This window comes from Nocardiopsis sinuspersici, assembly GCF_001998325.1.
Taxonomy (GTDB): Bacteria; Actinomycetota; Actinomycetes; order Streptosporangiales; family Streptosporangiaceae; genus Nocardiopsis; species Nocardiopsis sinuspersici.
This window is the reverse complement of sequence record NZ_MCOK01000001.1, coordinates 2,120,224-2,229,418: the sequence shown is the minus strand read 5'-3', so window position 1 is coordinate 2,229,418 and position 109,195 is coordinate 2,120,224. Positions and strand designations below refer to the sequence as shown.

General features: G+C 71.2%; 114 protein-coding genes and 2 pseudogenes (2 of these 116 running past the window's edge). 56 read left to right on the top strand and 60 right to left on the bottom strand.

Annotated elements, in window-relative coordinates:
* The 5 genes and pseudogenes from NOSIN_RS09565 to NOSIN_RS09550 all read left to right on the top strand — a co-directional run.
* Positions 1-133: the end of an erythromycin esterase family protein gene (locus tag NOSIN_RS09565; protein WP_077690393.1), read on the top strand. Its footprint begins 1,070 nt before the window's first position; 133 of the gene's 1,203 nt are visible here — the last part of the coding sequence; the start codon falls outside the window, past its left edge; it ends in the stop codon at positions 131-133.
* Between the two features lie 227 nt (positions 134-360).
* The gene (locus tag NOSIN_RS09560; RefSeq protein ID WP_077690392.1) at positions 361-1,032 is read left to right on the top strand and encodes an enoyl-CoA hydratase-related protein; all 672 of its coding nucleotides are present in this window, start codon (positions 361-363) and stop codon (positions 1,030-1,032) included.
* A gap of 1,795 nt (positions 1,033-2,827) precedes the next feature.
* Positions 2,828-3,901, top strand: a complete 1,074-nt coding sequence (locus tag NOSIN_RS09555) for a protein kinase family protein (protein ID WP_077690391.1) — start codon at positions 2,828-2,830, stop codon at positions 3,899-3,901.
* A 149-nt stretch (positions 3,902-4,050) separates the two neighbouring features.
* Positions 4,051-4,532: pseudogene (locus NOSIN_RS28250) on the top strand (DUF4158 domain-containing protein); the annotation flags it as partial.
* Positions 4,524-5,235: pseudogene (locus NOSIN_RS09550) on the top strand (TSUP family transporter); the annotation flags it as partial. The pseudogenes NOSIN_RS28250 and NOSIN_RS09550, both read left to right, overlap by 9 nt.
* A gap of 30 nt (positions 5,236-5,265) precedes the next feature.
* On the opposite strand, the gene NOSIN_RS09545 reads toward NOSIN_RS09550, so the two are convergent.
* The 6 genes from NOSIN_RS09545 to NOSIN_RS09520 all read right to left on the bottom strand — a co-directional run bounded on the left by NOSIN_RS09545 (position 5,266) and on the right by NOSIN_RS09520 (position 10,633).
* Complete coding sequence (locus NOSIN_RS09545; protein ID WP_077690390.1) at positions 5,266-5,907, bottom strand: recombinase family protein; 642 nt, start codon at positions 5,905-5,907, stop codon at positions 5,266-5,268.
* Positions 5,908-6,099: 192 nt separating this feature from the next.
* Positions 6,100-6,921, bottom strand: coding sequence for an MBL fold metallo-hydrolase (locus NOSIN_RS09540; protein ID WP_077690389.1), 822 nt, complete (start codon positions 6,919-6,921; stop codon positions 6,100-6,102).
* Between the two features lie 201 nt (positions 6,922-7,122).
* Positions 7,123-7,599, bottom strand: a complete 477-nt coding sequence (locus NOSIN_RS27175) for a DUF6069 family protein (protein WP_171986574.1) — start codon at positions 7,597-7,599, stop codon at positions 7,123-7,125.
* 293 nt (positions 7,600-7,892) lie between these two features.
* Positions 7,893-8,897 carry an RNA polymerase subunit sigma-70 gene (locus NOSIN_RS09530; RefSeq protein WP_077690387.1) on the bottom strand — a complete coding sequence of 335 codons (1,005 nt, stop codon included), beginning with the start codon at positions 8,895-8,897 and terminating at the stop codon, positions 7,893-7,895.
* A 188-nt stretch (positions 8,898-9,085) separates the two neighbouring features.
* Positions 9,086-9,466, bottom strand: a complete 381-nt coding sequence (locus NOSIN_RS09525) for a helix-turn-helix domain-containing protein (RefSeq protein WP_077690386.1) — start codon at positions 9,464-9,466, stop codon at positions 9,086-9,088.
* 579 nt (positions 9,467-10,045) lie between these two features.
* A complete protein-coding gene (locus NOSIN_RS09520) occupies positions 10,046-10,633 on the bottom strand; it encodes a TetR/AcrR family transcriptional regulator (RefSeq protein WP_077690385.1) in 588 nt (195 codons plus the stop codon).
* A 69-nt stretch (positions 10,634-10,702) separates the two neighbouring features.
* On the opposite strand from NOSIN_RS09520, the gene NOSIN_RS09515 reads away from it, so the two are divergent.
* Both NOSIN_RS09515 and NOSIN_RS27170 read left to right on the top strand, forming a co-directional pair.
* Positions 10,703-11,596 carry an NADP-dependent oxidoreductase gene (locus NOSIN_RS09515; protein ID WP_077690384.1) on the top strand — a complete coding sequence of 298 codons (894 nt, stop codon included), beginning with the start codon at positions 10,703-10,705 and terminating at the stop codon, positions 11,594-11,596.
* A 187-nt stretch (positions 11,597-11,783) separates the two neighbouring features.
* Entirely contained in the window at positions 11,784-11,960 is a 177-nt protein-coding gene (locus NOSIN_RS27170; protein ID WP_170293587.1) for a hypothetical protein, read from the top strand.
* 178 nt (positions 11,961-12,138) lie between these two features.
* Here the strand turns inward: NOSIN_RS27170 and NOSIN_RS09505 are convergent, their stop codons facing one another.
* Positions 12,139-12,678, bottom strand: a complete 540-nt coding sequence (locus NOSIN_RS09505; protein ID WP_206057587.1) for a TetR/AcrR family transcriptional regulator — start codon at positions 12,676-12,678, stop codon at positions 12,139-12,141.
* A gap of 97 nt (positions 12,679-12,775) precedes the next feature.
* On the opposite strand from NOSIN_RS09505, the gene NOSIN_RS09500 reads away from it, so the two are divergent.
* Entirely contained in the window at positions 12,776-13,177 is a 402-nt protein-coding gene (locus NOSIN_RS09500; RefSeq protein ID WP_077690382.1) for a nuclear transport factor 2 family protein, read from the top strand.
* Between the two features lie 257 nt (positions 13,178-13,434).
* On the opposite strand, the gene NOSIN_RS09495 is transcribed toward NOSIN_RS09500, so the two are convergent.
* A complete protein-coding gene (locus tag NOSIN_RS09495) occupies positions 13,435-14,478 on the bottom strand; it encodes a zinc-binding dehydrogenase (protein WP_077690381.1) in 1,044 nt (347 codons plus the stop codon).
* A 63-nt stretch (positions 14,479-14,541) separates the two neighbouring features.
* Entirely contained in the window at positions 14,542-15,777 is a 1,236-nt protein-coding gene (locus tag NOSIN_RS09490; protein ID WP_077690380.1) for an MFS transporter, read from the bottom strand.
* 136 nt (positions 15,778-15,913) lie between these two features.
* On the opposite strand from NOSIN_RS09490, the gene NOSIN_RS09485 reads away from it, so the two are divergent.
* Together NOSIN_RS09485 and NOSIN_RS26720 are read left to right on the top strand one after the other, a co-directional pair.
* Positions 15,914-17,176: a helix-turn-helix transcriptional regulator gene (locus NOSIN_RS09485; RefSeq protein WP_455430047.1), complete on the top strand. Its 1,263-nt coding sequence runs from the start codon at positions 15,914-15,916 to the stop codon at positions 17,174-17,176.
* A gap of 452 nt (positions 17,177-17,628) precedes the next feature.
* The gene (locus NOSIN_RS26720) at positions 17,629-18,072 is read left to right on the top strand and encodes a recombinase family protein (protein WP_236743337.1); all 444 of its coding nucleotides are present in this window, start codon (positions 17,629-17,631) and stop codon (positions 18,070-18,072) included.
* Between the two features lie 178 nt (positions 18,073-18,250).
* Here NOSIN_RS26720 and NOSIN_RS09475 read toward each other — a convergent pair whose 3' ends face one another.
* Genes NOSIN_RS09475 through NOSIN_RS09465 form a run of 3 tightly spaced genes read right to left on the bottom strand, consistent with a single transcriptional unit; the run spans position 18,251 to position 19,722 of the window.
* The gene (locus tag NOSIN_RS09475; RefSeq protein ID WP_077690379.1) at positions 18,251-18,871 is read right to left on the bottom strand and encodes a dihydrofolate reductase family protein; all 621 of its coding nucleotides are present in this window, start codon (positions 18,869-18,871) and stop codon (positions 18,251-18,253) included.
* Positions 18,871-19,377, bottom strand: coding sequence for an SRPBCC family protein (locus NOSIN_RS09470; RefSeq protein WP_077690378.1), 507 nt, complete (start codon positions 19,375-19,377; stop codon positions 18,871-18,873). The genes NOSIN_RS09475 and NOSIN_RS09470 overlap by 1 nt, the downstream gene beginning before the upstream one ends.
* 3 nt (positions 19,378-19,380) lie before the next feature.
* The gene (locus NOSIN_RS09465; protein ID WP_077693513.1) at positions 19,381-19,722 is read right to left on the bottom strand and encodes an ArsR/SmtB family transcription factor; all 342 of its coding nucleotides are present in this window, start codon (positions 19,720-19,722) and stop codon (positions 19,381-19,383) included.
* A gap of 339 nt (positions 19,723-20,061) precedes the next feature.
* On the opposite strand from NOSIN_RS09465, the gene NOSIN_RS09460 reads away from it, so the two are divergent.
* The 7 genes from NOSIN_RS09460 to NOSIN_RS09430 all read left to right on the top strand — a co-directional run bounded on the left by NOSIN_RS09460 (position 20,062) and on the right by NOSIN_RS09430 (position 26,215).
* Positions 20,062-20,895 carry an SDR family oxidoreductase gene (locus NOSIN_RS09460; RefSeq protein WP_077690377.1) on the top strand — a complete coding sequence of 278 codons (834 nt, stop codon included), beginning with the start codon at positions 20,062-20,064 and terminating at the stop codon, positions 20,893-20,895.
* A 176-nt stretch (positions 20,896-21,071) separates the two neighbouring features.
* Positions 21,072-21,500 (top strand): helix-turn-helix domain-containing protein, encoded by a 429-nt coding sequence (locus tag NOSIN_RS09455; protein ID WP_077690376.1) that lies wholly within the window; start codon positions 21,072-21,074, stop codon positions 21,498-21,500.
* On the top strand, positions 21,497-22,336 hold the full coding sequence (locus NOSIN_RS09450) for an alpha/beta fold hydrolase (RefSeq protein ID WP_077690375.1): 840 nt from the start codon (positions 21,497-21,499) through the stop codon (positions 22,334-22,336). The genes NOSIN_RS09455 and NOSIN_RS09450 overlap by 4 nt, the downstream gene beginning before the upstream one ends.
* Positions 22,337-22,382: 46 nt before the next feature.
* Positions 22,383-23,132 (top strand): dienelactone hydrolase family protein, encoded by a 750-nt coding sequence (locus NOSIN_RS09445; RefSeq protein WP_077690374.1) that lies wholly within the window; start codon positions 22,383-22,385, stop codon positions 23,130-23,132.
* 221 nt (positions 23,133-23,353) lie between these two features.
* On the top strand, positions 23,354-24,262 hold the full coding sequence (locus NOSIN_RS09440) for an aminoglycoside phosphotransferase family protein (protein WP_077690373.1): 909 nt from the start codon (positions 23,354-23,356) through the stop codon (positions 24,260-24,262).
* A 244-nt stretch (positions 24,263-24,506) separates the two neighbouring features.
* Positions 24,507-25,481 (top strand): magnesium/cobalt transporter CorA, encoded by a 975-nt coding sequence (gene corA / locus NOSIN_RS09435; protein WP_077690372.1) that lies wholly within the window; start codon positions 24,507-24,509, stop codon positions 25,479-25,481.
* A 131-nt stretch (positions 25,482-25,612) separates the two neighbouring features.
* Positions 25,613-26,215, top strand: a complete 603-nt coding sequence (locus NOSIN_RS09430; protein ID WP_077690371.1) for a helix-turn-helix domain-containing protein — start codon at positions 25,613-25,615, stop codon at positions 26,213-26,215.
* Between the two features lie 386 nt (positions 26,216-26,601).
* Here the strand turns inward: NOSIN_RS09430 and NOSIN_RS09425 are convergent, their stop codons facing one another.
* The 4 genes from NOSIN_RS09425 to NOSIN_RS09410 form a co-directional block, all read right to left on the bottom strand.
* Positions 26,602-28,179 (bottom strand): MFS transporter, encoded by a 1,578-nt coding sequence (locus tag NOSIN_RS09425; protein WP_077690370.1) that lies wholly within the window; start codon positions 28,177-28,179, stop codon positions 26,602-26,604.
* Between the two features lie 165 nt (positions 28,180-28,344).
* Positions 28,345-29,130, bottom strand: coding sequence for a maleylpyruvate isomerase family mycothiol-dependent enzyme (locus tag NOSIN_RS09420; protein ID WP_077690369.1), 786 nt, complete (start codon positions 29,128-29,130; stop codon positions 28,345-28,347).
* 75 nt (positions 29,131-29,205) lie between these two features.
* Positions 29,206-29,925, bottom strand: a complete 720-nt coding sequence (locus NOSIN_RS09415) for a Mut7-C RNAse domain-containing protein (protein WP_077693512.1) — start codon at positions 29,923-29,925, stop codon at positions 29,206-29,208.
* A 62-nt stretch (positions 29,926-29,987) separates the two neighbouring features.
* A complete protein-coding gene (locus NOSIN_RS09410; protein ID WP_077690368.1) occupies positions 29,988-30,854 on the bottom strand; it encodes an LLM class flavin-dependent oxidoreductase in 867 nt (288 codons plus the stop codon).
* Between the two features lie 449 nt (positions 30,855-31,303).
* Here NOSIN_RS09410 and NOSIN_RS27165 point away from each other — a divergent pair, with 449 nt between their 5' ends.
* Positions 31,304-31,537 (top strand): hypothetical protein, encoded by a 234-nt coding sequence (locus tag NOSIN_RS27165; protein ID WP_077690367.1) that lies wholly within the window; start codon positions 31,304-31,306, stop codon positions 31,535-31,537.
* A complete protein-coding gene (locus tag NOSIN_RS09400; RefSeq protein WP_227014308.1) occupies positions 31,530-32,090 on the top strand; it encodes an MOSC domain-containing protein in 561 nt (186 codons plus the stop codon). Before NOSIN_RS27165 ends, NOSIN_RS09400 begins: the two co-directional genes overlap by 8 nt.
* 82 nt (positions 32,091-32,172) lie before the next feature.
* On the opposite strand, the gene NOSIN_RS09395 is transcribed toward NOSIN_RS09400, so the two are convergent.
* Positions 32,173-33,036 carry a sigma-70 family RNA polymerase sigma factor gene (locus tag NOSIN_RS09395; RefSeq protein ID WP_077690365.1) on the bottom strand — a complete coding sequence of 288 codons (864 nt, stop codon included), beginning with the start codon at positions 33,034-33,036 and terminating at the stop codon, positions 32,173-32,175.
* Positions 33,037-33,136: 100 nt separating this feature from the next.
* Between NOSIN_RS09395 and NOSIN_RS09390 the strand changes: the two genes are divergently transcribed.
* Positions 33,137-34,447 carry an FAD-binding oxidoreductase gene (locus NOSIN_RS09390; protein WP_077690364.1) on the top strand — a complete coding sequence of 437 codons (1,311 nt, stop codon included), beginning with the start codon at positions 33,137-33,139 and terminating at the stop codon, positions 34,445-34,447.
* Positions 34,448-34,529: 82 nt separating this feature from the next.
* Here the strand turns inward: NOSIN_RS09390 and NOSIN_RS09385 are convergent, their stop codons facing one another.
* Positions 34,530-34,961, bottom strand: a complete 432-nt coding sequence (locus NOSIN_RS09385; protein ID WP_077690363.1) for a DNA-binding protein — start codon at positions 34,959-34,961, stop codon at positions 34,530-34,532.
* Positions 34,962-35,018: 57 nt separating this feature from the next.
* On the bottom strand, positions 35,019-35,771 hold the full coding sequence (locus tag NOSIN_RS09380; RefSeq protein ID WP_077690362.1) for an SDR family oxidoreductase: 753 nt from the start codon (positions 35,769-35,771) through the stop codon (positions 35,019-35,021).
* Positions 35,772-35,977: 206 nt separating this feature from the next.
* Between NOSIN_RS09380 and NOSIN_RS09375 the strand changes: the two genes are divergently transcribed.
* Complete coding sequence (locus tag NOSIN_RS09375) at positions 35,978-37,360, top strand: FAD-binding oxidoreductase (protein ID WP_077690361.1); 1,383 nt, start codon at positions 35,978-35,980, stop codon at positions 37,358-37,360.
* A 63-nt stretch (positions 37,361-37,423) separates the two neighbouring features.
* Here the strand turns inward: NOSIN_RS09375 and NOSIN_RS09370 are convergent, their stop codons facing one another.
* Positions 37,424-37,939 carry a GNAT family N-acetyltransferase gene (locus NOSIN_RS09370; RefSeq protein ID WP_077690360.1) on the bottom strand — a complete coding sequence of 172 codons (516 nt, stop codon included), beginning with the start codon at positions 37,937-37,939 and terminating at the stop codon, positions 37,424-37,426.
* A gap of 301 nt (positions 37,940-38,240) precedes the next feature.
* On the opposite strand from NOSIN_RS09370, the gene NOSIN_RS09365 reads away from it, so the two are divergent.
* Complete coding sequence (locus NOSIN_RS09365) at positions 38,241-38,954, top strand: type III secretion system chaperone family protein (protein WP_077690359.1); 714 nt, start codon at positions 38,241-38,243, stop codon at positions 38,952-38,954.
* Between the two features lie 146 nt (positions 38,955-39,100).
* A complete protein-coding gene (locus NOSIN_RS09360; RefSeq protein ID WP_077690358.1) occupies positions 39,101-39,646 on the top strand; it encodes a type 1 glutamine amidotransferase domain-containing protein in 546 nt (181 codons plus the stop codon).
* Between the two features lie 172 nt (positions 39,647-39,818).
* Here NOSIN_RS09360 and NOSIN_RS09355 read toward each other — a convergent pair whose 3' ends face one another.
* From NOSIN_RS09355 to NOSIN_RS09340, 4 genes are all read right to left on the bottom strand, one after another.
* Positions 39,819-39,932: a methionine/alanine import family NSS transporter small subunit gene (locus NOSIN_RS09355; RefSeq protein WP_077690357.1), complete on the bottom strand. Its 114-nt coding sequence runs from the start codon at positions 39,930-39,932 to the stop codon at positions 39,819-39,821.
* Entirely contained in the window at positions 39,932-41,491 is a 1,560-nt protein-coding gene (locus NOSIN_RS09350; RefSeq protein WP_077690356.1) for a sodium-dependent transporter, read from the bottom strand. Before NOSIN_RS09350 ends, NOSIN_RS09355 begins: the two co-directional genes overlap by 1 nt.
* Before the next feature lie 320 nt (positions 41,492-41,811).
* Entirely contained in the window at positions 41,812-41,985 is a 174-nt protein-coding gene (locus NOSIN_RS09345) for a DUF2804 family protein (RefSeq protein WP_077690355.1), read from the bottom strand.
* A 125-nt stretch (positions 41,986-42,110) separates the two neighbouring features.
* Entirely contained in the window at positions 42,111-42,521 is a 411-nt protein-coding gene (locus NOSIN_RS09340; RefSeq protein ID WP_170293586.1) for a peptidase inhibitor family I36 protein, read from the bottom strand.
* A 644-nt stretch (positions 42,522-43,165) separates the two neighbouring features.
* Here NOSIN_RS09340 and NOSIN_RS09335 point away from each other — a divergent pair.
* The 5 genes from NOSIN_RS09335 to NOSIN_RS09315 are packed head-to-tail and all read left to right on the top strand — an operon-like array spanning position 43,166 to position 48,490.
* Positions 43,166-44,320 carry a Gfo/Idh/MocA family protein gene (locus NOSIN_RS09335; RefSeq protein WP_077690353.1) on the top strand — a complete coding sequence of 385 codons (1,155 nt, stop codon included), beginning with the start codon at positions 43,166-43,168 and terminating at the stop codon, positions 44,318-44,320.
* Positions 44,317-45,477, top strand: a complete 1,161-nt coding sequence (locus NOSIN_RS09330; RefSeq protein ID WP_077690352.1) for a dihydrodipicolinate synthase family protein — start codon at positions 44,317-44,319, stop codon at positions 45,475-45,477. The genes NOSIN_RS09335 and NOSIN_RS09330 overlap by 4 nt, the downstream gene beginning before the upstream one ends.
* Complete coding sequence (locus tag NOSIN_RS09325; protein ID WP_077690351.1) at positions 45,474-46,433, top strand: sugar phosphate isomerase/epimerase family protein; 960 nt, start codon at positions 45,474-45,476, stop codon at positions 46,431-46,433. Before NOSIN_RS09330 ends, NOSIN_RS09325 begins: the two co-directional genes overlap by 4 nt.
* A 60-nt stretch (positions 46,434-46,493) precedes the next feature.
* Entirely contained in the window at positions 46,494-47,399 is a 906-nt protein-coding gene (locus NOSIN_RS09320; protein WP_077690350.1) for a 5-dehydro-4-deoxyglucarate dehydratase, read from the top strand.
* Between the two features lie 2 nt (positions 47,400-47,401).
* Entirely contained in the window at positions 47,402-48,490 is a 1,089-nt protein-coding gene (locus NOSIN_RS09315) for a mandelate racemase/muconate lactonizing enzyme family protein (RefSeq protein WP_077690349.1), read from the top strand.
* A 75-nt stretch (positions 48,491-48,565) separates the two neighbouring features.
* Here the strand turns inward: NOSIN_RS09315 and NOSIN_RS09310 are convergent, their stop codons facing one another.
* Entirely contained in the window at positions 48,566-49,054 is a 489-nt protein-coding gene (locus NOSIN_RS09310) for a winged helix-turn-helix transcriptional regulator (protein ID WP_143832901.1), read from the bottom strand.
* A 140-nt stretch (positions 49,055-49,194) separates the two neighbouring features.
* Between NOSIN_RS09310 and NOSIN_RS09305 the strand changes: the two genes are divergently transcribed.
* From NOSIN_RS09305 to NOSIN_RS09295, 3 genes are all read left to right on the top strand, one after another.
* On the top strand, positions 49,195-49,548 hold the full coding sequence (locus NOSIN_RS09305; RefSeq protein ID WP_077690347.1) for a nuclear transport factor 2 family protein: 354 nt from the start codon (positions 49,195-49,197) through the stop codon (positions 49,546-49,548).
* Entirely contained in the window at positions 49,545-50,393 is an 849-nt protein-coding gene (locus NOSIN_RS09300; protein WP_216349810.1) for an SDR family NAD(P)-dependent oxidoreductase, read from the top strand. The genes NOSIN_RS09305 and NOSIN_RS09300 overlap by 4 nt, the downstream gene beginning before the upstream one ends.
* Positions 50,394-50,751: 358 nt before the next feature.
* Positions 50,752-51,126, top strand: coding sequence for a DUF2784 domain-containing protein (locus tag NOSIN_RS09295; protein WP_077690346.1), 375 nt, complete (start codon positions 50,752-50,754; stop codon positions 51,124-51,126).
* Between the two features lie 60 nt (positions 51,127-51,186).
* Here NOSIN_RS09295 and NOSIN_RS09290 read toward each other — a convergent pair whose 3' ends face one another.
* From NOSIN_RS09290 to NOSIN_RS09275, 4 genes are all read right to left on the bottom strand, one after another.
* Complete coding sequence (locus NOSIN_RS09290) at positions 51,187-52,068, bottom strand: hypothetical protein (protein ID WP_077690345.1); 882 nt, start codon at positions 52,066-52,068, stop codon at positions 51,187-51,189.
* A 671-nt stretch (positions 52,069-52,739) separates the two neighbouring features.
* Positions 52,740-53,339 carry a class I SAM-dependent methyltransferase gene (locus tag NOSIN_RS09285; RefSeq protein WP_227014309.1) on the bottom strand — a complete coding sequence of 200 codons (600 nt, stop codon included), beginning with the start codon at positions 53,337-53,339 and terminating at the stop codon, positions 52,740-52,742.
* A gap of 101 nt (positions 53,340-53,440) precedes the next feature.
* Entirely contained in the window at positions 53,441-54,103 is a 663-nt protein-coding gene (locus NOSIN_RS09280; protein WP_077690343.1) for a response regulator transcription factor, read from the bottom strand.
* Positions 54,091-55,269 carry a sensor histidine kinase gene (locus tag NOSIN_RS09275; RefSeq protein WP_077690342.1) on the bottom strand — a complete coding sequence of 393 codons (1,179 nt, stop codon included), beginning with the start codon at positions 55,267-55,269 and terminating at the stop codon, positions 54,091-54,093. Before NOSIN_RS09275 ends, NOSIN_RS09280 begins: the two co-directional genes overlap by 13 nt.
* Before the next feature lie 329 nt (positions 55,270-55,598).
* Between NOSIN_RS09275 and NOSIN_RS09270 the strand changes: the two genes are divergently transcribed.
* Positions 55,599-56,018 (top strand): DUF6069 family protein, encoded by a 420-nt coding sequence (locus tag NOSIN_RS09270; RefSeq protein WP_077690341.1) that lies wholly within the window; start codon positions 55,599-55,601, stop codon positions 56,016-56,018.
* A gap of 182 nt (positions 56,019-56,200) precedes the next feature.
* On the opposite strand, the gene NOSIN_RS09265 is transcribed toward NOSIN_RS09270, so the two are convergent.
* On the bottom strand, positions 56,201-56,674 hold the full coding sequence (locus NOSIN_RS09265) for an RrF2 family transcriptional regulator (RefSeq protein WP_077690340.1): 474 nt from the start codon (positions 56,672-56,674) through the stop codon (positions 56,201-56,203).
* A 79-nt stretch (positions 56,675-56,753) separates the two neighbouring features.
* Here NOSIN_RS09265 and NOSIN_RS09260 point away from each other — a divergent pair, with 79 nt between their 5' ends.
* Complete coding sequence (locus tag NOSIN_RS09260) at positions 56,754-57,539, top strand: SDR family oxidoreductase (protein ID WP_077690339.1); 786 nt, start codon at positions 56,754-56,756, stop codon at positions 57,537-57,539.
* Positions 57,540-57,589: 50 nt separating this feature from the next.
* Here the strand turns inward: NOSIN_RS09260 and NOSIN_RS09255 are convergent, their stop codons facing one another.
* From NOSIN_RS09255 to NOSIN_RS09235, 5 genes are all read right to left on the bottom strand, one after another.
* Positions 57,590-58,621: a LacI family DNA-binding transcriptional regulator gene (locus NOSIN_RS09255; RefSeq protein WP_077690338.1), complete on the bottom strand. Its 1,032-nt coding sequence runs from the start codon at positions 58,619-58,621 to the stop codon at positions 57,590-57,592.
* A gap of 98 nt (positions 58,622-58,719) precedes the next feature.
* Positions 58,720-59,643 carry an NAD-dependent epimerase/dehydratase family protein gene (locus tag NOSIN_RS09250; RefSeq protein ID WP_077690337.1) on the bottom strand — a complete coding sequence of 308 codons (924 nt, stop codon included), beginning with the start codon at positions 59,641-59,643 and terminating at the stop codon, positions 58,720-58,722.
* 174 nt (positions 59,644-59,817) lie between these two features.
* The gene (locus NOSIN_RS09245) at positions 59,818-60,669 is read right to left on the bottom strand and encodes a DUF6807 domain-containing protein (protein ID WP_077690336.1); all 852 of its coding nucleotides are present in this window, start codon (positions 60,667-60,669) and stop codon (positions 59,818-59,820) included.
* Positions 60,666-61,838: a Gfo/Idh/MocA family protein gene (locus NOSIN_RS09240; RefSeq protein ID WP_077690335.1), complete on the bottom strand. Its 1,173-nt coding sequence runs from the start codon at positions 61,836-61,838 to the stop codon at positions 60,666-60,668. The genes NOSIN_RS09245 and NOSIN_RS09240 overlap by 4 nt, the downstream gene beginning before the upstream one ends.
* Positions 61,838-63,154, bottom strand: a complete 1,317-nt coding sequence (locus tag NOSIN_RS09235) for a Gfo/Idh/MocA family oxidoreductase (protein ID WP_171986572.1) — start codon at positions 63,152-63,154, stop codon at positions 61,838-61,840. Before NOSIN_RS09235 ends, NOSIN_RS09240 begins: the two co-directional genes overlap by 1 nt.
* 407 nt (positions 63,155-63,561) lie before the next feature.
* Here NOSIN_RS09235 and NOSIN_RS09230 point away from each other — a divergent pair, with 407 nt between their 5' ends.
* From NOSIN_RS09230 to NOSIN_RS09220, 3 genes are read left to right on the top strand one after another with little or no spacing between them, the layout of a single operon-like run.
* A complete protein-coding gene (locus tag NOSIN_RS09230; protein ID WP_077690334.1) occupies positions 63,562-64,533 on the top strand; it encodes a carbohydrate ABC transporter permease in 972 nt (323 codons plus the stop codon).
* Positions 64,523-65,398: a carbohydrate ABC transporter permease gene (locus NOSIN_RS09225; RefSeq protein WP_077690333.1), complete on the top strand. Its 876-nt coding sequence runs from the start codon at positions 64,523-64,525 to the stop codon at positions 65,396-65,398. Before NOSIN_RS09230 ends, NOSIN_RS09225 begins: the two co-directional genes overlap by 11 nt.
* Positions 65,399-65,414: 16 nt before the next feature.
* On the top strand, positions 65,415-66,740 hold the full coding sequence (locus NOSIN_RS09220) for an ABC transporter substrate-binding protein (protein ID WP_077690332.1): 1,326 nt from the start codon (positions 65,415-65,417) through the stop codon (positions 66,738-66,740).
* Between the two features lie 160 nt (positions 66,741-66,900).
* Here NOSIN_RS09220 and NOSIN_RS09215 read toward each other — a convergent pair whose 3' ends face one another.
* Positions 66,901-67,881, bottom strand: a complete 981-nt coding sequence (locus NOSIN_RS09215; protein ID WP_143832900.1) for an EamA family transporter — start codon at positions 67,879-67,881, stop codon at positions 66,901-66,903.
* An 81-nt stretch (positions 67,882-67,962) separates the two neighbouring features.
* Positions 67,963-68,265: a hypothetical protein gene (locus NOSIN_RS09210; RefSeq protein ID WP_077690331.1), complete on the bottom strand. Its 303-nt coding sequence runs from the start codon at positions 68,263-68,265 to the stop codon at positions 67,963-67,965.
* 262 nt (positions 68,266-68,527) lie between these two features.
* Between NOSIN_RS09210 and NOSIN_RS27160 the strand changes: the two genes are divergently transcribed.
* Complete coding sequence (locus NOSIN_RS27160; protein ID WP_170293585.1) at positions 68,528-68,704, top strand: hypothetical protein; 177 nt, start codon at positions 68,528-68,530, stop codon at positions 68,702-68,704.
* Between the two features lie 230 nt (positions 68,705-68,934).
* Positions 68,935-69,231 (top strand): DUF4287 domain-containing protein, encoded by a 297-nt coding sequence (locus NOSIN_RS09205; protein ID WP_077690330.1) that lies wholly within the window; start codon positions 68,935-68,937, stop codon positions 69,229-69,231.
* A gap of 292 nt (positions 69,232-69,523) precedes the next feature.
* Here NOSIN_RS09205 and NOSIN_RS09200 read toward each other — a convergent pair whose 3' ends face one another.
* Entirely contained in the window at positions 69,524-70,069 is a 546-nt protein-coding gene (locus NOSIN_RS09200; RefSeq protein WP_236743336.1) for a hypothetical protein, read from the bottom strand.
* 241 nt (positions 70,070-70,310) lie between these two features.
* Here NOSIN_RS09200 and NOSIN_RS09195 point away from each other — a divergent pair, with 241 nt between their 5' ends.
* A complete protein-coding gene (locus NOSIN_RS09195) occupies positions 70,311-70,868 on the top strand; it encodes a pyridoxamine 5'-phosphate oxidase family protein (RefSeq protein WP_077690329.1) in 558 nt (185 codons plus the stop codon).
* Positions 70,869-70,924: 56 nt separating this feature from the next.
* On the opposite strand, the gene NOSIN_RS09190 is transcribed toward NOSIN_RS09195, so the two are convergent.
* Together NOSIN_RS09190 and NOSIN_RS09185 are read right to left on the bottom strand one after the other, a co-directional pair.
* A complete protein-coding gene (locus tag NOSIN_RS09190; RefSeq protein ID WP_077690328.1) occupies positions 70,925-71,338 on the bottom strand; it encodes a RapZ C-terminal domain-containing protein in 414 nt (137 codons plus the stop codon).
* Positions 71,339-71,568: 230 nt separating this feature from the next.
* Positions 71,569-72,102: a GNAT family N-acetyltransferase gene (locus NOSIN_RS09185; protein WP_077690327.1), complete on the bottom strand. Its 534-nt coding sequence runs from the start codon at positions 72,100-72,102 to the stop codon at positions 71,569-71,571.
* Between the two features lie 31 nt (positions 72,103-72,133).
* On the opposite strand from NOSIN_RS09185, the gene NOSIN_RS09180 reads away from it, so the two are divergent.
* Positions 72,134-72,697, top strand: a complete 564-nt coding sequence (locus NOSIN_RS09180; protein ID WP_077690326.1) for a helix-turn-helix domain-containing protein — start codon at positions 72,134-72,136, stop codon at positions 72,695-72,697.
* Between the two features lie 32 nt (positions 72,698-72,729).
* Here NOSIN_RS09180 and NOSIN_RS09175 read toward each other — a convergent pair whose 3' ends face one another.
* Positions 72,730-73,563 carry a phosphotransferase gene (locus NOSIN_RS09175; RefSeq protein ID WP_077690325.1) on the bottom strand — a complete coding sequence of 278 codons (834 nt, stop codon included), beginning with the start codon at positions 73,561-73,563 and terminating at the stop codon, positions 72,730-72,732.
* Positions 73,564-73,922: 359 nt separating this feature from the next.
* On the opposite strand from NOSIN_RS09175, the gene NOSIN_RS26705 reads away from it, so the two are divergent.
* Together NOSIN_RS26705 and gdhA are read left to right on the top strand one after the other, a co-directional pair.
* Positions 73,923-75,392 carry a helix-turn-helix domain-containing protein gene (locus NOSIN_RS26705; protein WP_143832899.1) on the top strand — a complete coding sequence of 490 codons (1,470 nt, stop codon included), beginning with the start codon at positions 73,923-73,925 and terminating at the stop codon, positions 75,390-75,392.
* A gap of 404 nt (positions 75,393-75,796) precedes the next feature.
* The gene (gene gdhA, locus NOSIN_RS09160) at positions 75,797-77,164 is read left to right on the top strand and encodes an NADP-specific glutamate dehydrogenase (protein ID WP_077690322.1); all 1,368 of its coding nucleotides are present in this window, start codon (positions 75,797-75,799) and stop codon (positions 77,162-77,164) included.
* 145 nt (positions 77,165-77,309) lie between these two features.
* Here gdhA and NOSIN_RS09155 read toward each other — a convergent pair whose 3' ends face one another.
* Complete coding sequence (locus tag NOSIN_RS09155; protein WP_077690321.1) at positions 77,310-78,287, bottom strand: aldo/keto reductase; 978 nt, start codon at positions 78,285-78,287, stop codon at positions 77,310-77,312.
* A 370-nt stretch (positions 78,288-78,657) separates the two neighbouring features.
* Here NOSIN_RS09155 and NOSIN_RS09145 point away from each other — a divergent pair, with 370 nt between their 5' ends.
* Positions 78,658-79,926, top strand: coding sequence for a purple acid phosphatase family protein (locus NOSIN_RS09145; RefSeq protein ID WP_077690319.1), 1,269 nt, complete (start codon positions 78,658-78,660; stop codon positions 79,924-79,926).
* A 112-nt stretch (positions 79,927-80,038) separates the two neighbouring features.
* Complete coding sequence (locus NOSIN_RS09140; RefSeq protein ID WP_394329770.1) at positions 80,039-80,458, top strand: zinc ribbon domain-containing protein; 420 nt, start codon at positions 80,039-80,041, stop codon at positions 80,456-80,458.
* Between the two features lie 71 nt (positions 80,459-80,529).
* Here the strand turns inward: NOSIN_RS09140 and NOSIN_RS09130 are convergent, their stop codons facing one another.
* The 3 genes from NOSIN_RS09130 to NOSIN_RS09120 all read right to left on the bottom strand — a co-directional run bounded on the left by NOSIN_RS09130 (position 80,530) and on the right by NOSIN_RS09120 (position 82,535).
* A complete protein-coding gene (locus NOSIN_RS09130; protein WP_077690318.1) occupies positions 80,530-81,000 on the bottom strand; it encodes a pyridoxamine 5'-phosphate oxidase family protein in 471 nt (156 codons plus the stop codon).
* A 238-nt stretch (positions 81,001-81,238) separates the two neighbouring features.
* A complete protein-coding gene (locus NOSIN_RS09125) occupies positions 81,239-81,661 on the bottom strand; it encodes a hypothetical protein (RefSeq protein ID WP_143832898.1) in 423 nt (140 codons plus the stop codon).
* Positions 81,662-81,719: 58 nt separating this feature from the next.
* Positions 81,720-82,535, bottom strand: a complete 816-nt coding sequence (locus NOSIN_RS09120; RefSeq protein ID WP_236743335.1) for a hypothetical protein — start codon at positions 82,533-82,535, stop codon at positions 81,720-81,722.
* Between the two features lie 331 nt (positions 82,536-82,866).
* On the opposite strand from NOSIN_RS09120, the gene NOSIN_RS09115 reads away from it, so the two are divergent.
* The gene (locus NOSIN_RS09115) at positions 82,867-83,811 is read left to right on the top strand and encodes an ArsR/SmtB family transcription factor (RefSeq protein ID WP_206057586.1); all 945 of its coding nucleotides are present in this window, start codon (positions 82,867-82,869) and stop codon (positions 83,809-83,811) included.
* Between the two features lie 175 nt (positions 83,812-83,986).
* Positions 83,987-84,751 (top strand): class I SAM-dependent DNA methyltransferase, encoded by a 765-nt coding sequence (locus NOSIN_RS09110; protein ID WP_077690315.1) that lies wholly within the window; start codon positions 83,987-83,989, stop codon positions 84,749-84,751.
* Here NOSIN_RS09110 and NOSIN_RS09105 read toward each other — a convergent pair.
* Positions 84,729-85,535 (bottom strand): TetR/AcrR family transcriptional regulator, encoded by an 807-nt coding sequence (locus NOSIN_RS09105; protein WP_077690314.1) that lies wholly within the window; start codon positions 85,533-85,535, stop codon positions 84,729-84,731. The two genes, NOSIN_RS09110 and NOSIN_RS09105, sit on opposite strands and share 23 nt — an antisense overlap.
* Positions 85,536-85,608: 73 nt before the next feature.
* Here NOSIN_RS09105 and NOSIN_RS09100 point away from each other — a divergent pair, with 73 nt between their 5' ends.
* On the top strand, positions 85,609-87,879 hold the full coding sequence (locus NOSIN_RS09100; RefSeq protein WP_077690313.1) for an ATP-binding cassette domain-containing protein: 2,271 nt from the start codon (positions 85,609-85,611) through the stop codon (positions 87,877-87,879).
* Between the two features lie 282 nt (positions 87,880-88,161).
* Here the strand turns inward: NOSIN_RS09100 and NOSIN_RS09095 are convergent, their stop codons facing one another.
* Positions 88,162-88,899, bottom strand: a complete 738-nt coding sequence (locus NOSIN_RS09095; RefSeq protein ID WP_077690312.1) for a DUF4287 domain-containing protein — start codon at positions 88,897-88,899, stop codon at positions 88,162-88,164.
* Between the two features lie 294 nt (positions 88,900-89,193).
* On the opposite strand from NOSIN_RS09095, the gene NOSIN_RS09090 reads away from it, so the two are divergent.
* The 3 genes from NOSIN_RS09090 to NOSIN_RS09080 all read left to right on the top strand — a co-directional run bounded on the left by NOSIN_RS09090 (position 89,194) and on the right by NOSIN_RS09080 (position 91,741).
* Positions 89,194-89,844, top strand: coding sequence for a TetR/AcrR family transcriptional regulator (locus tag NOSIN_RS09090; RefSeq protein WP_077690311.1), 651 nt, complete (start codon positions 89,194-89,196; stop codon positions 89,842-89,844).
* 10 nt (positions 89,845-89,854) lie between these two features.
* Positions 89,855-91,048: an acyltransferase family protein gene (locus tag NOSIN_RS09085; RefSeq protein WP_077690310.1), complete on the top strand. Its 1,194-nt coding sequence runs from the start codon at positions 89,855-89,857 to the stop codon at positions 91,046-91,048.
* Positions 91,049-91,210: 162 nt separating this feature from the next.
* Positions 91,211-91,741: a sugar O-acetyltransferase gene (locus NOSIN_RS09080; RefSeq protein WP_171986654.1), complete on the top strand. Its 531-nt coding sequence runs from the start codon at positions 91,211-91,213 to the stop codon at positions 91,739-91,741.
* Positions 91,742-91,864: 123 nt separating this feature from the next.
* Here the strand turns inward: NOSIN_RS09080 and NOSIN_RS09075 are convergent, their stop codons facing one another.
* Both NOSIN_RS09075 and NOSIN_RS09070 read right to left on the bottom strand, forming a co-directional pair.
* The gene (locus NOSIN_RS09075; RefSeq protein WP_143832895.1) at positions 91,865-93,751 is read right to left on the bottom strand and encodes an ABC transporter ATP-binding protein; all 1,887 of its coding nucleotides are present in this window, start codon (positions 93,749-93,751) and stop codon (positions 91,865-91,867) included.
* Positions 93,752-93,857: 106 nt separating this feature from the next.
* Complete coding sequence (locus NOSIN_RS09070) at positions 93,858-94,763, bottom strand: EamA family transporter (protein WP_077690307.1); 906 nt, start codon at positions 94,761-94,763, stop codon at positions 93,858-93,860.
* A 68-nt stretch (positions 94,764-94,831) separates the two neighbouring features.
* On the opposite strand from NOSIN_RS09070, the gene NOSIN_RS09065 reads away from it, so the two are divergent.
* Positions 94,832-95,695 carry a LysR family transcriptional regulator gene (locus tag NOSIN_RS09065; RefSeq protein ID WP_077690306.1) on the top strand — a complete coding sequence of 288 codons (864 nt, stop codon included), beginning with the start codon at positions 94,832-94,834 and terminating at the stop codon, positions 95,693-95,695.
* Positions 95,696-95,725: 30 nt separating this feature from the next.
* Here NOSIN_RS09065 and NOSIN_RS09060 read toward each other — a convergent pair whose 3' ends face one another.
* Positions 95,726-96,421, bottom strand: a complete 696-nt coding sequence (locus NOSIN_RS09060; RefSeq protein WP_077690305.1) for a GAP family protein — start codon at positions 96,419-96,421, stop codon at positions 95,726-95,728.
* A gap of 67 nt (positions 96,422-96,488) precedes the next feature.
* Between NOSIN_RS09060 and NOSIN_RS09055 the strand changes: the two genes are divergently transcribed.
* On the top strand, positions 96,489-97,118 hold the full coding sequence (locus NOSIN_RS09055; RefSeq protein WP_077690304.1) for a TetR/AcrR family transcriptional regulator: 630 nt from the start codon (positions 96,489-96,491) through the stop codon (positions 97,116-97,118).
* A gap of 137 nt (positions 97,119-97,255) precedes the next feature.
* Positions 97,256-97,828, top strand: a complete 573-nt coding sequence (locus NOSIN_RS09050) for a GNAT family N-acetyltransferase (RefSeq protein WP_077690303.1) — start codon at positions 97,256-97,258, stop codon at positions 97,826-97,828.
* A gap of 41 nt (positions 97,829-97,869) precedes the next feature.
* Here NOSIN_RS09050 and NOSIN_RS09045 read toward each other — a convergent pair whose 3' ends face one another.
* Entirely contained in the window at positions 97,870-98,277 is a 408-nt protein-coding gene (locus NOSIN_RS09045) for a MarR family winged helix-turn-helix transcriptional regulator (RefSeq protein ID WP_077690302.1), read from the bottom strand.
* Positions 98,278-98,401: 124 nt separating this feature from the next.
* Here NOSIN_RS09045 and NOSIN_RS09040 point away from each other — a divergent pair, with 124 nt between their 5' ends.
* On the top strand, positions 98,402-98,893 hold the full coding sequence (locus NOSIN_RS09040) for a macro domain-containing protein (protein ID WP_077690301.1): 492 nt from the start codon (positions 98,402-98,404) through the stop codon (positions 98,891-98,893).
* 113 nt (positions 98,894-99,006) lie between these two features.
* On the opposite strand, the gene NOSIN_RS09035 is transcribed toward NOSIN_RS09040, so the two are convergent.
* Both NOSIN_RS09035 and NOSIN_RS09030 read right to left on the bottom strand, forming a co-directional pair.
* Positions 99,007-99,870, bottom strand: coding sequence for a class I SAM-dependent methyltransferase (locus NOSIN_RS09035; protein WP_077690300.1), 864 nt, complete (start codon positions 99,868-99,870; stop codon positions 99,007-99,009).
* A gap of 148 nt (positions 99,871-100,018) precedes the next feature.
* A complete protein-coding gene (locus NOSIN_RS09030; protein WP_077690299.1) occupies positions 100,019-100,612 on the bottom strand; it encodes a helix-turn-helix domain-containing protein in 594 nt (197 codons plus the stop codon).
* A 97-nt stretch (positions 100,613-100,709) separates the two neighbouring features.
* On the opposite strand from NOSIN_RS09030, the gene NOSIN_RS09025 reads away from it, so the two are divergent.
* Entirely contained in the window at positions 100,710-101,723 is a 1,014-nt protein-coding gene (locus NOSIN_RS09025; protein ID WP_077690298.1) for an NAD(P)/FAD-dependent oxidoreductase, read from the top strand.
* A 358-nt stretch (positions 101,724-102,081) separates the two neighbouring features.
* Here NOSIN_RS09025 and NOSIN_RS09020 read toward each other — a convergent pair whose 3' ends face one another.
* The 5 genes from NOSIN_RS09020 to NOSIN_RS09000 all read right to left on the bottom strand — a co-directional run bounded on the left by NOSIN_RS09020 (position 102,082) and on the right by NOSIN_RS09000 (position 106,839).
* A complete protein-coding gene (locus NOSIN_RS09020; protein WP_077690297.1) occupies positions 102,082-102,879 on the bottom strand; it encodes a methyltransferase domain-containing protein in 798 nt (265 codons plus the stop codon).
* 108 nt (positions 102,880-102,987) lie between these two features.
* Positions 102,988-105,396 carry an ATP-binding cassette domain-containing protein gene (locus tag NOSIN_RS09015; protein WP_077690296.1) on the bottom strand — a complete coding sequence of 803 codons (2,409 nt, stop codon included), beginning with the start codon at positions 105,394-105,396 and terminating at the stop codon, positions 102,988-102,990.
* 113 nt (positions 105,397-105,509) lie between these two features.
* Entirely contained in the window at positions 105,510-105,974 is a 465-nt protein-coding gene (locus NOSIN_RS09010) for a pyridoxamine 5'-phosphate oxidase family protein (protein ID WP_218908819.1), read from the bottom strand.
* Positions 105,959-106,384, bottom strand: a complete 426-nt coding sequence (locus NOSIN_RS09005; RefSeq protein WP_077693506.1) for a VOC family protein — start codon at positions 106,382-106,384, stop codon at positions 105,959-105,961. The genes NOSIN_RS09010 and NOSIN_RS09005 overlap by 16 nt, the downstream gene beginning before the upstream one ends.
* Before the next feature lie 5 nt (positions 106,385-106,389).
* The gene (locus NOSIN_RS09000) at positions 106,390-106,839 is read right to left on the bottom strand and encodes a helix-turn-helix transcriptional regulator (RefSeq protein WP_077690294.1); all 450 of its coding nucleotides are present in this window, start codon (positions 106,837-106,839) and stop codon (positions 106,390-106,392) included.
* A gap of 186 nt (positions 106,840-107,025) precedes the next feature.
* Between NOSIN_RS09000 and NOSIN_RS08995 the strand changes: the two genes are divergently transcribed.
* Positions 107,026-107,508, top strand: coding sequence for a VOC family protein (locus NOSIN_RS08995; RefSeq protein WP_077690293.1), 483 nt, complete (start codon positions 107,026-107,028; stop codon positions 107,506-107,508).
* A 106-nt stretch (positions 107,509-107,614) separates the two neighbouring features.
* Here the strand turns inward: NOSIN_RS08995 and NOSIN_RS08990 are convergent, their stop codons facing one another.
* Both NOSIN_RS08990 and NOSIN_RS08985 read right to left on the bottom strand, forming a co-directional pair.
* Positions 107,615-108,370, bottom strand: coding sequence for an SAM-dependent methyltransferase (locus NOSIN_RS08990; protein ID WP_077690292.1), 756 nt, complete (start codon positions 108,368-108,370; stop codon positions 107,615-107,617).
* Positions 108,371-108,521: 151 nt separating this feature from the next.
* Positions 108,522-109,195, bottom strand: the 3' portion of a protein-coding gene (locus tag NOSIN_RS08985) for a (2Fe-2S)-binding protein (protein ID WP_170293591.1). The gene runs 10 nt beyond the window's last position; the window shows 674 of its 684 coding nt (coding positions 11-684); the start codon falls outside the window, past its right edge — the gene reads right to left on this strand; the stop codon is at positions 108,522-108,524.

Sequence of the window (109,195 nt, the reverse complement as noted above, 5' to 3'; positions counted from 1 at the left end):
GCTGGCCGCCGCGCTCGCCGACGCGACGCCCGCGCCCCGCGTGTCCCCCTGGTTCGGCTACTCCCCGCTGGACCCGGCCCACCTGGCGGACAGCGAGGGCATCGTGTTCGTCAAGGATCTCGCGCAGGGCTAGTGCCACCCTCGGCGGCCGGGAACCCCGGCCGCCGACCGGCCGCGGGACGGTGCGGTGACAGGCGAGCGCACCCCCGCATGGCGCGCCGTGCTCGCGCCATACGCCCGCGGGTACGGCGTCGGCGCGCTTCAGGACGGTGCTGTGACCGATGGCCGCGACAGTCGTTGTCCGGTAGTGTTCGAACGCGAACCTACTCATCAGTAACATGGGTTGTCCCAGGAGGCACCATGCCCACCCTCGAACGCGACGGCGACGTCTTCGTCCTCGACATCGGCGACACCGAGAACCGCTTCCACCCCGACTGGATCGCCTCGGTCAACGCCCTCCTGGACGAGGTCGACAAGGCGGAGGGCCCCAAAGCCCTCGTGAGCGCCGCGACCGGCAAGTTCTTCACCAACGGCCTGGACCTGGACTGGCTGATGGCCAACGCCGACTCCCAGAGCGCATACGTCATCAGCGTCCACGCCCTGCTCGCACGCGTGCTGTCCCTGCCGATGATCACCGTCGCCGCCATGCAGGGACACACCTTCGCCGCGGGCGCCATGTTCTCCCTGGCCCACGACTTTCGCGTCATGCGCGCCGACCGCGGATACTGGTGTCTGCCCGAGGTCGACATCAACATCCCCTTCGCCCCCGGCATGAGCGCCCTCATCCAGGCCCGGCTCACACCCCAGACCGCGCACGAGGCCATGGTCACCGGACGCCGCTACGGGGGCACCCAAGCGCAGGCCGCCGGAATCGTCGACCACACCGCCGGAGAGGACGAGGTTCGTTCGGCGGCGATCGAACTGGTCCGCCCGATGGCCGCCAAGGCCGGTCCGGTCCTGGGCACCATCAAGACCCGTATGTACGCCCCCGCCCTCGAACTGCTCAAGGACACCGACAACACCCTCGGCTGAGGGGCGAACCCCACGCCAGATGGCGCTCAACGGCCACGACGTCTGTCACGGTCCGTGGCTCGGCCGCCGTTGGGGCCGAGCCACGGACGCGAGTCCGCACCACCGCGCCCGCCCATCGGCGCGGCCCTGCGCAGGCGACCGGCCGCGTCGCACCGCCCCTGAGCACACGGAACGTGCCCGTATCTGGGATCGGGATGTCCGAGCCCATGGCGGTGCAGCTGCGGGCCGAACCGGACGGCGACGCCGTCAAGGTCACCATCGGGGACATGGCCACCTGTCGGGCGCCGGACCGGTTCGGACTCCTGTGAGAGGACTCTTTGCGCGCTCGTGTGGACTGCCGCGGAAACGAACGCCTCCCGGGCGGTCAGAGCTGGTGAGGAACCTTCCGCCCCGGCATGGACAAACGGCTCGATCGCGAATCCGCTGCCGTGCCGGGCCCGCGCGGTGCGATGGAGAGCACTGCGGCCAGGGCGGGACGAACGCGAGAAAATCCGAGATAAGGGTCGCGGGAAGAACAGGAGGTGATCGGTCAGTTGAACTGCGTGATAAAGGTGCCGGCTCCGTCAGCATAGTGCTCAGCGTAAATGGCATTGTTCGGGTACACCGAGATGCGCACGTTGGCGTTGCTGCCAGGGGTGACCGTCTTCCATGAAGTCCATGAGGTGCCCCCCATGTGCGAGTAGTAGACCCGGACCTTGATCCTGGACCCACAGTTCCCGACCGTGTGGGTCTGGGCTATATGCCGGGTGATCCAGCCATACGCCATTCCTCCGTGGCCGCTACACTGCCGGCTTTCGGTCGAGTCCGCCGACGCCGTGACGGGAAGCCCCAGTACACTGACTACGACCAGTGCGCTGACCAAAAAGGTCCTGACCCGCGATCGACGTGCCAACATGGATGCGCTCCCATCAGTCCAATTCCTGCAGTGACGCATGTCACCGTAGCATGGGGCCATTAATGTCACCATCCCTTCTGGGGTCCCCATATCGGACCTGCCGCATTTGCTTACCGAGTTGGTCGTTCGGGATCGAAGGCCGGGTTTTCGGGGTTTTATTGCTGGTCACAGGTGTGGATGAGGTCGCGAAGCGCTTCGGTAATCCCAGAGAATCGGCTCACCGGCACCCGGGCGGGTTTGAGTTTGAGAGCCCGGTCCAAGCCCTGTTCTCGTATAGCTACCGCCAGGTGATGTGTAGTGCTGAACAACTACTCGGGGTCCAAACCAGGTAATCCTGAAAAGGGCAGCGGGCAGACCACCGGGACCGCCATGGCCCTGCGCACCCGATTGCGTACGTGCGAACACCCGCGATTCGCGCGAGAGGTTGCGCGATTCCTGCCCGCGGCCGCTCCCGCGCACCGGGATGCGCCCTCTCGGACCCCGGTGGTTTTCTCGGGAAATCCAGCACTGAGCGACCGGAGTGCTTGGTCAACGACCAGGTGACGGGACTGGGCGGACTGGTGGTGCCCAGCACCGTGTGCGACCACCCCTGCATCGGGGGTCGGGAATGGCAGGAGCCGTTGATCGAGTGATCTGTATTCTTCGGGGTTCCCGCCGCTCCGGTCGCTGTGTGTTCGTCGGGGCGTAGCGGTTCCAGTTTCCTTCCGTCTGGGCCACCGACCCGGGTGGTGGTCTTGTTGTGAGATCCCAGAGCCTGAGCGATGACCGGAGCAGGGACCTGGAGTACGAGTCACAAGCTACTTTGCGGCTCGCCGTAGCTTCGGAGGAACTGGGCCGGATAGGGTCAATTCGTCTATGTGATCACCGACGCTCTGGGCTCGGTGCACCGAGGAGCCGTCGATGCGCCACTTCGATTCCAGGTACGCCGCACGTCTGGCTGCCTACGGGGCCGTGGCTACTCGTCTGTCGTTGTTGAGCGACCGGCGACTCGGTGACGTCGTCTCGTCAGCCTCTGCGGTTGGATCCGGCATCGGCGGCAGATCCGCGGAATCAGACATCGACGGAACGCGGGTCTTCGTTAAGAGGGTGCCGTTGACCGACGTCGAGACCCAGCCGGAAAATGTCAGGTCCACGGCGAACCTCTTCGGCCTGCCGATGTTCTACCAGTACGGGGTGGGCTCGGCCGGGTTCGGTGCCTGGCGGGAACTGGCGGTCCATACTATGACCAGCGACTGGGTCCTGGAAGGGGAGTACGAGGGTTTTCCCCTGATGTACCACTGGCGTGTCCTGCCCGATTCCCCGCCGGAGGACTTCGTGGACGAGTTCGGTGGCATCGAGGGCGCGGTCGCCCATTGGGAGGGCTCACCGGCCGTGCGCGAGCGGCTGGAGGCTATCGGCCGTTCCTCCCGCAGCCTGGTGCTCTTCCTGGAGCACGTGCCGCGGACACTCGGTGCGTGGCTGAGCGAGCATCGGGAGAATGCGACGTTGGCTGGCGCCAGCCCTCCCTGTCTGTGGGTGGAGGACGCCTTGGCGCGAGGAGCGGCGTTCATGAGCTCTCGCGGACTCGTGCACTTCGATGCTCATTTCAACAACCTCCTGACCGACGGCCGGCTGATCTACTTCGCGGACTTCGGGCTGGCTCTGAGCTCAGGCTTTGAGCTCTCCGCGGCCGAGGAGCAGTTCCTTTCGGACCATCTCGCATACGACCGCCACTACACCGTGAGCCATCTGCTCCACCACCTCGTCGACCGCCTTCGGGGTGATACGGAGACAGACGTGTTCCTGCAGGAGTGGAGCGCGGGTCGAAGGCCCAGCGGTGTTCTGCCTCAGATCGCGGCGATCATCGAACGGCATGCCCGAGCCGCCGTCGTCCTGGACGGCTTCCACCATCAGCTGCTTACGGAGAGCAAGCAGACATCCTTCCCGGCCGCCGAGCTCAACCGTGCCGCGGCCGCCGAGGCAGCACACGGTTGAGGAACTCGGCTATCCCTCCTAGGAGTGAGAAGGCTGGGGGTCGAGAGTGGCCAGAGCCGTTGACCGAGTGATCCGTGTCCGATGTAATCGGTGATCGGCACCGCCGGGGCCGCGAACCAGGACTATCTGCGAAGCCTGGGTGCCCTCGCCATCACGTCCGGCGCTGCCTGGACCTGGACCCTGATGTCGAGCCCGACCACGGGGCGGGCCGCACCACCCGGTGGCACCGCAAACAGATCCGCGCCCGACAGGGGTGACCAACGATCCGCCGCGGGCCCGCAAGATCGCCGCCGAGGCGATCAGTGAAGCCGCCCGAGCCAAGAACCACCCCTTCGACCTGATCAACGTCGCGCTGGACCGCCTGGTGGAGGCGTCACTGGAGCTGCCGGGGTTCACCACATTATTGGACGAGATGGCCGCGCGCATCCGCGCAGAGGTCAACTCCGAGATCTTCGCCGGAATCTGCGAACGGGCCGACGAAGAGGGCCAGGCCCAACTCCAAGCGTTGTTGAGCGTGGCCGAGCAGAACACGTTCTCGATGTTCAACCGGCTCAAGAAGCCCGCCCAGCGGGCGTCCTGGTCACGGTTCAAGGCCCAGGCCGCCTACATGGCCGAGGTGGACGCGATCGGTTCCTTCGCCGGCGCCACCTTCCTGAGCTGGCTGTCCACTGAGGTGGCTCGCCCCGTCATGGCGCTCATCCTGCTCGGCCTGGGCCTGTACATCCTCATCCGGTTCACCGCCTGGGGCATCATCCCCCGACGGAATCTGGGCAAGCCGCTACGCAGGCGCTTCCTGGTGCCCGTGGGCCTGTTCGGCGGATTCGTCGACGCCACCGGCGGGGGGCGGGTGGGGGCCGATGGGCACCCCCGCACTGCTGGCCAGCGGCCGGATCGAACCGCGCAAGGTCATCGACTCCATCGACACCAGCGAGTTCATCGTCACCCTCGCCGCCAGCCTCGGTTTCCTCATCGGCCTGGGAACGGACGGAATCAACATGGGCTGGGTCCTGGCACTCCTGCTCAGCGGCCTGGCCGCCGCCCCGCTGGCCGCCTGGGTGGTGCGACATGTACCGCCACGCATCCTGGGATCGACGGTCGGCGGACTGATCGTGCTGACCAACACCCGCACCCTGCTCAACGCGGACTGGTTCACCCTCCCCGGGGCCGTTCGAACCGCGGTCTACGCGCTCGTGTGAGCGGCCTGGACCGAAGCCGTGGTGTGGTCGGTCCGCGCCCACCTGGCCGACCGCCGCGCCGTCGCGGCCCAGGAGAGGCCTACCGATTCCGGCATGCACGAGCTCTCCGACGCCGAGACCGATGGGTCCCGCCCCTGAGATACACCGCAGGGGCTTGGGCGGGCTCCCTCAGCCCTGGGCCGGGCCAAGCCCGCGGTGCGCAACCGAGGAGCGCAGCTCCTTCAGGTCGGGGATGTGGTTGTACAGCGTCCCCGGGCTGACGCCGAGCAGCTTGGCGATGGAGGTCACCGAGTACTCCGGGTTGGGCAGCATGTCGCGGGCCGCGCGGATCAGGTCGGCGTTGACCACGCTCGGTCGGCCGCCCACCCGTCCGCGGGCACGGGCGGCGGCCAGGCCCTCGCGGGTGCCGGCCACGATGAACTCGGCCAGCGCGGCGAGGACGTGGAAAACCAGGCGTCCACCGGGGGTGGTGGTGTCGAGTCGCTCGTGCAGGGAGGTGAAGCCGATCTCGCGGGTGCGCAGCTCGGCGACCATGGTCACCAGGTCCTGGAGGGAGCGGCCGTAGCGGTCCAGCGAGGGGACGACGAGGGTGTCGCCGGAGTTGAGGAAGGCGTGGCAGGCCGCCAGCTCGGTGCGCTCATCGGTGCGCCCTGACTTCTTGTCGGCGAAGATCCGGCGGTACCCGGAGGCCTTGAGCGCGTCGAGTTGGCGATCCAGCCTCTGGTCGCGGGTGGAGACGCGGGCGTAGCCGATGCGGGTCTCGGTGAGCACGACCGGTTCGGCCGCGAGCAGGTCCGGGCGCCTGCCCATACCCGTGATTCTCTCAGAAAACGGCCCTGGAGGGTTGTTGAACAACTCTGGTTTCTGAAGGGGTTTTTGAAGGATCTGGGCAGCCTCTGACACCCGTTCACCCAGGCCTTCAGATAACGAATGTTTTCTGAAGGCCCCGCTCCGGCCGCCGGGACGCTCACGCGCCCGGCGACGCCGTCCCCACCCCACGGTTTATGACGCTCTCCTTCTTTGGGCGAGCTGCTGAAGTTGCCCTGCGTGGATGTCGCTCACCCACTCCCAACCAGGCTTGGGCGAGTTGACCCGCGGGTCGTCGGGAACACCGCCGTCACGCAGGGCATGTACGTACGCGCGGTCCTGTTCGATCCGTTCGTGTACCTGATCAGCTCCGCAGACGGACCCGTGACCGGGGATGACGACATCGACGTCGTCCGCCACGTCCTCGAGCAGTCGCAGCCCAACGAGGTAGTCCTCGACCGGGTCATCGGTGCCGTTGAAGTCGTCGAGCATCGGAACGAAGACATCAGACAGCATGTCGCCGGCGACGAGCACCCCGCGTTCCTCGATCAACAGCGCCGCATGGCCCGGGGCATGCGCCGGGTGCTCAATAATCCGGACTCCAGGGCCGTCCCAAGGAATCTGCACAGTTCCGGCAGGCAGACCGGTGATGAGGCCGTATAGGTCCAGCGGTGTCTCCTCGGCGATTTCCGGCGGTAGCCCCTCGGCGGCACGGGCCTTCCAGTCCGCGTCTGACCGCACATCTCGCATGTCAGCCGCGCAGCGGGCTGTGCCGTAACGGGGCACTTCGCCAAGGTCGGCGTGCCAGAGCACGTGATCCCAATCAGGATGCGTCGAGAAGCCTGCCACGACGGGCTGGCCCATCTCGGACAGGTCGTTCGCAAGGCAGGTCAGTTCGTCGCCGGTAAGCCCGGGGTCGATGAGCAACACGCCGGCCTGGCCTTGCACGACAACGGCGTTGTTCTGGAGTAACTCGCTTTGGTGGATCAGCACACCCTCCGCGACCTGCGTCAGCATGGCGGCCCTACCTTTCTTCGTGGGTTGATCGAGCCATTCGTAGACAGCTCGGTGAGGTCGGTGATCGTGTAGTCGCCGCTGGTGTGCGTCCGCTGGAGCTCGGCCTGCTGCTTGGGACTGAGCGTCCGGTCAGAACGGCGGTTCGTCTTTGCCGAACCCCCGCAAACGGCCAGTGGCGGTAAGCCGCGCCTCGACGGCTTGCTAACGCCACTGACCGTTCCATTGCCGCTCACGCCCCTTGCCCAGGATCCGCGCCAGGGTGGGGATCACCACCGCCGCGGGGACGAGGTGTAGTCCGAGGAGGGCGGTGGTGGTGGCGGTGTCGGCCCCGGAGAGGAAGGGCGGGACCAATGAGATGGCGGTCAGTGCCACTGCCGTCCACACGAATCGCTCGGCGGGGTGAGCGCTCCAACGAAGAAGAGCGGCGGCAATGACGATGCCCACGACCGAGAAGAAGCCGGTCACTACGGCGAACCCGGACAGCGGGATCGTCTCGCCATCGGTGATCTCGAAGTCGACGCCGACGGCCCGGACAAGCGCGGCGGCGAGGGTGGTGACCGCCGTCGCCGCGAGCGCGGTGATGACGCCGGTGCCGGCGAGCCCGCGGAACCGGTGGGGGCGGCTGGTCCGGCCGGCGGTCGCGCCGACCACGATCCCGGTTTCCTTCGTGCTGTTCATCGTTCCTCCGGTCATTGGTGTACGGGGTGCCTTGACTGGAATGTGAGGGCCTTGGCTCCCGGGCGGAGCGATGATGCGTACCCTCACCCTGCGGCGGCCCGGGTTTCGCAGGGCGCGGACGCCGGTGCCGCGGAGCCAGAACCCGGCATCGCGTTCGAGGACCGGCCCCGGCTCGCCATCGCACAGCTCCAGCTGCACCCGGCCACGGGTGACGAGGCAGAACGCGTCGTGCCACTCCGCCGCGGTCACGGCGATACGCGCGCCGCCGCGCAGTGCGAGCGTCCGCACCGGGACTACTCCGTGCCGTCGGTTGGCAGGTGCGCCGGCAGGCCGAGCCGCGGGAACCGGTCGTCGTGGAACGTGAGGATCTCGGTGATCGCCCCGCCTGTGACACGCAGGACGTCGATCGTCAGCGGCAGGTACGCGCCCTTCTGCTGCTGCCAGAGGTAGAAGGCGAGGGCGGGTTGCCGGTTCACGGTGGTCTGGACGGCGCGCAGGCCCTTCATGCCCTCGAAGCCGCTCTCGACCAAGTAGTTCACCACCGTGTCGCGGCCGACATGCAGGCCCGGCGTGGGCGGCATCGAGAAACGGACGTCGTCGCGCAGCATCGAGGCGAGCGCCGTGACGTCCGTGGACACGCTGGCATCGGTGTAGCGGCGCACCAGCTCACGCGTTTCGGCGTCCTCCTGGCCGCCGGTCCAGTCCTGCCGCTCGGCGGGCAGGTGCTCCCGCATGCCGGCGCGGGCCCGCTGCAGCGCGCTGTTCACGGAGTTGACGGAGTCCCCCAGGAGCTCCGCGACGTCCTTCGCCGGCCAGCCGAGCACATCCCGCAGGACCAACACGGCCCGCGGGCGCGGCGCGAGGTGCTGGACTGCGACCAGGTAGGCCAGCTCGATCGTCTCCCGCGCGACGGCGACGGCCTCCGGCTCGTCCGCGTCGCCCGCGGGCAGCTCGTCGAGCAGCCGGTCCGGGTAGGGCTGCAGCCACAGCACCTCGCCGCCGGTTGCAGGCTCCGGGCGGCGCTTGGCGAGCAGGTCCAGGCAGGCGTTGGTGGCGATCCGATACAACCAGGCCCGGAACGTCGACCGCCCCTCGAAGGTCTCCCGCCGCCGCCAGGCACGCATGAACGTCTCCTGCACGGTGTCCTCGGCGTCCTCGAACGACGCGAGCATCCGGTAGCAGTGCACGTGCAGCTCCCGCCGGTGCCGCTCCGCGAGTCCCGAGAACGCCGGCTCGTCGACCTCGCCCAGACTGCTCACACCCAGCTCCTCCAGTCGCGTGTCCGCACCCGCACCCATCACGTCATCCTTCCGTCCCATCGTGTCCCGACACAGGTATGACGGGTGCGGGCGCGAAAACTCATCACCAGGTTCGTCGCTGGCTTTCGATAATCTGCGGTAAGCAGCCCAGGTTCACGCCCTCTCCGGCGTGTGGTGGCCCGGCCCCTGACCACGGGGCCGGGCCACCGTCATCGGTGGGGGCGCCCTCAGGCCCCGGGCGGCTCCTGTTCGTCGGGCGGGGGCAGCAGGATCACCGGTGAGGGCGCGGGGCCGGCGCCCTCCTGGTCCAGGCAGCGCCAGGCGGTGGCCCAGCGCTGGCACTTCTCCTCATCACCCCCGCACGCGATCACGAACGCGTTGAGCACGGTGAACTTCGGCAGTTCGGTGCCGTTGAGGATGCCGTGGAAGGTCGCCGCCGAGCACATGTGCGCGCACCGTTCGGCCAGCAGCCGAAAGGAGGGGTTGCCCGCCCACCGGCGGTAGCGCCGCATCGCCGCGACGAACTCGGCGGGGGTGGCGGTCTGGAGAGGGTCGGGGCGCAGGTCACAGCCCTCGCAGTCCCGTACCGCGCGGTGGCCGCGCTCCACGGGCCTCGGCGTCGAAGGCGATGTGGATGGTGCGCCGGCGCTCGCGCCGGGCCGCTTCTTCTCGGAGGCTGAGACTGGTAAGAGTCGTTGATCGAGTGATCTGTATTCTCCGTGGCTTCTGCCGCTCCGGTCACTGCGTGTGGTCACTGGGGGCGACTTCGGCGGCGGCGACTGCGCCGCACCCAATCGGAGGGACATGGACATGGCGGTCGTACGCGGGTACACGGGCTCCCGGTCTGGGCGTCTCCCGTCCTCCCCTATCGGGGTCTTGCGCGTCTAGGCTTACCGAGTGACTTGTCCTTCTGAGGCAGTGCTCGCATGGGTGTCGTCGGTTGCCGGCGCGCCGGTGGTCACGGTTGAGGGGCTGCGTGACGGGGCCAACCCGTGGTTGCTGCGTCTTCGCGGCAGCGGACCCTGGGCGTCTGTGGTGCTTCGGACCGGTGGATCCGAGCGGGGGGTGCGCGAGCGGTACCCGGGACAACGGAAACCAGTTGCTCAAGCGGATGGAAGTCGAATCCCAGCGCTCGGCGACTTGTCTCAGCTCGCCCCGGCACCTGCCCTACCTGGAGGAACAGTCCCTCACGTACGCCGAGAAGGGCGGGTGGCCTCCCAGGCTGCCTCGATCATCCCAAAGATCTCGTCCACTGCGGCCTGCGGTTCGGCCGCTTCACGGGCCAGCGAATAGGCGTCGATCACGAACCTCGCGATCGTCCGGCTCGCCGTGGCGGTCCGTGACAGTTCGGGATCGGCTGCGATGGCTGTTGCCAGCGTCTCGGCGTGGCGCAGCCTCATCGACTCCTCGTACTTCCGCAGGGCGGGTGATTCGTCGATCATGCGCCAGATCGGGGCGGCGCTGTCCGCCGTGCAGTGCCTCACCAGGGCCTGGACCTCGCTGCGCAGGGCGGGGATGAGCAGCTCGTGCGGCGCCCGGCCGGTGACCGCTTGCGTGAGGCGTTGCTCGAAGTCCTCGTCCTGCTCGAAGACCAAGGCCTCTTTGGAGGCGAAGTGGGAGAAGAGTGTGGTGACGGCCACGTCGGCCTCAGCGGCCACTTCACGGATCCCCACCGCGTCGTACCCGCGTTCCAGGAAGAGCCGCAGGGCGGTGTCGGCGATCTTCTGGCGGGTCGCGGCCTTCTTGCGCTCACGGCGCCCGGACGGTGCGGTCATGCCATAACCCTATCAGATACGAAAGTGAAACCGTTTTTAAAAGCTAACCGTTAGTGCTACGGTCGCCGCATGAAGAAAGTGAGCTTCGCCGAGTTCGGCGGTCCGGACGTTTTGCACCTCACAGATGCCGAGGAGCCCCACGCGGGCCCCGGCCAGGTACGCATCGCTGTGCGGGCGGCGGGTGTGAACCCCATCGACTGGAGGGTCCGTGAAGGCCAGATCCTGAAGGCCCATCCGATCGAGTTGCCCGCCGGTGTCGGACTGGACGCCGCCGGGGTGGTGGACGAGGTCGGGGAGGGTGTCCAAGGGGTCGAGGTCGGCGACCACGTGTTCGGCGAAGGCTCCAGCACCTATGCCGAGTTCGCCGTATTGTCGGCCTGGGCCCGTATGCCCGATGGACTGGCGTTCGAAGAGGCCGCCGGATACCCCTCCGTGGTGGAGACCGCGCTGCGCATCATCCGCGAGGTCGGTGTGCAGCCTGGGCAGACACTGCTGGTCAGCGGTGCGTCGGGGGGAGTCGGATCGGCGGTGCTGCAGATCGCCCACGACCGGGGCATCACGGTGATCGGCACCGCCGGGGCCGCGAACCAGGACTATCTGCGAAGCCTGGGTGCCCTCGCCACCACGTACGGCGAGGGCTGGGTCGAGCGGGTGCGGCGGCTCGGCCAGGTCGACGCAGCCCTCGACCTGGCCGGCTCGGGTGTCATCCGCGAGCTCGTCGAGCTGACCGGAGACCCGCAGAAGGTGGTCTCCATCGCCGACCTCGGTGCGCCGAAGTTCGGTGTCCGGTTCTCCGGCGTGGCCGGGAGCGTGCCGGATGCGCTCGCCGAGGCAGTCGGCCTCATCTCGCGGGGAAGGCTCCACATTCCGGTCGAGAGGTCGTACACGCTCGCCGAGGCCGCTGCCGCACACATCGACAGCCAGGCCGGCCACACACGCGGGCGCCGGGTCGTGGTCGTCTGAGCCGATTCCTGCACGGTTGCACGGCCCGGCAAGCTGGCCTTTGCGGTGGCGAGGGGGTCCAGGAGGATGACCACAGGATCGGCGGTAGACCCTCACCGGTGCACCGGTCGGTGGTGAGCGCGTCCAGGGCACGGGCCTTGTCGGCCTCGCCGGGCAGGGCGTAGCGGCGGGTGGTGTTGAGGTCGGTGTGCCCCATCAGCTCGGCGGCCGGTACCACGTCGACCGGATCGGTCGTCAGGTCGCCGCGGGCTCGGCCGAGGCCGGTGCCGAAGGTGTGGCGCAGCACGTGCGGCCCGAACGCCTCCCCGCCGTCGGCCTGCCCGATGCCCGCTGCTGCCCCGAACGCGCACACCACCGCGTTTAACGCGGCGAGATCGTCGGCCAGGTCGCCGGGGAGGGCGAGGGCGCGGTAGCCGTACCCGGTCAGGACGTCGGTGCCAGCCGGCTGGTCGGGGGCTTGCCTCCGAGCGCGGGGTGGCGTCGTTCACCGTTGTGGTGCGTGAGCCAGGGCGCGAGGGGGTGCGACGAGGTCTCTCCTTCGCTCACTCCGGTATGACGCGCAGGGCCAGATCGGCCACGCGACGCAACTGCTCCTCGTCGGCGCCGTCGCGGGCGTAGGCCGACAGCCCCACCAGCAGCGTCTGCGCGAAGGCGGCGAGGGCTTCTGCGTCGTTGCCCTCTTCGGCGCCGTCTGCCACTTCCCGCAAGCGGGCCGCGGTGATCGCGCGGTTCTGGGCTCGGTTGCCGGCCAGCTCCGGCTCGCTGTTGACCAGGCATCCGCGCGGATGCGCCCTGCTCGCGTACTCCCGTGAAGCGCAGTCGAACATCACCCGCAGCACCTCGCGCTGGCTCATCCCGGTGGTCCCGGCAGCGGTCACCGACTGCGGGCTGGCCTCGTAGCGGGCGACGGCCTCCTCGAACAGTGTCCGCTTGTCTTCGAACGCCGCGTACAGGCTCGGGGCCGAGATGCCGAGCTCCTGGGTGAGGTCGCTGATGGAGGTCTGCTCGTAGCCGCGCTCCCAGAACAGGCGCATCGCCTTGTCCAGGGCGGCATCTCGATCGAAGCTGCGGGGTCGTCCCATGCCTCGATTCTATATCGCCCACTACAGAAGTGTTATCGTTCTATATCGATCACTACAGAATGGCGATCGTGAATCGTCCAAGAGAACGGACAACCCAGTGACCACCACCGCTGAGACAACGAACGCCTTCCTGGAGAGGGTCGGCGCGCAGGACGCCGAGGGACTGGGCGAGCTGTTCGCCGAGAAGATCGACTGGAACGTACCCGGCACCCCGGCGCTGCCCTGGGTGGGCAGGCGCTCGCGCAGGAGCGAGGTGCCCGACTACTTCCGCACCCTGTGGGCCGGGCTCGAGCCGGGCAAGAGCGCCGTCTCGGTCGAGGCCGTCATCACCGACGGCGAGGAGGCAGTCGTCTTCGCCGTGTTCGACCACGTCGCAGCGCCCACCGGCCGCCCGTTTCGCACCGACGTCGCGATGCGCCTTACCGTGACGGAGGGGAAGATCGTGCGCATGCACCTCTACGAGGACACCGCGGCTGTGGCCGCAGCGTTCGCGGCCTGAAAGCCGGGTTGCGCCAACAGATGCACGGGAGTGCGACCACGAGGGGCAGGCAAGGTCCGGTCGCCGACCGGGTCATCTGGTCGGCGCCCAGCGACTCGGCCGTCGAGGGCCTGAGGCCGCTGCGCGGCCCTGGTCAGAGCGGCTGACGTGCCCCGAGCGCACGGAGAACCCGTCGGCGCTCTCTGCCGGAAGCGGTGTGAGGGCATGGAAGAGCCGGGTCCGCCCACGGCAACAGTGGGCGGACCCGGTGATGTGCGTCAGGGCTTGATGAGGACCTTCAGGCTCGTGCGGTCGTCCATGTCCTTGTAGCCGGCGGGCACGCCCTCCAGGTCGGTGGTGGCGTCGAAGACCCTGCCCGGCTCGATGGTCCCGTCCAGGATGTCGGGCAGGAGCTCCTCGACGTAGGCGCGTACCGGGGCGGGCCCGCCCGCCAGGCGGATGTTGTGCCGGAACAGGCCGGCGAAGCCGATCGGCGCCTCCTCGTACTGCGGAACACCCACACGGCTGATCACGCCGCCGGGGCGGACGACGCCCAGGGCCTGCTCGTAGGCGGGCATGTGTCCGACCGCTTCGAGGACGGCATGCGATCCCTGCCCGCCGGTGAGCTCGCGGACCCTGGCGATGCCCTCCTCGCCGCGCTCGGCGACGACGTCGGTCACGCCGAACTCCCGGCCCAGGTCGGTGCGGTCGGTGTGGCGTCCCATGAGGACGATCTGCTCGGCCCCCAGACGCTTGGCCGAGAGCACCGCCATCAGGCCCACCGCTCCGTCACCGATCACGGTGACGTTCTGACCGGGGGTCACGCCTGCGGCCCTGGCGGCGTGGTAGCCGGTGCCCAGTACGTCGGCCAACGTCAAAAGCGAAGGCACCAGCGCCGAGTCGGGTGTGACCGGCAGCTTCACCAGGGTGCCGTCGGCCAGCGGCACACGGATCGCCTCGGCCTGGCCGCCCTCGTCGAAGATGCCGTCCCAGAAGTCGGCCTCGTGGTGGGAGCACGAGGTCTGCAGGTTCTCCCGACAGAACTCGCACACGTTGTCGGAGACCGCGAACGGAGAGACGACCAGGTCGCCCCTCGCCAGCATGGCCACGTCCGGGCCGACCTCCTCGACGACGCCGATCAGTTCGTGCCCCATCCGGGCAGGGCCGTCGGCGGCGGTCATGGAGTGGTAGGGGTGCAGGTCGCTGCCGCAGATACAGGACGCGGTGATGCGGACCAGGGCGTCGGTGGGGTGCTTGATCCGGGAGTCGGGCACGTTCTCGACGCGGACGTCTCCGGCTCGGTACATGAGGGTGGCGCGCATGGCGGGCCTCTCTTTCGGTGGCGTTCGTCGTTGGGAACCGCCTGTGCGGCGGACGTGTGCGGGTCAGGACAAGGCGTTCACAGCCTCGGGACCCGCCCCCGTGCCACGGCGGCGCTGGATCACGGCCAGTGCGGTCGCGGGGATCGGCGTCAGAGCGGCGATGGCCGTCCCGACGGCGACGGGGCCCAGGGCGCCCAGACCGGTTCCGAGGGCGACGCCGCCGATCCAGGAGGCGGCCGCGGTGCCGAAGTTGAAGGCCGCGACGCTGAGCGAGGACCCCAGGGTGGGCGCGTGGGCGGCGTAGCGGACCGCCAGCGAGATCAGCACCGGGTTCGCGCCGAGGCCGAACAGCCCGAGCAGGACGAGGAGGACCGTCGTCGGGATCGGCGCACTGGAGACGAAGCAGAGCGTCAACAGGATCAGGGCCGTCGCCAGCGGCGCGGCGATCGTCGCCGTGTGCGGGCGGGTGTCGCCGAGCCGGCCGCCCAGGACGGACCCGGCGAGCGAGCCGACGCCGAAACCGGCGAGCACCAGTGGAACGAGGTTCGAGGGGATGCCCGTCTGCTCGGTGAGCAGCGGAGCGACGTAGGAGTACGCGGCCAGGACACCGCCGGTCGTGGCCGCGCAGGCCGCCAACACCAACCACAGCCGCCCGGAGCGCAGGGCGGCCAGCTCCGAGCGGACCGACACCGACCGGTGCCCGGCGCCGCCGCGGGGAACATGGCGGGCGATCATGGGCATCGCGACCACCGCGAGGACCGCCAGCGCCCAGAACGTGCCGCGCCAGCCGACGAGCTGTCCGGCGAACGCGCCGAGCGGAACTCCCAGGACGGTCGCGAGCATGCCTCCGGCGTTGACGACGCCCACGGCCCGCGAACCCGACCCCGGGCCCGCGACGCGGGTGGCGACCACCGCGGCCACGGCCCAGAACGCCCCGGTCGCCAGCGCCGTGAGGAACCGTGCGGCGAGCAGCACCCCGAAGTCGGAGCCGGCGGCGACGACCACGTGCCCGAGAGCGAACAAGCCCAGGGCGAGCATGAGCGTCACCCGCTGCGGCATCCGCAGGGTCAGCATCGCCATGAGCGGTGCGCCCACGATCATGCCGACCGCGAAGACCGTGATGAGCGTCCCCGCCTGGGCGACGCTCACCTGCACGTCGGCTGCGATGTCAGGCAGGATCCCGGCCACGACGAACTCCGTCGTGAGCATCAGGAACGTCCCCAGTGCCAGGGCGTAGACGACGAAGGGAAGGCGGGACGAACGAGCCTTGCGGGAAACCAGGGTGGCTTCGTCGTGCATGGCGGACCTCGTGCCGTGGTGGTGGTTTCGCTGCCACCCCCACTACACCGTCCGCCGCCGCCACGGAGAAGGTTGCGTTCGTGGGGGTACAACCTCAACCCCCCTGGCGCGCTCACCTGTGCCTATCGTGGAAGGCATGGACAACCGCGCGGACATCAGGGGCTTTCTCGCCAGTCGACGTGCCAAGTTGTCCCCGGAACAGGTCGGGTTCCCCCCTGGTGCCCGCCGCCGGGTCCCCGGGCTGCGTCGCGAGGAGGTCGCCGTCCTGGCCGGTGTGAGTACCGAGTGGTACACCCGGCTGGAGAAGGGCCACATCGCGGGTGTGTCCGAAGAGGTGCTCGACGCCGTCGCCCACGCGCTGCGCCTCGACGACGAGGAGCGCACCCACCTGTTCGACCTGGCCCGCGCCGCGCGTCCGGCCCACCGCAAGGCGACCTGCCGCCGCGAGGTCGCCCTCGCGCCGCCCGTGCAGTGGATGCTGGACTCCATCACGATGTCGGCGGCGTTCGTGCGCAACGGCCGGCTGGACGTGGTCGCGACCAACGCCCTGGCCGGGGCACTGCACGCGCCGATGTTCGCCAGCCAGACGACGACCGCCCACGGACGGGCCAACTTCGCCCGCTACCACTTCCTCGACCCGGCCTCCCGTGACTTCTTCGTGGACTGGCAGGCGGGGGCCGCGATGACCGTGGCGCTGCTGCGCGCCGAGGCCGGGCGTGAACCCCACGACCAGGCGCTGCGTGAACTCATCGGTGAGCTGTCCACCCTCAGCGAGGACTTCCGTGCCTTGTGGGCCTCCCACGACGTGCGCATCCACCACGGCGGCGTCAAACGCCTCCACCATCCGCAGGGTGGGCGACCTGGAGCTGACCTACCGGTCCCTGGATCTGCCGACCTCGCCGCGGGCCGCGCACGACCTCTCGCTCTACACCGCAAAACCGGGGACCCCGCACGAGGAACGGCTCAAGCTCCTCGCGAGCTGGTCCGCGCCCAGCACGGCCCACAGGCGGCAGAAGCAGGATCCACTGACCCCTCCCGAAACCGGACCGAGCAGGAACTAGCGCCCGGGGGAGTGCTTGGGGCGGGTCGAACTTCTGGAAGCACACGAACCGGGCGGCCCTCGTTGATCCCGTGGTCGCGGACCGTGTTCGGGTCGCCGAGCGAGCCGCGGAAGACGTCGGCCGTCCCGCGGACGGTCAGCGCCTTTCGGCGGGCAGTCGCACGACGGCGGGTACCGCTTCCCCTCGCCGCAGACAGCGGAGTCGCTCCATGTTCGACCCGGCAACCGTTCCCGCAGGTCGAGATCAGCCGTGCCGCAGACAACAGGGCGTTGTCCGCGGCACCATTCAGACCGGTCCTGGCGCCCCGTCAGCCGCTCACCAGCGATGACGAGCGCTGAGCGCATGATCTGACATGGATGTGCGCCAAGCCCCTGCAAGCACGTGCCCGAGGCGTTGGGCGGCACTGCCGCGATTCACGTGACGTAGCCACCGACGGGTTCCCTAGTTCTGTCGCCGGGCCTTCGGGAGCCCGGACCCGACCTGCCTCTTGCCCCTTGCAGGCTCCCTTGGTTCTCCCTCTAGTACAGCCTGGACTGTACCCGTCTCGTTTTCGGTGTCGTCCCGTGGCCCTGAGCTGCGACGCCAACGAAACTCGGAGCCCCGGGTCGGCTGCGGGCCACCCTGTGCCCTCACCTCCGGTAAGGCCCACTTATCGGAGGTGAGGATCCGAGGGCCTGTGGACGTGTTTACGTTTGCGTACTACCTATTACGTTAATTAGTAACGTAATTATCCAACGTTATTCGTGGTGAGGAGCTGAGGCGCGTCCGAAGGCTCCGCCTTCCTGCGCCGGTGAGTCCCGGCCGAGACCGACGGGCCCTCACCGATCTACGCGGCAGCGGCGTCTCGTTCGGTCTTGGCGCGAGCGTCTACGACTGGACCGACCCGGTGGGCCGCCTGTTCCTACGGGCCCCGGCGATGGTCGCGGAATCCGAGGCCGACACCGGGCACCAGCGCACCCGTGAGGGCACGGCGCCGGCGAAGAAGGACGGGAAGTTGAAGGGCAAGCAGCCGAAGCTGACCGCACGACAGCAGGCGCACCTGGCCAAGGACCGTGCCACAGGCGGGCACATCATCGCTGAGATCGCCGAGGGGATGGTAGGTGGTGAAGGAGGAGTCCTTGTGCCGCTCGATCAGCTTCAACGCGTCCTTGGCGGGCCTGTACTGGTCGTTGGAGGAGCGGAGGTCGATCACGCCGAGGAGCTTCAGCTGCTTCGTCGCCGTTCTCGTTGCTGAGAAGTTCGCCGTAGCCGGGGATCACTGCGCACGGCGGTTCGGACACCGTGTCGGCGTACACGGCCGGCTCCCCTCCTCCCCATAGGTGGGCACGTCTCGCCATCCGTCGTCGCCGCCGGGACGGGCCGGGCCGTCCGCGGGCAGTCGGCCTCGGCGGGAGAGCGCTGAGTCGGGACGGTTACCGCTCCCGGACGGCGTAGGTCAGGTGCGTCACCTTCGGGGAGGGCTCCGCGCGGATCTGCTCCAGGGCCACGCGGCCGGCGTCCACGCCCTCGAACAGGCGGATTCCCGAGCCGAACAGTACGGGTGAGAGCGCGATCGAGAACTCCTCGACCAGGCCGGCGTTCACGTACTCCAAGATCGTCGCGCCGCCGCCCGCGATGCGGACGTCGCGGTCGCCGGCGGCCTCGCGGGCCTGGCCGAGGGCGGACTCGATGCCGTCGTTGACGAAGTGGAACGTGGTCCCGCCCGGCCGCTCCCATGGGTCGCGCTTCTCGTGGGTCACGACGAAGACCGGCGTGTGGAACGGCGCCTCCTCCGGCCACATCTGCTCGCCGGCGTCGAACATGTGCTTGCCCATCACGCTCGCGCCGGTGCGCTCGAACGTCTCCCGCACGATGTCGTTGTCGCGCCCCTCCTCGCCGCCCCCGCCGAGCTTCAGGTTCTCCCGGAAGAACCGCTGCGGGAAGACCCACTGCTGTAGTTCCATCCACAGCCGCCCCATCAGTTCCTCGGGGGACTCGGGCGCGATGAAGCCGTCCAGCGACATCGACACGCTGAAGAACACCTTCCCGGCCATCAGCCCTTCGCTCCCTTCCGAACGATCTCGGCGACGTACGTAGCCAGGTTGCCCAGGGTCTGCTTGCCGCCCTCGATCGCTTGATACTTCTCGACCGCCTCGTCGCGCAGTTCCTTGGTAGGGAACACCGTGCGCATCTCGATCCGGGTCGCCGTACCGTCGGGCTCGAACGTGAGGACCGACTCGAAGGCGTTCGGGTCGTCGCGGGCCTCACCGTGGAGCATCGCGATCCGTTCCGGCGGGGTGAGCTCGGTCCAGGTGATCCACTCCTGGTAGTCCGTCCCGTCCGGTCCGTGCATCACGAAGTCCCACGCTCCGCCGACGCGGAACTCGAACGCCCGCGTGGTGGTGGTGAACCCCTCCGGCCCCCACCACCGTGACAGGTGCCGCACCTCGGTGAACGCCTCGAACACCAGCTCCCGTGGGGCGTGGACAACCCGGGAGATCACGATTTCGCGGTCGGCCGTCGCTGACCGCGCCGACGTGTCCCGTCCTGTGGCTGCCATCGGTCACTCCTCCTGTTTTGCCTGCTTGAGGTCCTGCACGTACTCGTCCAGCCGGTCGAAGCTCTCGTTCCAGAACCGCTCGAACCCGCCGGTCCACTCGTGGACCGGTCGCAGCCCGCTGGCGTCGAGGCCGTACAGGCGCTGCTTGCCTGCCCTGCGGTCCCGCACCAGCCCGACCTCCCGGAGTACCCGCAGGTGTTTGGACGCCCCCGGCTGGGTCATCCCCAGCTCCTGGGCCAACTCGGTCACCGGCCGCTCACCCGAGCGCAACAGCACCAGGATCTCCCGGCGCTGCGGCTCGGCGATCGCGTTGAAGACGTCCGACGTCGTCGCTGCTCGTGCCATGGACTCCATCATATTCCCATATAGGTATGCGTCAAGCCGAAGGAATCCGCGGGTCCTGTCGGACAACGAGCGTGACCCTTTCAGCAGCGGCGGAAGCGGAGCGGTGGCAGGCTCCGGTGACCGGCGCGAGCGACCCGGTCCAGGCGGAGACCGTCACGCTTCCTGCGCGCATCACCACGCGCAGGCACCTGGGACGGGCCTTCGGGCCGGGCATCACCCCCTGCGGCGAGGATCTCCCCGGGGCCGGCCGCTCACGAAGGGCCGGCTCGCCCCGAGCCCGGGTGAGCCGCGGCATGGGGCGTGGACGGCGGGAACCGGTCGGCGGTAGCGTGATCGCCCATGACAGTCCTCGTCGTCGGCGGTAGCGGATTCCTCGGCGGCGAGGTCGTCCGGCAGTCGCTGGCCGCGAACCGTCAGGTGGCCGCGACGTACCTGAGGCGACAGGCCGACGTGGACGGGGCGTCGTGGTTCGCCCTGGACGTTCGAAGCCGCCACCAGGTCGCCGACCTGGTCGCCGCGGTGCGACCGGACGTGGTCGTCAACGCCGCGTTCCGGCAGACCGACTGGGCGAGCACCGCGGACGGGGCCGCGCACGTGGCCCTCGCCTCCGCCGCGGTCGGTGCGCGGCTGGTCCATGTCTCCAGCGACGCCGTGTTCTCCGGTGCCGCGACCCGCTACGACGAGACGGCGGTCCCCGACCCGATCACCCCCTACGGCGCCGCCAAGGCCGCGGCCGAGACAGCGGTCACGGCCATCAGCCCGGGTGCGGTGATCGCCCGTACCTCGTTGATCATCGGCGAGGGCGGGTCCTTCCACGAACGCCGGGTGCGGGCTCTGGCCACAGGCGAGGTCACCGGAGCGCTGTTCACCGACGACGTGCGCTGCCCCGTCCATGTGTGCGACCTGGCCGCCGCGCTCCGGGAACTCGCATCGTCCGACCACTGCGGCATCCACCACGTCGCCGGAACCGACGCGGTCAGCCGCCACGAACTGGGAGTCCTGATCGCCCGTCGGGACGGTCTCGACCCCGCCGCGCTGCCCTTCGGGCGACGGGCCCGCACCCATGCCGGACCGCTCGACGTGCGCCTGGACTGCACGTTCACCCAGCAGCGTCTACGCACCACGCTGCGCGGCGCCCGCCGGTTTCTGTCGGCTTCGACGGGCAGGGCCTAGCGGCGGCCGGTGCCGACGCCGGCGTGCCCCACCAGTTCGTCTCGGTGACCAGCCTGCCGTGGTCGCCTCGGTCCCGGCCGCGGAGGCGTTCCCCAACGAGCCTTCCCACATACATTCCCTGTTTTCCTCCTGAATACATGCTTGAAGGGGAAAACAGAGGAAGATAGGGTTCCTTCGTGGCAGATCGTTTCTACTCCGTGGACCAGGTCGCCGACCTACTGGGCCTCCACGTGCGCACCATCCGCAACTATGTGCGCGACGGGCGGCTGCACGCGGTGCGCGTCGGCAAGCAGTACCGCATCACGCACTCCGACCTGGAGGCCTTCACCGGCGCCCGTGTCCCGGCGTCGGCCGACGAGCCGGCTCCGCCACGGCACACCGAGGTGTCGAGCATCGTCGAGATCGACGGGATCGACGCCCGCACCGCCGACCGGGTGAGCACCCTGCTCACCAGCATGGCCGCCGGTCCCCGCCCCGGAGGACAGCCACTGCGCGTGGAGACCGTCTACGACCGCGACCGGGCCCGGATGAAGGTCATCGTCCTGGGCGGCCTGGGGGAGACCGCCAGCCTGTTCGACTACCTGGAAGGCGTCCTGGCCTCATGAGCACGATCTACACCTCTCCGACCGGCGAGCGTGAACTCAGGCTCCACTACCGCCGTGCCCTGGAGTCCTGGCCGGTGCCCGCCGACCACCTGCGCATATCCACCGGTCAGGGCGAGACCTTCGTGTTGGCCTGCGGACCTCAGGACGGGCCCGCGGTCCTGCTCCTGCACGGCTCGGGCGCCAACGCCACCGCCTGGAACGCGGACGTCACCGAGCTGGCGCGCCGCGCACGCGTGTACGCCGTCGACGTCATCGGCGAACCCGGCCTGAGCGCTCCCTCGCGCCCGCCCCTGGACTCCGGCGCCCACGCCCGGTGGCTGGAGGAGGTCCTGGACGGGCTCGGACTCACCAGCGCCGCGGTCGTGGGGATGTCCCTCGGCGGGTGGATGGCCCTGGACCTGGCCACCCGCTGCCCGGAGCGGGTGCGGCGCCTGGGCCTGCTGTGCCCGGGCGGACTGGGCCGGCAGCGCACCGGGAGAATCCTCCTGAGCATGGCGCTGCGCGTCTTCGGCGCCCGGGGCCGACGCAGGTCCGTCCGGTCCATGACCGGCCTGTCGGAGACCGAGGACCGCTCCGTCCTGGACGCGGTGGAGCGCACCTTCGCCCACTTCCGGCCGCGCACCGAGGGGCTGCCCCGATTCTCCGACCAGGCCCTGGGACGCCTGACCATGCCCGTGCTGGCGATCGTCGGAGAGCGCGACGCCATGTTCGACTCCCGGCAGAGCGCCCGGCGCCTGCGGGCGCGGGTTCCCCACGCCACCGTGACCGTCCTGCCCGGTACCGGCCACGCAGTCCTGGGCCAGGGCGCGGCGATCGCGGCGTTCCTGGACGCCTGAGACCACCGCCCGGCCGAGCACACCCTGAGGAAGAGGAAGACCCGCCATGCCCACCAAGACGCTGCAGATTCCCACCCCGGACGGCCAGGCCGACGCCTTCGCCGCCTTCCCCGACCGCGGCGGGCAGCACCCGGGGGTGCTGTTGTACATGGACGCCATCGGTGTGCGGCCCGTACTGGAGGAGATGGCCCACGAACTGGCCGGGCACGGGTACTACGTACTCGTCCCCAACCTCTTCTACCGGCACGGCCCGGCACCGGTGACCGAACTCCCCGAGCACATCGGGGCAGAGGACCGGCCCGCGCTCTTCGCCCGGCTGATGCCCCTGATCAAGGCGCACACCACCGAAAACGCCCTGCGCGACGCCGACGCCTATCTCAGGTTCCTCGCCGCCCGGCCCGAGGTCAGCGCCGGACCGGTCGCCGTGATCGGCTACTGCATGGGCGCCGTTCTGGCGATGCGCACCGCGGCGGCCCACCCCGGCCAGGTGGCCGCCGTCGCCGGATTCCACCCCGGCTCCCTGGTCACCGACGCGCCCGACAGCCCGCACCTCCTCGCCCCCGAGCTCACCGCCCGGGTCCACCTCGGCATCGCCGAGAACGACATGACCGCCGAGGCCGTCGGCGAGCTCGACCGGGCCCTGGACGCCGCGGGCGTCGACCACACCTGCGAGATCTACCCCGGCACCGTCCACGGGTTCACCATGTCCGACACCGACGCCTTCGACCCCTCCGCGCTGCGGCGCCACTGGGACCGCCTGCTCCCCCTCCTCGACCGCGCCCTGACCAGCAGTTGAGGCTCCGGCTGGGAGACCGCACCTGAAGTACACGGCCCGGGTGCCTTCGCGGCCTGTTCGCCGTGCTCACGCCTCGTCCGCGGCACGGTCGCGGGCGAGGCGCCGCGGACGGGTCCGGGGCCGGTGGCGCGTGGGGAAATCCGGTGGACAGGCGGGGCGCCGGGCGCTGTGATGGCAGGGATCGCCCGTCGCACGAAGCGGGCCCACCGAAGGAGCAGCCCTTGGCGACCGGGAGGGGTGCCAACGCCCGCCCCGTAATCGATGCCGCGCTGGTCAGGCGTTTGGTCGACACCCAGTTCCCGCAGTGGGCCGAGTCGGCTCTGGAGCCGGTCGACCCGTCCGGCTCGGACCATGTGATCTATCGGCTGGGCGGGGAGCTCTCGGTCCGGCTGCCCCGCCATGCCGGGGCGATGGGCCAGGCCGAGAAGGAGTCCGAGTGGCTGCCCCGGCTCGCCCCGCACCTGCCGCTGGCCATCCCGGTGCCGGTGGGTGTGGGAGAGCCCGACTTCGGTTTTCCCTGGCCATGGGCGGTGTCACGCTGGCTGGACGGCGAGGTGGCGACCGTCGAGGCGCTGGGCGACTCCTGTGCGGCCGCCGTCGAACTGGCGGAGTTCCTGACCGCCCTCCAACGGTTCGCGCCCGGGGACGTGCCGGTCCGGGACGCTCGTGGGAACCTCGCCGGCGGGTCGCTGGCCGACCGGGACCAGGCCACGCGGGCCGCCATCGCCGCCCTGGCCGGGTCGGGCGGCGCGTTCGACACCGCCGCGATGACCGAGTTGTGGGACGCGGCGCTCGCAGCCCCCGGATGGGACCGTCCCGCGGTCTGGTTCCACGGCGACTTCCACACCGGCAACCTGCTGACCGTCGACGGACGCCTCAGCGCGGTGATCGACTTCGGCGGGCTCGGTGTCGGCGACCCGGCCTGCGACATGACCGTCGCCTTCACCCTGATGTCCCAGGGGAGCCGTGCCGCCTTCCGTGCCGCGCTCGGTGTCGACGACGCCACCTGGACGCGGGGCCGCGGCTGGGCCCTGGCCACCGGCCTGAACGCCTACACCTCCTATGCCTCCGTCGATCCGCGGATCGCCGCACAGACGACGCGTCAGATCACCCAGGCCCTCGCCGGCTAGGTTCTGTCCGGTGGACTCGGTGCTGTGTCGCCGGGGGTGGCGAGGGCGTTGACGGGGCCGCCGGAGGTCTCGCGGGTGCGCCCGCTCATATCTCACGGGCGCACCGCGGGGGCTGGAGGTTCCCCTACCCGCGGCGTCCGGGCACGGGGCGAAGCGCGGCGGAGCATCGAGGAAACACCGCCTGGTCCGTGCGTACTTGTCCCGTGTCCCGACCTTCGGGGGAACCGGGCCATAATGGGGGCCCGTGATCACAGATAAGGCGATTTACCACCACGGGCAGTGGCAGGACATCGAAGGCGACATCAGCGACACCTTCGACAGGGCCCGTGAGGACGAGGACGACTGTTTCGTGTGGATCGGGCTCCACGAGCCCACCGAGGGGGAGTTCAGCCTCATCGAGGAGGAACTCACGCTCCACCCCCTGGCCGTCGAGGACGCGCTCACCGCCCACCAGCGCCCCAAGATGGAACGCTACGGCGAAACGCTCTTCGTCGTGGTCAAGACGCTGTCCTACCGCGAGGCCACCTCCGACGTCGAGGTCGGCGAGGTCATGCTGTTCCTCGGCGAGGACTTCGTGGTCAGTGTCCGCCACGGCGCCGCCGACCCGTTCGGCCGGGTCCGCGAGCGCCTGGAGGCCGAACCCGCCCTGCTGGCCGCCGGTCCCGCCGCGGTGCTGTACGGGGTGTGCGACGAGATCGTCGACCACTACGGCGTGGTGGTGCACCAGATCGAGTCCGACATCATCGAGCTGGAACGGGTGGTCTTTCGTCCCCGCGGCGCGGACGTCACCGAGGACATCCACCACCTCAAACGCGAGGTGCTGGAGTTCCGCAGCGCCGAGAGCCCGCTCATCCCGGTGCTCCAGGAGATCACCAAGGGGAGGATCCACAGGTTCGAGCACACCCGGGAGTACTTCCGCGACGTCCTGGACCACCTGCTGCGGGTCAACGACGGGGTCGGCGACCACAACGAGTTGCTCACCAGCGCGCTGACCGCCCACCTCGCGTTGTTGGGCAAACAGCAGAACGAGGACGTCCGCAAGATCTCCTCCTGGGCGGCCGTCATCGCGATCCCCACCATGATCGCCGGGTTCTACGGCATGAACTTCGACCACATGCCCGAACTGCACTGGCTGTTCGGGTACCCGATCGTCATGGGGGTGATGGTCGGGGCCTCCGCCCTGGCCTACCACCGGCTCCGCAGGAACGGCTGGTTGTAGGGGCGGGCCGTGCGGGTCACCGCGGCGGGGCCGTCACCGTGTCGACCGGTCGTCGTGGCCGCCTGCCCGGCCAGCGTGTGACCCCGCCTCCGCTTGCGCAACATCTGTTGCCGCCATGGCAAAATAGTGGGATGGACAACGACCTCGACCACACACTCGGAGCGGTCGGACAGCGTCTGCGCGTGCTGCGCCGGCAGCGGGAGGCCACGCTGGCCGAGCTGTCGGAGGCGACCGGTATCTCGGTGAGCACCCTGTCCAGGCTGGAGTCCGGTGCCCGTCGTCCGACTCTGGAACTCCTGCTTCCCCTGGCCAGGGTCCACGGCGTCACCCTGGACGAGCTCGTCGACGCCCCGCCCACCGGTGATCCGCGCATCCACCTGCGCCCGGTCAGCCTGCACGGCATGACCATGCTGCCCCTGACCCGCCGTGCCGGCGGTATCCAGGCCTACAAGCTGGTGATCTCGCCCGGCAGCCGCCGGGAGCCCGACCCGCAGACCCACGAGGGCTATGAGTGGCTCTACGTCCTCAACGGAAGGCTGCGGGTCGTGCTGGGTGAGCGCGACCTGGTGCTCTCACCCGGTGAGGCGGCCGAGTTCGACACCCGCGTGCCGCACTGGTTCGGTGCCGCCGACACCGAACCGGTCGAGTTCCTGAGCCTGTTCGGCAGGCAGGGTGAGCGCGCGCACCTGCGTGCCCGTCCTCGGGCGGGACGCTCTTCCGAGCAGGACGACTAGGGCGTGTGTGGTGGATGCCGCCCGTCGTTTGGAGAGCGCTGCGCGCGAAGCGCGACCGTTGAGGGCGGTGGGAGGGAGACGGGCGGGCGTATCCGGTGGTGGCCTCGCAAGGCCGAAGAAGAAGCGCCCCTACTGTGCCTGCCTCGCGAGCTCGGCAGTGTCGCACAGCGGGGGCCCTCCTGGTCTGGCTGTTGACTGATGAGAACGCGGCGAGGGTGCCGCTGGGGCGTCGCGCAGCAGGGTGAGTATTCGCCATACATGCCCTAGGGCCTTCGGTCCTGTGCCGCCGGGGGCGGCGGGCACGCCGTAGGGCCCAAGGCTCCCGTGCCCCGGCGTCCGAGCACGAGGCGAAGCGCGGCCCAGGGGTGTCGGCGCGGGGAGGTGCCTCAGGCCCTGGTCTGGTTCTCGTCGTCGTGCCGGTCGTGTGCGTCGCCGCCGGGATGGGTGGGTGCGGTGGTGCCCGCGTTACGCAGGAGCGCGGCGGCCGTGAGGGTGACAGCGCCCAGCAGGACCGCCAGTGCGATGGTGCTCACCCGCATTCCCTGCACGAAGGCCTCCCGTGCCACGGTGAGCAGTTCCCCACCGCTGGGCCCGGCCAGTTCCCGGGCCGCGGCCACCGCGCCGCCGAGGGTGTCGCGTGCGGCCTCGACCGCCTCAGGCGGTGTGTCGGCGGGAAGGGCGGCCCCGGTCACCTGGCGGCGGTAGACGGCGGCGCCCAGGCTTCCGGCGATCGCCACTCCGAGCGCGATGCCCAGTTCGTTGCCGGTCTCGGCCGTGCCCGAGGCCGTTCCGGCGCGTTCGGGCGGGGCGCTGCTGATGATCATGTCGTAGGTCAGCACCATCGCAGGGTTGAGTGCGAGGTTGAGCAGGGTGAACCCGGCCACGGTCGGGGCCAGTCCGGAGGGGCCGGCCGCGGCGATCAGGAGGAGGCCGACCACGCCCAGGGCGAACGCGCCGGTGATCACGTGTACCGGTCTCGTTCGTCGGGAGAGCAGGGGGACCAGCAGGTTCGCCGCCACGCCCGCGACCATCGCGGGCACGGTCCACAGCCCGGCCTCCAGCGGGGACAGGCCCAGTACCAGTTGTAGGTACTGCATGACGAAGAACTGGACGGCGCCCAGGACGAACAGGCCGGTGGTCTGGGCTCCCAGGGACACGCTGAAACCGCGGTGGGAGAAGAGCTCCAGGTCCAGCAGCGGGTCGGCCAGCCGCCGCTGCCGCCGTACGAAGGCCCATCCCAGGAGGGCTCCGGCGGCGGCGGAGAGCAGGGGTGCGGCGGCCGGGCCGTCCCTGGCCACCTCCTTGATCCCGTACACCACGGGCAGGATCGAGGCGATCGCCAGCACGACGCTGGCCGGGTCCGGGCGGCCCGCGTCGGGGGAGCGGTACTCCGGTACCACCAGCGGTCCCAGCAGGAGCAGGACGAGCATCACCGGTACCGCGGGCAGGAAGACCGAACCCCACCAGAACGTCTCCAGCAGGGCACCGCCCACCAGTGGTCCGATGGCGCCTCCGAGCATGAAGTTGGCCGACCACACCGCGATGGCGAACCTGCGCTGTACCGGGTCGCGGAACATGTTGCTGATCAGCGACAGCGTGGAGGGCAACAGGGTGGCGCCGGTGATCCCCAACAGGGCGCGGGCCAGGATCAGTACCTGGACGCTGGTGGAGAGGGCGGCGAGCACCGAGGCGGCGCCGAAGGCGAACGCCCCGGCCAACAGCAGCCTGCGGCGGCCGATCCGGTCGCCCAGCGTGCCCATGGCGACCAGGAGTCCGGCGATCATGAAGCCGTAGATGTCCACGATCCAGAGCACCTGTGTGCTCGTGGGCCGCAGGTCGGTGCTCAGGTGCGGCACGGCCAGGTGCAGCACGGTGAAGTCCAGTGCGATCACCAGCGCGGGCAGGGACAGTACGGCCAGTCCCACCCACTGGCGTGCCCCCGCCCGGTGTGCGGCCTCGGACATGGTCGGGTCTCCTTGGTTGTTCCGGTGTCCCCGCGAGGCCGCGGTTTCGCGTTGGCCCGGGGGCGGGGGTGGGCGGGGACGCGCTTCGCCGTGCACCCGCGGGACCGGCTTGCTCCTGTGCCGGGCGGGGCGGGAAGGGGCCGCCGGTGAAGGTGCCGGGGTCTCTCAGCGGCGCCACTGTACCCGGGCGCGTTCGCGCCACAGGTCCAGAGCCCCGCGATCGCCGGTGACCGTGCAGCGGCCGCCACCGGACCGGTTCCACAGCAGGAGGTACAGCTCGTGCGCCGGTCCGGTCACGGTGGTGTCGGCGTCGGGACCGGTCCCGCGCGTGCTCGTGCGGCCGGTGGGGGTCAGCGACATCGTCCAGCCCTGTCCGGTGTCGGTGGTCTCCAGGGCCAGTACCAGCGGGGGGTCGGCCACCAGGGGGCCGCCCGGCCTGGCGAAGAAACCCAGGAGGAGTTCCTCCACCCCGTCGGCGGCCAGTGCCGGGTCGCCGGGGTCGGCCGCTCCCTCCTCGGGGGCGGGGGCGTGTTCCGGGTGCGCCGACTGGGCGTCGACGCGGTGGACGGCGGTCTCGTGGGCCTGGCGGCGCGCCCAGAACGCCAGGGGTGAGGGTGCGGGCAGGAAGGTGAGGCACTCGGTGTCGGGGGCGGCGTCGGAGAGGGTCCTCACCAGGTGGGCGTGGCCGTCACGGAACCAGTCCAGGAGGGTGTCGTCCCCGGGGTGGGGGAACACCGCCTTGGCTGCCTGGCCCCGTACCGGTGGTCCGCCGTTGCCGGAGGCCACGTGCGCCGCGGCCCAGCGGTGTACCTGACCGGTGTGGGCGAGCAGGTCGCGCACCCGCCATCCGGGGCAGGCGGCCACCACGGCGTCGAGTCCGTTGGCGGCGGCGGACTCGGCCATCAGGCGGCCTTCACGGTCCAGGGCGGCGATGTGCGCGGTGACGTTCACGCCGACATGGTGGCACACCGGCCACCGCGGATTCGCATCCGGGCCGGAGCGCGGGAGGGGCACGCGGTCCCGCGCTCAGGTGGAGCGGTCGGACACGAACTCCTGGGCCTGGTGCACGATCCTGGCCAGGTGTGGGTGGTGGGCTCCGGGCCAGTACACCCGGCCGCAGGAACGACAGCGCGAGAACGCCTCGTAGGTGGCGCGGGTGCCCGGTTCCAGCCGGCTCTGGACCTGGTGTTTGGCCGCCGGCGCCAGTGCGCCGTTGCACGCCGGGCACCGTGTCCAGGGGTGCAGTGATGGTGCGAACCGCTCCAGGACCTCGCGCAGCTGGTCGTCGGGGTGGTCCTGGTGTATGTGGGCGCCCGCTCGCAGGTCCCGGCGGCGCAGGAGTCCGCGGTCGCGGGTGAGCAGCACCCTCTCCTCGGCGTTGGCCTGTTCCATCAGCGCCTGGTCGTCGCGGTCGTTGTCGTAGGCGGTGTCCACGCCCAGCAGGCGCAGGCGGCGGGCCAGGGTGCCCAGGTGCACGTCGAGCAGGAACCGTGTGTGTCCGAAGGGCGGGGTCTGCGGCCATCGCACGGCCAGGACGTCGACGACGTCGCCCGGGCACGGGCGGTGGGCGGGTGGGCGGGGGTGGCCGTTGACGCGCAGGGAACCGACCTCGGTCAGCGGAACGCCCAGTGACTGCACGACGTGGCCCAGGGTGGAGGTGGGCTCCGTCTCCACGCGCACCGGTCCGTGTCTGCGCCGTGGGGTGAGGAAGAAGCGTAGTTCGGGCGCGAAGTGCAGATCCAGCATCACCCGTTCCATTCCTCCAGCATGCCACGGGGGCGTGCCGTGTCCCTGGTGGACGGGACCGTTCACCGCAGGAGCGGGCGTACCTGTCGGGCGGCGAAGCGGACGAAGCCCTCGGGGTCGGGTTCGTCGGCCGTGGGCTGTAGGACCACGGTGTCGGCTCCCGCGTCGGCCATACGCCGTACGGCGTGGGCGATCGTCTGGGCGTCTCCGGCCACGCCGGTGCCGGGCGGCAGGTTCTCGCTGTGCAGTTCGGCGTCCATGCGCGCGGTGGCGTCGGCCCCGGTGGCGGCCAGCAGGTAGGCGGTCACGGGGTGGTGGCCGGTGCGTCCGGCGTCCTCGCGTCCCTGGTCGGCCAGTCGTCTGGCCCGGGCCACTCCTTCCACTCCCATGCCGGCGTCCAGGAGGGTGCCGTCGGCGGCCTGGCCGGTCAGGTGCAGGGTGCGCGGGCCGCGGGCGCCGGCCAGGACGGGGGCGGGGGTGGTGGGCGGGTAGTCCAGGCGGACGTCGTCGAGGGTGACGTAGCGGCCCTGGACGGTGACGCGTTCCCCGGCCAGCAGGGCGCGCAGTGCGTCGAGGTGTTCGCGCAGCAGGGTGAGGGGGGAGGCGGTGTGCGCGCCCGCCTGCGCCATCCAGTCCTGGACGCCGTGGCCCACGCCGAGGTGGACACGGCCGGGGAAGAGCCGGTGCAGAGTGGCGGTCTCCATGGCGGTCAGGGCGACGTTGCGCAGAGGGACGGGGAGCAGGCCCACGCCCACGGTGAGGTGGTGGGTCCAGGCCAGGGCGGCGGCCGCGGCGGCGATGCCGCTCTCCAGGAAGCAGTCCTCCCACAGCCAGAGCTGGTCGAGTCCGGCGTCGTCGGCCGCGCGGGCCACGGAGCGCAGGCGTTCGGGGGGAAGTTGGGGCCTGAACACGGCTCCGAGTGTGGTCATCACCCCGTTCTAGCGGAGGAGGGCGGTGGGGGCAACGGTCGTGGTCTTCCACCCGCGGCCCGTATGCGTTCGGCGGGCGGTTCCACGTGTTGGGTGAGGCCGCGTGGGTTCTGTGTGTGCGATGGGGCGGTGACGGTGTCGGTTGCGCGACCGGTCGTCAGTGCGGCGGCGAGGCCGGCACCGCGGAACCCGCGTGGGGCGCAGGGGCGGTCGGGCGGACCACCGGGGCCGTACCCGGCCAACGCGTCCAACCGCTCCAGTGCCTGCGGGGGCAGGACCACGTCCACGGCGTCCAGGCCGTCCCGCAGGTGCTCGGTGTCGTTCGCACCGATGGCGGGATGCGCGGCGCGTGAGCGCGCCGTGGTCCAGGCGATCGCGGCTTGGGAGGGGCTCGCCCCGGTTCGTCGGCGACCGCGCCCACGGCGTGTGCGGCCCGGTGGTCGCGTTCGGTGGGGGAGGCCGGATCGGCCCTGGTGCCGGGGGCGGTCCCGCCCGCGTACAGGGGTGTGGAGCGCCTGGTCCACCCGGAGGTGGGCGAGTTGCGTCCGGCCCATGAGGTCCTGGACGCCGAGACCCGGCAGTCGGTGGTCTACCCGCCCGCCGACGAGGCCACGGGGGTCGTGCTGGGCCGCTTGGAGCGGCGCCGCTCGGATACTCTGCGCGCGATGGGGACCGATGAGTGAGGAGATGTCCGTGGACGCGGTGGTGGAGTCGGTCAGCGGCAGTGCCGGGCACACCTTCAGCAAGGACGTCCTGCCCGGGATCCGCCTTTTGGCGGGGCTGGGTGTGGAGGGTGACGCCCACCTGGGCGCCACCGTTCAGCACCGTTCCCGGGTGGCCGCGGACCCGACCCGGCCCAACCTGCGCCAGGTCCACCTGATCCACGCCGAGCTCTTCGACGAGGTCGCCGGGGCGGGGTTCTCGGTCGGCCCCGGCGAGTTGGGGGAGAACGTCACCACGCGCGGGCTGGACCTGCTGGCTCTGTCCACCGGCACGGTCCTGCGCTTCGGGGACCGGGCCAGCGTCCGGGTCACCGGTCTGCGCAATCCGTGCCTGCAGATCGACGGTTTCTCCGAGGGGCTGCTCGGACAGGTCGTCCACCGCGGCGAGGACGGCGCGGTGGTGCGCAGGGCCGGGGTGATGGGCGTCGTTTTGACCAGCGGGCCCGTCGAGCCCGGCATGCCCGTTCACGTGCGGGTGCCCGAGGGGCCCCACGTGCTCCTGGAGCGGGTCTGATCCGCGGTTTCTCCGTGCTGCCCGTGCCGGCTGGAATCGCGGGGAGGGCGGGCGGACCGGACCTGTTCTCCTCAAAGCGCCCTCACGAGAGCGAGTCCAGCAGGGCGGTGTCGGCGCGCACCTCCATCGCGGCGACACGGTCCTCCCGCACGGTGAACACCAGCGCGGCGTAGGGGCGCCCCCCGCGCAGGGAGACGATCCCGGGCGCCCCGTGGACGGTCACCACGCGGGAGGACTCGGCCAGGCGCGAGAAGGTGATGGCCTGCGCGGCGACCGCCTGTGCGCCGTGGGTCGCCACGGGCACGCCGCGCAGCACGGCGAGTTCGTCGGCGTGTACCGCCACGTCGGGGGCCAGGACCTCCATGAGCGCCCCGAAGTCGCCTTCGCGCGCCGCGGCCAGGAACGCCTCCACCACCCGGCGGCGCCGTGCCAGGTCCTCCTTGGCGTCGGTGCTCGCCCCGCGCACCCGTCGCCGTGCCCGGCTGGCCAGTTGGCGGGTGGCCGCCGGGGTGCGTTCGAGGACCGGCGCGATGTGGTCGAAGGGCATCCCGAACAGGTCGTGCAGGACGAACGCCAGCCGTTCGGCGGGGGAGAGCGTGTCCAGGACCACCGTCAGCGCCAGGCCCACCGAGTCGGCCAGGAGCGCCTGCTGTTCGGGGTCGGTGCCGGGGACGGAGGAGGCGGGCTCGGGCAGGTCCTCACCCACCGGGTCCTCGCGGCGTGAGGTGCGCGTGCACAGCATGTCCAGGCACACCCGTCCCACCACCGTGGTCAGCCACGCGGCCAGGTTGTCGATGCTCTGTGCGTCGGAGCGGTTCAGCCGCAGCCACGCCTCCTGCACCGCGTCCTCGGCCTCGCTCGCCGAGCCCAGCATCCGGTAGGCGATCGAGCGCAGCACTCCCCTGTGCTCCTCGAAGCGGGCGGCCCACAACTGGTCGGTGTTCATCGGTCACATTCTCCCGTTGGCGTCCGTCGTGGATTCGACGTGTCACCGGGTCGACGTTGCGGCGCCGCCCGATGTGACCGGTTCGCGAGTGAGGAGATCCATGGACACCTGTGACGAACTGAGTTCGCTGCTGCGCGGCCGTGTGCTGGCCCCGGGGGAGGAGGGCTTCGACCGGGCCGGACGCCCCTGGAACCTGGCCGTGGAGCAGTCGGTGGCGGCGGTGGTGGAGGCCGCCGACGCCGACGACGTGGCCGCCCTGGTCCGTCACGCCCACCGGGCGGGCCTGGCGGTGGCCGCCCAGCCCACCGGGCACGGTGCCTCCGGTGCCGCGGAGGGCGCGGTGCTGTTGCGCACCGGCGCCCTGGACGAGGTGGGCATCGACGTGCGGCGGCAGGTGGCGCGGGTGGGTGCGGGCGTGTCCTGGGGCAGGGTGCAGGAGGCGGCCGCCGAGCACGGGCTGACCGGTCTGCCGGGGAGTTCCCCGGTGGTCGGTGTGGCGGGGTACACCCTGGGCGGTGGACTGAGCTGGTTCGGTCGCCGCCACGGGTGGGCGGCCGACGGCGTCACAGCCCTGGAGGTGGTGGGGGCCGAGGGGGAGCGGGCACGGGTGACCGCCGGGTCCGATCCCGACCTGTTCTGGGCGCTGCGCGGCGGCGGTGGCGACTTCGCCGTGGTCACCGCCCTGGAGTTCGACCTGCATCCGGCGCCGGGGCTGTACGGCGGGCGGCTGGTGTGGCCCGCCGATCGGGCCGAGCGTGTGCTGGGGGCCTACACCGAGGTCACCTCGAACGCGCCGGAGGAGCTGACGGTGTGGTTGAACCTACAGCATGTCCCGGGTCTGGAGCCGACGGTGTCGGTGGACGTGACCTTCCTGGGCGGTGGGGAGGGGGCGGAGAAGCTGTTGCGTCCGTTCGAGGTGGCCGGTACGCCGCTGCGCGGAAGCCTGGGGGTGTTGCCGCTGACCGCGTTGGGGTCGATCACCGCCGAGCCCACCGACCCCTCACCGAACCTGGCGCGGGCCGCCCTGTTGACCGACCTGGGCTGGGAGGGTGTCCGGGCGCTGCTGGCCGAGCCGATCGCTCCGCTGCTGGGAGTGCAGGTGCGTCATCTGGGGGGTGCCCTCGCGGGTGCCTCCGACACCCCCTTCGGGCCGCTGGACGAGCCCTACTACCTGTACGCGATGGGTGTGCCCCTCACGCCTGAGGTGGGTGAGGGCGTCCGTGCGCGTCAGGACGCGCTGGTGGAGGCGCTGGGCTCCCACGTCAGCGGACGCAGGCCGCTGACCGCGCTGGCTCCGGGTGATTCGGCCGCGGATGCCTTCTCTCCGTCGGTGCTGGAGCGGCTGCGGCGGATCAAGCGTGAGCGCGACCCGCGCGGGGTGGTGCGGTCCAACTATCCGGTCCTGGGCTGATCCGGTGGGGCGGGGCCGGGCGGCGGGCACACCGCCCGGCGCCGTCCGTCCCGCCTGGTGGCGGCGCCGGGCGGGGGCCGTCTCAGATGTCGGTGTCGGCGCGCTGGAGGAGGCGTTCGTGGCGCTGGCGTGCGGCCTGGGCCGAGCCCAGTCCCAGACCGAAGGCGATCTCCTGCCAGGTCATGCCGCGCCCCTTGGACATCCGCAGCAGTCCGGCCTCCAGCTGGTCGAACTCCGCGCGTGCCCAGGGCACCAGGGTCAGGGCGGCGGTGAGGTCGTCCTGGTCCACGGCGGGAACACCCTCCTCGGGGAGTGCACTGCCCGAGGCCAGGTCGGCGACGCGGCGCAGGGCGTCCAGGGGCGGCATGGGCATGCGGTGCTCGTCCCAGCGGCGGCGGTCCTCACCGCCGGCGTGCCGTTCGGTGATGCGCACCAGCGCCTGGTGGGTGCGCAGGCGGCGCGCGGCGCCGGGGTCGGGCTGGGCGAAGGCGTTCTCGGGCTGTGGCTCGGTCATGCCTTCAGGATGGAGGCCGCACCCACGCTTGTCAACACACTATTTTCAACAGGTTGTTCAATCGGTGGTGTGCCGGTCCAGGAACTCCTGGAAGGTGACCGTGCCGACCTCCCGCTGGGGGGTCAGGTGGTACCCGGCCCGGTAGGCGGCGAAGGTGGCTCCCGGCAGGCGCACCGGCAGCACGCGCCGCTCCAGCCCCGCCCAGGACAGGTAGGCGCCGGCCAGGTCGCGGAAGGACTCCACGCGCGGGCCGCCCATGTCCGGGGCGCGCCCGACCGGGTCGCCCTCCGCCAGCCGTGCCAGGCGGGCGGCGACCTCACCGGCGTCCACGGGCTGCACGTCCACCTGCGGGACGGGCATGAGGGGGAGCCGGGCCGCGCCCGCGCACAGGGTGAGGACCAGGTCGTGGAACTGGGTGGCGCGCAGCACCGACCATCCCAGGCCGGAGGCCTCCAGGGCCTGTTCCACGGTGTGCTTGTCGCGGTAGTAGCCCAGCGGTATCCGGTCCACGCCGACGATGGAGACGTAGACCAGGTGTTTGACCCCCGCACGGCGCAGCGCGCGGAGCAGGTGGGTGGCGGACTCGATGTCTCCGCCGGTGGGTGTGGTGGCGCAGTGCACGACGGTGTCCGCGCCCTGGACGGCCTCGGCCAGCCCGGTGCCCCTGCGCAGGTCCACGGAGAAGGAGGAGGGGTCCTGGGAGTCGGGGTGGCGGCTCAGGCCGCGTACCTGGTGCCCGGCTCGGCGCAGGCGTTCCACGACGAGGGTTCCCAGGGTTCCGGTACCGCCGGTGACCAGGACTGTCTTCATGGGATGCTCCTTGGCTGGCCGAAGGACCATGCTAAGACTTCGGGGCCCCGACACGGTGGCGCACGCGGCGGTCGTGGCGCTTTCCCCCAGGCGGCGCCCGGCCCCGGAGCGGGGGGCGGTGGTGCCCCGGAGGCGGGATGTCTGGTTAGAGTGCTGGGCGGCATCGGCGCAGCGGAGCGTCGGGCGCAGTGGTGAGGAGGATGCCCATGTCCGGGATCGCCGAGAGGTTGAGGGCAGCGGTCGGCGCGGAGCAGGTGGTCACCGACCCCCTGGTCATGGAGGGCTACTCCCACGACGAGGCCGAGTGGGCCGGCCACGGCCGTCCCGCGGCGGTCGTACGCCCGCGCGGGACCGAGGACGTCTCGGCCGTCGTGCGCGTGTGCGCCGAACTGGGGGTCCCGGTGGTCGCGCGCGGTGCGGGCACGGGACTGTCGGGGGCGGCCAACGCCGTGGACGGCTGGGTGGTGGTCTCCTTCGAGCGGATGAACCGGGTCCTGGAGGTCGACCCCGTCCAGCAGACGGCCACGGTGCAGCCCGGAGTGGTCAACGGCGACCTGCGCGCGAGGGTGGCCCGGGACGGCCTGTGGTATCCGCCCGACCCCGCCTCCGCGCCCTGGTCGACCATCGGCGGGAACGTGGCCACCAACGCGGGCGGCCTGTGCTGTGTCAAGTACGGGGTCACCCGCGACTACGTGCTGGGCATGGAGGCGGTCATGGGCTCGGGTGAGGTGGTGAGGCTGGGCCGCACCACCGCCAAGGGGGTCACCGGCTACGACCTGTGCGGGCTCATGGTGGGTTCGGAGGGGACCCTGGGCATGGTCACCGAGGTGACGTTGCGGCTGCTGCCGCTGCGCACCGGCACCGAGCACACGGTGGTGGGCTACTTCGACTCGCTGGTGGAGGCCGGTCGCGCGGTGGCGGCGGTCTCGGCCGCCGGGGTGGTGCCCTCGGCGATGGAGCTGATCGACCGGTTCTGCCTGCAGGCGGTGGACTCCTGGAAGAACATGGGCCTGTCCGCCGAGGGCGAGGTGCTGCTGCTGGCGCGCAGCGACCTGCCCGGAGCCGCGGGTGAGCAGGAGGCCGACCTCGTCCTGGAGTGTTTCCGGGCCCAGGGGTCGGTCTACGCGGTGCGCTCCACCGACCAGGAGGAGGCCGAGGCCCTGTTCGAGGCCCGCCGTCTGGCCTATCCGGCGCTGGAGCGGCTCGGTCCGCTGCTGACCGAGGACATGTGCCTGCCCAAGGCGAAGCTGCCGTTGATGTTGGAGCGCATCGAACAGATCGGGGAGCGTTTCCAGACCCGGATCGGCAACGTCGCGCACGCCGGTGACGGCAACCTGCACCCCCTGTTCATCGTTCCGGCCGGGGACGAGGGCGCCAAGAAGCGCGCGCAGGAGGCCTTCGAGGTGATCGTGGACGAGGCGCTGGCCCTGGGCGGCACGGTCACCGGCGAGCACGGTGTGGGCCTGTTGAAGATGCGCGGCGCCGCCAGCGAGATGGGGCCGCAGGTCCTGCGGATGCACCGGGCGGTCAAGGACGCCCTGGACCCGCGGGGGATCTTCAACCCGGGCAAGGTCTTCGCCGCGCACTGACCGCGGCCCGTGCGGGGGCGCCGTGTGGTGCCCCCGCACGGGCTTGTGCCGGCCGGGTGCGGGTCAGATGCCGAACGGCGCGGCGTAGTGGACGGTGCCGCCGGGCAGCGGGTGGCCGGTGTCCAGGGTCAGGGCCATCAGGACCTCGTCGGGGACCTCGATGCTCAGCCCGATGCCGTACCGCGAGGCGCGGGTGAAACCGAACCTGGGGTAGTACCCGGGATGTCCCAGGACGACGACGAAGTACTCGCCCATCTCCGCGGCGGCCCGCAGGGCGGCGCGGACGGCCGCCGATCCGGCGCCGGTGCGCTGGTGCCGTGGCAGCACCGCGCAGGGAGCCAGGCACAGGGCCGGGGTGCGGTCGATGTGGCAGCGGGTCAGCAGCGCGTATCCCACGGGGGCGTCGTGTTCGTCGGTGGCCACGATGGACAGGCCCGGGATCCAGGCCGGGTCGGCGCGCAGGGCGTCGACGAGTTCGGCCTCGGCCGGGGTGTCGAACGCGGCGGTGTTGACGGCGTGGACCGCGGGGATGTCGGCGTCGGTCTCGACGCGGGTGTTCCAGGTCTGGTGTGTACTCATGTGACAGGCCTTTGCTGTGGGGTCCCCGCCGGGGCGCTCCCGTGTGGGCGCGTGCGGCTCACGGCCCGAGGGCGGTCAGGCCGGGACCCGGAAGGTGGAAGGATCGGCGATACCGCTCGTGGTGGCGGCGCACATCGCGGTCATCAGCCCCGCCTCCCTCTCCTCTGGCTGCTGTCAGGGCGTGGACACGCTAGCACGCGAGCGGACTCACGACCGGACGGGAGAGGGGAACCGGAGCGGCAGGGGGCCGCGTCTGAGCGGAGAGAAGCGGAAATCCGCATTTCGGACGAGGAGTCCCCCCATGGAGATCCCCACTGTCCTGGTCCTGGTGATCGCGGCCCTGGTGGTCGTTGTCGTCGGCGTGATGGTGTTCGCGGGTTCGGCCGCCGAACGCCACCGCTCCCGGGCCCTGTCCGCCTGGGCCGAGCGCCGGGGGTGGCGCTATGACCGGGAACGGCCCGAGTTGGTCGACCGGTTCCACGGTGCCCCCTTCCTGGAGCGCGGCTCCGACGCCCGGGCCAGGCACGTGCTGTGCGCCGAGTGGCGCGGCCGCCGGGTGGTGGCCTGTGAGTACGGCTGCACCGCCGCCCACCTCCACGGCCGCGACCGGACCGCCCCGTACGTGTACACCGTGGTCGTGGTCACCCTGCCCGAGGCCGTGCCGCTGTTGCAGGTGGAACCGGTGCGGGGTTCTCCTGACACGCCGTCCCCTCCGACGGGCGCGCACCCCTGGGTCTCGGGCCAGGAGGAGTTCGACGCGTGCTTCCGTGTGGCCACCGTCGGCGACGCCTTCGCCGGGACCGTTCTGGCGGAGGGCACGCGCACGTGGCTGCTGTCCCGGCAGGGCTTCGCCCCGTTCTGCTTCCCGTTCCGTTTCGCCGGCCAGTACCTGCTCTCCTGGGAGCGGGGGCGTCTGGACACCGGACGGGTCCAGGCGCGGGCCGACGCCGTGATCGACCTGTTGGAGCGGATTCCGACCGGGGTGTGGGAGGGCACCCAGGACAGTGTGGGCTAGGAGTGCTCGCGCAGTGGAGGGTTCCCGGGCTCACCGTGCGGGGAGCACCGGTCACTCGGCGGCACATGTGAGCGGACGGGCCTGTGCGGGTAGATGCGCCAACGCGGCACGGAAGGTGCCGGGAAGTCGAGCTGAGGGGGGTAGCCATGGCCGACACGCTCAACGGCCGCCGGATCGCGATCCTGGCGGCGAACGGTGTCGAGCAGGTGGAGCTCGTCAAACCGCGTGAGGCGCTGCTGGAGGAGGGCGCCGACATCGACCTGGTCTCGCTCGAGTCCGGGAAGATCCAGGCGATGAACGGCGACATCGAACCGGCGGACCAGTTCGCCGTGGACCGTGTGGTGTCCGAGGTCGGGGCGGGGGACTACGACGCCCTGGTGGTCCCCGGCGGGACCGTCAACCCGGACAACCTGCGCCAGGACGAGAACGCGGTGGGGTTCGTGCGCGACTTCGTCGATTCGGGCAAGCCCGTGGCCGCCATCTGCCACGGGCCCTGGATCCTGGTGGAGGCGGACGTGGTGCGGGGACGCAGGGTGACCTCCTATCCCAGCCTGCGCACCGACATCCGCAACGCGGGCGGAACCACGGTGGAGGAGGAGGTGGTCACCGACCAGGGGATCACCACCAGCCGCAACCCGAACGACCTGCCCGCCTTCTGCGAGCGCATCGTGCGGGAGTTCGCCGCCAAGTGAGGCCTGCTCCTTGCCGGGCGGAGTCGCCGCCGCGGCCGGGAGGCGGTCGGGGCCCCGGAGCCGCGTGCCCGGGGCCCTCGTCCTGTGGGGGCCGTGGACGCGGACGGGGCGGTGGACACCGCCTCAGGTGTCCACCGCCCCGTGGTGCGGTCCCGCGTCCGGGAGCCGGGCCCTAGTCGGAGCCGTGCTCCTCGGGGTGGCGCCGCAGGTGCAGGACGGCCGCGAGGAGGCCGCCCCACAGCAGGACGATGGAGACGATCATCATGACGATCGCGCTGGCGGACATCAGCGGTCCCCTTCCTTGTAGGTGGTCTCGGCGTCCGTGGCCGTGGCGTACTCGGCGTCCTGGGCGGCCAGGGCGTCAGCCCGCTTCCAGGGCAGGAGCGAGAGGACGATGCCGAAGACGATCGCGCCGATGGCCACGCCCCATCCGGCGGTGAGCAGGAACCCGGACGGGTAGCCCCCGTAGTTCTCCATCAGCTCCGTGCGCAGGCTGTCCCACATCATGAAGCCGAGCAGGACGGGGGTGATGACGCCCAGGGCGATCTTCCACCACACGCCCAGGCGCAGGGTGGAGACCGCGTTGGCGTGGTTCTGGAACACCGTCAGCCTGCGCAGGGCCCACGCGAACACGATCAGCATCACCAGGGCGGCCAGGGCGATGCCGTACTGGTTGATGAAGTGGTCGAACACGTCCAGGTAGTGCAGTCCCTGGGGTGTGGGGAAGAGCAGGATCGAGACCAGCGCGGTGAGGCCGCCCACCAGCAGCACGGCCGGGACGCGGCCCAGGCCGGTGCGGTCCCGTACGGCCGAGATGTTGACCTCGACGATGCTGATCAGCGAACTGATGCCCGCGATGGTCAGGGAGCCGAAGAAGAGCACGCCGAACAGGGCGCCGCCGAAGGGCAGGGTCGAGATGATCTGCGGGAAGGCGACGAAGGCCAGGCCGATACCGGAGGTGGCGACCTCGTCGACGCCGGTGCCGGCGGTGGTGGCCATGAAGCCCAGTGCGGCGAACACGCCGATACCGGCGAGCAGTTCGAAGGAGCTGTTGGCGAAGCCCGCCGTGATGGCGGTACCGGTCAGGTCGGTCCTGCGCCGCAGGTAGGAGGCGTAGGTGACCATGATGGCGAAGCCGATGGACAGCGAGAAGAAGATCTGCCCGTAGGCGGCCACCCACACGCTCCCGTTGAGCATGGCGCTCCAGTCGGGGGTGAACAGGGCGTTGAGGCCCTGGGCGGCTCCGTCGAGGGTCAGTGCCTGGACGACCAGGACCAGGAACAGCACCACCAGCAGCGGGATGAAGATCTTGTTGGCCTTCTCGATGCCGTTGCGGACGCCGAGTGCCAGGATCAGCAGCACCACGGCCCACACGCCGATGAGCGGCAGGGCGACTCCGGAGACGTAGCCCGAGATCGCGCCCGGCGCCTCGCTCATCTGGAGGTACTCGTTGAAGAAGAAGGCGTTGGGATCCTCGCCCCAGGACTCGCGCACGGAGAAGACCAGGTAGGCGCAGCTCCAGGCGATGATGGCCCCGTAGTAGATCGCGATCACGAAGCAGATGGCCACCTGCCACCAGCCGATGGCCTCGGCGGGCCTGGCGATGCGCCGGTAGGACAGCGGCGCGGAGGAGCGGTAGCGGTGCCCGATGCTGTATTCGAGGATCAGCAGCGGAACACCAGCGGTGATCAGGGCGATGAGGTAGGGCACCAGGAAGGCGCCGCCACCGTTCTCGTAGGCGATGTAGGGGAATCGCCAGATATTGCCCAGGCCGACAGCGGATCCGATCGCCGCCATCAGGAAGCCCGCGCGCGTCCCCCACTGCTCGCGAGTCTGTTGGACCATGTTCAGGTCTCCTAAATCATCCCGTAGTTCGCGATCCGCACGGTAGCAGGAGTTGGCCTGGTCAGCATCGTGGGGCGGGCCTGTTGTACACGGCGTCGCTCGACCATGGGCTTTTCAGCGCCTTTTGTCTTGACCTGCACATTGCCCCAAAACTCCCAAGCCACACTTACCAGACACATTCAGGCGTACTTGCGCACGCGCGTGGCGTCGCGGCCGGGAGCGCGCGAACCGCCGGGGGCCTCGTGCGGTTCGGGGACCGGTTCCCGGTGCCGCGCCGGCGGGCACGGCACCGGGCGAAGCGCGCTGGAGGGCGGGGCGCCTCACCAGCGCATGTGGACGTGTTCGGCGAAGCCGAGCAGGCCGTCCACGCCGACGGACTCGCCCTTGTCGGTGCGGACGGTGCCGGTGTAGTGGCCGAAGAGCTGGTGTGTCGCTGACGACCACCCCGGCGTCGGTACGGTCGGCGCGCCCTCGGAGCCGGGAGCGCCACCCATCAGGGTGCGAAGTGCGCCCAGAGGCGCACCGGAGGCGGCCGACGCTTCAACGGCCGGGGCCGACGGCGTGTGGGCCGCGACCCCTTCACCGCGTCCTGAAAGTCCTAACGCCTCCGGGCTGGGGCTCAGCGACAGGAGTCGGCGAATCTGAAGCTTTCCATCTCGTTATCGCGCCACAACTCCGGTATCCACTGACCGGGGCTGACGCATCCCATATAGCCGGTGCCGTTGTCGTTGTCGTACATCCAGATGTGGAAGCCGGTGCGGTTTGCGACACTGCTGATCTCGTTGTCACCGTCCCAGCCGCCGATGTCGACGAGGCTGCCCGAGTTCGATGGCGACGTGGCATACATGGCGATGTACTCCGATCCTTGGTAGCCAGGGTCCTCGTACATGCAGATGTGATCGATACCGCAGCTGTTGGACGTGGTCAGGGCCTCGGCCCGTGTGGTGTCAGCGGCTGCGGGGGCCGCCAGGGCGAGCGAGGACAGAAGTGCGATACCGAGCGCGGTGAACGAAATTTCTCTTCGTGCCATGTGCCTCTCCGAATTCGTGGTACGGCGATCGCCTCTCATGAAAGCATCCGCGCTGCTGAAAGGAAAGGGGGTTCTCACGTCCCCGTCCCGAATCGACGCATCCGCCTGAGGCATCGCGCCATTGGCACGCGCTCTACTAGAATGCACCGATAATGGCATTTTTCGGATTTGTGTTAATTTATTTGCGGCTCCGGGTGCGGGAAAGCTCCGCCGACTCTCCGGCTGGGGGCGGTCTCGACGGGGCCGGGCCGACCACCAGCGGCGTTCCCGCGGGAGTCCGGACAGGTGTGGTGTGGGCGGGCGCAGCACCTCGTGCCGCCCAGTGGCGCCCCCGTCCTCGTTCTGGGCCGGACGGGTCAAGCCCACGCCGTCGGCACCGCGGTGGCTGGCTCGGGCGGACACGCCGCCACGGGAGCGGACCTGCCCTGGTCTGATCGCGCTGACCAGCGGAGACGCGGCTCCTCTCGCGTATGGCCCCAGGCCCTGGGGCCACAACTCAGGCCCACGTGCCAATGCCGCACGTGGTTCCTACCGTTCCGGTCCAGACCACATACGTCGTGGCTGGTCCCGGGCTCCCTCTGGTGTGGGAGGTAGGTTTGGCGTACTCTGGAAAGCGCTTTCACACGGAAGGATGGTAACAACCTATGGGTGACCACATGCTGGGTGTCGCCATGAACGGCGTCACCGGACGCATGGGATACCGGCAGCACCTGACCCGGTCGATCCTGGCCATCCGCGAGGCCGGCGGCGTGCGCCTGCCCGACGGCTCCCGGATCATTCCCGAGCCCGTTCTGGTCGGGCGCTCCGAACACAAGCTGCGCGAGATCGCCGAGCGCCACGGAATCGAGCGGTGGTCCACCGACCTGGACTCCGTGCTCTCCGACGACGACGTCAAGATCTACTTCGACTCCCAGATCACGCACGCCCGCGAGGCCGCCGTACGCGCCGCCATCGCCGCGGGCAAGCACATCTACGTCGAAAAGCCCACCGCGAGCACGCTCAGCGCCGCCCTGGAACTGGCCAAGCTGGCCCGCGACGCGGGCGTGCGCAGCGGCGTGGTCCAGGACAAGCTGTTCCTGCCCGGCCTGCTCAAACTGCGCAGACTGGTCGAGAGCGGCTTCTTCGGCCAGATCCTGTCGGTGCGCGGCGAGTTCGGCTACTGGGTCTTCGAGGGTGACTGGCAACCCGCGCAGCGCCCGAGCTGGAACTACCGCGCCGAGGAGGGCGGCGGCATGGTGCTGGACATGTTCCCGCACTGGCACTACATCCTGGAGCACCTGTTCGGCCCGGTGCGGGCGGTCACCGCCAAGGTGGCCACCCACATCCCGCGCCGCTGGGACGAGAACGGCGAGCCCTACGAGGCCACCGCCGACGACTCCGCCTACGGCATCTTCGAGCTGGACGGCGGTGTCATCGCCCAGATCAACTCCTCCTGGAACGTGCGCGTGGCCCGCGACGAGCTCGTGGAGTTCCAGGTCGACGGCACCCACGGCAGCGCCGTCGCGGGACTGCGCTCCTGCCGCGCCCAGCACCGCTCGGCCACGCCCAAGGCGGTGTGGAACCCCGACCTGGAGGACCCGGGCCGCTACCGCGACCAGTGGGAGCCGGTTCCCGACAACACCGAGTTCCCCAACGGCTTCCGCGCCCAGTGGGAGAACTTCCTGCGCCACGTGGTCCTGGACACGCCCTTCCCGCACGACCTGATCTCCGGGGCCCGCGGCCTGCAGATGGCCGAGGCCGGACTGCAGTCGGCGCGCACCGGGCGCACGATCGAACTGGACGAGGTCACCCTCGCATGAACACACTCCTGCTACCCACCACCGACGGCCGCGCAGCCCCCCACACCCTGGCCGGCACCCCCGTCGACACCTCCCCGCTGCCCCCCGCGCGCTCGCGCACCGCCTACGCCGCGGCCCACGTGGTCGCCGACCCGCTCTCCCCCAACGCCCCCGGGGCGCCCGCCCGCCTGGACTGGGACGCCACCCTGGCCTTTCGCCACCACCTGTGGGACCAGGGGCTGGGCGTGGCCGACGCCATGGACACCGCCCAGCGCGGCATGGGCCTGGACTGGGCGGCCACCGCCGAGCTGATCCGCAGGTCGGGGGCGGAGGCCGCCGCGCGCGGCGCCGCCCTGGCCTGCGGTGTGGGCACCGACCAGCTCGATCCTTCGCACGCCGATCTGGAAAGCGTTATCACCGCGTACGGGGAACAGCTCGACGTCGTCCAGGGCGCCGGTGCCACCCCCATCCTGATGGCCTCCCGGGCCCTGGCCGCCGTCGCCTCGGGCCCCGAGGACTACGCCAAGGTCTACGGACACCTGCTGCGCCAGGTCGACCAGCCGGTCATCCTGCACTGGCTGGGCACCGCCTTCGACCCGGCCCTGGCCGGGTACTGGGGCCACGCCGACCCGGCCGAGGCGATCGAGCCGGTGGCCGCCCTCATCGCCGAGCACGCGGCGAAGGTGGAGGGCATCAAGGTCTCCCTGCTCGACGCCTCCCTGGAGGTGCGGCTGCGCCGCCTGCTTCCCGAGGGCGTGCGCCTGTACACCGGTGACGACTTCGACTACCCGGACCTGGTCCTGGGCGACGAGCAGGGCCACTCCCACGCCCTGCTGGGCATCTTCGCCGCCATCGCCCCGGCCGCCGCCCGCGCGCTGGCGGCCCTGGACGAGGGCGACACCGGGCGATACCGGGCCCTGATGGATCCCACGGTCCCCCTGGCCCGGCACCTGTTCGCCGCGCCCACCTTCTACTACAAGACCGGTATCGCCTTCCTGGCCTGGCTCAACGGCCACCAGAAGGGCTTTCACATGGTGGGTGGGCTGCACAGCGCCCGCGACCTGCCCCACCTGGCCCAGGTGGTGCGCCTGGCCGACGCCGCCGGGGCCCTGACCGACCCCGACCTGGCGGCGTCTCGCATGCGGGCGCTCCTCGAGGTGTCAGGAGTGAGCCAGTGAGCACGCTTCCAGATGGCGCCGAGGCGCCCGTCCCCCAGGAGGGCGCTCCCACCACGACCGCTCCGGCGGTTGTTCCCACGGCGGTGGACGTGCCCTCGGGGCTGCCCGCCGCGGTGCCCACGCCCGAGCCGGGTGACCCGCGGCTGGCACGGCTCTCGCTCAACCAGGCCACCGTCAAGTACTGGAGCCTGACCCAGGCCGTGGACGGCTGTCTGCGCGCCGGGGTGCCCGCCATCGGCGTGTGGCGTGAGCCGGTAGCCGAGATGGGTCTGGCACAGGCCGCCCGCCTGCTGCGCAGGTCCGGGCTGCGGGTGTCCTCCCACTGCCGTGCCGGATTCCTGACCGCTCCCGACAGGGCCTCGGCCCTGGAGGACAACCGGCGCGCCGTCGACGAGGCCGCCGAGCTGGGCGCGCCCTGCCTGGTCATGGTCATGGGCGGTATGCCCGAGGGTGAGCGCGACCTGGTCGGGATCCGCGAGCGGGCGGCGGACGCCCTCGCCGAACTGGTGCCCTACGCCGCCGAGCGCGGGGTCCGGCTCGCCCTGGAGGCCCTGCACCCGATGTTCTGCGCCGACCGTGCCGTGCTCTCCACGCTGGGTCAGGCCCTGGACCTGGCCGAGCGCTTCGACGCCGCCGCCGTCGGCGTGGTGGTGGACGCCTACCACGTGTGGTGGGACCCCCAGGTGTGGGAGCAGATCGCCCGCGCCGGGGCGGGCGGGCGCATCGCCTCCTTCCAGGCCTGCGACTGGGAACTGCCCATCCCCGCCGACGCCCTGCTGGGTCGGGGCATGGTCGGTGACGGCCACGCCGACGTGGGCGCCCTGCGCCGCGCGGTGGACGCCACGGGCTATGACGGCGACATCGAGGTGGAGATCTTCAACAAGCGGGTCTGGGAGGCCGACGGCGACGACGTCATCGCCACCGTGGCCCGCCGTCACGTCCAGCACGTCCTGTGAGGTGGTCCGGGGGCGCCGGGGCGTCCCCGGGCCACCCCGGCAAGGAGCACGAGGAGCAGTATGAACTTCGACGGAATCCTGTTCTTTCCCCTGACCCCCTTCGCCGCCGGGGGAGGGGTGAACGAGGCCGTGCTGTCCGAGCACGTGGCCTCGGGTGTGGAGCACGGCGCGGGCGGGGTGTTCGCGGCCTGCGGCACCGGTGAGGTGCACGCCCTCTCGGCCGCCGAGCACGCCGCCGTGGTGCGGCGGTCGGTGGAGGTCACCGCGGGCCGGGTGCCGGTGGTCGCCGGTGCGGGCGGCAGCGTGGGCACCGCCATCGAACAGGCCCGCGCGGCCAAGGAGTCGGGGGCGGACGCGGTCCTGCTGTTGCCGCCCTACCTGGTGGGCGCCCCGCAGCGGGGGCTGGTGGAGTACGTGCGCACGGTGACCGCGGCCGTGGACATCCCGGTGGTGGTCTACCAGCGCGGCTCGATGGTCTTCACCCCCCAGAGCGCGGCGGAGCTGGCCCGGATCCCCACGGTGGTCGGTATCAAGGACGGGGTCGGCGACCTGGGGCGGATGCACCAGATCGTGCTGGCGGTGCGCGAGGTGCGCGGTGAGGAGTTCACCTTCTTCAACGGGTTGCCCACGGCCGAGCTGACCGTGGCCGCCTACCGGGCCGTGGGGGTGCCGCTGTACTCCTCGGCGGCGTTCGCGTTCGTGCCCGAGGTCGCCACCGCCTTCTACACCGCCTTCCACGCCGGTGACCCGTTGGCCGACACCCTGATGCGCGAGTTCTTCGAGCCGCTGGTGCGCCTGCGCGACCGGGTGCCGGGGTACGCGGTGTCGCTGGTCAAGGCGGGCGCCCGGCAGCGCGGTGTGGACATGGGCGGGGTGCGGGCCCCGTTCGTGGACCCCACCGCCGAGGAGGAGGCCGCTCTGGCCGAGCTGATCGAGACCGGCCTGTCCCTGGTCAAGGGGGCGTGAGCGTGCGCGTCACCGAGGTGGGCGCCCGCGCCTTCCGGCTGCCGCTGCACCGGTCCTGGGACGGGGGTGTGGACCGCAACGACGTCGTGGTGGTGCGGGTGGACACCGACGCCGGCCTGGTGGGCACGGGTTTCGCGTGGACCCCGCTGATCGGGGCGCGGGCGGTGGCCGCTCTGGTCAACGACGACGTCCGGCCCGCGCTGGTGGGACAGCGTGCCCATCCGGCCCGGTGGGAGGAGCTGCGCTGGCACCTGCGTGAGGCGGGCACCAGCGGGCTCACCCTGATGGCGCTGGCCGGGGTGGACATCGCCCTGTGGGACCTGAGTGCCCAGGCAGCGAAGACGAGCCTGGTGGACCTGGTGGGGCGGCGCCGGGAGTCGGTGCCCGCCTACGGCAGCGGGGTGAACCTGGACTACCCCCTGGAGGACCTGGTGGAGCAGGTGCGCGGGTGGGTGGAGGCCGGGCACTCGGCGGTCAAGATGAAGGTGGGATCGCCCGACCCGGCCCGCGACGTGGAGCGGGTGGGGGCGGTGCGCGACCTGGTGGGTGCCGAGCGCCTGCTGATGGTGGACGCCAACCAGCGCTGGGACGTGCCGCGTGCGGTGCGTGCGCTGGAGGCGTTGGAGGACCTCGACCCGCACTTCGTGGAGGAGCCGCTTCCCGCGGAGGACCTGGAGGCGCACGCCCGGCTGCGTGAGCGTACCCGCGTCCCGTTCGCGATGGGGGAGAACCTGCGCACGGTCGCGGAGTTCGAGCGGGCCGTGGAGCTGGGGGTGTGCGACGTCGCCCAGCCCAACGTGGTGCGGGTGGGCGGCATCACCCCGTTCCTGCGGATCGCGGAGTCGATGGCGCGCCGGGGTGTGCCGGTGGCTCCGCACCTGTTGCCCGAGCTGTCGGGGCAGTTGGCGCTGTGCCTGCCCCGGGTGGCCATGGTCGAGGACATCGACCGGGCCTCCTTCGCCGCGCTGGGTGCGTTGGCCCGCCCCAGCGGGGTGGAGTTCGACCGGGGACGGGTGCGTGCCGAGACCGGGCACGGCCACGGCCTGGTGTTCGCCGACACGCTCACGCCGGTCGCGGACGCCTCCCCCTAGCACCGGATTCGCGGCCGGCGGGCCGGGGCACCCCGTGGCGGGGGCGCCCCGGCCCCGTCGTGTGGGCGGGGCCGCTTATTCGTCAGGTGTGTAGCGTTCCCTCATCTCCGATCCGGCGGCCGGTCCCGCGGTGAAGACGTAGGCGTCCGCGTCGTCCAGGCGCCGCCCGGTCACCGCGTCGACCACGATCGGTTCGACCTCCTCGCGGCTCTCCGCGTCCACCAGGATCATGCGGCGTTCCTCGGGGGCCAGCCGGGAGTTTCCCCAGGCGGCCAGGGTGACGACGACCGGGCGCAGCGAGCGGCCCAGTTCGGTGAGCACGTACTCGTGGCGAACGGGTCTGCTCTGGTAGGGCCGCCGCTCCAGGAAGCCGTCCGAGACCAGCCTCCTGAGTCGTCCGGTGAGCATGCTGGACGAGATGCCGAGGTTCCGCTGAAACTCGTCGAAGCGCGTGTAGCCGTCGAAGACGTCGTGCAGCAGCAGGAGCGTCCACCAGTCGCCGACGTACTCGATCGCCGTCGACAGCGGGCACTCGCGGTCCTCCCGGCGTATCCGACCGGTCACGGCACTCTCCTCCATGGTTGCTGCTAATATCGAAGCTAGTAACTTCCATTTTAGAAGTAACTTTGGGGTGGCCACTCCCATGACCACGCTCGGGATGGCGCGGCCGACGGGCCGCTCACTCCCGTGATTCGGAGGATCTCATGACCAGCATCCGAGCCGTCGACCTCGATCGTCTCCCCGGGACCGTCATGGCCTACCTGACCGCGCACAACGCGCGCGACGCGGCGACTGCGGCGTCCTTCTTCGCCACCGACGCCACCGTCGTCGATGACGGGCGCACCCACAAGGGCATCGGTGCCATCACCCGCTGGGCGAAGGAGGCCGGGAACGCGTTCGCCTACACGGCCGTGCCGGTCCGCGCCGAGACCGGCGGCGAGGACCGGTACACCGTCGTCCAGCACCTTGAGGGGGACTTTCCCGGAGGGGAGATCGACCTTCGCCACCATTTCACCCTCAGGGAGGAGTGCATCGCAAGGCTGGTGATCGAGCCGTGAACGCCGTCACCTGGTTCATCACGGGAGGCACCCCGGGCGGGTTCGGTATGGCCTACGCCGAGGCCGTGCTCGCCCGGGGAGGTCGGGTCGCCCTGACCGTGCGCCGCCCCGAGGAGCTCGGCGCCTGGGCGGAGGAGCACGACGGCGACGCGCTCGTCCTACCGCTCGACGTCACCGAACCGGACGGTGTGCGCGCCGCCGTGGCCACTGCCGAGGAACACTTCGGCGGCATCGACGTCCTGGTCAACAACGCGGGACGCGGCTGGTACGGATCAATCGAGGGGATGGGCGAGGCCGCCGTGCGGCGCACCTTCGAGGTCAACTTCTTCTCCGTCCTGCATGTCACCCGTGCCGTCCTCCCGGGCATGCGTTCCAGGGGAGGCGGATGGATCGTCAACATGTCGTCGGTCGCAGGGCTGGTCGGAACGCCCGGATTCGGCTTCTACACGGCGGCCAAGTTCGCCCTGGAAGGAATGACGGAGGTCCTTCGACGCGAGACGGAGCCCTTCGGCATCCGGGTGATGGCGGTCGAGCCCGGAGCGTTCCGTACCCGGGCCTACGCCGGATTCGCCGACGAGCCCGTCCGAGAGGCACTGACCGCCTACCTGCCCATGCTGGAGGAGGTGCGCTCCGCCATGGTCTCCCAGGACGGCCTCCAGCCGGGTGATCCGGAGCGCGGAGTGCAGGCCGTTCTCGCCGCCATGGAGAGGCGGGAGCCGCCGCACCGCCTGGTCCTGGGCGCGGAGGGCTACGAGGCGGTCGCCGCGCGCTGGGAGGAGTCCTTGGTCGCGCTCCGCGCCGACGAGGCCCTCTCTGAGGGAGCCGACTTCCCACCGGGCGGATGACCTCGGCCTCCCGTACCCCAGACGGCCGCCGACCCCGCGAGGGGAGTGTCCGGGGACACCGGAACAGGATCTGGCGCTGAGCGCGGTTCTTCGCTGCAACGCCAGCCGGGCGACCAGACCGGGAAGACGGAAGGTGGCCATGCCCTCGCCAAGAGGACCGTGGGCTGACACCGCGCCGAGCGCTGCTCGGTCCTCCTGGGTGACCGGCGCAGGAGGACCCAGCTGGACCGGATTCGCGGCCGGCGGGCCGGGGCACCCCGTGGCGGGGGCGCCCCGGCCCCGTCATGAGTACGGGTACTCGGCAGAGGTGGGTGCGTGTACCGATGTACGCGGGCGGGCGCGTCCCTAGGTTCGGGACATGACCCCTCTCCTCGGCCACACCGCGATGGTCCTGCACTTCTCCTTCCTCTGCTTCGTCGTCTTCGGCGGCTTCCTGGCCTGGCGCCGGCCCCGGCTGTTCTGGGTGCACCTGGGGGTGGCCGCCTACGCCCTGGGCATCGTCATCGTCGACTGGCCGTGCTTTCTGACCGAGATCGAGAACTGGTCGCGGTCGGAGACCGGGCGCGCGGTGATGGAGGACGGCTTCATCGACTTCTACCTGACCGGCACCCTGTATCCGCGTGAGCACCTGCTGACCTCGCGCCTGGTCATGGCGGGGATCGTGGCGCTCTCCTGGGCGGGCGTGGGATGGACGTGCCTGCGGCGGCGCTCGCGGGAGCGGTCCGGGGTGTGAGCCGCGGGGCCGCTCCGGGGCCCGGGTGAGACGGGGACCGCCGCCCGGGTCGGGCCGTGGTCAGGACGTGTTCCCCAACAGGTGCGCGCAGCCGGCTTCGTCCGGCATCTCGTGGCACGGCAGGAAGGGGTTTCCCTCCGAGTCGCCGAACCCGTGTCCCCACACCCAGTACTGCTGGGGCCGGTCGGGCAGCGCCTCGGCGAAGAAGGGCCGGTCGCCGTCGCGGAGGACGACCTCGTCCGTGTTGTCCCGGGCGTCGCGGTAGCGCGCCCGGATCTCCCACTCACAGGACTGGCCGTGTACCAGCGCCTCCACCCGCAGCCCGCCCGGCTCCAGCCCGCCGCCGAGATCGATCCGCCTGTGGCCGAAGTACGGCAGCCCCTGGTCGGGGCCCTCGTCGGAGATGTACGGAGTCGGGTCCTCCTCGCGCAGATCGACGACCACGCCCGGGTAGGAGGCCTCGCCCTGCGGTGAGAACTCCACGACGGTCGCGGCCGTGGACTCCGCGCAGGAGATGTTGACGGGGGTCATGCCCACGATGCTCAGTTGGGAGGTGCGCGTTGACAGCAGGTCCATGGTGAACACCGTCGCGTCGGGCGGGATGCTCGTTCCGTGCCAGGTCCACCCGTCCGGAGAGGCGGGGTTCATACTGGCGGGGTAGCGGATCAGCCGCCCGCCCAGGGGCCGCAGGAAGTCCCAGACCTCCTCGACCGGGGTGGCCTGGAGCGTTTCCCCCTCCTCCGGTGTCAGGGGCCGGTCGAGGACGATCTTGAAGTTGTGGGGAACGGAGGTGTCGTAGGTGACGGAGCTGGTGAACGGCTCCTTTTCCTGGTCTATCTCCGTCTCGGCCGCCCGCTCCTCACGGGTCAGCGACTCGGTGGACCACCGGTCGTAGACGTAGCCCCCCGCGTAGCCGGCCAGGGAGAAGAGAAAGAGCGCCACGGCGGCGATCGCCAGCGCCGTCAGGCGCGTCCGTCGTGACGCGCTCCGGCCCTCGGGAAAGTACCGCTCTGTAGGAGGTCGAGGGCGGACGGCTTCGACGGGGGCCGGACCCGCGAACGTCCGCGCGTCCACCGGGGGAGCGGAGTCCGTGCTCGTCGACGCTGCCGGGGAGGTGGATGCGGCGGTCGTCCGCCCGGCGGGCGCGGGGGCCTCGGGGAGCCGCCGGGCCTTTGGCCGCCGACGCCTTTCCTCTCCTCGTCCCTGCCCATGGTGAACGCCGATCCTCCTCGCGAGAGCACACCTGGGGTGACGTTAGTCCGTCGCCGCCGCCCGTCGCGTGGTTTGGCCGTAAACGGCCATCCCTTGGAGCCCTTGCGGAAGGGTCCGGCCGTGGCCGGTGCGCGCCGTCGACCCGGGGCCGGGGCCGAGGCCCGGTGAACGTGGCCACCCGGGGCTGGCCAGGCCGGCGTCGTGGGCCGGCAGCGCGGTCCGGGTACCGCCGCAGGTCCTGGCGCTGCCGGGCCGGTTCGTCGGTGAGCGCGAGCCGGTACCGGGACCCCGTCGGCCTTCCCTCGGACCAGTACCGAACCCGGTGGTGGCCCACGGCGTTCCAGAGGGGGCGGCCGTCTCCGCCCCCGCGGGAACGGGGTCAGCTCCGCCGGGGAACCCGGTCACCCGGCGGTACGGCGGAACCGGTACCACTGCGGCGAGGTCTGGTTCATCGGCCACCCCAGGCCGTCGGTGACCGCGTCCTCGACCGAGAGGACCTCCCATCCCGGGAACGCGGCTTCGATCTGCGCCCGCGAAACGCCCTCGACGAGCCGTTGGTACCGCGACGGCCCGAAGGCGAGTATCAGCAGGGTGGCCCCCGGCGCGGCGAGAGCCGTCACACCTCGTCCCTCCGCGGCCCGCTGGCCCGTGTCAAGGCCCTGGAGGCAGCCGATGTCGAGGAAGAGGTCGAATGTGCCCAGGCCGGCCGGCTCCAGGTCGGTCGCGTCCCCCAGGACGTAGGTGATCTCCGCGGGTCCTTGGCGCCGAGCGGCCTCGATCGCCCTCGGAACGATGTCGACGCCCACCGCCTCCCATCCGCGCCGGGCCAGTTCGGGGGTGAACTGTCCGCGTCCGCATCCGATGTCCAACGCCCGCCCGGGGGCGGTGGGACGTTCTTTCGCCTCGCGGTCGAGCAGGGTGCCGAGCTGTGCTCCGCCCGCGGCTCCGTAGCGCTCCCACGGCGTGAGGCCGAGGCGGTACATCCACGCGTATTTCGTCATGGCCTCAAAGTAGGCCGCCCTCTCGGCGCGAGCCCGTCAGCCCCCGTCAACCGCCGCCGGGGCGGCGTCGCCGCACGTCCGGGGCACGGTGCGTTTCGGTGTCAGGTCAGGCCGGCGTCGTGGGCCAGCAGCGCGATCTGGGTGCGGTTGTCCAGGTCGAGCTTGGTCAGGGCGCTGGAGACGTGGGCCTTGACCGTGGCCACGCTCATGTACAGCCGCGCGGCGATCTCGGCGTTGCTGTGGCCCCTGGCCACGGCGAGTGCCACCTCGTGCTCGCGGGGGCTGAGCCGGGCCAGGGCCGTGCGCGCGCGCTGGTAGGAGCCCGCCTGGACGGCGGTGCGCTCCATCAGGCGCCGGGTGATGCTCGCGGACAGGATGGGTTCCCCGGCGGCCACCCGCAGGACCGCGTCCACGATCCGTGCGGGCGGGGTGTCCTTGAGCAGGAAGCCGCTGGCGCCGGCGCGCAGGGCGTAGAGGATGTTCTCGTCGGTGTCGAAGGTGGTGAGCACGACGACCTCGGGCGGGGGCGTGCGCGCGCGCAGCCTGCGGGTGGCGGTGATGCCGTCCACGCGGGGCATGCGCAGGTCCATCAGGACCACGTCGGGGGAGTGGGTGTCGGCCGCGGCCAGGACCTCGTCGCCGTCGGTGGCCTCGCCGACCACGGTGATGCCGTGGACTCCGTCGAGCATCATGGTCAGGCCGCCGCGGACGAGGGCGTCGTCGTCGACGATCAGGACACGTGGCGGACGGCTCATGGGGGCCATGGTAGCCAGGCTCTCAGGTGGAAGCCCTCGCGTGTGCGCTCGTGGTCGAGGCGCCCCCCGGCCAGGCGTACGCGCTCGGTCAGGCCGACCAGGCCGGTCCCGCTGCCCGGTGTCAGGAGGGGCTGTTCCCCGATGGGGGCCGTCCCGTCGGGGCCGGGAACGGGGTTGCGCAGGTCGATCACCAGGCCCTCGCCGGGACCGCCCTCCACGAGCACGCTCACCGGTTGGCCGGGGGCGTGCTTGCGGGCGTTGGTCAGTCCCTCCTGGGCCAGGCGGTAGGCGGTGCGGCCGGTGGAGGCGGGCAGGGCCGCGGGGTCGGCCACCGTATCGTGCAGGTCCACGTGCTCTCCGGCGGCGCGCGCCTCCTCCAGCAGCCGGGGAAGGTCGGTCAGGACCGGCTGCGGGCTTCCCTCGTCCCCGGCGTCCTCCTCGCGCAGCACACCGATCACCTCGCGTAGTTCCTCCAGGGCCTGGTGGACGCCGGTGCGCACCACCCCGGCGGCGCGGGAGAGCTGTTCGGGCGGGGCGTCGGGCCGGTACTCCAGCGCCCCGGCGTAGGTGGCCAGCAGAGACAGCCGATGGGCGAGCACGTCGTGCATCTCGCGGGCGATGCGGGTGCGCTCCAGCATCCGTGCCTCGGCCACCCGGCGGCCCTGTTCGGCCTCGGCGCGGTGGGCGCGCTCGCTCAGCGACATCACCAGCGCGCAGCGGGCCCGGACCAGGGCGCCCCAGCAGACCAGTGCGCCGGACGCGGCGGCGACCAGGGCCAGCCACCAGGCGTAGGAGATGCCGTTGCTGGGCTGGAGCAGGCCCTGGACCGCGTGCGCGGCGACCGCCGTCGTGGCGACCGCGACGGCCAGGGGGAAGGCGCGCCGGCGGGCGACCTGGAGCACGCCCAGCGCGACCACCGGGGTGGCGGCGGGGGAGAGGACGGCGAGTACGGCCGAGCCCAGCGCGCCGGCGACCGGCCACCGCAGCAGGGCGGGGGAGAGCACGCAGGCCAGGATGCCCACGGACAGGTCCAGCCACCGCGACCAGGGGTCGGCGTGCTCGCCCCAGCGCGCCCAGACCGTCGCCGCGACCTGGAGGCCGACCAGGGCGACCACCGCGGCCACGGTCCAGGGGGATCCCCAGCGCGCGGAACGGGTGTCCATCGGGCTTCGCACCCGGTCAGCCTAGCTCCGGGCGGGCCGGGGCCGACACCGACCAAAGTCGAAGTCCGCCTGGCCCGAGGTCGGTGCCCGTGCGGCCCCGAGGCCGATGCGGCGGCGGTGCCGTGAGGGGGAGTGTGGGCCCTGGACGCCGAGAGGCCGGTGCGCCGAACCGCCCGGTCGCGGTGTCCCCGGCGGCGGGGCGCGGTCGGCGCACCGTACCCGGGACCGGTGGGACCATCCGTCCTGCCGGGATACCGCGCGGACGGAGCCCTGCGCCCGTTCTCCGCCAGACGGCCGGCCCCGTTCCGCGACACGACACCGACGACTGCGAGGAAGTTCCCATGACCACCACGGATTCCACCGCTCCCGGCACCTCCTCCCGGCCCACCGCGTGGCGGGCCCTGACCGTGGCCGCCGCGGTGCTCGCGCCCCTGGTGCTGTGGGCCCTGGCCGTTCCGCTGGCGGGGGTGGAGCTGACCGCCTTCCCCGGTGGGCGGCCCCGGGTCGTGGGGCCCGTGGCCGTGGCCGTGGCGGGCCTGGTCTTCGGCCTGGCCGCCTGGGCCCTGCTGATGGTCCTGGAGCGCACCGTGCGGAGTCCGGGCCGGGTGTGGTCGGTCGTCGCCTACATCGTGCTCGTGCTGTCCCTGGCCGGACCGGTCACCAGCGGCGCCGCTCCGGTGGTCGTGCTGGTGCTGGCGGGGATGCACGTCCTGGTCGGCGTGGTGCTGATCCTGGGCCTGGGCCGTTCGGCCCGCGCCTGAGCGGCTCACCGCCACGGTCCCGGACCGGGAAGGGCCCTCTTGGGCGTTCGCGGTCCCGGGGACGCCGAAGAGGAATGACCCCCGGCTCCCCGAGTCCCCTCCTCGTTCCCGCCTCGGCGGCCCGTCGCCGAGGCGGGGCGGGCGCCTCTCGGGAGCGCTACCGGTCGTGTGCGGATCGGGGGCTATCCCGTCTCCGAAAGGCGCCGTCGGGTGCGGGACGGCGCGGACGCGGGCAGTGTGGCGATGACGTCGGCGACGGTGGACCCTGCGAGGCTGTGCCGCCACGCCTCGTGCGCTTCGGCCATCTTCTCGGCGAGGACGCAGGTACGGCGGCACTCGCCGGGGGGCAGGGCTCCCCGTCCCTGTTGGCGGATCTCGCGGCACTCATACGGTGGGGACGTGCCGTCGACGGCCTCGACGATCTGCAGGAGCGTGATCTCGGAGGCGGGCCGCGCGAGTTGGAACCCCCCACGCGGGCCCGTGGTCGCGGCCAGCAGCCCGGCTCTGACGAGCTTCTTCAACTGCTTGGTGAGATAGGGCGCCGGCAGGTCGTAGTACTGGGCGAGCTGCGCCGCCGACGCGCTGACTCCCGGATCGAGCTGTGCCAGCGTCGTGGTGCAGTGCAGAACCCATTCCGTGCTCACAGGTAGCTTCACGGCTCCGAGCCTATCGCAGACATTATGGATCCATTTAGTCCTTGATAGGGTTCACACGGCGACGAGAGAGGAGATCATCATGCGGATCGCGGTTGCCGGCGCGACCGGGAACATCGGAACACTCACGGTCGCGGCCCTTGAACGGGAGGGACACGAGGTCGTACGCATCAGCCGCTCGCTCGGCGTGGACCTGTCCACAGGCGAGGGTCTCGACGCCGCCCTGTCCGGCGCCGAAGCGGTCGTCGACGCCACCAACGGACCCGTGACCGACAGGGATCGGACGACGGCCTACCTCAGCACCACCACACGGAACCTGCTCGCCGCCGAGGAGCGGGCAGGCGTGCGACACCACGTGCTGCTCTCGATCGTCGGAGTCCATCGTGTCGAGGGCAACGCCCACTACGCCGGCAAGCGGGAGCAGGAGCGCCTCGTGGCCGCGGGCCCGGTGCCGTGGACGATCGTTCCGGTCACACAGTTCCACGACTTCGCCGCGATGGTGACGAGCTGGACCGAGCGGGACGGTGTCGCCATGGTCGCACCGCTGCTGGTGCAACCGGTCGCGCCAGCGGACGTGGCCGACGTCCTCGCCGAGATCGCGGTGGGCGAGCCGCGGGGGCGTTACACCGATGTCGCGGGCCCCGGGACACAGGACCTGGTGGACATGGCCCGGCGCACCAACGAGGCGCGCGGTCGCGCGGTGAGGCTTGTACCGACCTGGTCGACGGTCCTCGGACCGGAGATGGCCGGCGACGTGCTCCTGCCCGGCGAGGGCGCCCGCATCGCACCGACCACCTTCGACGAGTGGCTGGGAGTGGTCTCCGGCCGTGGGGGAGTGGCCGAGGGAGGCGGAGTCCCGCTCCGGTGAGGGAGTTCGCCCCGTGGGGGAGCCCACCCCCTCGTCCGCGGGGAACGGGGTCAGCGGGTGGGCGGTGCGGTGCTCTCGCGCTCGACGACCTCGCCCCGCACGGTGACCACGCGGGGCTGGTCGCCGGGCTCGCCGTCCAGGGCGAGCACGGCGGCCCGCTCACCCATCTCCTCCAGGGGCAGGCGCACCGTGGTCAGCGCGGGGGTCAGGTCGCGCAGGGTGGGGATGTCGTCGAACCCGGCCACCGACAGGTCGGCGGGCACACGCAGCCCCAGGTCGCGCAGGGCCGCCATCGCCCCGGTGGCCATGACGTCGTTGACCGCGAACAGACAGGTGGCGTCGGTGCCCACCGCCATCAGGCGACGGGTGGACTCATAGCCCCCGTCGCGGGTGAAGGCGCCGTGCACCACGTTGTGGTGGGCCAGTTCCAGGCCCGCCCCCGAGAGCGCGGAGTGGAAGCCGTCCAGGCGTTCGCGGGCGGTCTGCAGGTCGGTGGGACCGGCCAGGATGGCGAACTCGCGGTGTCCCTGGGCGATGAGGCGGCGGGCCAGGTCGGCGGCCCCGGTGTGGTTGTCGGGGGTGACCGTGTCGGCGGGAAGGCCCTCCTGGGACACGCACGCCACCTGTCCGCCCTGGCGGCGGAACATGAGGATCTCCTCGGACAGGCGCCGGTTGCTCTCCTCGTCGGTGGAGCGCGACCCGACCAGCACCACCGCGCGGGCCCGGTGCGCGCGCAGTGTGGCCAGGATGCGGCCCTCCGTCTGCGCGGAGCGGCTGGTGGTGCCCAGTACCAGGACCAGCCCCTGTTCCTCGGTGTGGCGGGTGACCCCGGCGGCGATCGAGGAGAAGTAGGGGTCGGAGATGTCGTGGACGAGCAGGCCGACCAGGGAACTGCTGTTGCGGGCCAGGGTCTGGGCCGAGGCGTTGGCCAGGTAGCCGAGCTCCTGGGCGCTGGCGGTCACCTTGTCGCGCAGGCGCTGACTCACCTGCCGGGTGCTGCCGTTGATCACCCTGGACGCGGTCGCCAAGGACACGCCGGCGTGCTCGGCGACCTGCTCCAGGGTCACGTAACCGGACTCCACGCCGCTTCCTCTCCTGCCTCGGCCCATGGGAAAACTCTTTCCTAGCCTAGCGGAGCCCTCAGCCCGCTCACGTATGTTCCGATGTCCCCCTCACCTCGTCAGTCCCTGTGGCCTCCCGAGGGGGCGGCGGATCCGCCGGTCGGAACACGCAGTTGCTCACGCCAGGTGCGTGTGGGGTTCCAGCCCAGGGCGTCGTGGGCCGCCTGGGAGGAGAACACCGCGCGGCCGTCGGCCAGGGCGGCGGCCGCCGCGGCGGTGGCGGGGTGGTGCTGGGGCAGCAGGGCGTCGACCGGGCCGGTGGCCAGGGGGTCGGGGGCCATGGCGTTGAACACCTGCCCTCCACGGACCTTGTCGGGGTTCTCCACCACCAGCGCGAACAGCTCGGCGGCGTCGCGGGCGTCGACGTAGTTGAACAGGGAAGTGGCGGCCAGCGCCGGGTCGGCCAGCCGTTCGGCCATGGTGTGCCCCAGCTGGGTGGGGGCGCCCTCCCACTCCTCGGGGGCGACCACGTATCCCGGGCGCACGCACGACAGGACACAGGTGCGGGCGGTGCGTGCCAGGGCGCGCACGGTGTCCTCGATGATCGTCTTGCTCAGCCCGTAGGCGTGCCAGGGCGCGACCGGGTGCTCCTCGTCCAGCGGCAGGTAGCGCGGCGTCCAGGAGGGGGTGTTGTACCCGTAGACGGTGGGGCTGGAGGCGGCCACCGCCGCGTGCGCGCCGTGGGCGACGGCGGCGGAGAGCACCGCCCAGGCCAGTCCGGTGTTGACCTGGAGGGTCTCCACGTCGGGGCGGGCGAAGGGCACGGCGATCCCGGCCAGGTGGACGACCGCCTCGGGGCGGGCGCGGGTGAAGGCCTCCTCCAGCGCGGCGGGGTCCAGGAGGTCGGCGGTGACCGTGTCGACGCCTTCGGGGAGGTCGGCCGGGGCGGTGTCCACGGAGGTCACCTGGTGTCCGCGGGCGGACAGGACGGACACGACGCTGCGGCCGAGCCGTCCGGAGCCGCCGGTGACGAGAACGCGCATGGGTGTTGCCTTCCTTCCGTGCCCCGGTGGCCGGGGCGTTCGTCCACAGGCCGGGACGGGTTCTGGTGCCGCCCGGTGGAGCGGGCCTGACGTTGGTAGCGGGGGATCCCCAGGGGTCTTCGGCCTCACGCCGCCCTGGCCGGGGCCGCCCGCGGGCCCCGCCACCGCACGGGTTCAGGGCAGGGTTCGCGCGGACGCGGCCAGGTCCTCCAGTTCCCGCGCCGCGCCGGTGTGCCCGTCGCGTACCGCCACGCGCAGGCGCCGCCGCAGGTGTGCTCCCTCGGGCAGGGGCAGGCGCGTGTCCCAGGCCAGCGCGGGTCCCACTCCGGGGTACTCCAGCGCGCGTAGGAACCAGGGGTCGGTGTGCTCACCGGGCTGGAGGAAGAGCAGGGTCCACGGTCCACCGTCGTCGCCGGTTCCGGCCATGGCCAGCCACTCGGCGCGTGAGCCGTGCAGGGCCTCCTCGCCCCTCAGCCCGCCGGCGCCGGTGACGGCGGGAGGGGTGGCGGCGAGGGGGGCGCGCCAGAACAGGCCTCCGTAACCGGCGCCGGGGCGGCCGTTGGTGGCGGGGCTGCCGATGCTCAGCTCGCGCCCCGAGGTGTTGCTCAGCTCCGTGCGCACGTCCAGTACCCAGGTGTGTTCGTCCAGGCCCGCGGCGCGCACGGTGCGCTCCTCGCGCAGCAGCTCGGCTCCGCCTGGATCGGTCCACGACAGGAGTTCGACGCGGCGGTCCTCACCCAGCTCCAGCCAGGACAGGTGGCGTTGGCGTCCGTGGTTGTCCAGGAGCACCGATCCCCGCTCGCGGGTGAAGGTGCGACCGCCCCAGAAGCTGGTCCCCGACACGTCGGGCACGGCCACGCTCAGCCCGAAGTGGTGCAGGTGGTCGGCGGGCCGCCGCTCGGTGACCACCGTTCCCGAGCGGGTGCGTACCGGGTGCAGGTAGGGGCGCGGGGACAGGGCCGGTTCGATGTCGGTTCCGTCGTGCAGGACGGCCAGGGCACGGCCGTCCAGGGTCAGCGTGTTCACGGTGCGGCCTCCGTGTGGGCCGACCCCGCCGGGTAGGCGGGAGGCCAGGCGGGGTCGAGTTCGGAGAACAGCGCCAGGTGCTCGGCGCTGCGGTGGATGAGGGTGTCGATGCCGGGGATGATCCGGCGCACGCCCTCGTCGGTGCGGTGGACCTGCTGCATGTGGTCGGGGACCGCCACGGGGTCGGGTGCGGTGCGCACCGCTTCGAGCACGTGCATGAACGCGCGGGTGGCCGGGGGCGGCACCAGGAGCGGTTCCTCCCCGCGCACGTGGGCGAGGAGGTTGGCCAGCAGGGGGGTGCGCGGGTGGGTGGTGATGACCGGGGCGCGGCCGGGCTGGTGCAGGGTGAGGCGGTCCAGCGTGTACTCCAGCTCGATGCGTCCTCGCTCGCCGTGCACCACCAGGCGCGGTGGCAGGTGCTCGGGCGCGCACAGGGTCACCGCCAGGGTGATGGGCAGGCCGTCGCTGGTGCGTACGCGCACGCAGGAGGTGTCGTCGGCCTCGATGGGGTGGGCGTGGAACATCTCCAGCTCCACCCCGGCCGGTGCGTCGGCCTGGCTTCCGGCCACGGCCAGGGCGGTGGCGAGCGCGTGGGCGAAGGGGTTGGTCAGCGCGCCGTCCACCACGTCACGGCCCCGCAGGCGGCGCCGGCCGGCCCAGGGGGCGCGGTCGTAGTAGGCCGAGGTGCGCACCCAGGTGCCCGATCCGCCGATGCCGCGCACGCGGCCCACCGCTCCCCGGCGCACGAGCGTGCGCACGGCTTCCACGGCGGCCGATCCCAGGCTCTGGAAGCCCACCTGGCAGGCCAGGCCGGAGGCGTCCACGGCCGCGTTGAGCTGCTCGAACTCCTCCAGGGTCGCGGTGGTGGGCTTCTCCAGCAGGACGTGGGAGCCGTGTTCCAGCGCGGTGCGGGCCAGGGGCAGATGGGTGTGGATGGGCGTGGCCAGGATGGTGACCCGCGCGCCGGTGCGCTCGATCGCCTCGCCCAGGTCGGCGTGGCAGGGCAGCGGGCCGTGTCCCTCCAGGTCGTCGCCCTCGGGGACGGGGCGCTGGTCGCACAGGCCCACGAGCCGGACCAGGCCGCTTTGGCCCATCTCGCGCAGGGCGCGCAGGTGGGTGCGGCCGTGTCCGTGGACGCCGGCCAGCAGTACGGGTACGGGTGCGCCCATCAGCTGTCCCCGAGCAGGTCGGCGACGCGGACCGGGGCTCCGGAGGCGATGGAGGCGTTGGCGGCCAGTCCGGTGAGCAGGGCGTTGCCGCCGTCCGCGTGGTCGGGGCGGATGCCGTCGTCGCCTCCTCCGAAGAGGGAGTCGAGCATGAGCTGGTCGCCGCCGCCGTGGGTGCCCTCGCCCACCGCGACCTGGATCTCCTCGGGCGGCTGCCAGTGGCGGCGCAGCCACAGCCGGGCGCTGGTGTGCTCCTTGGGGGCGGGCATGCCGCGCACGGGCGTGGCCTCGTCCTGGTGGGGCGAGGTGTACTCGAACTCGGTCATGTCCAGTTCCAGGCGGCCCCTGCTGCCGGTGACGGCGATGCGGTAGCCCTCCCAGGGGGCGTAGGCGACCAGGTGGTAGGTGAGCCGTGCGCCGGTGTCGTAGCCGACCAGCACGGACATGTCGTCCTCGATGGTGATGCCGGGGCTGAAGACGTTGAGGTCGCGGCGGTAGCCGTCCTCGTGCTCGGCCTCCAGGTACAGGGCGCTCAGGTCGGGGCTGTCCTTCATGTGCAGGGCGAAGGGGTCGTGTTCGGCGGCGTCCTCGCCGTGGCCGCGCTCGTAGTCGGCGGCCAGACCGTGGCGGCGGCCGTTCTCCTCGCCGTAGAAGAACAGGCGGCCCGAGGCGAACACGTCGGTGGGACGGGCGCCGATCCACCAGTTGACCAGGTCGAAGTGGTGGCTGGCCTTGTGCACGAGCAGACCGCCGGACTGGGCCTTGTCGCGGTGCCAGCGGCGGAAGTAGTCGGCGCCGTGGCGCAGGTCCAGCAGCCACTCGAAGTGCACCGAGCCGACCTCGCCGATGACCCCGGAGGCGATGAGGTCGCGCATCTGGCGGTGGACGGGGTTGTAGCGGTAGTTGAAGCCGACGGTCACCCGGCCCCCGGTGCGGGCCTGGGCTTCGTTGATGCGCCGCAGCCCGTCCAGGTCGGCGGTCATGGGCTTCTCGGTGATGGCGTCGAGCCCGGCGTCCAGGGCGGCCACGACGTAGTCGGCGTGGGTGCGGTCGACGGTGCACACGATGACCTCGTCGACCCTCTCCTGCTTGAGCATGCGGGTGAAGTCGTCGGGGGAGTAGGTCGGCACGGCATCGAGTCCGGCGTCGGTGACGATCCGGTTGTGCACGGCCATACGGGTGGTGTTGGTGTCGCAGAGGGCGACCAGCCGCCCCCGGTCCCGGTGGGTGCCGGTCAGCGCCCGGGTGTACATCCGAGCGCGGGATCCGGTGCCGACGATCGCGTACCTGCGTGGGGTGGTGTGGTTCACACAGGGCATGGTAAACGCTTTCCCCAGTGGGCGACAAGAGCATCGGCACAGAAGAAGCCGCACTGCAATCGCGAACACAGCGTATTAATTTAATCACCTTAGGTGATATTTCCGATGGAGAACCGCGCGCGGAGCGGGCCTGTGGGGCCTCTGGAGAGCTTCGGGAGGGTAACGATCTGGGGTATGGATCACACTTTTCAGGAAACGTGCCGTTGACACCCATGTAACCCGGTGCTAGAAACTGAACATCTTAGTACGTGGATAGCGCTTACCAAAACGGGTTTCGGCAGTTCATCCCGTGTTCTCGAACACAGAGCGTACGCGCCCTTCCGAACGAGATTGGCATTTTCCATGAATCCAGGACCGCACGCGTCCGCCAGCGTCCCGGCGGTGGCCCCACAGGAGGGTGGATCCCCGTGAGCGCCCTCCTGCAAAGGCGGCCCCCCAAGACCCCGCAGAACACGGCCGCCCCCAAGCCGGGAAAACGAGCCGGCAAGAGGCCGGCCCCGGGCAGGCAGCGGCGTGAGAACCTCGCCGCCTACGGTTTCCTGACCCCGTGGTTCCTCGGCCTGGTGTTCATCACCGCGGGACCCCTGCTGGCCTCCCTGTACTTCTCCTTCACCGACTACAGCCTCATCGGCGACCACAACTGGGTCGGCCTGGAGAACTACGAGCGGATGCTCACCGACGAGCGGCTGTTCAACGCGCTGAAGGTCACGTTCGTGTACGTGTTCGTCTCGGTGCCGCTCCAGCTGGCCATGGCCCTGGCCCTGGCGATGATCCTGGACCGGGGCGTGCGGGGGCTGCCCCTGTACCGGTCGGTGTACTACCTGCCCTCCCTGCTCGGCGGCAGCGTGGCCATCGCCATCCTGTGGCGCCAGGTCTTCGGCGCCGACGGCCTGATCAACCAGGTCCTGGCCTTCTTCGGCATCCAGGGCGAGGGCTGGGTCTCCCACCCCGACTACGCGCTGGGCACCCTGATCGTGCTCAACGTGTGGACCTTCGGCGCGCCCATGGTGATCTTCCTGGCGGGACTGCGGCAGATCCCCGCCATGTACTACGAGGCCGCCGCGGTGGACGGCGCGAGTCCGCTGCGCCGCTTCTGGAACATCACCGTGCCGATGCTCACCCCGATCATCTTCTTCAACCTGGTGCTGCAGTTCATCAACGCCTTCCAGACCTTCACCCAGGCGTTCATCGTCAGCGGCGGCACCGGGGGGCCCTCCGACTCCACCCTCTTCTACACGCTCTACCTCTACCAACGCGGCTTCGGCGCCTTCGACATGGGATACGCCTCGGCGATGGCGTGGCTGCTGCTGATGATCATCGGCGGGTTCACCGCGGTGAACTTCTTCGCCTCCAAGTACTGGGTCTTCTATGGCGACTAAGACAGGGGCCCCCGTGCTCTCCCAGGAGCGCACCCGGGCCCAACGCGTACGGCGGCTGATCACCCACATCGGACTGATCGGGTTCGGGCTGGCCATGCTCTACCCGCTGCTGTGGATGCTCTCCAGCTCCTTCAAACCCACCGCGGAGATCTTCCGCGCACCGGGCCTGATCCCGGAGACCCTCACCTTCGGCAACTATCCCGAGGGGTGGGAGGCCCTGCAGTTCCCCTTCCACCACTACCTGCTCAACTCGGCGATCGTGGTGGCCGGGGCGATCATCGGCAACCTCGTGGGATGCTCGATGGCGGCCTACGCCTTCGCCCGGCTGGAGTTCCGCGGCAAACGGCTGTTCTTCGCCATCATGCTCGCCACGATCATGCTGCCGATCCACGTCGTGATCGTGCCGCAGTACATCCTGTTCTCCGAGCTGGGCTGGATCAACACCTTCCTGCCCCTGATCGTCCCCAAGCTCCTGGCCACCGACGGGTTCTTCATCTTCCTCATGGTGCAGTTCATCCGCGGACTGCCCAAGGACCTGGACGAGGCGGCGCGCATCGACGGCTGCGGCCACGTGCGCATCTTCTGCCAACTGATCCTGCCGCTGTCCATGCCCGCCCTGGCCACCACGGCGATCTTCACCTTCATCTGGACGTGGAACGACTTCTTCAGCCAGCTGATCTTCCTCACCAGCCCGGATATGTACACCGTCCCCGTCGCCCTGCGCACCTTCGTCGACTCGACCTCGCAGACCTCCTGGGGTCCGCTGTTCGCCATGTCGATCGTCGCCCTCGGGCCGGTTTTCGGGTTCTTCCTCGCGGGACAGCGATACCTCGTCAAGGGCATCGCCACCACCGGAATCAAGTAGTCGAAGGGAACCAGACATGCGTGCACACCCTGGCAACGGGCGCCCCCAGGCCCGTCGCCGTAACCCCCTCCTGTCCGTGGCCGCGGGAATGGGCGCCATCATCATGGCGGCCACCGCCTGTGGCGGCTCCGAGTCCGAGGACGGCGTCGTCGAACTGCGCTTCGCCTGGTGGGGAGCGGACGACCGCCACGCCACCACCCAGAAGGTCATCGAGCTGTTCGAGGCCGAGAACCCCGACATCAAGATCACGGCGGACTACACCGACTGGGCCGGATACTGGGACCGTCTGGCGACCAGCACCGCCGCCAACGACGCGCCCGACATCATGACCCAGGAGGAGCGCTACCTGCGCGAGTACGGCGACCGCGGCGCCCTCCTGGACCTCAACGAGGTCAGCGAGCAGCTCGACCTGTCCAAGATCGACCCGCTGGTGGCCGAGAGCGGTGACCTGGACGAGAAGACCTACGGTGTGGCCACCGGCGTGAACGCCTACGCGATCCTGGCCGACCCGCAGGCCTTCGAGGAGGCGGGCGTGGAGATGCCCGACGACTCCACCTGGACCTGGGACGACTACGTCGAGATCTCGGCCCAGATCAGCGAGGCCACCGACGGCGAGATCGTCGGTACCCAGAGCATGTCCTACAACGAGTCCGGTTTCCAGATCTTCGCCCGTCAGCGCGGGGAGAACCTCTACAACGAGGACGGCTCGCTCGGCTTCTCCAAGGAGACGCTGGAGGAGTGGTTCTCGATCACCAACGAGCTCCTGGAGAACGGGGGCCAGCCCAGCGCCGCCGAGAGCGTGGAGATCGAGGCCGGCGGCCCCGACCAGTCGGTGCTGTCCACCAACAAGGGCGCGATGGCCCACTTCTGGACCAACCAGCTGGGCGGCATCTCCGAGTCCGCCGGACGCGACATCGAACTGCTGCGCTACCCCGGTGAGACCGCCAACGAGCGGACCGGCATGTACTTCAAGCCGGCCATGTTCTACTCCATCTCCGCGGGCACCGAGCACCCGGAGGAGGCGGCCCGCTTCGTGGACTTCCTGCTCAACAGCAACGAGGCGGCCGAGCTGATCCTGGCCGACCGCGGCCTGCCCGCCAACGTGGACGTGCGCGAGCACATCCTGGGCTCCCTGCCCGAGGCCGACGCCCGCAGCGCGGAGTTCCTGGCCGGGATCGAGGACACGATCGTGGACGGCAACCCGCCGCCGCCGATCGGCGCCGGCGAGGTCGTGAACATCACCAAGCGCGTCAGCGAGGAGATGGCGTTCGGCGACCTGACCCCGGCCGAGGCCGCCGAGCAGTTCATGTCCGAGGTCGAGGAGGCCACCGGCGGCGCCTGAGCCGCCCCCTTCCGAGACTGCTCCTGAGAAGGAACCGGGCCCGGCGGAAGACCACTCCCCTTCCGCCGGGCCCGGTCTCCGTGTGTACGGGCCCCGCGCCGTACCCGCCGGGCCTTGGACTCCCGTGCTGCCTGGCCGCCCCGGACCGCCCGTGACCCGTTCAGGGTGGGATGGGGGACTGGGAGCGTCCGGGGTCGGCCCCCGGTTCCGGGGCGGTCCCCGGTCCCGGTACGGGGGCGGAGGGAACGGCGGTCTGCGCGATGAGGGCGCCCGTGACGATGACGGCCGAGCCCAGGACCTGCACGGCGGTGAGCGCCTCGCCCAGCAGCACCCACGCCAGCACGATCGCGGTCACCACCTCCAGGTAGGCGACCCCTCCGGCGACCTGCGGGGACAGCCGCCGGATCGCCGAGATCCCGAGGAAGTAGGCGAGGGCCGTGCACACCAGGCCCAGCCACAGGGCGGCCGCCCAACCGGGAAAGGCGAATCCGCCCAGTGCGACCGGGTCGGCCAGTATCCCCCACGGCAGTGTCCAGGGCTGGGCCAGGGCGCCCAGCAGTACCGCGGCGACCAGGGAGCCGAAGGCGACCACGGCCAGGGGGTCGGTGTCCTCGCCCATGCTGTCCGACAGCAGGAAGAAGGCGGCCTGCGCGGCGGCGGCGCCCAGTGCCAGCGCCACCCCGACGGCGTCCAGGCGCATACCCGACCACACCTCCAGGAGCAGGCCCACTCCCGCCACCGCCAGGACCACGCCGACCACGGCGGCGGGGGAGACGCGGGTGCGGCGCACCACGCGCAGCCACAGCAGGACCAGGACCGGACCGAGGAACTCGATCAGGAGGGCGATGCCCACGGGGATGCGGGTGATGGCGGCGAAGTACAGGGCCTGCACCCCGGCCATGGGGAAGACGCCGTAGGCCAGGACCAGCAGCGGGCGGCGCCGTGCGGTTCGCCAGTGCGCCAGGGCCACGGGCAACAGCAGCAGCGCCGCCCCGGCCACGCGCAGCCAGGTGACGTGGAGGGAGTCCATACCCGCGTCCAGCAGGGGTCGGGCGAACACACCAGAGCCGCCGAAGGCGAGCGCCGAGGCGAGTGCGAAGGCCAGCCCCGAGGGGCGGTGGCGCACGGGTGGCACGGACACGGCGGCGCTCCCGGGGACAGGTGGGGACATGGGACCGCTGACGAGCATACGGCTGTCAGGGGAACGCGGCGCGGCGCGTCCTCACGGCCACAGTTCGGTCTGTCCGGGCACCTGCCCGCGCTCGGCGCGGACCCGGCCCAGACACCGCCGACAGGTCACCGCCCCCGGGGCGGGGAACAACCGCAGCGGGTCGGCGGCGGCGTGGCAGGACACCGCGGGAACCTCGATCCCGGCCCACATGTGTGTGGTCAGCCCGTGCACCACCGTGCCCTGACCGATCCGGACCCCCTCGGCGGTGGCCAGTTCGGCGCGGCGGCGGCGCAGCGTGGCGGCCAGGTGCTCGACCTCGGTGTCGGTGAGCTGGTGTTCGGTGTGCTCAGGCATGTGTCCCAGGATGGCCCAAGGACAGGCAGCCGCGGGACATCGTGCGGTACGGGCATGACGTGGACGCCGTACCGCACGGCTTCCGGCGGGGAGGACACGGGCTTCCCGGCCGCGCTCCCGGCCTCCTGGGCGGCCGCACCGGGCTTTTCCTGCGGCGGGCGCCGCACGTTCGAGCGGAGCGGCCGAGGTTTGGCGACCGTCGCCCGTGGACACCATCTGTAACCGAGAGTCACTAACGGCTACCTGAAGTGATGGGATTCGTATGAAGAGCACCAGTCGGATGCTGACCGTCGTCGTTCTGGCCCTGGCCGGCTCCCTCATGGCCGCCGGTTCCGCGGCCGCCGCCCTCGGGGGCGGGGCCGGCAGCGGGGCCGGCGGTGTCGGTGGAGGTGTCGGCGGTGTACTCAACGGCATCCTCAGTTCGCTCCCCATCGGGTGAGGCGCACTGAGCCGTCGATGCGCACACCGTGTCGGCTTCGATTGCCGTAGGCACGCCACGGCCTGGACACGAGGGCCCGCACCTCCGGTCGGAAGGTGCGGGCCCTCGTTCGTTGTCGGGCGTCCCCGGCCACCGGTGGGCGAGGCCGCCCGGCGGCACCGGCGCCGCGGCCGCGACGAAACGTCGCAGGCGCGTGTGAGCATCGGGCTCTGCCCGGTTGAGGAGGCCCCATGTCGTTCCAGGCCTGTCTGGACTCCATCGAGGACAAGACCGGCCTGCTCCCTCGCACGCTCGTCGAGCGCGCAAAGGAGAGGGGCTACGACGCCCCGGCGGTCAAGGCGGGCACCATCGTCCGGTGGCTGGCCGAGGACTACGGGCTGGGGCGCGGCCACGCGATGGCCCTGGTCCACGTCATCAAGAAGGGCACGCGGATCAGCGCCGAGCACGTGGGCACCGCCGGCACCCACCGGGACGCCTCCACCGGACTCCGGCTCGACGGCAAGGCGACCAGACCGCGGACGGCCTGAGTCCGCGCAGGGCGGGTCCTCACCTTGTCCACCGAGGGCAGGGGCCGGGCCCCGGACCGCCGTGGGCCGCGCCATCGTCGGCCACTGACCGACTACGACGGCTCCGCGGGCATCTCGTGCGGATTTCCGTGATCGACTACGGGGACTTCGTGCACCGTACTCCCGAGGCGGTCAACCGGGCCGTGTGCGGTCCGCACCGCGGAAACACCAGTCCGCTGCCGGTTTCCGGCCTGCCCGCCGAGCGTGCGAGAGCGGGGTCCGCACGCTCCACCGCCGCTTCTCGGGCGGTTCTTTACCAGAGGTGGTCCACGATGACCTCGGCGTCGTCGACCTGGTGCTGGTACCGGTCGGGGTAGGCCGAGCGCTGGACGTCCTGGGCGACCTCGCCCAGGGGGGTGTCGTCCCAACTGCCGTCGGGGTAGACGCGGTTCAGCTCGTCGAAGAAGGCGTTGGTGGCCCAGGTGGGATCCAGGCGCTGCTCCTGGGAGCCGTAGTGGTCGCGCTGCTGGAACAGGCCGACGCTGTCACGGTCACCCCAGTCGAGGTTGTCCAGGTGGGTCTCGACGATGGAGGTGGCGACCGCCATGGTGGCGGCGTCCTCGCCCATGTCGCGGTCCTTCGCCGCCTCGACCATCGCGCGGGCGTTGTCGACGTGCTCGTCGGTCATGTTGCCGGCCATGTCGTCGTCCAACTCGGTGTTGAGGGTGGCGGCGATCTCCTTGTCGGTGTCGGTGTCCGCGGCGGCCACGCCCGGTCCGGCCAGGATCAGCCCTGCGCTGATCAGCAGGCCTGAGGTCGCGGTAAACGTCAGCTTGGGTATCGATTCTGTAAACTTCACCCGTGCAACGTATGCGATGACCAGCGCTTTTGACAGTGTTTGAAACCACTCCGCAGGGGTGGGAAAATCAACACCAAGTCCGAGCAACCTCTGGGCCATCACCGGCGATACCAGCGCGAGCGTGACCGGGATGGTGCCCCTGGTGGCGGTTCCGGTGGCGCTGACCGCTGGGAGACGGGCCTTCCGGCGGCCAGGACAAACGTTGGGACACAAAGCCCGCCGCCTGGCAGACTCACCTGCCATGGGCAAGATCTACGACACCATCGACGCGCGGTTGACGCGCTTCCTCCTCGACCAGCCGGTGTTCTTCGTCGGCAGCGCGCCCCTGGCGGGCGACGGCCACGTCAACGTCTCTCCCAAGGGCATGAGCGGCACCTTCGCCGTCCTCGGTGAACACCAGGTCGCCTACCTCGACTACACCGGACCGGGCGCGGAGACCATCGCGCACCTGCGTGAGAACGGGCGCGTCACGATGATGTTCTGCGCGTTCGACGGACCGCCGAAGATCGTCCGTCTGCACGGCCGCGGACGCGTCGTCACACCCGCCGACCCCGAATTCGACGAACTACGGTCCCACTTCTCCAAGGAGCGCGTTGAGGGCCAGCGCGCCGTCATCGTGGTCGACGTGCACCGCGTCTCCGACTCCTGCGGGTTCTCGGTTCCGCTCATGGACCTGCGCGGCGACCGCGATCTCCTGGACCGCTACCACGAGCGCCGTGGCACCGGCTACTTCGACGAGTACCACCGCACCCGCAACGCCACCAGCATCGACGGACTGCCCGCCCTACCCGGGGTGTGAGCAACGGCGGGACAGGATCCGGCGGCCGGCCCGTCTGCCGACCGCTTCCCCGGCCGTCAGACGGGCCGGGCCGGCCTCCCCTCGCCCCGGTCCTGGCCGTGGTCGGCGTGGCCGCGCAGTTCGCGGTGGGCCAGGTCCACGGTGTGCCCGCGGCCGCGCAGGCGTTCGGCCACGTCACGGGCCACGGTGGGGGCACGGTGCTCACCGCCGGAGCATCCCACGGCCAGGACCACGTCCTCGGTGCCCGGCCCGGCGACGAGGGCCTCGGCGGCCGCGACCAGAGCCTCGGCCAGGGCGCTGACGCCGGGGGTGGCCAGGACGTGCTCGCGCACGCGGGCGTCGGGAAAGACCAGGTTCGGCAGGTGCGGGGCGGGATTGAGGAAGTGGTCGCGAAGGTCGGCGACCAGGTGGGCGTCGTCGGGGGCGTCGCCGTGGAGGTAGCCGAAGCTGATGACGTGGACGTCCTGCACGGTGGGTCCTTGGGATTGTCGGTGTCTGGAACGGGGGCCGGCGCCCAGAGGGGCCGGGTGGGTCGCACCGCACCGCGGGAGGTGCGGGACGGGCGGAGCCGTCACCGGGTGGGTTCGGACGGGCTCGGGCCCACGCTCGAATGGTGGCACGGGCGGGCCCCGTAACACCCCGCTCCGTTTCTACGCCGGCCGCCAGGGGCCGCGACGCCGGGTGCGGAGCGGCCGGTGGATCAGGACCGCCCGGCGTGGGCGGAGAGGTCGAGCTGGACCCAGGCGATGTCGTGCCAGGCGTCGAACTTGCGGCCCGCCTTCCGCATGACGCCGACGTCCTCGAAGCCCAGGGACCGGTGCAGGCCCAGGCTGGCGTCGTTGGGCAGGCTCATGCAGGCGATGGCGGTGTGCATGCCCCGCTCGGCCAGGCGGGGCAGCAGTGCCTGGTAGAGGGTGCGGCCCGCGCCGGTGCGGCGGCGGCCGGTCTGGAGGTAGACGCTGACCTCGCATGTCCACCGGTAGGCGTCCCGGGGCCGGAAGGGGCCGCCGTAGGCGTAACCCGCGACTCCCTCCGCGTCCCGGAGGACGATCCAGGCGTGTCGTTCCTGGGCCGCGGCGATCCGGTCGGCCATCTGCCCGGCTGTGGGCGGCTCGTACTCGAAGGTGATCGCGGTGTCGGTGACGTAGGGCGCGTAGACCGCCGCGCACGCCTCGGCGTCCGCCCGGGTCGCGTCGCGGACGGTGAGGGTCGGCATCGAACTCATGTCAACCATAGTAATCATTCCTGTCTTCTATAGTGAACACATGAGCGACGACCTGGGCCCGGCCCTCGCCCTGGCCCTACAGGAGCTGCGGCAGGCCCGCGGGCTGAGCGGAGGCGCCCTGGCCGAGTGTTCCGGTGTCTCCCGGGGCATGATCAGCCGGATCGAGAACGGCGACGTCCAGCCCACCGCCGCGTTGCTGGGCCGCCTGTCCGCCGCGCTGGGCATCACCCTGTCGGAGCTGATCGCCTTCGCCGAACAGGGCGACCGGCGCCTGGCCCGTGCGCACGAGCAGCCCGTGTGGACCGATCCGGAGACGGGGTACCGGCGGCGCGCGGTCTCACCCGCGGCCGGTGGGCCGATCGAGCTGGTGGAGGTCGAACTGCCCCCGGGCGCACGGGTGGCCTTCCCCGTGGAGGCCTACACCTTCACCCACCACCAGATCTGGGTGCTGGAGGGCACGCTCACCTTCTGCGAGGGAGGTGTCGAGCACGTGCTGGGCACGGGCGACTGCCTGCGCCTGGGCCCGCCCGAGCCGTGCGAGTACCGCAACCCGACCGGAGAGCCCTGCCGCTACCTGGTGGCCATCGCACGCCGCCAGGCCTGAGACGGCCCCGGCGCGGTCGGACCGGAGGCGGCTCAGTCGCTCGGGCCGGTCAGGGCGGCCAGGAACACCGGTCGCCGGTCGGCCAGCCAGGCCTGGCGGCGGTCCCATCGTTCCCACCCGCCCAGTCGTTCCAGGTCGCGGACGAAGAGCTCGTCGCCGCTCTCGACCCGTGCGGTCACGAAGGCGCGTGCGACGGCGGTGTACTGCTCGACCACCCCGGGCAGGGAGTGGCGGTCGTCGAAGGAGAGCCCGTAGGCGTCGGCGAGAACGCGCAGGCGCCTGGGGACGTCGAGTCCCTCGCGCGGTGTCCCGGCCGCCGACACGGGATCGAGCGCGGGCACCAGGTAGTAGGCCAGGGCCGCCACGTCCCAGACCGGGCGGCCCGGTGCGGCCAGGTCGAAGTCGATCAGGGCCGCCGCCCGGCCCTGGCGGAAGACGATGTTCTCCAGGCACGGATCGCTGTGGCACAGGATCGGTCCGCCCTCGGGGTCGGCCAGGTCGCGCGACCAGGGGGCCGTGGTGTCCACGGGTACGCGCGCGGCGGCCTCGTGGTAGCGGCGCAGCAGCTCGGCGGCCGAGCACAGGGCCTGTTCGCTCATCGCCCACGCGGGGAAGGGCGGCAGCGCCACGTCGCCCTCGACGAAGCCGAGCTCCTCGTGTCCGTCGGCGCGCAGCCGGAGCGGTACGGGCGCGCCGTCGAACCCTGCCTGGGCCAGGGACCGCAGGTGGGCGTGGATGGCGGGGGATGCGGGGGTGGCCGTGCGCACGACGCGGTCGCCGTGTCGGGAGACGGTGTTCATCATGCCGCCGGCGAGCGGCCGGCCCTTCTCCTCGGCCGGGTCGCCGGACTCACTGGAGTGGGTCATCGTTGTCCGTCGTTCTCGGAAAGGGGCGGGACAGGGGAAGAGCGGGATAAGGGTATGAGATGACAAGGGTGGTTTTGCGCGTTTTTCCTGGTGAAAGCAGCAAAAAGAACGGGGCGGTTTTCCACCCAACCGCACCCGCACCTGTGTTCGCCCCGCTACCGTGAGACCGGAAAAGGAAAACCCGGTCGGTGCTGAAAACACCGAGCCGGGTTGTGGCCGCCTGCCTGCGTGAGCAGGAGAGCGGCCCACCGCCTTCCTGCATCACCAGGAAGACAGCTCACCATCTCCCTGCAGACCCAGGAAGACAGCGCATGCCGCAGTCTAGCGTTTCCGGCCCTGCCGTAACAGCGATACCGAACATGTCGCGCGTCGAAGTCGTGCACGAGGCACCGGTACCGCCCGCCCCGACCCACCCCTCGCCCCGCAAGCGTCCCCGGAAGAGCATGAGCGGTGTCAGGTTCAGGCCCGGCCTGTGGGTCGTCGACGCCCTCAAGGCCGGGCACATGCCCAGCGCCAGCGCCCACACCGTCGCCACGGTCATCGCCGACGCCGCCGACGCCGACGGCCGCTGGTGCTTTCTGTACCTGCGAACGATCGTCGACCGCTGCGGCGGGACCGTCAGCCTGCCCACGGTCAAGCGGGCGATCGACGAACTCATACGAAAGGGACTGGTCCGCAGACTGTCGCCGTCGCAGAAGCGGGAGTTCTTCCACGAAGGCATCGCCTCGAAGAGCTTGTGGAAGGAACGCCTGCCGTCGGTGCTGGAGCTGATGATCCCCGCCAGTGCTTTTCCGTCGGCGGAGCTGAGGGAGATCAACCGGATACGTGCGTCGCTGGGGGAGGAACCGCTGACCGAGCGCTCCCGCCCGCGCCCGGAGGTGGAAGAGGAGAGGGCTCACCGTGAGCCCGGTGCCGGCTCACGACGAGCCACAGACGTTTCCCCTAACAACCCTTCCCCGAACAAACCCGGTCCGTCCGTCCGTGGGAGCTCAGGCACAGCTCGCGCGCCCGCGCGCGAGGCGCCGGACGGACACGGCGTCGGCGGTGGCGGCGGTGGAGTGCGGCGGGAGCCGAGCGGCGGGGCCCTGGAGCTCCTGTCCCGCGTTCCCGACGCGGTCCTGCGCAATCCCGGCCCGGACCGGGCCGCGCTGGCCCACGCCGTGGACCGGCTCATCAAGCAGGGGCTGGCCCAGGAGGAGCTCGTCGCGCTCCTGGACGGCCTTCACGCCCCGCGCCGCCCCTTCGCCGCGCTCATGCGTCGCCTCAGAAGCCTTGAGGACGCACGCGCCTTCCTCGACGGCCACCTGGGCGCGGGCGTCCATCGCCCCGCGGAACGCGCCTCGCCCCCGGGCCTGGGCGGGATCCCCCTGCCCCGCTGCGGCGAGAACGGTTTCGACGTGGAGGGCGGGGACATGTTCGCCCGGCCCGTGGAGTTCGTGGTCGACGCGCGGGGCACGGCGCCGCGTACCTGCTCCGACCACCCGGGCGTACGCAACGTCCCGGGCGGAACCTGCCGTGTGTGCGGCAGAGCGTGCCGGTCCGTGCCCGGCGAGATCCTGCATCCGCCTGCCCCCGCTGCCACCGCACCGGCGCCGCGGACCGCGTCGCCCCTCCCCGAACCCGTTTCCGACACCTCCGCCGAGAAAGCGGGGACCGATCCGGCGGTGTTGGAGCTGATGCGGGCCTCCCTGGCGGGGCCGCGCCGCGAGGACTCCGGCCGTGCCCGCCACGCCCATGCCACCGAGTGCGTGCCCACTACCGCGGGGCGTGCGGCGGTGAAGGCCGTGCGCGAACAGCTGGCCCGCCTCCGACCGAGGGAACCGGGATGAGGCCTGGCCACGGCCCCGCCGCCGGTGCGGGCAGGACCGGATACGCCGGAGGTTTTCCCCACGTGTGAGTGGGGATGCGCTGGTATGGGCGCGTCATGTGGCGGAAACATCCGCGCAACACGGCCTCGAAGCGAACAACCGCATCCGGACTTCGCCGACATCCCCCGCGAGCTGGAGGGATGCCCGTTCCGGCAGAGCGTGAGCCGGTCCGGTACATGCCGGGCCACAGGATTTATGTTCATATCGAGGTAATACACTCCTAACACAGCCACGACCCGCAGGCGTGAGGACCTCAGGGCCTCGGGTCATCCAACGCATGGCGCCATGCGTGCGTGTTTTTCGAGGTTCCCGACACAACGGCGTGTGGGGTGCCCGTTCCACCTGAGCCGAAAGGAACGCCACCCATGCCCTTCTCCTCCGAGGCACGCCGAGACCACCACCCCGGGGTCCGGTCGGCCTATGAGCACATGGCTCGTCGCAACCCCGACGAGCCGGAGTTCCAGCAGGCGGTCCTGGAGGTCCTGGACGACCTCTCGCCCGCCCTGACCAGGCACCCCGAGTACGCCGAACAGCGCATCCTGGAGCGCCTGTGCGAGCCCGAGCGCCAGCTCATGTTCCGGGTGCCCTGGCGCGACGACCAGGGACAGGTGCACATCAACCGGGGCTTCCGGGTGGAGTTCAACAGCGCGCTGGGCCCCTACAAGGGCGGCCTGCGCTTCCACCCCAGCGTCGACCTGGGCGTGATCAAGTTCCTGGGCTTCGAGCAGATCTTCAAGAACGCGCTGACCGGTATGAACATCGGCGGCGGCAAGGGCGGCAGCGACTTCGACCCCAAGGGGCGCTCGGACGCGGAGATCGAGCGGTTCTGCCAGTCGTTCATGACGGAGCTGCACCGCCACCTGGGCGAGCACACCGACGTTCCCGCCGGGGACATCGGCGTGGGCGCCCGTGAGATCGGCTACCTGTTCGGCCAGTACCGGCGCCTGGCCAACCGGTGGGAGGCCGGAGTGATCACCGGCAAGGGCCTGGAGTGGGGCGGCTCGCGAGTGCGTACCGAGGCCACGGGGTACGGCAGCGTGCTGTTCACCCAGCGGATGCTGGAGCGTGTGGGCAAGGCCCTGGACGGACAGCGCGTGGTGGTCTCCGGGTCGGGCAACGTGGCGATCTACTCGGTGGAGAAGGCCCAGCACCTGGGCGCCACCGTGGTGGCCTGCTCCGACTCCGCCGGTTACGTGGTCGACGACAAGGGCCTGGACCTGGATCTGCTCAAGCAGATCAAGGAGGTCGAGCGCGAGCGGATCAGCGTCTACGCCGAGCGGCGCGTCGGCGCCCGCTACGTGGAGGGCGGCAGCGTGTGGGACGTGCCCTGTGACGTGGCGCTTCCCTCGGCCACCCAGAACGAGTTGGACGCCGACGCGGCACGTGTTCTGGTGCGCAACGGGGTGATCGCCGTGGCGGAGGGCGCGAACATGCCCACCACGCCGGAGGCGGTCCAGGTACTGCGTGAGGCCAAGGTGCTGTTCGGGCCGGGCAAGGCGGCCAACGCCGGTGGCGTGGCCACCAGTGTGCTGGAGATGCGCCAGAACGCGCGGCGCACCTCGTGGTCGTTCCAGCACGCCGAGTCCGAGCTGGCCGAGACGATGTCCGACATCCACGACCGCTGCGAGGAGGCGGCCGAGCGCTACGGGGCTCCGGGCGACTACGTGCTGGGGGCGAACGTGGCCGGATTCGAGCGGGTGGCGAGTGCGATGCTCGCCCAGGGACTGATCTAGGGGGCCGGGCAGGGCCCGGGGCGCCTAAGGGTGCGTCCCGGGCTCAGCGGCCTTCGGACGGTGTCCGCCGACCGGAGTGCGCACCGGGTGCGGCGGCCGACCGGCGGTGCTGTCCGCGGCCGGCCGCCATGGGGTTTCTAGGTCCTCACCACAGGTGGTGGACCTGGGGGCGGATGAGCTCGTCGTAGATCTCACGGATCCGGGCGTGCGTGGCGGCGTCCAGCGGGGGCAGCTCGGCGGCGGCCGCGTTGCCGTGTGCCTGGTCGGCGTTGCGGGCGCCGGGAATGACGACGCTGACGCCTTCCTGGTCCAGGATCCAGCGCAGCGCGAACTGGGCCATGGTGACGCCCTCGGGGACCAGCGGGCGCACGCGCTCGACCGCCTTCAGGCCGGTCGCGTAGTCCACGCCGGAGAAGGTCTCGCCCTTGTCGAAGGCCTGGCCCTCCCGGTTGAAGTTGCGGTGGTCGTCCTCACCGAAGGAGGTGTCGGCGGTGAACTTGCCCGACAGCAGACCGCTGGCCAGGGGGACGCGCGCGATGATGCCGACCCCGGCTTCGCGTGCGGCGGGCAGGACCCGCTCCAGGGGCTTGTGCCGGAAGGCGTTGAGGATGATCTGGACGGTGGCGACGCCCGGGCGGGCGATCGCGGCCAGGGCCTCCTCGCAGGTCTCCACCGAGACGCCGTAGGCGCGCATGCGCCCCTCCTCGACCATGGCGTCCAGGTCGTCGAAGACGGCGTCGGTGTCGATGACCCGCGCGGGCGGGCAGTGCAGCTGGACGAGGTCGATGGTGTCCACGCCCAGGTTCTCCCGGGAGCGGTCGTTCCAGGCCCGGAAGTTGTCGGGGCTGTAGTTCTCGGGGACCTGGTCGGCGCGGCGGCCCATCTTGGTGGCCACGGTGATGCCGGGGCGTTCCTTGAGCAGCCGGCCGACGAGCTGCTCGCTGCGGCCGTCGCCGTAGACGTCGGCGGTGTCGAAGAAGGTGACACCGGCGTCGGCGGCCGCGTGCAGGGCGGCCAGGGCGTCGGTCTCACTGACCTCGCCCCAGGAGGCTCCGATCTGCCAGGCGCCGAAACCGACGACGCTGACGTTCTTGCTGGTGCGGCCAAGTACGCGTGTTTCCATATGTCCGATCCTAGACCCTTGGGAGCGCTCCCAATCGCGGCCTGTCCGATGATCCCATCAGAGCGCCTCCCGCATGGTCTCGTGGCGCGCCACGATCCGGCTCGGTACGGGCCTCGAGAGGGCGTGGTCCGAAGCGCTCCCGGTAGGCGGAGGGCTGACCCCGGTGTGGGCGCGCACGCTCGCGCGCAGGTTGGCGGTGCTGCCCGGGCCGCCGACACGCATGCGGCGCCAGAGGTCGGCCCGGGCCGGAGAACGCAGCGTCGGCGACATTCACCCGACTGCTACCAATGGTCACAGTGAGTTCACAGCATGTTGCCCATGGGCGGTTACCTTCGCTGCGTCAGCTTCCCCCTGGCAGAAAGGCACCGCCTTGTCCCGCTTCGCCGCCCACCGCGCCCTCGCCCTGGTGGGCACCACCCTGCTGGCCCTGACCACCGCCGCGACCACCGCCCCGACCGCGGCCGCGACCACCACACCCGAGCGCGTCCTCCTGTCACCCACCGCCGACCCCTCCACATCCCAGACCCTGACCTGGCGCTCGGACACCCCGGACCACCCCACCCTGCGGATCGCACCGGCCACCGACCCCGGCCAGGTCACCACGGTGGAGGGCACCACCACCTCCTCGGTCAACGGCACCTTCCACACCGCCACCGCCACCGGTCTGAGCCCCGACACCGCCTACCGCTACCGTGTCGGCGACGGCACCTCCTTCAGTCCCTGGCGTACCTTCACCACCGCCGCGCAGGGGACCGAGCCCTTCACCTTCCTCTACTTCGGAGACGTCCAGAACGGCATCTCCACCGGCGGCGCCACCATGGTGCGGGCCGCACTGGAGGCCGAACCCGACGCGGAGCTGGCCGTGCACTCCGGGGACCTCGTCAACTCCGCCAACAGTGAGTCGGAGTGGAGCCAGTGGTTCGACGCCTTCGGTCCGGAGGCCACCGGCACCATCAACCACATCGCCGCACCCGGCAACCACGAGTACTCCCTGTTCTCCCTGAGCCGGTACTGGAGCCCGCAGTTCCCGGGCGTGGGAAACGGCCCCGCCAGCGGCCGCCACCTGTCCCAGACCGTCTACCACACCGACTACCAGGGCGTGCGCTTCGTCGTTCTCAACTCCAACTACCGCAACGCCGCCCCGCTGAGTGCTGACCTCTGGCTGGACACCCAGCAGCGCTGGCTGGAGGAGGCCCTGGCCACCAACCCCCATCCCTGGACGGTGGTCACCTTCCACCACCCGGTCTTCTCCAACAGCCCCAGCCGCGACAACGGCCCCCTGCGCGAGTCCTGGCTCGACACCTTGGAGGAGTACGACGTCGACCTGGTCCTCCAGGGACACGACCACTCCTACGGGCGGGGCAACCTGACCGCCAACCGCACCGAGGACCCCGACGTGCAGACCGGTCCCGTCTACACCGTCGCGGTGACCGGCACCAAGATGTACGACGCTTCTGAGGACAACTGGATCGACAACGGCGCCGAGGTGCGCGCGCAGGTGGCCGACACCCCCACCTTCCAGGCCGTTGAGGTGGAGGGCGCCAGCCTGCGCTACACCGCCCGCACCGCAGACGGCACGGTCGTGGACTCCTTCACCATCGACAAGAGCGGCGACAAGAACGTCACCGACACGCTCTGACCCCGCCGCGGCGGTGCCCCCGGAGGTCGGGGCACCGCCCGTGCTCCAGGGCTCCAGCCCGGTCAACGGCCTGGGCCCGAACCGCCCACGGTAGGTCGAGGGGCCGGTCCCGGTGTGGGCACGCACGCCCGCGCGCAGGTTGGCGGTGCCGCCCGGGCGATCGGCCTCACGCGGTGCGCGCGCGGTCGCCCTGGAAGACCTCACGGGCATCCGGCGTAGGGTACGGCTCCGCAGGCCCCAACGGGTCACGCTGCACTCCTGGTCCTTCCACCAACTGGGCGCCTTCATCACCTACAAGGCCAAGCGGGCCGGTGTGCCGGTGGTGTGCGTGGACCCGGCTCACTCCTCCCGTGAGTGCGCCGAGTGTTCCTACACCCACAAGGCCAACCGGATCTCCCAGGCCTCCTTTATCTGCCAGGGCTGCGGCGTCGCCTGCCACGCGGACCGGAATGCTTCCCGTGTCCTGGCCCGCAGGGGCCAGAACGTGTGGAATGCGGGGCGGAAGTCACACGTCCCACCCGACAACCTCTAGCAGAGTTGTCGGGTCAGACGCGGTGGGCTCCCTCGCACCCAGCGGGGTGGTCCAACCGCACGCTCGGTCGTTCACGGCCGAGAAGCTGACGGGCGGGTCTTGGACAGGTCGTTGACGATGGTTCGTTCGGGGACGAAGCGGACGAGCCGTGCGTCGTCGTCGAAGTCCTTCAGGTCGGCGGGCCAGGTGGACTCGTCATCGCCGAGGTATCGGCGGCGCTTGCGTCTGGAGCGTTCCTCGTCGTAGGGCACGACCTCGGCCTCACCGCGCATGATGACCTGGAGGAACTCCAGTCTCTCCAGGTCGCAGGTGTCCACGACCAGCGCGACCCGGGGGTCCTTGGCCAGGAACCGCGACATCTTCGAGTAGGCGCCGGTGATCCACCAGACCGCACCCTCCTCCCACAGGAACCAGACCGGGCGCACCGTGGGCGCTCCGGAGGAGTCGGAGGTGGCCACGCGGGCGACCAGGGGTCGGGCGAGGAAGGCGTCGACGTCGAAGGGGTGTGTCTTCTGACCGGAAGTGCCGGGGGTGTCGCTCACCCCGTCAGGTTAGGCCGAGCGGACCGACCGGGGAAGGCCGCTTCCGGGGCTGTGGACCACTCGCCGCACGGGGACGATGGTGCCTTTGAGCCGTCGCACCGCGTTCGGTGGTGTCGCGGTGCCTGCACCGACGGGCGCCGGACGGGGGGTTCGCGGCGGTGGTTCGGCGTCCTCGCGGAAGACCGGGTGTCCCGGCCGCTGGGGCTTCACGCCCGGGACACCCTCCGCGGTGGAGCGGTTACAGAGCGGTCCACCTGTGGGAGGAGATGTTGTTGTCCAGCACCTCGCCCGAGCCCTTCCCGGTGTTCGCGTCGAACGTCCACTGGCGAAGGTTGTTGAGGACCACACCGTTGTGCACACCCCGGTGGGCGCCGGAGTGGTTGCGTCCCCAGTAGACCCACACGTCGTCGTGGCCACCCGGGTAACCGTTGTTCCACAGCGAGGAGACCTCGTTGCGGCACTTCCCCCAGTCCGAGGAGTAACCCTCCCACGAGGCGCAGTGGCGGCTGCGGTTGAAGTCGTAGTAGACGTGCAGCTTGCCGTCGGCGGCCGCCGTGAGCGGGACCGCGGGCCCGGCTTCGGCGGCCTGTGCGGCGGGGGCGTTCATCACGGCCACGGCGGCGACCGCCATGGCGAGGGCCATCACGCGTTTGATCTTCACAGGTTCTCCATCTCGTGTGTTTCCTACTTCCTTCGGAAGCGGTGTTCGCCCCCGGAGTTCACTGCCGCCCGCTCATCCGCTCCGCCTCCTCGATGACGGAGCGGGCGCGGGGCAGGGCGTCCAACTGCAGCCGGTGCTTCGCCTCCACCGCGGAGCGGTGCAGCCGCTGCAGTTCCTCGCCGTGGTGCTCGTCCAGGTCCGCCGCCGTCGCGGCCAGCCCGGAGTCGAGGGCGCAGCGCGCCTCCGCCAGCGCGAGCCCGACCTCCTCCTCCCTGGGCAGCGGATCCTCCGGCGGAGGTAGCGCACCGCGGACCTCGGTCGGTGTGGCGTAGTCGTGCCCGGCGGCGCCCATGCACTCCGCCCACGGCCGGACGGCCTCCTGGTAGCGCGGGTCGCCGACGACGCGCTGGTAACGGATCTGGGGCAGGGCGTCGACGGTGGTCTCGGCCTGGAACCACGCCGGAAGGTCGTCGTAGAGCTCGCGATCGGCCCATGACTGGCATCCCCGGTCGCTGCGGCCGAACTCCATCCCGTCGGGTGCCGTCGCCGTCAACCCGACGGGGCTGGGCCCGTTGGCGGCTCGCAGCGCCGCCGCCCTGCGCTCCTTCGGCAGGCTCTCGAAATAGCGCTGGTTGGGATCGCTCTCCTGTGACTCGGTCGCCTCGCGCTGAAGCCCGGACCCGTACCCGTGTTCGGCGGCCCAGTCCGGGTCATCGATAACGTAGCGAAATTCCCGGGGCCCGGAAGGGGAAGGGGAAGGGGAGTCATCGGAGACTATCCAGTATTCGAAACCGTGGTTTCGCATGCATTCTCGAAGCAGGAGCTGCTCGGCCCGTTCCAGAGTGGCCTCCTCCTGCGGGGTGGGCTCACGCACGGGGGTGCTCTCCCCGCGGGAATCGGAGCAGGAAACCACGGAAAGAGCGGCTGCTGTCGCCAGAGTCACACCTGTGACCAGGGTGAACATGTGATTCCTGTGGTATTCACAGTGCGCTCCCCTCGGCGTCGCTCCCATGGCCCCTCTTTCGTTCGAATTTCAACGAGTCCCTCTTTCGGTCCCGTTGGTTATTCTTGACCTGCGGCATCGAATTCCGGGATACGTTTTCCCTCGGGCGACAACGTGACCAGAAGATCCAGGAATGCTGGAGAAGTCCGAAATGTCAAAGAAGAGCGCAGGGCTGCGCATCCATTTCAGTCACGATGATCTCGTGCGAATTCGGCTGGCCGATTCCGCCGAACTCATGTGGGAGACCGTCAACAGCCTCCACCTGCTCCAGCACAGGGGCGGAGCACTGTTCTTCGACCCGTGGCGCGACGCGACCCGCGGGGCGCTGCTCGACGGCGGAACCGGCGAGCGCGCACTGCGGTTGCTGCTGGCCCTGGCCCCGTACGCGAACTACTGCCCGGACTTCCTCACCCCGGCCGGCACCGGCCCCGGCTCCGGCGTCGAAGCCGTGCTGAGCACTCCGCTTCCCCGGCTCCGCAAGGAGCTGCGCATCCTGGCCGGCCAGGGGCCCGAGTCCCCGGCACTCGGTCGGCTGGCCGAAGGCGACCCCGCCGCCATGCGCCTGCTCGGCCACGCCCTGCGCGTCTACCACCGCGCCGCCCTCGCACCGTTCTGGCCCCAGATCCGCACCCACGTGCACGCGGACCTGACCCTGCGGGCCCGGACCCTGCGGGGCGGCGGCACCGAGGCGCTCCTCGCCTCGCTGAGCCCTGACATGCGATGGAGGCCGCCCGTCCTGGAGGCCGACTACCCCTTCGACCGCGAACTCCACCTGAACGGACGCGGCCTGCTCCTGGCTCCGTCCTTCTTCTGCTGGGCCATGCCCGTGATACTCGCCGACCCCGATCTGCCACCGGTGCTCGTCTACCCCGTCGAGCGCAGCCTCGGCTGGGCGCAGCGACCGCCACGGCCGGCGGGCCTGGAGCCGCTGATCGGCTCCACCCGGTCCCGGCTCCTCGCGCTGGTGGCCGAGGGCGGGATGTGCACCACGACCGGTCTCGCCCGCACGGCGACCGTCTCGCCCGCGACGGTCAGCAAGCACCTGAACGTACTCCGCGAGGCCGGTCTGGTGCGCAGCCGACAGGAGGGGAAGTACGCCCTGCACAGCGTCACCGGTCTCGGGCTGGACCTGCTGCGAAGGTCCTGACCGCCGGACGCGGAGCCCGGTCCGGGCGTCCCGCCGGAAGGCCGTCGGCGACGCGTCGCCGCGCTGTGCCTACAAGGACCGGGTGACGCCACCCGCTCGCACGGTCGTGCACGGTGGGTCCGCAGGGACGGAAAAATCCGGTGACGGCGGGGGAGCGGTCGGTCATCATGGCCCGATGGTCGACCTCCTCTTCTCCCGGCCGGACATGGCCGAGCTCTACGACTCCTTCTGTTTCTGGGGCTGTTCCCCCGATGACGACTTCTACCTCGACCTGGTGCTGGGCGCCCGCTCGGTACTGGACGCGGGCTGCGGCACCGGCCTGCTCCAGCGGGTGGCGCGCGAGCGCGGTCACACCGGGCGCCTGGTCGGGCTCGATCCGGCCGAGGCGATGCTGGGGGTCGCACGGCGCGAGCGCGACGACATCGAGTGGACCCTGGGCGACCTGGCCCATGGCCCCTACGGCGGGGAGGCGGGCGGCCCCTACGAGAACGAGTTCGACCTGGTCGTCATGACCGGCCACGCCTTCCAGGTGCTCACCACCGACGACGGGCTCCGGGAGGCCCTGGCCGCGGTACGCCGGGCGCTGACCGAGGACGGCCGGTTCGTGTTCGAGACCCGCAATCCCGCCGTACGGGGCTGGGAGGCCTGGTACCCCGAGCAGGTGCGCACCGTGACCGTGCCGGACGGGCGCGAGGCCACCTCGGTGCACCGGCTGGAGAGCGTGGAGGGCGACCTGGTCACCTTCACCTCCGGATACACCGTCGAGGGGTGGGCCCGACCGGGACTCAGCCGCAGCACGCTGCGCTTCCTGGACGCCGACGCCCTGAACGGTTTCCTGGCCGAGGCCGGGCTGGGTGTGAGCGCTCAGTACGGTTACTGGGACCGCAGCCCGCTCACCGAAGCCAGCGAGGAGATCATCACCTTCGCGCGTCCGGTCTGATACGCGCCTCCACCCCGTCGAGCAGGGCGTTCAGCCCGAACCGGAAGGTCTCCCACGCCTCCTGCTCCAGGTAGGGCTCACTCGCGTCCTCGTTGTCGAAGGCGCCCTGTTCGGCCATGAGGGTCAGTACGGGGAAGCGCTCGGAGAAGTCGGGCGCGACCTCCTCCAACTGCGCCGAGCGCGCGTACCACCACTCGTCCTCGGGAACTCCGGTGACCGCGAGTGCTCGGCGGGCCTCGGCCGCGGTCCGCACGGGTCCGCCGACCAGGGTGAACAGGTTGCCGTAGGTGCTGCGGACCTGGGTGGGGCCCAGGCCGGCGCGATGCAGCACCGAGGCCAGCGACTCGAAGAGCCGGTACTCGTTGGGGCCCAGCACGGGCCGGGCCTGGGAGACCTCCAGGGTCCAAGGGTGGCGCAGGTAGAACTCCCACAGGCGGGTGGCCCAGGAGGTCGTGGCCGTCCGCCAGTCCTGTTCCCCGTCGGCCTCCGCGGCGTCGGCCAACTCGCCGAACACGTGGTCGTACATCAACTCGATGAGCTCGTTCTTGCTGGCCACGTAGGTGTACAGGGACATGGCGGTACGCCCCAGGCGCTGGCCCACGGTGCGCATGGACAGCGCGTCCATTCCCTCCTCGTCGGCGACGGCGACGGCCGTCTCCACCACCAGGTCGACGCTGAGCTCGGGTTTGGGCCCGGGCGCGGTCCGGACGGACGGACCGCCGGAGGTGCGCCACAGCAGAGCCATGGAGCGACGGACGTCCCCCTGCCCGGTATACACCACCACTTGCGTCTCCTTATGCCATAAACTAGCGTTCTCGGACCATCAATTTACAGCATAAGCGATTTCTAGGAGCAGCGTGCCCTCCGAACCCGTCACCGCGGACGCCCACGACACCATCCAGGTCAGAGGGGCCAGGGAGAACAACCTCGCCGACGTGTGCGTGGACATCCCCAAACGGAGGCTGAGCGTCTTCACCGGCCTGTCCGGCTCGGGGAAGTCCTCCCTGGTCTTCGGCACGATCGCCGCCGAGTCCCAGCGCCTGATCAACGAGACGTACACGACCTTCGTGCAGTCGTTCATGCCCAGCCTGGGCCGCCCCGACGTGGACAGCCTGCGCAACCTGAGCGCGGCGATCATCGTCGACCAGGAGCGGATGGGCGCCAACTCCCGTTCCACCGTCGGCACCGCCACCGACGCCGCCGCCATGCTGCGCATCGTCTTCAGCCGGGTGGGCACCCCGCGCCTGGAGCCCTCCAGCGTCTTCAGCTTCAACCACTCCGAGGGCATGTGCGGTGAGTGCGAGGGCCTGGGCCGCACCAACCAGATCGACGTGGAGGAGCTCTACGACCGCGACCTGTCCCTGAACGAGGGAGCCATCACCGTCCCGGGCTACGCGGTGGGTTCCTGGTACTGGCAGGTGTTCGTCCACTCGGGCCTCCTGGACGCCGACAAGCGGCTGGCCGACTACACCCGGCAGGAGTGGCAGACCTTCCTGTACCAGCCCACCACCAAGGTCAGGGTGGGCACCAACTCCTTCTCCTACGAGGGCCTGGTCCCCAAGATCAGGCGCACCTACCTGGCCAAGGACCGCGAGAAGATGCAGCCGGCCGTGCGCGCCTTCGTGGACCGGGCCGTGGTCTTCGCGGTGTGCCCCGAGTGCGGGGGCACCCGCCTCAACGCCCAGGCGCGTTCGGTCAGGGTCCTGGGGCGCACCATCACCGAGTGCTCGGCCATGCAGGTCAACGAACTCGCCGAGTTCGTGCGCTCCCTGGACGAGCCCCCGGTCAAGCCCCTGCTGGACAACCTCGGCCACACCCTGGACTCCCTGGTGCAGGTGGGCCTGGGCTACCTGAGCCTGGACCGGGAGTCGGGCACCCTCTCGGGCGGGGAGGCCCAGCGGGTCAAGATGGTGCGCCACCTGGGCTCCAGCCTCAGCGACATCACCTACGTCTTCGACGAGCCCACCGTGGGCCTGCACCCGCACGACATCGAGCGGATGAACCACCTGCTGCTGAGCCTGCGCGACAAGGGCAACACGGTGCTGGTGGTCGAGCACAAGCCCGAGACCATCGCCATCGCCGACCACGTGGTGGACCTGGGTCCCGGCGCCGGCCCCTCGGGCGGGCACGTCACCTACGCCGGGGACGTGGCCGGGCTGCGCGCCTCGGGCACGCTCACCGGGGACCACCTGGACCACCGGGCCGCCCTGCGCACGCGGGTGCGCCGGCCCACGGGAGCCATTCCCATCACCGGGGCCAGCACCCACAACTTGAAGGACGTGAGCGTCGACGTCCCGCTGGGCGTGCTCACCGTGGTCACCGGTGTGGCGGGCTCGGGCAAGAGCTCACTCATCCACGGCGCCCTTCCCGGCCGCGAGGGCGTGGTGGTGGTCGACCAGTCGCCGATCCGGGGATCGCGCCGGTCCAACCCGGCCACCTACACCGGTCTGCTGGACCCGATCCGCACAGCCTTCGCCCGCGCCAACAAGGTCAGGGCGTCGCTGTTCAGCGCCAACTCCGAGGGCGCCTGCCCCGAGTGCAAGGGCGCCGGGGTCGTCTACACCGACCTGGCGATGATGGCCGGGGTCGCCACCACCTGTGAACAGTGCCAGGGCAAGCGGTTCCGGCCGGAGGTCCTCACCCACACGCTGCACGGCAGGAACATCAGCCAGGTGCTGGCGATGTCGGTGGTGGAGGCGCGGGAGTTCTTCACCAACGGCAACGCCCGCACCATCCTGGACCGGCTCCACGACGTGGGCCTGGGCTACCTGGGCCTGGGGCAGCCGCTGACCACCCTGTCGGGCGGTGAGCGCCAGCGCCTCAAGCTGGCGATCAGCATGGCCAAGGAGGGGGCGGTGTACGTGCTGGACGAGCCCACCAGCGGCCTGCACCTGGCCGACGTGGACCGGCTCCTGGCGCTGTTGGACCGTCTGGTGGAGGACGGCAACACGGTGGTGGTCATCGAGCACCACCAGGCGGTGATGGCCCACGCCGACCACATCATCGATCTGGGCCCGGGTGCCGGACACGACGGCGGCCGTGTCGTCTTCGAGGGCGGTCCCGCCGACCTGGTCGCCGACGGTGACACCCTCACCGCCCGCCACCTGCGCGCCTACCTGAAGCGCTGAGCCCCGTTCCCACCGCGGGCCGGGAGGGCCGGGGGCGGCGAGACCGGCAGCGAGATCATCGAAGTGTTCGACGACCGCTGCAACTAACACCCGCATCCGGCAGGCCCCGGCCCCTCCGGCCGGGGTTGTCGGTCCCTCCGTGCCAAGGGCGAGGCGCCCGCTCCCAGAGCGGTGCGCTCTCGCACGGCACTGGTGGGCTCACCCTCGCCGTACTCCGCCCGGGGTGCCCACCGGGCGGCCGGGTCCCCCGGACGGAGCCCTCCCGCCCGGGGGACCACGGGGTCAGGTCCCTTCCTTCTCCAACAGGTCCTTGAGCCGTGCCAGGCGCTGCCTCCAGAACGCCTTGGCGGCCTCGGCCGCCTCGGCGTCGGCCAGCTTGGAGTGCTCGAAGGCGACCACGGCCCTGCTCTCGCCCTTGGCCGTGAACCTGACGGTGAGCCGACCCGCGTGGCCGAAGTCGGCGGTCAACCGCCGGGGCTCGGTGGCGGTGCGCACCGACAGGTCGCCGCCGGGCAGCCACCGCTCACGCCGGTCCGCCTCCGTGAAGGCCGCGAAGAGCCGCTCCACCGGCACGTCGACGGTCTTGCTGGCGCTGACGGCGAATCCGTCCTTCTTCTGCCCCGGCACCCGCAGGCCGCGCGCCTGCTCGTAGGCGACGGTGACGGTCTGCGCCCACCAGTCGGGCACGTCGTGCTCCTGGACCAGCCAGGCGGCGATCTCGGTGTGCGTGCGTCCTGTGGCGCCCCAGGCGTCCAACAGCGCGAACCATCCGGCGTAGTCGCGGCCGGTGCGTTCCCTGACGGACCCGTCGGGGATGCGGGTGTCCATCGCCGCGGTGGAGGCGGTGTGCCCGGCACCGGCTCGGACACCCTCCGAGGCGGTGTCCGAGCGCGTGAGGGAAGCGGAGGCGGGAGCGCCGTCGGCGCGGGCGAGCAGGTGGGCGCGGGCGGAGGAGTAGCTCTCGCCGGTCCTGTCCATCCGGGCGCGCACCCGCTGCTTGAAGGACTTGTTCCTGGTCATGACGGCTCCTCGGCGGCGGCGTCGAAGCCCACGCCTTCTCCGCCTCGCCGGATGAGGCACGTCAGGACCGGCGTCCCGAGAACTCCAGGGTCCCCTTTGCCCCCTCACAGCCGGTGGCGTGGGCACCGGAACCGGGGGTTGGGCGCGGGACCGCGCCTTCTCCAACGGTACTGCGCCTCCGAGGGATTCTCCAGACCCGGGGCCCCGTCACCCCGGGGACGGGTGGGTGAGGGCCCAGGGACGCACCAGGGCCATCCCCGATGGCCCTCTGGCCGCGTGTATTAGATTCTGTCCATGCGGCCAGAAAAAGAACCAAACGGTCAGAGCCGGTCCTTCATCGAGGAGGCCCGCAGGGCGCAGATCATCGCGGCGGCGATCGGGACCATCGCCGAGGTGGGCTACCCCAACGCCTCCCTGGCGCGGATCGCGCGCACGGCCGGGATCAGCAAGGGCGTGATCTCCTACCACTTCGCCGGAAAGGACGAGCTGATGGACCAGGTGGTGACGAACGTCTACACCGAGATCACCGAGTCGGTCGTCCCCGGGGTCCTGGAGCAGGCAAGCGCCGCCGACATGCTGCGCGCCCACGTGCGCGGCGTGGCCGAGTACGCGCTGGCCAACCCCGAACGCATGACCACGCTGAAACAGATCTTCACCCACGCGCGCAAGGCCGACGGCTCCCCGCGCTACGGGGCTGCGGAGTCCGACGCCCTCTACGAGTCCCTGGAGGGGCTCTACCGGGGCGGACAGGAGAGCGGCGAGTTGCGTGACTTCGACGTGCGGGTGATGGCGGTGACCCAGCAGTCGGCGATCGACACGATGTTCGCCTACTGGGACGCCCACCCCGGCCATGACCTCATGGCGCACGCCCGCGAACTGGGAGAACTGCTCGTGCGGGCCACCCGCGCCGACCAGCCCCCACTCCCACCACCGTCCCCCGAATGACGAGGACCCCATGACACAGCGAGCCCGCCCGCCCCTGGACCCGGACGTCACCGCGCCACCGCCGGGAAGGCGCCTCCACCACGTCGACAACCTGCGGGTCATGCTGACCGTGCTGGTCGTCCTGCACCACGTGGCGGTCACCTACGGCAACATCCCGATCTGGTTCTACACCGAGCCCGCCCAGGACCCCTCCGGCGGACTGCTCGACCTGTTCGTCATCATCAACCAGACCTACTTCATGGGGATGTTCTTCCTGCTCGCGGGCTACTTCGTACCCGGCGCGGCCGACCGCAGGGGGCCACGGGGCCTGGTCCGTGAGCGCCTGGTGCGCCTGGGCGTGCCCCTGCTGCTGTTCGTGCTGCTGGTACGCCCGCTGCTGACCGTCAACGCCTACACCGCCGCGGCCGGGGCGGCCGCCGCCGAGGGCTCCGAACTCCCGTACTGGCTCTTCTACCTGATCAGCTTCGACCCGGGGCCGATGTGGTTCGTCGAGGTGCTGCTGGTTTTCAGCCTGGCCTACGTGGTGATCCGGGGCCTGCGCGAGCGCCGCGCCCGGCGTGCGGGCCTGGTCATCGCACCCCCGGCCCCTCCCGCCGACAGCGCGCCGCCGCGCTGGCTGTGGCCGGTCCTGGGCTTCGTCCTGGGCCTGGCCCTGGTCACCTTCGCCTGGCGCTACCTGGCCCCCGCCCCGTACTGGCCCTTCGTCGGCCTGCCCAGTCCCGGCTACCTGCCCCAGTACCTCGCCCTGTTCATGGTGGGCGTGCTCGCCTACCGGGGCGACTGGCTCACCCGCCTGCCCGGCGCGGCCGGATGGTTCGGAGCCGCCCTGGCCGCGGCGGGGCTCCTGGCACTACCGGTCGTCATGGTGGTGGCGGGCGGGGCCGCCCCGACCCCGGGCACCTGGCAGGCGCTGGCGCAGATCGTGGTGGAGACCTGCTTCGCGATGGGCATGGTGCTCATGCTGCTGGTGTTCTTTCGCCGCTTCCTCGACCGGCAGAACCGCTTCGGGAGGTTCCTGTCCGAGAACGCCTTCGCCGTGTACTTCCTGCATCCGCTGGTACTGGTCGGCCTCGGCTTGGCGCTGAGCGGTTGGGAGGCGGCCGCGATCGCCAAGTTCGCCGTGATGGGAGCCCTCGCCGTCCCGGCCTGCTGGCTCCTGGCCGCCGCCGTCCGTGCCGTCCCGGGGGCCAAGAGGATCCTCTGACCGGCCGTCGTCCCACCGTCCCCGCCCTTCAGGGACGGGGACGGTCCCCTTTCCGCTTCCCGCCCCGTGTCGACCGGGTCCGGGGCGTGTGCCCGTCGAACACGTCCTAAGGTCGGACCGAATCGACCCGAAGGGACCGTGGTGACCAGTCAGAGGGAACGCATGCTCGCCGGTGAGCTCTACCAGGCCGACGACCCCGAACTCCAGGCCGACCTGGTGCGCGCGGAGAGGCGCGCGGAGGCGTTCAACAACTCCTCCGTCGACGACCCGGCCCGCCGGGAGATCCTGGCCGAGCTGGTGGGCGAGCTGGGCGAGGACACCTGGGTCCGGCCGCCCCTGCGGGTGGACTACGGGTACCGGATCAGCCTGGGGCCCCGCACGTTCGTCAACTGCGGAGCGGTGATGCTGGACGTGGCCACGATCCGCGTCGGCGCGGACGTACAGATCGGCCCGAACGTGCAGCTGCTCACCCCCACCCACCCCATCGACCCCGAGCAGAGGCGCGCCAAGTGGGAGGCGGCCGAGCCGATCACCATCGGCGACAACGTGTGGCTGGGCGGCGGGGTCATCGTCTGCCCCGGTGTGAGCATCGGGGAGAACACCGTGGTGGGCGCCGGTGCGGTGGTCACGCGCGACCTGCCCGCCGGCGTGGTGGCGGTCGGCAACCCGGCCCGTGTCGTGCGCGAGCTCTGAGGCGTCGCCCGCGGCCCCTCGCCGCCGTCGGCGGTCCGTGCCGGCTCCGCACCCCGGGCCCCACGGGCGGGAGGGGTGCGTCCGTCCCCCGGTGTGGCGCCACCGGGGGACGGGGACTGGGGCCTACCCGGCCGTGGCGGGCTCGGGGTCGCCGGTGGCGAACTGGGTCCGGTACAGCTCGGCGTAGCGGCCATCCCGGGCGAGCAGTTCGGTGTGCGTGCCGCGCTCGACGATCCGCCCGGCCTCGACCACGAGGATGGCGTCGGCGGCGCGGACCGTGGAGAGCCGGTGGGCGATGACCAGGGCGGTCCGCCCCTGTAGCGCCTCTGCCAGAGCCTCCTGTACCGCGGCCTCGGAGGTGGAGTCCAGGGCCGAGGTCGCCTCGTCCAGGAGGACCACCTCGGGTGCGGCCAGCAGCAGCCGGGCGATGGTCAGGCGCTGGCGCTCACCGCCGGAGAACCGGTACCCGCGTTCGCCGACCACCGTGTCCAGCCCGTCGGGCAGGGAGGCGACGAGTTCGTCCAGGCGGGCGCGGCGCAGCACGTCCCACAGCTCCTCCTCGGCCGCCTCGGGACGGGCCAGTGACAGGTTGGCGCGGATGGACTCGTGGAAGAGGTGCCCGTCCTGGGTGACCATGCCCAGGGTGGCGCGCACCGAGTCGAAGGTCAGGTCGCGCACGTCCACCCCGGCCAGGCGCACGGCGCCGGAGTCCACGTCGTGCAGACGCGGGGCCAGTTGGGCGATGGTGGACTTGCCCGCACCGGAGGAGCCGACCAGGGCGACCGTCTGCCCGGGTTCGACCCGGAAGGAGATCCCGTGCAGAACGTCGCGCTGCTCGGTGACGTCCAGGGTGGCGACCTCCTCCAGCGAGGCCAGCGACACCTTGTCGGCGGTGGGATAGGCGAAGGTGACGTCGTCGAACTCCAGCGACACCGGTCCGGCGGGGACCGTTTCGGCTCCGGGCCGCTCGTCCACCAGCGGCTTGAGGTCCAGGACCTCGAAGACCCTGCTGAAGCTGACCAGGGCGCTCATGACCTCCACGCGTGCGCCGGCCAGGGCCGTGAGCGGGGCGTACAGGCGGGTGAGCAGCATGCCCATGGACACCACGGTGCCCGCGTCGAGCTGGCCGCGCAGGGCGTAGAACCCGCCCAGCCCGTAGACCAGGGCCAGGGCGAGCGCGGAGACCAGGGTCAGCGCGGTGAAGAAGACCTCCTGGACCATGGCGGTGCGCACGCCGATGTCGCGCACCCGTCCGGCCCTGCGGGCGAACTCGGCGGACTCCTCCCTCGGGCGGCCGAAGAGCTTGACCAGGGTGGCGCCGGGCGCGGAGAAGCGCTCGGTCATCTGGGTGCCCATGGCCGCGTTGTGCAGGGCGCGTTCGCGTTCGATCCGGGCCAGGCGGGCGCCCATGCGGCGGGCGGGCACCACGAACAGCGGCAGGAGTACGAGCGCGAGCAGGGTGATCTGCCAGGACAGGGCGAGCATCACCCCCAGGGCCAGGACCAGGGTGACCAGGTTGCTCACCACCCCGGAGAGCACGTTGCTGAAGGTGCGCTGGGCACCGATGACGTCGTTGTTGAGACGGCTGACCAGGGCTCCGGTGCGGGTGCGGGTGAAGAAGGCGACCGGCATGCGCTGGACGTGGTCGTAGACGGTGGTGCGCAGGTCCAGGATGAGCCCCTCGCCGACGCGGGCCGAGAACCAGCGCACCGCCAGCCTCAGGACGGCCTCGAGGATCGCGACGGTGGCGATGAGCCCGGCCAGGAGGAGCACCGGTCCCAGTGCGCCGCCGTCGGTGATGGCGTTGACGACCTCTCCGGCCAGGAGCGGGGAGGCCACGGTCAGCACGGCGGTGACCACGCTCAGGGCCAGGAACCAGGTCAGGTGCCGTGCGTGGGGTCTGGCGAAGGCCGCGATCCGGCGCAGGAGGGGGAGGGAGAATGGGCGCTGGTCCTCTTGGGCGTGTACCGCGTGGTACATCGAGTTCCACGCGGCCATTTCCATGCTCATGGTCGTTCACCGGGTCCGTCGGGGTTGTTGCCATGAACCGTAGAACCTCAACAAAGGTTGAGGTCAAACCCCGGGGCGGGAGCGGCGTGGGCGTCGGGGCGGGGAGCTACCGCACGCGCGTGCGTCCCGCGGTCAGGGCACTGGTGGCGTTGGCCGCCACGACCGCCGCGATGGCCGCACAGTCCACCGGGTCCAGCGCCTGGTCCAGCACCACCAGGCCTGCCAGGGCCGCCATCACGGGGTGGACGCTCATGAACAGGCCGAAGAAGCGGGCCGGGACCCGCCGCAGGGCGAACAGGTCTCCCAGGAACGGCACGGTCGAGGACAGCACACCCGCCGCGGCGGCACAGGCCAGCGCGGCCGGTGTCGGCGGGTGGTGCCAGAGCACCCACGCCCCCACCGGCACGAACAACAGGGCGGAGACCCCGGCGGAGGCGGCCGAGCCCTCGATACCCGACACCCTGCGCCCCACCGTACGGTTGAGCAGGATGTAGCCGGCCCAGCAGGCGGCGGCCAGCAGGGCCAGCGCCAGGCCCGTGTGGTCGCTGCTGGGCTGGGGGCGCATCAGCACCGCCACCGCGCCCCCGGCCACCAGGGCGCACCCCAGGTCCACCCACCGGCGCGAGGCGGCCAGGGCCACGGCCAGCGGACCGAGGAACTCCAGGGTCACCGCCAGCCCCAGGCCGATCCGGTCGACGGCGAAGTACAGCGTCAGGTTCATGGTCGCGAAGACCAGGGCCATGGACAGCACCGGCCACCACTGGCGCCAGGTGAAGGAGCGCATCCGAGGACGTCCCAGCGACATCAGGACCAGGCCCGCGACCCACTGGCGCACGGCCACCACACCGGCCGGGCCGATCACGGGAAAGGCCAGCGCGGCGGTGGAGGCGCCGAGCTGGTTGGACATCCCGCCGCACAGCATCACCGCCATACCCACAAGGCGCTCCCGGGGCCCTTGAACCGCTCCGGTGGGGGAGGCCGCCGTGAGGTCCGTGCCTGTCGAGGTCTTCATGGGGCGAGCATGCGACCTGTGCTCACATACGCAAAATGCATGCCCTGATGCTTCTATACGCTGTGCGTATGGGTATGGAGCTGCACCACCTGCGCTGCCTGGTCACCATCGTCGACACCGGCAGCTTCACCGAGGCCGCCTTCGAACTCGGCACCTCCCAGGCGGCGGTCTCCCGCAACCTCGCCGCGCTGGAGCGGTTCCTGGGGGTGCGTCTGCTGCACCGCACCAGCCGCGACGTGGCCCCCACCACGGCGGGCGTGCAGGTACTGGCCCGTGCGCGGGCCGTGCTGGCTGAGGCCGACAACCTGGTGCGCGAGGCCACCACCGGGCACAGCCGGCTGCGCCTGGGGCACGCGTGGTCGGCCGTGGGCCGCCACACCCGCGAGTTCCAGCGGTGCTGGGCGATCCGCCACCCCGACGTCGACCTGCACATGGTCCGGACCAACTCGCCCACCGGGGGCTTGGCCGAGGGGCTGTGCGACCTGGCCGTGGTCCGCGCCGCATTCGACGAGCGCCGCTTCGACAGCGCCGTCGTCGGCCACGAGCGCCGTTACTGCGCCATGGCCTCCGACGATCCCTGGGCGCGGCGCCGCTCCATCCGCCTGGCGGAGATCGCCGACCGACACGTCCTCGTCGACCGCCGCACGGGCACCACCACCGCCGAACTGTGGCCCGAACAGAGGCGGCCGTCCATGGAGCACGTCAACGACATCGACGACTGGCTCACCGGGATCGCCACCGGGCACAGCGTAGGCGTCACCGCCGAGAGCACCGTGACCCAGTACCGGCGCGACGGCATCGCCTTTCGCCTGGTGGGAGACGCCCCGCGTGTCCCGGTCCGGGTGCTCTGGCGGCGCCACGACCCCCATCCGGCCACCTACGCGGCCGTGGCCCTGCTCTCGGACCTGTACGGGGAGCGGTCGGCACGTTGAGGGCCGGGCGGGGAGCCGCGTCGAACTGCGTCACAGGCCGTCCAGGAAGACGACGGGCCCGTCGAGAAGCCCGGTGAGGCCCAGTCCGTGCACGAGGACCAGGAAGCCCACGATGCCGAGGAGCCAGCCCATGGCCTCCCGGGAGCCGGACTCGACCTTGGCGCGCCAGCGCTCCAGACGCGGGCGCAGGCGCTCGCCCAGGGCGCGGTAGCCCAGGTAGAGCAGGATTGGCGGCAGCACCATGACGACGTTGTAGGCGGCGAGCACGGGCACCCACACGGCCGGGGACAGTTCGGCGGTGGTCATGATGCCGACCGCCCCGAAGTAGGGCAGGGCGGTGCCGCCCTCCAGCAGGCCGGTGGCCAGGCCCAGGGCGATCATCGCGGTGGCGCTCAGGGAGGAGGGCCTTCGCTGCCTGCGCGGCCGGTCGGGCGTGAACAGCGCGTAGGCGAACATGCCTCCGCCCAGGGCCGCCATCGGCCAGCCCAGGACGGGACTGTCGGCGAGGCCCTCCAGCTCCTCGAACAGGAAGCCGAAGCCGAACATGAGCGCGCAGCCCAGGGCGAAGTAGAAGACCGCGACGGTGGCCAGGTAGGCGAACAGGGAGCGGGCCACCCGGCGCGCCCCGCTGAGCAACACGTACAGCGAGACGCCGATGGTGGCGGGGCTGAGCGTGTCCAGCAGGGCCAGTCCGGCGACCGGGATCAGCACGTCGAGGGCCGGCATGGGGTCTCCCGTCTTTTTGTCACGCCTGTGCTAAATAAATTATCACAGGTGTGCTAAAAAATGGAGGGTGCCCAAGATCGTCGACCACGAACAACGCCGCCGGGAACTGGCCGAGGCCCTGTGGCGGGTCATCTCCGCATCGGGACCGACCGCCGTGTCCATCCGCTCCGTGGCCGCCGAGGCGGGTTGGTCGCCCGGCGCGCTGCGCTACTACTTCCCCACGCGCGAGGACCTGCTCGTCTTCGCCATGAACCTGTCCGAGGAACGCGTCACCGAGCGCCTCCTGGCCCTACAGCACACCCAGTCACCGGACACGCCCCTGCTGGAGCGGGTGGCCGAGTACGCCGAGCAGCTCCTGCCCCTGGACCAGACCCGCCGCACCGAGTACCGGGCCTGGGAGGCCGCCGGGCTCCTGGGGGAGTACGACCGCGACCGGGAGCGGCGCTGGAACAGCCAGCGCAGGCTCTACCGCCAACTGGTCGCGATCATCACCGGACTGCCGGCACGGGACCCCTTCCAGCCCCATCCCGACCCGTGGACGGAGGAGTGGTCCGGCTACCTGCACACCCTGGTGGACGGATTCGCCCTACAGTTGATGGTCACCCCCGGAATGACCGATCCGGACGACGTCCGGCACCGGCTGCGCGCCTTCCTCGCCCGCATGGAGGAGGCCTGGCACCACCACGCCGGCTCCTGACCGTCCGCCCTTTCGATTACGTATGCATTCACATGTGTCCATGTGTCGTCTTTTATGTCGAAGGTCCGTATTCTCCGCCGCCCTCGGTGGTCGATACTGAGTGGGGACAGTGACCGGAGCCATCGGGGGAGACGCGCGTGACCAGCAGCCAGACCAGTGAGACGGCATCCGGATCCCAGCCTGAGCTGACCTACAGGCACGCCGTGGCCGCTGACGTCCCCGTCCTCGTCGAACTGGTCAACTCCTGTTACCGGGGCGACTCCTCCAAGCGGGGATGGACCACCGAGGCCGACCTGCTCGACGGCCAGCGCGTGGACGCCGAGGGTATGGCCGAACTCCTGGAGCGCACCAACACCATCGTCCTGGTCGCCGAGGCCGAGGGGCGGATCGTGTCCTGCTGCGAACTCCAGCGCGGCGTCAACGGCGCCTACTTCGGCATGTTCTCGGTGCTGCCCACCATCCAGGGCGGCGGTCTGGGCAAGCGGGTCCTGGCCGAGGCCGAGAACACCGCGGCCCGCGAGTGGGGCTGCCGCCTGATGCGGATGAAGGTGCTCAAGCAGCGTCCGGAGCTGATCGCCTGGTACGAGCGCCGCGGCTACACCAACACCGGCAAGACCGAGCCCTTCCCCTACGGAGACGAGAGCTTCGGTCTGCCCAGGCGCGCCGACCTGGCCTTCGTCGAGCTCACCCGGGAGCTGCCCGCTCCCTGAGCCCGCCGCGCCGCCTCGGCCGGGTCCGCGGCCCGGCCGGGTCAGTCCTGTTCGAGGTTGGCCGACATCCGCTCCAGCACGTCGACGGTGATCCGGTACTCCTCGTCGCTGATTCCGCGTGAGATACGGCGCCGGGCGTCCTGCACCTTGGCGAAGAGCGACTCGTGCGCGCTCTCGCCCGCCGGGGTCAGTTCGAGGGCGACCAGCCCCTCGACCCAGCCGCGCCGGCGCAGGTGCTCCACCACCGGGGTCACGGTGTACTCGTTCTCCTCCAGGAACGGGGCGAGCCTGCGATCCAGGTCGGCGATCGTTCCGGGGTCGGTGTGCAGGGAGTTGAGCACCTGCCAGTGGCGGCGCCCCAGTTCCTCCGAGGCCAGGACCCGGTCGAAGTCGTTCTCGATGAGCCGGTCCAGGTGTTTGAGCCAGTAGCCGATCGGCAGGTCGGACATGGTGCCTCCTCCAGTACGGCGTCAGCGGACTGCCACATCTTCCCGGGCGATCGAAGATATATCGCCGTATCGCGACTCGCCAGCGCGTCGGGAAGGTGTCGCCGCCGCCCGCTAGCGTTCCCCCATGTCCTTCCCCACTCCTTCCGGACTACGGATCGTTCGCGGCGACGCCACCGATCCCCAAGCCTTCGGGCCCAAGATCATCGCTCACGTGTGCAACGACCGGGGCGGCTGGGGCAAGGGCTTCGTACTGGCTCTCTCCAGAAGCTGGAGCGAGCCCGAACGCGACTACCGCGCCTGGTACCGCGAGCGCGCACGCAACGACTTCGCGCTGGGCGCCGTGCGCCTGGTGCCGGTCGGAACCGGCACACGGGTGGCGAACATGGTCGCCCAGCACGGTGTCCGGCGGGGGAGCGGAGGCCCGCCCATCCGCTACGAGGCGGTCTCCGCCTGCCTGCGCGCCCTGGCCGGGCACGCACGCGAACTGGGCGCCACCGTGCACATGCCCCGCATCGGCTGCGGGCCGGCCGGAGGCAGATGGGAACTCATCCAGCCCCTGGTCGAGGCCGAACTCCTCGGCCGGGGCGTCGGGGTCACCGTCTACGACACCGACTGACACGGCTGCCCGGACGCCGGAGCACCCCCGTTCGCCGTCCCGACCAGACGGGGCGCGGACGAGGACACCTGTGCCCCGCCCGGGGCCGAAGGAGGCCAGGGCAGGGCGATGGCTCAGTCGCGGCGTGCGGCCCAGACGGTGCGCTCTGTACGCACCACGAGGTCGTCCCGGGCCAGGATGCTGTGGGGGCCGTCGGTGTCGAGCAGCCGGTCCAGCGCGGCGAGGTCCTCGGCCGAGAGCGCGTCCGCGACGGAACCGCGGACGCCCTGCAGGCTGGCGAGGGCGTAGCGGCCGATCGCCTCGTCGCGGGAGCCCTCGATGTCCACGGTGAGGGTGCGCTCCCCCTCGACGGTGAATCCGGCGGCGGTCAGCCTCGGCCCCCAGTCGGCGCCGCGGTGGGGCACGTGCTCGGCGTGGAAGCGGTCGCTCGCGGCATGGCAGCGCTCCTCCAGGCCGGGCCGGTCGTGCGGGGCGTCCTCCGGCAGGAAGCGGGGGGACCCGGCCAGCTCGACGACGGCGAACAGGCCGCCGGGCACGAGCGTGTCGTGGACCTCGCGCATCGTGCGGTCGGGGTCGGCCATGTGGTGCATCGAGGCCGAGGCCCACACGAGGTCCGGTGTGCCAAGGTCGGGCCGTTCCGCGTCGAGATCGGCCTGGACGGTGCGCACACGCCCCTCCACCCCCTGCGCGCGGGCCTTCTCCCGCAGGCTGTGGAGGTGCTCGGCCGAGGAGTCGAAGGCGGTGACGTGTGCCTCGGGAAAGCGGGTGAGAAGGGCGAAGGTGCCGGCGCCCGTTCCGCATCCAAGGTCCACGATCTGGTGGGGGGCCGTCCTGACGGGCAGCCATGCGGTGACGGCGGCGATGTGCTCGGCGAGGACCTGCGCGTCCAGGTCGAGGATCTCCGCCTGAGCGGCGGAACCGTGCTGGTGGTCGTGATGTGCGCCGTGGCGGGCTGCGTGCTGGTGTGCGTGGGTCATGGGCCTCACGTTAGAACGGTCCTGCGCTTACGGCATGGTTTTTTGCCTCATCCGCAAGGCGAGGACCGTGTGGGCTGCCGAACGCGCAAGAACACGCCGGGTGGGTTCCGTGTGTCCCACGGCGGACGAAGGCCGGGGCCGTGTGCGGTCACGGCCGGGAGCGCTGCGCGTCGCGGTCGTCGTCGCTCCGCTGGTGGCCGCGGCGTGCGTCACGGTCGAAGATCCCCAGGATCTCGCAGGGGCCGCCCTCGGCCCCGATGGCGTGCGGAAGCATCGTCGGGAACTCCGCGGCCTGGTTGGTCTCGACGCGGAAACGGCGGTGGCCCAGCATGAGGACCGCGGTGCCGGAGAGGACCACCAGCCATTCCCGGCCGGGGTGGGCGCGCATCCGCGCAGGACTGTCGGGGGGTGGTTCGGTCATGCGCTGCCGCACGACGGTCATACCGGGATCCGCCTTGATGGGCCAGCGCATCAGGCTGTGGGTGCTGTCGATCATCGGGCTGGTGACGACCTCGTCGGAGGCGGTCTCGACGAGCTGGTCCAGGGTGGTGTCCAGGGCACGGGCGAGGGTGACGAGGCTGTCCAGGGCGAGACGGCGCTGACCGTTCTCGATACGGCTGAGCGTGGACTGGCTGAGCCGGGCCCGGGCGGCCAGTTCCTCCAGGGACCAGCCCTGCGCCACGCGCAGGGCACGGATGCGCTTGCGCACCAGGCTGTCCAACTCGCGATCTTCTTGCGTCATAGGCAAGAGTATATGCCCTTAGTGCAAAGCGCGGTTAGCGTCGTGCACAGACGCCCCGGATCGTCCGGGGCCGCGCACGAAGGAGAGGGCACGCGACATGCCTGAGACGACCGCCGCGTACGCGGCCGACACACTGCCGGACGGGCCCGTCGACACCGTGGTGGTCGGCGGCGGCGCCGCGGGGCTGAACGGCGCGCTGATGCTCGCCCGCTCGCGCCGCTCGGTCATCGTGATCGACGGCGGCACACCCCGCAACGCGCCCGCCCGGGCCGTGCACGGCCTCCTGGGCCTGGACGGCACCTCGCCCGCCGAACTGCTGGAGAGGGGACGGGAGGAGGTACGCCGCTACGGCGGCCTGGTCATCGCCGGAGAGGTGGTCTCCGCCGCCCCGGCCGCCCCGTCCGCCGAGGGCGACCCGCGCTTCACCGCCACCCTGGCCGACGGCCGTACGCTGGCGGCCCGACGTCTGCTGGTGGCGACCGGTCTGCGCGACGTGCTGCCGGAGGTTCCCGGACTGGCGGAGCACTGGGGGCGCGGTGTGGTGCACTGCCCGTACTGCCACGGCTGGGAGGTACGCGACGAGCCCATCGGCGTCCTCGCGGTCGGCCCCGCATCGGTCCACCACGCGCTGCTGTTCCGCCAGCTGACCGACGACCTCGTCTACTTCACCCGCGGCACGGAGTTGGACGAGGACACCCGGACACGTCTGGGCGCACGCGACATCCGCGTCGTCGACACCCCGGTGGACGAGGTCGTCAAGGCCGACGACGGCGGCGTCGCAGGCGTGCGCCTGGCCGACGGGCGGCTCGTGTCCCGCCGCGTCCTCGCCGTCGCCACCACGATGCGGGCCCGCACCGAGGGCCTGGACGGCCTGGGGCTGGCGATGGAGGACCTGCCCCACGGCATGGGCCGCCGCTTCGTCTCCGGCATGGCCGGCGCCACCGACGTGCCGGGCGTGTGGGTGGCCGGCAACGCCACCGACCTGACCGCCCAGGTGGGCGCTTCGGCCGCGGCCGGAGCCCTGGCCGGCTCCCACATCAACGCCCTGCTGGCCGCCGCCGACACCGAAGCGGCCCTCGCCGCGGCCGAGAACCGCGACTCCCGCGTCTGAGGCCCGGACACGCACCGGACCCGTGTCGGCTGCGCGCGGCCTGTTCGCCGTCATGGGCGTCCTGTTCCCCACCTTCTCGTCCGCGGCCTGAGGAGTTCGCCCCCCGTGCCCCGGGTGAGACGGGTCCGGCGCGGACGAGCCGCCCAAGGACGCCGTGAACGGTCCCCGGGACCGGGCAGAGGCGCACGGGGCCGTTCTCGTGCCCACCTCGCGTCGGTGCGAAGGACGATCGTTGCGGCCCGCGAGACGGGGTCGCGAGGGCTCCCCGTCAGCCGGTGGCCTCGCAGGGGCCACCGCCGCGCCCCCGGGGAGGACATCCCGGGGGAGGGGCGGCCCGGGAGGGGGAGGGGGCAGCGGCTCAGGCCCGGCACAGGACCGCGCCGCGCGGGATCACGAACACCCCGTCCGGGTCCTGGCTCCACGCCGTCCAGCCCGCCGAGATGCGCTCCAACTCCTGCCGGGTGGCGTGGCCCTCCTCGACGGCCTGGCGGCCCATGTCCGACTCCAGGACACGCCTGGACCACATGCCGCCCCACCAGGCGCGGCGGTCGGGCTCGGAGTGGCTCCACACCTCGGCCACGTAGGTGACGTCGGTGAACCCCGCCTGGCGGGCCCAGGCCTGCATGCGCCGTCCCGCGTCGGGTTCGCCGCCGTTGCGGCGCGCGATCCGCTGGTAGAGGTCCATCCACGCGTCCAGCTCGGGCAGGCGCGGATACCAGTACATGCCCGAGTAGTCGCTGTCGCAGGCGGCCACGACCCCGCCGGGCCTGACGACCCGGCGCATCTCGGACAGGGCGCGGACCGGGTCGGCCACGTGCTGTAGGACCTGGTGGGCGTGGACGACGTCGAAGGCGTCCGAGGGCAGGTCCAGGTCGTGTACGTCTCCGACCAGGAACTCGACGTTGTCGGTTCCGGCCTCCCGGGCGGCGGCGCGGGCCAGGTCCACCGCCTCGGCCGAGGAGTCCACCGCGGTGACGGTCCCGGGGGCCACCCGCCGGGCGAGGTCGGCGGTGATGCTGCCCGGACCGCAGCCCACGTCCAGCAGGGAGCGGCCGGGGACCATCTCGTCGAGCGCGTAGGCGGCGGAGTTGTCCGCGTTGCGCCAGCGGTAGGAGTTGGTGACCGACGGGTGTTGGCCGTGGGTGTAGCGCGTCATGGATCGCCCTCTCATGGGTCGCCGAGGCGTACCGACACCCAGGACCCTACACCTGGCGTCTCTGTTCGTGAGACTTGCTTCTCGACATGTGAGACGCCAGGGTCTCGGTCAGGCGCCGACGTAGGCCGCGAGGTGCTCACCGGTGAGGGTGGAGCGGTCGGCGACGAGGTCGGCGGGGGTGCCTTCGAAGACGATCCGGCCGCCGTCGTGGCCGGCGCCGGGACCCAGGTCGATGATCCAGTCGGCGTGCGCCATGACCGCCTGGTGGTGCTCGATGACGATGACCGACTTGCCCGAGTCGACGAGCCGGTCGAGCAGGCCGAGAAGCTGCTCGACGTCGGCGAGGTGAAGGCCGGTGGTCGGCTCGTCGAGGACGTAGACGCCGCCCTTCTCGGCCATGCGGGTGGCCAGCTTGAGCCGCTGCCGCTCGCCGCCGGACAGGGTGGTCAGCGGCTGGCCGACCTTGAGGTAGCCGAGCCCGACGTCCTCCATGCGCTGTAGGATCCTCGCGGCCGCGGGCACCTTCGCCCCGTCGCCGCCGAAGAACGCGTGTGCCTCGGTGACGGACATCGCGAGCACCTCACTGATGTCCTTGCCGTTCTCCGGACCGCCGAGGTGGTACTCCAGCACCTCCGCCTGGAACCGCTTGCCGTCGCACTCCTCGCACGGCGAGGCGACACCGGCCATCATCGCCAGGTCGGTGTAGACCACCCCGGCGCCGTTGCAGGCCGGGCAGGCGCCGGCTGAGTTGGCGCTGAACAGCGCCGGCTTCACGCCGTTCTCCTTGGCGAAGGCCTTGCGGATCGGGTCGAGCAGCCCCGTGTACGTCGCCGGGTTGCTGCGTCGCGAGCCGCGGATCGCGCCCTGGTCGATCGCCACCACCCCGGCGCTCGCCGGGATCGACCCGTGGATCAGCGAGCTCTTCCCGCTCCCCGCCACGCCGGTCACCACGCACAGCACGCCCAGCGGCACGTCGACGTCGACGTCGCGCAGGTTGTTGGCGGCGGCGCCGCGGATCTCCACGGCACCGGTGGGCTTGCGCACCTGCGGCTTGAGCCGCGCCCGGTCGTCGAGGTGGTGGCCGGTGAGCGTTCCGCTCCCGCGCAGCCGCCCGACCGTGCCCTCGAAGCAGACCGTGCCGCCCTCGGAGCCGGCCAGCGGGCCCAGATCGACGACGTGGTCGGCGATGGCGATGGTTTCCGGCTTGTGCTCCACGACGAGCACCGTGTTGCCCTTGTCCCTCAGCCGCAGCAGCAGGCCGTTCATCCGCTGGATGTCATGGGGGTGCAGGCCGATGGTGGGCTCGTCGAAGACGTAGGTGACGTCGGTGAGCGAGGAGCCCAGGTGGCGGATCATCTTGGTGCGCTGCGCCTCGCCGCCCGAGAGCGTGCCCGAGGGCCGGTCGAGCGAGAGGTAGCCCAGTCCGATCTCCACGAACGAGTCGAGGGTGTCCCCCAGCGAGGTGAGCAGCGGCGCCACAGAGGGCTCGTCCAGGCCGCGGACCCACGCGGCCAGGTCGCTGATCTGCATCGCGCACGCGTCGGCGATGCTGACCCCGTCGATCCGCGAGGAGCGGGCGGCCTCGCTGAGCCGGGTGCCGTCGCACTCGGGGCAGGTGGTGAAGGTGACCGCCCGCTCCACGAACTCCCGGATGTGGGGCTGCATCGCCTCGGGGTCCTTGGCGAGGAAGGACTTCCGCACCTTGGGGATCAGCCCCTCATAGGTGAGGTTGACTCCCTCGACCTTCACCTTCACCGGCTCCTTGTGGAGGAAGTCGCGCATCTCCTTCTCGGTGTACTCGCGGATCGGCTTGTTCGGGTCGACGAAGCCCGACTCGGCGTAGACACGCACCGTCCAGAAGCTGTCCGACTTCCAGCCGGGGATGGTGAACGCGCCCTCGGCGATCGACTTGGAGTCGTCGTAGAGCTGGGTGAGGTCGATGTCGGTGACCGTGCCGCGGCCCTCGCAGCGCGTGCACATACCGCCGGTGCGGTTGAAGGTCTGCTTCACGGCCTTGGTCCTGTCGGCACCGCGTTCGACCGTGATCGCGCCGCTCGCCCGAACCGAGGCGACGTTGAAGGCGAACGCGCTGGGCGGGCCGACGTGCGGCTGCCCGAGCCGGCTGAAGAGGATGCGCAACAGCGCGTTGGCGTCGGTGGCGGTGCCGACCGTGGAGCGGGGGTCGGCGCCCATCCGCTGCTGGTCGACGATGATCGCGGTCGTCAGTCCTTCGAGTACGTCGACCTCGGGCCGCGCCAGCGTCGGCATGAAGCCCTGCACGAAGGTGCTGTAGGTCTCGTTGATCATCCGCTGTGACTCCGCGGCGATCGTGCCGAACACCAGCGAGCTCTTACCCGAGCCCGAGACACCGGTGAACACCGTCAGCCGGCGCTTCGGGATCTCGATGCTGACGTCCTTGAGGTTGTTCACACGCGCGCCGTGCACGCGGATCAGGTCGTGGCTGTCGGCGGCGTGCGGCGCGGGGGACCGCGTGTCCGTACTCGTGGCCGTGCTCATCGTCTCTCCATCTGTTTGGGCGGGACCGCCCTCGCGGCCTCCGTCGGTGTCGCCTGGCCCGGTCCCACCGGTTTCGGGCGGTCCTGGTCCTCCCCGTCGGTCGGCGAGGCCCGTCAGACCAGCCAGCGGCCGTCGCGCATCAGTTCGCGGCCGGCCATCTCGTTCACCTCGCGCCAGGCCTGGACGCGGCGCGGAAGGACGCGGAACCAGCGGTAGGGCGTGGTCAGCGCGCGCGGATCGAAGCCGGTGTGCGCGGCGAACCGGTCACCCCGCTCCCGCGGCAGTGCGTCGATCTCCAGGACCTCGACCTCGCCCTCGATCATGGACACGTCGCGGGTGTGGCCCAGTCCCAGCCGGGCGGTGCGGGCGGTGGCCAGGTTCCTGCCGGTGGGGCTGTCCGTGGGCGTGGCCATCAACAGCGCCTCGCCGTCCCAGTCGAAGGACAGCGGCACCAGGTACGGCACACCGTCCGCCGAGGCGCTGGCCACCCAGAGGTCCTGGTCGTGGGTGAGCCGGTGCTCGGTGTCGCGACGGCGCCGGGCGCGGGAGCGGGGCTGGTCGCTCACCGGTCGGCCCAACGCAGCTCCTGGATACGGATCAGGTTGCCCGCGGGGTCGCGGAAGGCGCAGTCGCGGACGCCGTAGGGCTGCTCGGTCGGCTCCTGGACGACCTCGGCGTCGCCGGACCGCAGCTTCTCGAAGGTGCCGTCGAGGTCGCGGGTGGCCAGGTTGATGCCGGAGTAGGTGCCCTTGGCCATCATCTCGGCGATGGTGCGGCGCTCCTCCTCGGTGACGCCGCAGCCGTCGACGACCGGCGGCTCCAGGACGATGGACGTGCCGGGCTGGTCGGCGGGACCGACCGTGATCCAGCGCATTCCGCCGTAGCCGACGTCGCTGCGGACCTCGAAGCCGAGGGTGTCGCGGTAGAAGGCCAGGGAGGCGTCCGGGTCGTTGTGCGGAAGGAAGGCCTGGTGAATGGTGATGTCCATGGCAGTCACGCTAGAGGCGGCTCGGTGGCCGGCGCTTCTCGATTCCTGACCGGTCTGGTCACCTGCTTGGCCACACACGAGGGCATCCCCGCCGTCGCCCGCGCCGCCTGGCGCCGGTAGACGCTGGGCGCGACACCGACCAGCTCGGTGAAGCGGGTGCTGAAGGTGCCCAGCGACGAGCAGCCGACCTCGAAGCAGACCTCGGTGACACTGAGGCCGCCCCGGCGCAGCAGCGCCATCGCGCGCTCGATGCGCCGTGTCATCAGATAGGAGTACGGCGACTCACCGTAGGCCCGCCGGAACTCACGGCTGAGGTGCCCGGCCGACATGTGCGCACCACGGGCGAGCGCCTCCACGTCCAACGGCCGCGCGTACTCCCGGTCGATCCGGTCGCGGACACGACGCAACCGCGCGAGGTCGCTCAGGTGCTGTGCCGTGGCGGGTCTGCTGGTCACGTGTCATATCGTGCCACGCCGTACCGGAGTTGCCCAGCGCCGTTGGCGTTCCCGGTTCCAGGACCGGCCCGCCCGCCCGCCCGCCCGCGAAGAAGCCTCGGCGTGTGCCGATGAGTTCCGGCGCCCGAACGTGTCCGTATGGGCAGGAAGGCGCGTAGGGCGCGCCGCGTACGGAGAGGAGCGGCCATGACCAGGCTCAACAAGATCGTCCCCTGCCTGTGGTTCGACACCCGGGCCGAGGAGGCGGCCGACTTCTACGTCGGACTGTTCGAGGACTCGCGCATCCTGCGGGTCAGGCACTACGGGCCGGGCGCGCCCCGGCCCGCCGGCATGGTGCTCACCGTGGACTTCGAGATCAACGGCCAGCAGATCACCGCCCTCAACGGCGGCCCCGGGTTCACCTTCTCCGAGGCGGTCTCGCTCCAGGTCGTCTGCGACGGCCAGGAGGAGTCCGACCACTACTGGTACAAGCTCAGTGAGGGCGGCCAGGAGAGCCAGTGCGGCTGGCTCAAGGACCGCTTCGGCTTCTCCTGGCAGGTCTTTCCCGCCGAGCTCGACGACCTGCTGGCCGACCCCGACCCCGGTCGGGCCGGCCGCGCCATGCAGGCGATGCTGAAGATGGGCCGGATCGACCTGGCCGAGATCCGCAGGGCCGCGGACGGGGGCTGAGGCGCCGGCCCCGCCCCCGTGGCCGGGCGGTGCCGGTGGTGCCCGAGGCGGTCTCCCCGGGCACCACCACGTGGGCGCCGGGACCCGGCCCGCCGTCGTGCGCGGGTCAGACCCGGATCAGGGACAGGTAGGCGAAACCGATCGTCTCCCGGGTACCGCGGACACGGAACTCGCGGTGCCGGTCGGCCCCGGCCCGGACCTCGTCGGCGTCCGGGGAGCCGGGGTTGGCCAGCAGCCACTCCTCCCGGCCCCGGGCGTGCCGGTTCTCGAAGTCGTCCCACTCCCGCGGGCTCGCCTGCGAGAGCGCCCGAAGCCGGAAGCCGTGGGAGAGGGCGAAGTCCACCAGGTCCGGAAGGAACCGGTACTGGGCGCGCGGGATGTCGCGCATGACCTCCAGCTCCTCCATGGTCGGCTCGCGCAGCCAGAAGCACTCGCCGAACAGGAACCGGCCTCCGGGTTCGAGCAGGCCGGCGACCGACTCCAGGGCGTTGGCGGTGTGCCTCACCGGGTCACCGCCCCACACGTGGCTGGCACCGCTGTTGACCACCACGTCCGCGCGCGTGCCGGTCCAGGCGCCCACGTCGCCGGCCACGAGTTCGACGCGGTCGGCCAGTCCGCGGCCCCGGGCGTTGGCACGCCCGTGCCCGACGGCCTCCTCGCCGAGGTCGATGCCGAATCCGGTGGCGGTCGGCTCGCTCGCCAGGGCGCGCAGCAGGAACTCGCCCCAGCCGCAGCCGATGTCGACGATCCGCCTGTCCTCCAGGGAGTCCAGGTCGCGGATCAGCCTGGCGGCGTGGTCGTCGGAGAGCGGACCGTTGAAGTCGGCGTCGCGGTACAGGGGAGGAAGGGGTGGAGTGACCATCGGGACAGGATCGCCCACCCGCCCCGAAGCGTCCATCGGATTTCACGGGGGAGGGCCGACACGCCCTCCCCGCGGTCACATCCCGCGCACGGGCGTCCGGCCCGTGGCCCTCACCGGTGCCCGGGAGGTGCGGGTCCGGCGCCGCGGCCCCTCAGGGCCGCAGCGCGCAGTCGCCGCAGTAACCCGCCTCGGGCACCCGGTAGTACAGGCAGCACGTGGTACGCCGGAACACCGCCGCCCCCGAGGCGTCCGTCCCCGTGTAGGCGCCGGTCCCGGCCAGCGAGGGGCGCGCCAGCAGATCCCCGGCCACCTCCTCGGCCCGCTCCCGCCGGGCGGGCCGGTCCGCGCCCAGGGAGCGCACGGCCCCGGCCAGGGCCGCGGCCGTGTTGCCGCGCAGCAGCCCCCGCGCCACCTTGCCCACACCCGACAGATCCCGCGCCACGCGCGCCATCACCCCGAGGACCACCGTGCGCTCGATCCAGTCGGCCACCTCCACCGTCCCGCCGACCACCGGCGCGGCCCGCTCCTGCGCGGTGCGCAGCACCACCGGCCCCTCCCGGTGCGGGTCCCAGTGGAACCGCGCCGCGTCCAGCAGCGCCCCGTGGCACAGCGCCGCCGCCAGCACCGGCGACAGCAGCCGCGTGGCCAGTCCCTGGTGGAACACCGAGGCCGCCACCCGCCACTCCACCGTGGCGCCCGGCCGCCCCGACAGCTCCGCCAGCCGCCCGCGCACCCGCTCCACCTCCGCGGCGAGCCTCCCGTCCTCCACCGCGTCCGCGCCGCCCAGCGGCAGCCATCCGGAGCCGGGAGGCCGTGTCTCCAGGG

What these genes read in the sequence shown, in the direction of transcription:
- NOSIN_RS09560 (WP_077690392.1), top strand. Translation starts at nt 361, where the DNA reads ATGCCCACCCTCGAACGCGACGGCGACGTCTTCGTCCTCGACATCGGC.
- NOSIN_RS09555 (WP_077690391.1), top strand. Translation starts at nt 2,828, where the DNA reads ATGCGCCACTTCGATTCCAGGTACGCCGCACGTCTGGCTGCCTACGGG.
- NOSIN_RS09545 (WP_077690390.1), bottom strand. Translation starts at nt 5,907, where the DNA reads ATGGGCAGGCGCCCGGACCTGCTCGCGGCCGAACCGGTCGTGCTCACC.
- NOSIN_RS09540 (WP_077690389.1), bottom strand. Translation starts at nt 6,921, where the DNA reads ATGCTGACGCAGGTCGCGGAGGGTGTGCTGATCCACCAAAGCGAGTTA.
- NOSIN_RS27175 (WP_171986574.1), bottom strand. Translation starts at nt 7,599, where the DNA reads ATGAACAGCACGAAGGAAACCGGGATCGTGGTCGGCGCGACCGCCGGC.
- NOSIN_RS09530 (WP_077690387.1), bottom strand. Translation starts at nt 8,897, where the DNA reads ATGGGTGCGGGTGCGGACACGCGACTGGAGGAGCTGGGTGTGAGCAGT.
- NOSIN_RS09520 (WP_077690385.1), bottom strand. Translation starts at nt 10,633, where the DNA reads ATGACCGCACCGTCCGGGCGCCGTGAGCGCAAGAAGGCCGCGACCCGC.
- NOSIN_RS09515 (WP_077690384.1), top strand. Translation starts at nt 10,703, where the DNA reads ATGAAGAAAGTGAGCTTCGCCGAGTTCGGCGGTCCGGACGTTTTGCAC.
- NOSIN_RS09505 (WP_206057587.1), bottom strand. Translation starts at nt 12,678, where the DNA reads ATGGGACGACCCCGCAGCTTCGATCGAGATGCCGCCCTGGACAAGGCG.
- NOSIN_RS09495 (WP_077690381.1), bottom strand. Translation starts at nt 14,478, where the DNA reads ATGCGCGCCACCCTCATGTACCGAGCCGGAGACGTCCGCGTCGAGAAC.
- NOSIN_RS09490 (WP_077690380.1), bottom strand. Translation starts at nt 15,777, where the DNA reads ATGCACGACGAAGCCACCCTGGTTTCCCGCAAGGCTCGTTCGTCCCGC.
- NOSIN_RS09485 (WP_455430047.1), top strand. Translation starts at nt 15,914, where the DNA reads ATGGACAACCGCGCGGACATCAGGGGCTTTCTCGCCAGTCGACGTGCC.
- NOSIN_RS09475 (WP_077690379.1), bottom strand. Translation starts at nt 18,871, where the DNA reads ATGGCCGGGAAGGTGTTCTTCAGCGTGTCGATGTCGCTGGACGGCTTC.
- NOSIN_RS09470 (WP_077690378.1), bottom strand. Translation starts at nt 19,377, where the DNA reads ATGGCAGCCACAGGACGGGACACGTCGGCGCGGTCAGCGACGGCCGAC.
- NOSIN_RS09465 (WP_077693513.1), bottom strand. Translation starts at nt 19,722, where the DNA reads ATGGCACGAGCAGCGACGACGTCGGACGTCTTCAACGCGATCGCCGAG.
- NOSIN_RS09460 (WP_077690377.1), top strand. Translation starts at nt 20,062, where the DNA reads ATGACAGTCCTCGTCGTCGGCGGTAGCGGATTCCTCGGCGGCGAGGTC.
- NOSIN_RS09450 (WP_077690375.1), top strand. Translation starts at nt 21,497, where the DNA reads ATGAGCACGATCTACACCTCTCCGACCGGCGAGCGTGAACTCAGGCTC.
- NOSIN_RS09445 (WP_077690374.1), top strand. Translation starts at nt 22,383, where the DNA reads ATGCCCACCAAGACGCTGCAGATTCCCACCCCGGACGGCCAGGCCGAC.
- NOSIN_RS09430 (WP_077690371.1), top strand. Translation starts at nt 25,613, where the DNA reads ATGGACAACGACCTCGACCACACACTCGGAGCGGTCGGACAGCGTCTG.
- NOSIN_RS09425 (WP_077690370.1), bottom strand. Translation starts at nt 28,179, where the DNA reads ATGTCCGAGGCCGCACACCGGGCGGGGGCACGCCAGTGGGTGGGACTG.
- NOSIN_RS09415 (WP_077693512.1), bottom strand. Translation starts at nt 29,925, where the DNA reads ATGCTGGATCTGCACTTCGCGCCCGAACTACGCTTCTTCCTCACCCCA.
- NOSIN_RS09410 (WP_077690368.1), bottom strand. Translation starts at nt 30,854, where the DNA reads ATGACCACACTCGGAGCCGTGTTCAGGCCCCAACTTCCCCCCGAACGC.
- NOSIN_RS09400 (WP_227014308.1), top strand. Translation starts at nt 31,530, where the DNA reads ATGAGTGAGGAGATGTCCGTGGACGCGGTGGTGGAGTCGGTCAGCGGC.
- NOSIN_RS09395 (WP_077690365.1), bottom strand. Translation starts at nt 33,036, where the DNA reads ATGAACACCGACCAGTTGTGGGCCGCCCGCTTCGAGGAGCACAGGGGA.
- NOSIN_RS09390 (WP_077690364.1), top strand. Translation starts at nt 33,137, where the DNA reads ATGGACACCTGTGACGAACTGAGTTCGCTGCTGCGCGGCCGTGTGCTG.
- NOSIN_RS09385 (WP_077690363.1), bottom strand. Translation starts at nt 34,961, where the DNA reads ATGACCGAGCCACAGCCCGAGAACGCCTTCGCCCAGCCCGACCCCGGC.
- NOSIN_RS09380 (WP_077690362.1), bottom strand. Translation starts at nt 35,771, where the DNA reads ATGAAGACAGTCCTGGTCACCGGCGGTACCGGAACCCTGGGAACCCTC.
- NOSIN_RS09375 (WP_077690361.1), top strand. Translation starts at nt 35,978, where the DNA reads ATGTCCGGGATCGCCGAGAGGTTGAGGGCAGCGGTCGGCGCGGAGCAG.
- NOSIN_RS09370 (WP_077690360.1), bottom strand. Translation starts at nt 37,939, where the DNA reads ATGAGTACACACCAGACCTGGAACACCCGCGTCGAGACCGACGCCGAC.
- NOSIN_RS09365 (WP_077690359.1), top strand. Translation starts at nt 38,241, where the DNA reads ATGGAGATCCCCACTGTCCTGGTCCTGGTGATCGCGGCCCTGGTGGTC.
- NOSIN_RS09360 (WP_077690358.1), top strand. Translation starts at nt 39,101, where the DNA reads ATGGCCGACACGCTCAACGGCCGCCGGATCGCGATCCTGGCGGCGAAC.
- NOSIN_RS09355 (WP_077690357.1), bottom strand. Translation starts at nt 39,932, where the DNA reads ATGTCCGCCAGCGCGATCGTCATGATGATCGTCTCCATCGTCCTGCTG.
- NOSIN_RS09350 (WP_077690356.1), bottom strand. Translation starts at nt 41,491, where the DNA reads ATGGTCCAACAGACTCGCGAGCAGTGGGGGACGCGCGCGGGCTTCCTG.
- NOSIN_RS09345 (WP_077690355.1), bottom strand. Translation starts at nt 41,985, where the DNA reads ATGGGTGGCGCTCCCGGCTCCGAGGGCGCGCCGACCGTACCGACGCCG.
- NOSIN_RS09340 (WP_170293586.1), bottom strand. Translation starts at nt 42,521, where the DNA reads ATGGCACGAAGAGAAATTTCGTTCACCGCGCTCGGTATCGCACTTCTG.
- NOSIN_RS09335 (WP_077690353.1), top strand. Translation starts at nt 43,166, where the DNA reads ATGGGTGACCACATGCTGGGTGTCGCCATGAACGGCGTCACCGGACGC.
- NOSIN_RS09330 (WP_077690352.1), top strand. Translation starts at nt 44,317, where the DNA reads ATGAACACACTCCTGCTACCCACCACCGACGGCCGCGCAGCCCCCCAC.
- NOSIN_RS09320 (WP_077690350.1), top strand. Translation starts at nt 46,494, where the DNA reads ATGAACTTCGACGGAATCCTGTTCTTTCCCCTGACCCCCTTCGCCGCC.
- NOSIN_RS09305 (WP_077690347.1), top strand. Translation starts at nt 49,195, where the DNA reads ATGACCAGCATCCGAGCCGTCGACCTCGATCGTCTCCCCGGGACCGTC.
- NOSIN_RS09295 (WP_077690346.1), top strand. Translation starts at nt 50,752, where the DNA reads ATGACCCCTCTCCTCGGCCACACCGCGATGGTCCTGCACTTCTCCTTC.
- NOSIN_RS09285 (WP_227014309.1), bottom strand. Translation starts at nt 53,339, where the DNA reads ATGACGAAATACGCGTGGATGTACCGCCTCGGCCTCACGCCGTGGGAG.
- NOSIN_RS09280 (WP_077690343.1), bottom strand. Translation starts at nt 54,103, where the DNA reads ATGGCCCCCATGAGCCGTCCGCCACGTGTCCTGATCGTCGACGACGAC.
- NOSIN_RS09270 (WP_077690341.1), top strand. Translation starts at nt 55,599, where the DNA reads ATGACCACCACGGATTCCACCGCTCCCGGCACCTCCTCCCGGCCCACC.
- NOSIN_RS09260 (WP_077690339.1), top strand. Translation starts at nt 56,754, where the DNA reads ATGCGGATCGCGGTTGCCGGCGCGACCGGGAACATCGGAACACTCACG.
- NOSIN_RS09250 (WP_077690337.1), bottom strand. Translation starts at nt 59,643, where the DNA reads ATGCGCGTTCTCGTCACCGGCGGCTCCGGACGGCTCGGCCGCAGCGTC.
- NOSIN_RS09240 (WP_077690335.1), bottom strand. Translation starts at nt 61,838, where the DNA reads ATGGGCGCACCCGTACCCGTACTGCTGGCCGGCGTCCACGGACACGGC.
- NOSIN_RS09235 (WP_171986572.1), bottom strand. Translation starts at nt 63,154, where the DNA reads ATGCCCTGTGTGAACCACACCACCCCACGCAGGTACGCGATCGTCGGC.
- NOSIN_RS09225 (WP_077690333.1), top strand. Translation starts at nt 64,523, where the DNA reads ATGGCGACTAAGACAGGGGCCCCCGTGCTCTCCCAGGAGCGCACCCGG.
- NOSIN_RS09220 (WP_077690332.1), top strand. Translation starts at nt 65,415, where the DNA reads ATGCGTGCACACCCTGGCAACGGGCGCCCCCAGGCCCGTCGCCGTAAC.
- NOSIN_RS09210 (WP_077690331.1), bottom strand. Translation starts at nt 68,265, where the DNA reads ATGCCTGAGCACACCGAACACCAGCTCACCGACACCGAGGTCGAGCAC.
- NOSIN_RS27160 (WP_170293585.1), top strand. Translation starts at nt 68,528, where the DNA reads ATGAAGAGCACCAGTCGGATGCTGACCGTCGTCGTTCTGGCCCTGGCC.
- NOSIN_RS09205 (WP_077690330.1), top strand. Translation starts at nt 68,935, where the DNA reads ATGTCGTTCCAGGCCTGTCTGGACTCCATCGAGGACAAGACCGGCCTG.
- NOSIN_RS09195 (WP_077690329.1), top strand. Translation starts at nt 70,311, where the DNA reads ATGGGCAAGATCTACGACACCATCGACGCGCGGTTGACGCGCTTCCTC.
- NOSIN_RS09185 (WP_077690327.1), bottom strand. Translation starts at nt 72,102, where the DNA reads ATGGTTGACATGAGTTCGATGCCGACCCTCACCGTCCGCGACGCGACC.
- NOSIN_RS09180 (WP_077690326.1), top strand. Translation starts at nt 72,134, where the DNA reads ATGAGCGACGACCTGGGCCCGGCCCTCGCCCTGGCCCTACAGGAGCTG.
- NOSIN_RS09175 (WP_077690325.1), bottom strand. Translation starts at nt 73,563, where the DNA reads ATGACCCACTCCAGTGAGTCCGGCGACCCGGCCGAGGAGAAGGGCCGG.
- NOSIN_RS26705 (WP_143832899.1), top strand. Translation starts at nt 73,923, where the DNA reads ATGTCGCGCGTCGAAGTCGTGCACGAGGCACCGGTACCGCCCGCCCCG.
- gdhA (WP_077690322.1), top strand. Translation starts at nt 75,797, where the DNA reads ATGCCCTTCTCCTCCGAGGCACGCCGAGACCACCACCCCGGGGTCCGG.
- NOSIN_RS09155 (WP_077690321.1), bottom strand. Translation starts at nt 78,287, where the DNA reads ATGGAAACACGCGTACTTGGCCGCACCAGCAAGAACGTCAGCGTCGTC.
- NOSIN_RS09110 (WP_077690315.1), top strand. Translation starts at nt 83,987, where the DNA reads ATGGTCGACCTCCTCTTCTCCCGGCCGGACATGGCCGAGCTCTACGAC.
- NOSIN_RS09095 (WP_077690312.1), bottom strand. Translation starts at nt 88,899, where the DNA reads ATGACCAGGAACAAGTCCTTCAAGCAGCGGGTGCGCGCCCGGATGGAC.
- NOSIN_RS09090 (WP_077690311.1), top strand. Translation starts at nt 89,194, where the DNA reads ATGCGGCCAGAAAAAGAACCAAACGGTCAGAGCCGGTCCTTCATCGAG.
- NOSIN_RS09085 (WP_077690310.1), top strand. Translation starts at nt 89,855, where the DNA reads ATGACACAGCGAGCCCGCCCGCCCCTGGACCCGGACGTCACCGCGCCA.
- NOSIN_RS09080 (WP_171986654.1), top strand. Translation starts at nt 91,211, where the DNA reads ATGCTCGCCGGTGAGCTCTACCAGGCCGACGACCCCGAACTCCAGGCC.
- NOSIN_RS09075 (WP_143832895.1), bottom strand. Translation starts at nt 93,751, where the DNA reads ATGAGCATGGAAATGGCCGCGTGGAACTCGATGTACCACGCGGTACAC.
- NOSIN_RS09070 (WP_077690307.1), bottom strand. Translation starts at nt 94,763, where the DNA reads ATGAAGACCTCGACAGGCACGGACCTCACGGCGGCCTCCCCCACCGGA.
- NOSIN_RS09065 (WP_077690306.1), top strand. Translation starts at nt 94,832, where the DNA reads ATGGGTATGGAGCTGCACCACCTGCGCTGCCTGGTCACCATCGTCGAC.
- NOSIN_RS09060 (WP_077690305.1), bottom strand. Translation starts at nt 96,421, where the DNA reads ATGCCGGCCCTCGACGTGCTGATCCCGGTCGCCGGACTGGCCCTGCTG.
- NOSIN_RS09045 (WP_077690302.1), bottom strand. Translation starts at nt 98,277, where the DNA reads ATGTCCGACCTGCCGATCGGCTACTGGCTCAAACACCTGGACCGGCTC.
- NOSIN_RS09040 (WP_077690301.1), top strand. Translation starts at nt 98,402, where the DNA reads ATGTCCTTCCCCACTCCTTCCGGACTACGGATCGTTCGCGGCGACGCC.
- NOSIN_RS09035 (WP_077690300.1), bottom strand. Translation starts at nt 99,870, where the DNA reads ATGACCCACGCACACCAGCACGCAGCCCGCCACGGCGCACATCACGAC.
- NOSIN_RS09030 (WP_077690299.1), bottom strand. Translation starts at nt 100,612, where the DNA reads ATGACGCAAGAAGATCGCGAGTTGGACAGCCTGGTGCGCAAGCGCATC.
- NOSIN_RS09025 (WP_077690298.1), top strand. Translation starts at nt 100,710, where the DNA reads ATGCCTGAGACGACCGCCGCGTACGCGGCCGACACACTGCCGGACGGG.
- NOSIN_RS09020 (WP_077690297.1), bottom strand. Translation starts at nt 102,879, where the DNA reads ATGACGCGCTACACCCACGGCCAACACCCGTCGGTCACCAACTCCTAC.
- NOSIN_RS09015 (WP_077690296.1), bottom strand. Translation starts at nt 105,396, where the DNA reads ATGAGCACGGCCACGAGTACGGACACGCGGTCCCCCGCGCCGCACGCC.
- NOSIN_RS09005 (WP_077693506.1), bottom strand. Translation starts at nt 106,384, where the DNA reads ATGGACATCACCATTCACCAGGCCTTCCTTCCGCACAACGACCCGGAC.
- NOSIN_RS08995 (WP_077690293.1), top strand. Translation starts at nt 107,026, where the DNA reads ATGACCAGGCTCAACAAGATCGTCCCCTGCCTGTGGTTCGACACCCGG.
- NOSIN_RS08990 (WP_077690292.1), bottom strand. Translation starts at nt 108,370, where the DNA reads ATGGTCACTCCACCCCTTCCTCCCCTGTACCGCGACGCCGACTTCAAC.